Origin of the sequence: Streptomyces sp. NBC_00237 (genome assembly GCF_026342435.1) — a bacterium.
In the GTDB taxonomy this organism is placed as follows: Bacteria; Actinomycetota; Actinomycetes; order Streptomycetales; family Streptomycetaceae; genus Streptomyces.
In genome coordinates, this window is sequence record NZ_JAPEMT010000006.1 from 1 (window position 1) to 113,827 (window position 113,827).

The window sequence follows — 113,827 nt, forward strand, 5'->3', positions numbered from 1 at the left end:
AAGCGAAGAACCTGGAAAGCACCGAGGAAATCGGCACTGGAAACAGTCTGATAGAGTCGGAAACGCAAGAACAAAGCAAAACAAGAAACACCGAACGAAACGTCCGGAGGAAAGCCCGCGAGGGTGAGTACAAAGGAAGCGTCCGTTCCTTGAGAACTCAACAGCGTGCCAAAAGTCAACGCCAAATATGTTGATACCCCGACTTGCTTCGGCAAGTTGAGGTTCCTTTGAAGTCCTGCTGGCCCATGCGGCAAGCAGGCAAACACTAGCGAGGACGCAGGAACACACCGTCTTATTCCGATGGTGGCTGTTCCGCTCTTCCGATGTGTTCACCCGATCACGGGTAAACATTCACGGAGAGTTTGATCCTGGCTCAGGACGAACGCTGGCGGCGTGCTTAACACATGCAAGTCGAACGATGAAGCCCTTCGGGGTGGATTAGTGGCGAACGGGTGAGTAACACGTGGGCAATCTGCCCTTCACTCTGGGACAAGCCCTGGAAACGGGGTCTAATACCGGATAACACTCCTGCCTGCATGGGCGGGGGTTAAAAGCTCCGGCGGTGAAGGATGAGCCCGCGGCCTATCAGCTTGTTGGTGGGGTAATGGCCTACCAAGGCGACGACGGGTAGCCGGCCTGAGAGGGCGACCGGCCACACTGGGACTGAGACACGGCCCAGACTCCTACGGGAGGCAGCAGTGGGGAATATTGCACAATGGGCGAAAGCCTGATGCAGCGACGCCGCGTGAGGGATGACGGCCTTCGGGTTGTAAACCTCTTTCAGCAGGGAAGAAGCGCAAGTGACGGTACCTGCAGAAGAAGCACCGGCTAACTACGTGCCAGCAGCCGCGGTAATACGTAGGGTGCGAGCGTTGTCCGGAATTATTGGGCGTAAAGAGCTCGTAGGCGGCTTGTCACGTCGGATGTGAAAGCCCGGGGCTTAACCCCGGGTCTGCATTCGATACGGGCAGGCTAGAGTGTGGTAGGGGAGATCGGAATTCCTGGTGTAGCGGTGAAATGCGCAGATATCAGGAGGAACACCGGTGGCGAAGGCGGATCTCTGGGCCATTACTGACGCTGAGGAGCGAAAGCGTGGGGAGCGAACAGGATTAGATACCCTGGTAGTCCACGCCGTAAACGTTGGGAACTAGGTGTTGGCGACATTCCACGTCGTCGGTGCCGCAGCTAACGCATTAAGTTCCCCGCCTGGGGAGTACGGCCGCAAGGCTAAAACTCAAAGGAATTGACGGGGGCCCGCACAAGCAGCGGAGCATGTGGCTTAATTCGACGCAACGCGAAGAACCTTACCAAGGCTTGACATATACCGGAAAGCATCAGAGATGGTGCCCCCCTTGTGGTCGGTATACAGGTGGTGCATGGCTGTCGTCAGCTCGTGTCGTGAGATGTTGGGTTAAGTCCCGCAACGAGCGCAACCCTTGTTCTGTGTTGCCAGCACGCCCTTCGGGGTGGTGGGGACTCACAGGAGACTGCCGGGGTCAACTCGGAGGAAGGTGGGGACGACGTCAAGTCATCATGCCCCTTATGTCTTGGGCTGCACACGTGCTACAATGGCCGGTACAATGAGCTGCGATGTCGTGAGGCGGAGCGAATCTCAAAAAGCCGGTCTCAGTTCGGATTGGGGTCTGCAACTCGACCCCATGAAGTCGGAGTTGCTAGTAATCGCAGATCAGCATTGCTGCGGTGAATACGTTCCCGGGCCTTGTACACACCGCCCGTCACGTCACGAAAGTCGGTAACACCCGAAGCCGGTGGCCCAACCCCTTGTGGGAGGGAGCTGTCGAAGGTGGGACTGGCGATTGGGACGAAGTCGTAACAAGGTAGCCGTACCGGAAGGTGCGGCTGGATCACCTCCTTTCTAAGGAGCATCTAGACACCACTGGTGTCCAGAGACCATTTCGTCGGCAAATGTCCGGCGGTGGTTGCTCATGGGTGGAACGTTGACTATTCGGCACGGATGGCTTTCTTCACCAGTACTGCTTCGGCGTGGAACGTGAAGATGGGATCCGGGTCGGGCACGCTGTTGGGTGTCTGAAGGCACGGCCGTGAGGCTGTACTTCAGTGCCGGTCCCAGTGCACTCGTTCTTCGGAGCGGGGTGATGGGTGGCTGGTCGTTGTTTGAGAACTGCACAGTGGACGCGAGCATCTGTGGCCAAGTTTTTAAGGGCACACGGTGGATGCCTTGGCATCAGGAACCGATGAAGGACGTGGGAGGCCACGATAGGCCCCGGGGAGCTGTCAACCGAGCTTTGATCCGGGGGTGTCCGAATGGGGAAACCCGGCAGTCGTCATGGGCTGTCACCCATACCTGAACACATAGGGTATGTGGAGGGAACGCGGGGAAGTGAAACATCTCAGTACCCGCAGGAAGAGAAAACAACCGTGATTCCGGGAGTAGTGGCGAGCGAAACCGGATGAGGCCAAACCGTATGCGTGTGATACCCGGCAGGGGTTGCGCATGCGGGGTTGTGGGATCTCTCTTTCACGTTCTGCCGGACGTGAGACGAGTCAGAAACCGTTGGTGTAGGCGAAGGACATGCGAAAGGTCCGGCGTAGAGGGTAAGACCCCCGTAGCTGAAACATCAACGGCTCGTTTGAGAGACACCCAAGTAGCACGGGGCCCGAGAAATCCCGTGTGAATCTGGCGGGACCACCCGTTAAGCCTAAATATTCCCTGATGACCGATAGCGGATAGTACCGTGAGGGAATGGTGAAAAGTACCGCGGGAGCGGAGTGAAATAGTACCTGAAACCGTGTGCCTACAAGCCGTGGGAGCGTCGCTGTCATTCTTCGGAATGGCAGTCGTGACTGCGTGCCTTTTGAAGAATGAGCCTGCGAGTTAGCGGTGTGTAGCGAGGTTAACCCGTGTGGGGAAGCCGTAGCGAAAGCGAGTCCGAATAGGGCGATTGAGTTGCACGCTCTAGACCCGAAGCGGAGTGATCTAGCCATGGGCAGGTTGAAGCGGAGGTAAGACTTCGTGGAGGACCGAACCCACCAGGGTTGAAAACCTGGGGGATGACCTGTGGTTAGGGGTGAAAGGCCAATCAAACTCCGTGATAGCTGGTTCTCCCCGAAATGCATTTAGGTGCAGCGTCGTGTGTTTCTTGCCGGAGGTAGAGCACTGGATAGGCGATGGGCCCTACCGGGTTACTGACCTTAGCCAAACTCCGAATGCCGGTAAGTGAGAGCACGGCAGTGAGACTGTGGGGGATAAGCTCCATGGTCGAGAGGGAAACAGCCCAGAGCATCGACTAAGGCCCCTAAGCGTACGCTAAGTGGGAAAGGATGTGGAGTCGCAGAGACAACCAGGAGGTTGGCTTAGAAGCAGCCACCCTTGAAAGAGTGCGTAATAGCTCACTGGTCAAGTGATTCCGCGCCGACAATGTAGCGGGGCTCAAGCGTACCGCCGAAGTCGTGTCATTCCAGCACATACCCCCAACGGGGGCTGGGATGGGTAGGGGAGCGTCGTGTGCCGGGTGAAGCAGCCGCGGAAGCGAGTTGTGGACGGTTCACGAGTGAGAATGCAGGCATGAGTAGCGATACACACGTGAGAAACGTGTGCGCCGATTGACTAAGGGTTCCTGGGTCAAGCTGATCTGCCCAGGGTAAGTCGGGACCTAAGGCGAGGCCGACAGGCGTAGTCGATGGACAACCGGTTGATATTCCGGTACCCGCTTTGAAACGCCCAATACTGAATCAGACGATGCTAAGCCCGTGAAGCCGTTCCGGACCCTTCGGGGAAAGGAAAGTGGTGGAGCCGGTGACCCGGATCTGTACTAGGTAAGCGATGGGGTGACGCAGGAAGGTAGTCCAACCCGGGCGGTGGTAGTTCCCGGGGTAAGGGTGTAGGGCGTTGTCTAGGCAAATCCGGCACAACATATAGCCTGAGACCTGATGCCGAGCCGATTGTGGTGAAGTGGATGATCCTATGCTGTCGAGAAAAGCCTCTAGCGAGTTTCATGGCGGCCCGTACCCTAAACCGACTCAGGTGGTCAGGTAGAGAATACCGAGGCGTTCGGGTGAACTATGGTTAAGGAACTCGGCAAAATGCCCCCGTAACTTCGGGAGAAGGGGGGCCATCACCAGTGATTGCACTTGCTGCTTGAGCTGGGGGTGGCCGCAGAGACCAGCGAGAAGCGACTGTTTACTAAAAACACAGGTCCGTGCGAAGCCGTAAGGCGATGTATACGGACTGACGCCTGCCCGGTGCTGGAACGTTAAGGGGACCGGTTAGTGATCTTTCGGGGTTGCGAAGCTGAGAACTTAAGCGCCAGTAAACGGCGGTGGTAACTATAACCATCCTAAGGTAGCGAAATTCCTTGTCGGGTAAGTTCCGACCTGCACGAATGGCGTAACGACTTCTCGACTGTCTCAACCATAGGCCCGGTGAAATTGCACTACGAGTAAAGATGCTCGTTTCGCGCAGAAGGACGGAAAGACCCCGGGACCTTTACTACAGTTTGATATTGGTGTTCGGTTCGGCTTGTGTAGGATAGGTGGGAGACTGTGAAGCTGTGACGCCAGTCATGGTGGAGTCGCCGTTGAAATACCACTCTGGTCGTGCTGGATGTCTAACCTAGGTCCGTGATCCGGATCAGGGACAGTGTCTGATGGGTAGTTTAACTGGGGCGGTTGCCTCCTAAAGAGTAACGGAGGCGCCCAAAGGTTCCCTCAGCCTGGTTGGCAATCAGGTGTTGAGTGTAAGTGCACAAGGGAGCTTGACTGTGAGACCGACGGGTCGAGCAGGGACGAAAGTCGGGACTAGTGATCCGGCAGTGGCTTGTGGAAGCGCTGTCGCTCAACGGATAAAAGGTACCCCGGGGATAACAGGCTGATCTTCCCCAAGAGTCCATATCGACGGGATGGTTTGGCACCTCGATGTCGGCTCGTCGCATCCTGGGGCTGGAGTCGGTCCCAAGGGTTGGGCTGTTCGCCCATTAAAGCGGTACGCGAGCTGGGTTTAGAACGTCGTGAGACAGTTCGGTCCCTATCCTCTGTGCGCGTAGGAATATTGAGAAGGGCTGTCCCTAGTACGAGAGGACCGGGACGGACGAACCTCTGGTGTGCCAGTTGTCCTGCCAAGGGCATGGCTGGTTGGCTACGTTCGGAAAGGATAACCGCTGAAAGCATCTAAGCGGGAAGCCTGCTTCGAGATGAGTATTCCCACCCCCTTTGAGGGGTTAAGGCTCCCAGTAGACGACTGGGTTGATAGGCCAGATGTGGAAGCCCGGTAACGGGTGGAGCTGACTGGTACTAATAGGCCGAGGGCTTGTCCTCAGTTGCTCGCGTCCACTGTGTTAGTTCTGAAATAACGAACAGTCCTGTGTTTACAGCCAGGTGTTCAAATTTCATAGTGTTTCGGTGGTCATAGCGTTAGGGAAACGCCCGGTTACATTTCGAACCCGGAAGCTAAGCCTTTCAGCGCCGATGGTACTGCAGGGGGGACCCTGTGGGAGAGTAGGACGCCGCCGAACAATCATTGTGGAAATGCCCCGTACCGGGAGACCGGTACGGGGCATTTCTGCGTTTAAGGGGCTTTTCCTGAATCCGAGCCGATTCAGGAAAGGCCCCTTTGTCGTTGCATGGGGAGGATTAGGCGAGGCAGAACTCGTTGCCCTCGATGTCCTGCATCGTGATGCAAGATTCGTTGAAGTCATCGGCGCGCTGCGTCAGCACGTGTTTTCCGCCGAGAGCCATCAGCCGTGCGCATTCGGCCTCAAGTGTGGCCAGGCGCTCGTCCCCGACGAGCCCGGCGCCGGCCCGTACACAGAGATGCACGCGGTTCTTGACGACCTTGCCTTCGGGAACTCGCTGGAAGAGCAGGCGCGGGGCCACACCCGAAGGATCAGTACACGCGAAGTAGATCTCGTCCTCGGGCGGCAGTGAGTGGTGGTACTCCTCCCACGTGGCAAAACCCTCCGGGGCCTCCGGTACGACGTACCCCATCACCTCGCACCAGAAGGCTGCGAGGCGCGCAGGTTCCGCACAGTCGAAGGTCACTTGGAACTGCTTGATCGTTGACATCGACGCACCATAACAGGGGCCCTGCTCCTCTCCCTCTCGTGCTGCCGAAGAGCAGTCGCGGGACGATCCGAGGGGACGAAAAAGGGGCGGTTTAATCATGTTGCCGCAGGGGTGGGGGCGCGGTCAGGATCGGGGCATGGAATACCTCATACGCCGTGTACGTGCCGATGAATGGCAGCAGGTCCGTGAATTGCGGCTGCTTGCTCTTCAGGACCCGGTTGCTTCGATCGCTTTCCTTGAGACGTACGAGAACGCGTCGGCCAAGGACGACTCGTTCTGGATGGAGCGGACCGAGGGTTCCGCCGTCGGGGAGCGGGTGGCGCAGTTCGTGGCCGAGGCGCCCGACGGCAGCTGGGTCGGGACGGTCAGCGTGCTCGTGGAGAAGCCTGGGGTCGCGACTGCCTTCTCCGACCCGGCCGTGATGGACCAGACCCACATCGTGGGCGTCTTCGTACGGTCGGAGGTGCGGGGGAGCGGCGTGGGCGATGCGCTGTTCCGGGCCGGTATCGAGTGGTCGTGGGAGCTTCGGGAGACCAAGGCGGAGCGGGTCAGGTTGTTCGTGCACGAGCGGAACGGGCGGGCCGAGGGGCTGTACAAGAAGCTCGGCTTCGAGCGGACCGGGGTGACCGTGCCGATGGCGGGCGGCTCGGGCGAGCTGGAGATCGAGATGGCGGTGCGCCGGACGCAGGCGTGACGCGGGCGACAGGCGTGGGTGTCAGGAGACGGCGGGTGGCGGGGGTCCTTGGAGGACGCCCGCCGCTCGCCGTTTGTCGTTCAGGGGGGTTGTCGTCAGTGGGGGGCGTTGCAGGCGCAGCCCGGGGTGGCGGTCGGGAGGGTGCCGCCCTCCGGGGGAGTGCTCTCGGCGGCGGCCTTCTCGACGGCGGCCAGGAGGCGGGTGCGGTCGGCGGGGCCCAGGTAGCGGCCCGCGTTGACGACGGCGTGGATGTCGCGGGTGTGGCGGATGTCGGTGAGGGGGTTGGTGTTGAGGATGACGAGGTCGGCGGGGCGGGCAGGGGGGAGACGGAGGAGGCGGGCGGGGTGGGTGGTTGCGGAGGCGAGGACCGCGGGAGCGGGGAGGCCCGCTTCGGCGAGGAGGCGGAGTTCCTCGTGGAGGGAGAAGCCGGGGACGGCGTAACCCGTGCCGGTGTCGGTGCCCGCGACCAGGCGGACTCCGGCGCGGTGCATCTCGGCGACGAGGTCGAGGCGGTGTTCGTAGATGCGGCGGATGCGGGCCGTGTCCTCGGGGGTGCGGGAGCCGATCATCGCGTCCCAGATGTACGGCCAGGAGGCGACCGTCCAGGCGGGGAGGTACTTCCAGTCGGGGGAGGAGGCGGGGAGGTCGGCGGTGCGTTCCAGGGCGTGGTGGATGGTCAGGGTGGGGGTGACGTACGTGCCGCGCTCGGCGAGGGTGTCGAAGAGGCGGCGGGCCCGGCCCTTGTCGTAGCTGCGCACGGCCGTCCACTCCAGGGGGTGGACCTGGCGGAACCAACTGCCGTAGCGGGAGAGGCTGGAGGGCTCGGAAGGGTCGATCCTGACCTTGGCGAGGGCCGCACGGATTTCGCGTTCGCGGGAGGACGTGGCGAGGAGCATGGCGTGCAGGTGCTCGATGGAACGCTGGCCGGAGGTGGCGGCGCGGGACATCGGGAGGGTGTCGGGGCAGTGGCCCGCGAAGGGGAGGCCCTGGCGTTCGGATTCGTCGGCGATCGCGTAGTACGCATCGGGTGAGAGTCGCGAATAGACCTTGACGAAGTCGGCGCCCTCGCGCCGCACCCTGCGGACGGCGGCGCGGGCGGACTTGGCGTCGGCCACTTCGATGACGGGCAGGCCGGTGTCGTTCGCCCAGATGGAGGGCGGGCCGTCGACGATCGGGCTCGCGATGACGAAGCGGGGGCCGAGGAGGGTGTTGTCGGCGATCTTCTGGCGCCAGGCGTGGTGGAGGGGCAGGCCCCACATCTCGCGGACGGAGGTGACGCCGGTCAGAGGGAAGAGGGGCGGGGTGAGGGCGTCGTCGCCGCTGGTGTGGATGTGGGATTCGGTCAGGCCGGGCATGACGTACTTGCCGGTGAGGTCGATGACCTGGGCGTGGGGCGGAGGCTTGAGCTGGGAGCTCGGACCGGAGGCGGTGATGCTGCCGTGGGTCAGGAGGAGGGTCTGGTCGGGTACGCGGCGGGAGTTGGGGGTGGTGAGGAGGGTTGCGTGGGTGAGGGCGAGGGTGGGGGATGAGGGTGCGGTGGGGCGGGCCGTGGCCGTCGCGGCGGCTGTGGGGGTGGGGGCGAGGGCGATGCCGGTCAGGGCGGCTGCGGCGCCGAGGGCTGCGGTGCCGAGTGCTTCGCGGCGGGTGGGTGTGGAGTGAGTGGGCATGGGTGGTCGCCTCCTCTGCCGAGAGTGGGGAGGGGGAGGAGCGAGTGCGCCCCGGGTGGGGTGCGGATGGCTCCCGTGTGGCTCCCCTATAACTCTGGGCGGTGAGGGGGCGGAATGCGGGGGGTGTGACCGGCCATTCCGGGGTGGCGATCGGAGCACCCCCGGGGTGGGGTGCTCCTCAGCAACGGGCTTTCGGCCAGGCGGAGTTGAACTGTTCCTGGGAACGGAGCAGGGCCAGGGTCGGGAGACCTTGGCCCTGACCGGCCGTGAGGAGCTCCGGGAGCTGGGGAAGCGGAGCCACGGCCGCGACATCGTCCAGGACGAGCGTCATTGGTGGGTCGAGCCGACCGTCGGTTGACCGTGCGGCCATGCGGCGGCCGTGCTCGACCACGTGTGAGGCGAGGGCGGTGAGCAAGGGCATCGCGCCCGGCCCGGTGGGGCGGGTACGGGGGTCCTCGATCGATTCACCGACCATGTAGAGCGTTCCCCCCTCGACCACAAATGATTCCAAGGTGAGCGAATCGGTTCGGTTTGGGGTGCAAGCCTCGCGGAGGTGGATCGACGAGAGGGCGGAGAATGCGCGGGTGGTGAGGTTTTGGGCCTGTTCGCGGCGTTCCGGGTAGGCGGTGAGGGCCGATTCGAGGAGACCGGCGGCACCCGAGCGGGCCTTGGGGTGGGTACGGAGGATGCGCACGGGCTCGTGAGCGCTCGATCCCTGGGCCCAGCGGAGGAGGTGCTTGAAGGGGCGGGCGTCTATGGCTGCGGCGTGCAGCCAGGCGGCGAGGAGGGTTTCGGCGGTTTCGGCGATCGCTGAGTCCGCGGTGGCGCGGGGGCGGACGGGGGCGAGGAGGGCTGCGGCGCGGGAGGCGGCGGTGAGGGGGTCTTCGCAGCCCGCGGTGGGGGACCAGTGGAGGCGGGCGGGGGTGTCGCAGCGGTGTTCGGGGTCGTAGAGGAGGACGGGGCCGAGTTTGGCGCGGGCGTCTTTGGTCTCTTGCCAGAGGGTGGGGGTGGAGGTGAGGACCAGGGCGGGGCCGGGGGCTTCGAGGATGGTGCGGAGGGCGGTGGGGTGGTGGGTGGGGCGGTTGAAGAGGAGGGGTTGGGGGGTGGGGGTGGGGGTGTCTTCGGCTCCGGCTCCGGGGCCGGGGCCGGGGCCGGTTCCAGGTTCGGCTTCGGCGGGGGTGGGGCGGGGAGTGTTGGGGTGGGGGGTGTCGGAGGGGGTGGGGGTGGTGGGGTGGGCGGGAGTGGGGTGGGGCCGCGGTGCGGGGGCCGCCCCCTTGCCCGCCCGTTCCGCCCCCGGGGGGCGGCCCCGCCGCCCAAGGGGGCTGGGCGAGCTTCGCCGCCCAAGGGGGCGCGGTGGGGCGTCGGGGTGGAGGCGGGATTCGCGGGTGCGGGCGCGGACGAGGCGCCAGCGGGTGAAGACGCCGAGGAGGAAGATCGTGAGGACCAGGAGGACGAGGAGCTGGCTGATGAAGATGCCCCAGAAGAGGCCGTAGCCGGAGAACTCCGCGGGTGGGCTGGCGGGCCAGGCGCCCGGGATGTTGTGAGGCTCCGAGGCCAGCCTGCGCATTGCCGTGAGGGTGTTGGGGAAGGTGACGCCGGTCGGCCACGCGCCCTTGGCGAAGAGGCCGGACAGGCCGGTGGAGGTCCAGATGAGGGCCGTAAGGCCCAGGAGGAAGCCGAGCAGGCCGAGGAGGAGGCCGTCGGGGATCCCCCCGGTTCCGGTTTGCTGACCTCGGTCTCGGCCTCGGCCCCGGCCTCGGTCGCTGTTGCGGTGGTGGTCACCGCCGTGGCCCCGGCCGCCGCTCCGGTACGGGCCGCCGTCATGGTGGCGGGTGCCGGTCCGGCCGGAGGAGCGGGGCCGGGACCGGGGGCGGGGCGGCTCGGACTCGTGCCCCCGACCCTCGCCTTCGTAACCCCGGTCCCTGTCCTCGTAACCCCGGTCCTCGTCCTCGTGACCCCGGCGCTCGTTCTCGTAACCCCGGCCCCCGGAGTCGTAGCCGCGGTCCTCGTTCTCGTAACCCCGGCCCCCGGAGTCGTAGCCGCGGTCCTCGTTCTCGTAACCCCGGCCCCCGGAGTCGTAGCCGCGGTCCTCGTTCCCGTAACCCCGGCCCCCGGAGCCGTGACCCCGGCGCTCGTTCTCGTAACCCCGATCCCCGGAGCCGTGCCCCCGGTCCTCGGAGTCGTAACCCCGGCCCCCGGAGTCGTAACCCCGGCCCCGGGAGACGTAACCCGGGCCCTCGCCCCCGTAACCCTGCTGCTCGTTCTCGTAGCTGCGGCGGCCGTCCTCGTAGCCCTGCTCGTAGGAACCGGGCATGTCAGGCCACCGTCGCGTCCGAGGATTCCACTTCGGCCATCTGTTGCTCGATGAGGGCCGCGCGCTGTTCCGCCTCCCAGTCGGCGGCGCGGGCCTCCTCGTTGAGGAAGGACTCTTCGGGGGGTTCGACGGCGGAGGACTCCGTCATGGCGCGGTCGGTGAAGACCAGGGGGCGTTCGGCCTCGGTGACCAGGTGTTTGACGACCTGGACGTTGCCGTTGACGTCCCAGACGGCGATGCCGGGGGTGAGGGTCGGGATGATCTCGACGGCCCAGCGGGGGAGGCCGAGCACCTTGCCGGTGGCGCGGGCCTCGTCGGCCTTCTGGGCGTAGATGGTGCGCGTGGAGGCCATCTTGAGGATGGCGGCGGCCTCGCGGGCGGCTGCCCCGTCGACGACGTCGGACAGGTGGTGGACGACGGCGACGAAGGAGAGGCCCAGACGGCGGCCGAACTTCAGGAGGCGTTGGAAGAGCTGGGCCACGAAGGGGGAGTTGATGATGTGCCAGGCTTCCTCGACCAGGAAGATGCGCTTGACGCGGTCCGGGCGGATCCAGGTGTGTTCGAGCCAGACACCGACGATCGCCATGAGGATCGGCATGGCGATGGAGTTGCGGTCGATGTGCGAGAGGTCGAAGACGATCAGCGGCGAGTCGAGGTCGATGCCGACCGTCGTGGGGCCGTCGAACATGCCGCGCAGGTCGCCGTCGACCAGGCGGTCCAGGACCAGGGCGACGTCCAGACCCCACGCCCGTACGTCGTCTATGTCGACATTCATCGCCTCGGCGGACTCCGGCTTGGGGTGGCGGAGCTGGTCGACGATGTCGGTCAGGACGGGCTGGCGGTCGGTGATGGTGGTGTGGACGTAGGCGTGCGCGACCTTCAGGGCGAAGCCGGAGCGCTCGTCGAGGCCGTGGCCCATGGCGACTTCGATGATCGTACGGAGCAGAGCCAGCTGGCCGGTGGTGGTGATGGCGGGGTCGAGGGGGTTGAGCCGGATGCCGTCGTTGAGGGCGGCCATCGGGTCCAGGCGGATGGGGGTTATGCCCAGCTGCTGGGCGATGAGGTTCCACTCGCCGACGCCGTCCTCGCCCTGGGCGTCCAGGACGACGACCTGGCGGTCCTTGAAGCGCAACTGGCGCAGGACGTACGTCTTCTCCAGCGCGGACTTGCCGTTTCCGGACTCGCCGAGGACGAGCCAGTGGGGGGCCGGGAGCTGCTGGCCGTACAGCTGGAAGGGGTCGTAGATGTAGCCCTTGCCGCTGTAGACCTCACGGCCGATGATCACGCCGGAGTCGCCGAGACCGGGGGCCGCGGTCGGGAGGTAGACCGCCTGGGCCTGGCCGGTGGAGGTGCGGACGGGCAGGCGGGTCGTCTCGACCTTGCCGAAGAGGAAGCTGGTGAAGGCATCCGTGAGGGCGGACAGCGGGTCTCGCATGGTGTCTGTCCCTTCCAAGGTCCAGAGGGTGCTGCCAGGTGACGGCTAGCGACGGATGCCGGTGGCGAAGGGGAGCGTGTTGACGAAGGCGCGGTGGTGCTCGCGGTCGCACCATTCGAGCTTCAGATACGACTTTCCGGCGGAGGCGCGGATGGTGCGCTTGTCGCGGGCCAGCTCCTCGGGATTGCGGGAGGAGACGGTGATGTAACCGACGATGTTGACGCCCGCAGCGCCCGAGGCGAGGTCTTCGCCGCGCTGGTCGAGGCGGCCGTGGGCGGCGATGTCGCGGGGGTCGACGGTGCGGTTCATCTTGGCGGCGCGCGACGCGTCGGCCTCGTCGTTGGTCTTCTCCGTGAGCATGCGCTCGATGGCGACCTCGGTGGGTTCGAGGTCCATGCAGACGGCGACCGTACGGATCACGTCCGGCGTGTGGACCAGGAGCGGGGCGAGGAAGTTGACGCCGACGGGGGTCATCGGCCACTCCTTCACCCAGGCGGTGGCGTGGCACCAGGGCTCGCGGGTGAGGGACTCGCGGGTCTTGGCCTGGAGGTAGGTGGGCTCGACGGCGTCCAGTTCGGCGGGCCAGGCGTTGCGCTTGGTCATGGCCTGGATGTGGTCGATGGGGTGGTCCGGGTCGTACATGGAGTGGACCAGCGAGGACAGGCGGGACTGGCCGAGCGGCTGGCGGACCCGGATGTCGGCCTCGGCGAGGCGGGCGCAGATGTCCGTCAGCTCGCGGGCCATGACGATCGCGAGACCGGAGTCCTTGTCGAGCTTGCGCTGCCCCTTGGGGCGCGACGCGCGGGCCATCGCGGCGCCCTCGGCGGCCAGTTCGCGCGAGTACGACATGCAGGCGACGAGGTAGGCGCGGTGCTGCTCGCTGGAGGTGGACACCATCGACTGGAGCTGGTCGTACGAGTCGAGCAGCCAGTCCGGGGCGGAGTGGTCGCCGCGCTGGCCGACGTCCTTGGCGTGGGCGTCGGGGTCGGCGGGGAGGGTGCGGGCGAGCATCTGGAGGCGGGTGACGAAGCCGTCGCCGTTCGCCACGTGCTTGAGGAGGGTGCCGAAGCGGTCGACGAGGGCTTCCTGGTCCTCGCTGTCGCGCAGGCCGACGCCGGGGCCCTCGATCTCGATGGCGGCGGTGACGGTGCGGCGGTCGGCGTGGAGCAGTACCGCGATCTCGTCGGGGCCGAAGGGGGCGGCGAGCCAGTTGATGCGGCCGATGCCGGGGGGCGGGCCGATCTCGACCTCGCGGCCGTCGGCGTGGGTGCCCGCGTCCATGGCCTGGGAGCGGTAGGTGGTGCCCTTGCGGAGGTTCCGCTTGTAACTCCGGTTGATCTCGAACCACTTGTAGAAGGTGCGGTGCTTGTACGGCAGGTATACCGCCATGACGGCGAGGAGGGGGAAGCCGACCAGGAGCATGATGCGCAGGGAGAGGGTGGGGACGAGGAGCCCGCACATCATGCCGACGAACCCGCCCGCGATGATCAGTGCGATCTCGCCGGTCTCGCGGTTCTTGCCGACGATCGCGTTCGGCCGGGCCCGGCCGATGAGATACGTACGGCGGGGCGTGATCGGGTGGGACTGGGTGGTCAACGCCCTCCCCCTCCTGTGTTCTTGCGGTGGCTGTGCGGGGAGTTGGAGGTTCCCGTGTTGCCGGTGCCGCGGTTGCTGTGGGTGCTGTTGCTACGGGCCGAGGGTGCGGCGGAGGGGATGGATCCGCCTCCGCTTCCGCTTCCGCTTCCGCTTCCGCCGGACGTCGGGCCGGGGTTTCCCGTGCGGGAGCCGTGGGCGGTGACGCCGCTGGAGGCGTTGCTCGCCTGGCGGGGGGCGGGGGTGCCGCCTCCGCCGCCTCGGCTGCTGTGGGTCTTGATGCCCTGGGAGACGAGGTTGGCGGGGGAGGAGATGACCGCGGAGGCGCGCGCGCCGTCGGTGACCTGCTTGCGGCTGGCGCTGGCGGCGGCGATGTCGTCGCCGAAGCCGGGCACGAAGCGGTAGATCATCGCGGAGGCGAAGATCGCCAGGAGGATGATCGCGAGGCCGGAGACGACGGCGGAGAAGGCGGTGGGGCCGTCTCCCGTGGAGAGGGCTCCGGCGAGGCCGAGGACGATCACGATCACCGGTTTGACCAGGATGACGGCGATCATGATGCCTGCCCAGCGGCGGACGTGGCTCCAGAGGTTCTTGTCGACGAGGCCCGCGTAGACGACGGTGCCGAGGAGGGCGCCGACGTAGAGGAGGGCGGCCCTGATCACCAGTTCGAGCCAGAGGACGCCTGCTGCGAGGACCGTGACGAGGGCGACGACGATCAGCATGATCGGGCCGCCGCCGATGGAGTCGCGGTTCTTGAGGGCCTCGGCGAAGGACCCGAAGAAGACTTCGGTCTGGCTGCCGGACGCGGAGGAGATGACGCCGGTGACGCCGTCGGTGGCGGAGACGATCGTGTAGAGGATGAGCGGGGTGAAGGCGGAGGCGAGGACCGTCAGCCAGAGGAAGCCGATGGCCTCGGAGGCGGCGGTGGCGAGGGGGACGCCCCGCATGGCGCGCTTGGCCACCGCGAGGAGCCAGAGGACGAGGGTCAGGACGGTGGAGGCGGCGAAGACGACGGCGTACTGCTGGAGGAAGGTGGGGTTGGTGAAGTCCACGTTGGCGGTGGCCTTCACGGCTTCGCTGAGCTTGCCGACGATCCAGGCGGCGGCGTCGGCGCAGCCCTTGGCGAGGGCGGCGAGGGGGTCGAGGGTGTCGGTGGGGCTTGCTCCGGGGGAAGGGGCGACGTTGGAGGGGGCGTTGCCCTTCTCGCAGTACTCCTTGGCCGGGCCGATCAGCGCGTCGCACGGGTTGTTGCCCGCGCTGGGCGTGGGTGTCGGGGTCGGCGTGGGGGCGGCGGTCGCACGGGCCGCCAGCACGAAGAGCATGACCTGAGCGGCCGCGACTGCACCGGCCGCCGGGGCGATGCGGCGACGGAGGCTACCTGGCATAAGTGAACCCTCCGAACTCTTCGACTGCCTTGCTGATTTCGTCCGAGTTGGAGGCCGTCTCGTCGCCGGGGAGCGGAGTCGGTCCCTTCTTCTGGGCGTCGCTCACGATCTTCCAGTCGTTGCCGACCCACTTCAGCTGGAAGGTCCAGGTGTTCCAGCTCGTCTTGACCGGGTCGGTCGATTGGGCGCCGGACATGCCGATCAGGCCCGTGTACCAGACGGAGACCTTGGCGTCGTCGACGTCGGCGGACTCGACCTTGACTCCGACGGGGATGGCTCGGGAGACGAAGAGGCTCCCTTGCGGTGCGTTGCCTTCGGCGTCGAGCCCCAGCTTCTTGAGGAACTGGGCCGAATAGGCGGCATCCTGGCCGCTCTTCAGCTTGGCGGCCGCCTCTGGCGTGTAGATGGTGTCCACCAGCCGGTGGCGGCTGTCGGCCTTGAACATGTCGACGGAGCTGAGCGCCACCGTGTAGTTCGACGCCGCGCTCTGCGCCCCCTGGCTGTTCCGCGCGAAGCCCGACGGGATTCCCGTCGACCCCTTGCCCTCGACCGGCTTCACCCCGGAGGCAGCCGTGGAGCTGGACTCCGGGCGGCCACTCGCCCCGCCCTGTCCGCCGTCGCCCGAGTCGCTGCCCGGGCCCCGGTTGACGAACGCGATGGCCGCCACCAGCAGCACCACCACGCCCACCACGGTGATCGTCGACCGGGACGCCCGTACCCGCGCCGCTCGCGGTCGGGTCGCACCCGCGTCGTCCGGCATGCGGGTACGCGTCTGGCGGGTGCCGCCCATCGTCGTATAGGGGTCGTCCGTTCCCCTCTGGTCGTCGTCACCGCGGTTCATGCCGCGTACGCCCCCTCAGCCTTTCGCAGTCCCGTGTCCGTTACGTCGTATCCGCACACGTGTCCGTGGGCGTACTGCTTAGACGGTAGCGGTGTCGCTTCCCGCGTGGGCGCGGTGTGGTGACTCGTCAGGTGAGTGGGCATCAGAGAACGCATCCTCGGGGGGAGTTCCGGGCACGCCCGGTGAGGACTGGGTGAGGGCCGGAGGGGGCTGGGGGGAGCTGGCTAGACGGCCATGCCGTACACGATGGTGAACAGCGTGCCGAGCGAGCCGATGATGAAGACGCCGGTCAGGCCCGCGACGATGAGGCCCTTGCCCTGTTCCGCGCTGAAGGTGTCGCGCAGCGCCGTCGCACCGATCCGCTGCTTGGCCGCGCCCCAGATGGCGATGCCGAGGCACAGCAGGATCGCCACGGCCATGACGACCTCGACCATGATGCGAGCCTCGTTGCCGAGGTTTCCGAACGGCCCCCAGTTCGGCGCGATTCCGCCGATGATGGTGGTGATGTCGCCCTTTTCGGCTGCCAGGATCATTAAGTCACCGCCCCTGTCGGGTAGTTCGCACTCCTGCCGGGCGGCAGAGAGCATCGCCCTATCTTCGCTGATGAAACCGCCCCGGTATGTCGACTTGGCGGCTCTCTTTACCGGACTTCCGCACGTACGTCCGGTCCCACCGCTCTGACCTGCGGCGCGGAGGGGGGAGAGGCCGGTTGTTATGCGAAAAGCCGTATGGTCACTCTGTGTATCACGGGGTGTGACTCCGGGCAATGACTGGCGTTGTACACCCTGGCTCTGTTACGTCGGGCCGAAGCGTGCGCTCCCGTGCGCGGGCGCTGCGTCTACGCGCGCGGGCTCTGCGGCGGCCGGGTGGAGGGGGCCGAAGGCGCGGGGGGCGGTTGCGTTACGTCGACCTGGTGGGCCACCGCCCACAGCCAGTGCTCCGCCACCGTCAGGTCCCGGTTCGCGCCGCCCGCAGCGCGGTCGGCCGTTGCCCGTGGATCGGGGGCGCGATGTGGCTTCGTACCGCTGAGGACGGCGTGACCGGCGTCCTCGTTCCAGGCTGCGGTCGCGAAGACGTAGCTGTCGCCGGGGGTCAAGGGGGCGTCCTCGCCGGGACTCTGAGTGACCGTCACGCGGCCGGTGAGGCGGCCCTTGAAGTTACGGTCGACGCGGACTTCGTACAGCTCCTGTTCCAGCCCTCCGAGTGAGCGGTGGCCGGTCCTCCGGATGACGGCGCCGTGGAACACGTTCTCGGCGGACCCGGCGACCTCGCGGAGGTCGGTGGGGTCGTAGAGGGTGAGGGATTCCACGTCGTCCGGTCGCGGGGTTGTCGTCGTGTACGCGGCCCAGCCGGTGGCGGCGAGGACGAGGGCTGCCGCGGCTCCGGCCATTGCCTGGTGTCGCATCGGTGTCATCAGCGCGGTCAGCCCCAGAGCTTGCGGTAGTTGGTGACGTCCTGGCGGGTGGGGCGGCCGTCGGCGGGGAGGTCGGTGACGCCGCGTTCCATGAGGGTGAGGTACCAGTTCATGGACTTGTGGCAGAAGCCGAGGGCGTGTCCCAGTTCGTGGGCGGCGACGATGCGGCGCCAGCGGGTGGTGCCGTAGCGGCGGCCGTCGGCGAGGTAGGCGTGGTTCATGAAGATGACGTCCGTGCCGGGGCGTCCGCTCCAGGCGGCGCCGGTGTTGTGCCACTTGCCGTCGGTGCGGTGCGTGTCGGTCCACTCCAGGTCGGCGTACGAGAAGGAGTCGTCGGGGCGGAACGTCACCAGGGCGAGGCCCCGGGCCCGGTCAGTCCACGCGCGGACGGCGTGCCGCCGGGCGTCGTCGTAGGAGGTGGATTCGTCCCAGGCGATCTCGCGGCCGTCGACGGAGGAGTCGCCTCGGGAGTCGACGCCGTGCGTGCACTTCGCCGGGGCGGCCTGGGCGGATGCGTGGGCGGATGCGTGGGCGGGGTTCGCGAGGGCGAGGGTGAGGGCGGTAGCGGCGAGGAGGGTGGCCAGGGGGTGGCGGGCCGGGTTCATGGGGCCACTGTGCGGTGGGGTGTGGGGGGTGGGTGGGGAAGGCGGGGGGTGTGTCTCGGCGGGCGGGGTTCGCGAGTGTCACCCCCGTGATGGCGAACGTGGCGCGGGAGCTGTATCTGGAGGGTGGCCGCGAGGGAGGGCTCGGGCTCGTGGTTCTCCTTGGTTCTCCTGGGAGCGGAGGTTCAGGCTTCGTCGAAGAGGTCGTCGGTGGAGGTGCCTGCGGCGGCGCGTTTGATCCAGCGGCCGAGGACATCGGCGTCGGTGCAGCCGAGTACGCGGTCGCGGACCTCGTCGGACACGGCAGGCTCGCGGGCGTCCAGCAGGTACATGAGGGCTTGGGCTCGGCCCAAGGCGATGCCCTTGGCTTCGCCCTTGACGATGCCCTTGGCTTCGCCTTCGGCGAGGCCCTCGGCTTTCCCCTCCCGGCGTAGCTTCTGAGCGGTTTCCGAGCGGAAGTAGGAGAGGTCGGCGGCCATCAGGTCCCTCCAGATTTGGGCTGCCGGGGTGGAACCCAGGCTCTGTTCGGTGTACTCGATGTAGGTGCTCGCGGTGTCTTCGTCGACGGTCTTCAGGGCCGTAGCCAGCGCTTTCAGTATGGCACCGACGTTCGGGTCCTTGCCGTGCGTGATGGTCGACAGTACGGCCCGCCGGACGTCCTCGGAGGCCGTTTCCGGGTCGGTGATGGCGGGGACGTTGTGCGGTCCGAGGGACAGGGGGCGCAGGGTCAGGGACGGCCGCTGCGGCAGCCCGATGTCGAATTTCTCTTCCGCCCAACGACCGGTCGTCCTGTCCTGGCAGGTGACCAGGAGGATGGGCTGGATCTTGTACTTCGTATAGAGGTACGCCAGGTAGTAGGCCCAGGCGGCGGGCTTGTCGTGGTCCGGTTTGCCCTGGGCCTCGATGACCAGGAGGAAGCTGGATTCCGGGGTGCCCGTGTCGATGTGCAGGAGCGAGCCTTCGTCCTCCGGGTCGAGACGGAGGAGCGAGTCCATCCGGCGTTCCAGCGGGCGGGGCTCGGTGGCGTCGGTGGGGAGCACGGTGATCTTGACGGGCCCGGGGAGGGGGACGCCCAGCAGTTCGAGCGTGCTGGGGATCAGTGCCGGGGCGGCTTCGAAGATGCGGTGCATCGCTTCGTGCGATGAGCTGACCATGGTCGGAACGTAGTGGGGGGTGGCCGGAGTGCAGGGGTGTTCGTGTGGGGGTCACGCGAACGGGTGAATGGGGGGTCCTTGCCTGCACCCGGCCGGGGTTCGGGGTCGGTCGTACGTGGATAGTGCGGGCGGGTCAGGTGAGGTCTTCGACGAAGTGGTCGAACTCGCCTGCCTGGACGCCGAGTACGAAGGCGTCCCACTTGCGGCGGTTCGTCGTGACGACGGTGTCGGGGTCGCTGGTCTCGCGGAGGTAGACGGGGTCCTCGGGGCCCTCGCCGGGCCCGAAGGCGATTTCGATCCAGGGGCCGGGGCCGTCTTCGCCCTCGGGGGCCGCGCGGATCCAGTCGAGACTGGGGGTGGGGGTGGGGTCGGGCATGGGGGGTTCTCCTCGGGAGTGGGGTGGGGTGGGGTGGGGGTCGGGCGCGGGCTCGGGTTGTGGGGTGCTCTGCGGGTGGGGGGTGCCTGCGGCGCAGTCCCCTCCCCGCCCCTTCCCGAAACCGCTGGCCGCGGGGCTGGTGGGCGAGGGCTGCGCCCTGGGCTGGGTTGGGGGCTGCGCCCCGGGCCCGGACTGCGTCCGGGCGTCCTCAAACGCCGGACGGGCTGGGTGGGTTGGTCGGTCAGGGCTGTTGCTTCAGCGCGCGGGTGAGTGCGGCGAAGGCGGCCGGGTGGGTGCGGAGTATTGCTTTGTCGGGGGCGCTGCTTTCGGTGAGCCGGACAGTGTGGTCGGTTGCGCTGACGTGGACGCACGCCTCGCCCTGCGCGCAGTAGGACGACCTCTGCCAGGGATCGGTCATGGTTGTTCCTTCAGTGCGCGGGTGAGTGCGGCGAACGCAGCGGGGCGTGCGTGGAGTATGACCCCGGCGGGGTCGCCGCTTTCCGTGAGCTTCACGGTTGAGCTGGCTGTGGCTACGTGTACGCAGGAGTCGCCCTGCGCGCAGTAGGACGACTTCTGCCAGGGGCGTGCAAGCGACATGTCACAGATCCCGTCTGATGTTGTGGATAAGGTCTCGGCTCGCCGCTGGGGAAAGTGCCACACTCCCGATCTTGTCGAACAGGAGCCGGTACTTGACAAGTTGGGCCTCGGAGTCGAGGTACACCAGACCGTGCGACTGGTCCAGGTGCACGGTGTCCAGCGGGGGCACTGAGCCGTACGCGTAGTAGATGGACTGGCCGGACCCGGGGACGGCCCCCGCCTTGAACGAGATCGCCTGAATGGTGATGTGCGCCGCCTCGCCCATTTCCAGTAGGTGCTTCAACTGGGCTCTGGCGGTGACAGGGCCGCCCACCTCAGTGCGCAAGGCGGCTTCGTGCACGAACGCGTGGTACGGGCGTGGCTTATCGCCGTACAGAACGGCCTGCCGCTTGATCCGGAATGAGATGCGGTGTTCCACCTCGGGGGGCGGGATGGCAGGTACGTCGCGGGCGAAGATTTCCCTGGCGTGGTCTGCGGTTTGCAGGAGGCCGGGGATGTGGGCGGTGATCGCCCCGCGCAGCCGGTGCGACTGGTGTTCAAGTTCGGCCAGGTCGAGCAGGCTGTTGGGCAGGATCTCGCGATACTCCTCCCACCAGCCCCGCTTTCGGTCGCCGGTCATGGCCGCGAGCGCCGCTACCAGTGCATCGTCCGTGCAGTCGTACCGACAGGCCAGCGTGCGGACTCGTTCGGCGCTCACCCCGAGTCGGCCCGTCTCCATGTTGCTGACCTGGGCCTGCTTGATGCCGATCAGACCACCGGCCTCCGTCGCGGTCAGGCCCGCGCGCTCGCGCATCTTGCGCAGCTCGCTGCCGAGCCGGAGTTGACGCCATGTCGGGTTGCTCCGCACGGGCACGGCTCGCTCCTTGGTGCGTACGGGTCACCCACACGAGTGGATGACTCATGGATGCTTCCGATTGGGGTGAATGCTATATCCCGATCGGCTAACTTCGTTGCTGGGTCCACCGCCTGGAAGAACCCCGCTCGACGGAGCGGCATCGTCACCGGGCAGCACGCACGTACACATCAACTCCCTTCACTGAGCGGAGACTTCTGTGTCAACGGTATCCAAGCCCTGGTCCTACACCCTCCAACTCCCGCACGACGTGCAGTCGCCCCGCATCGCCCGGTACACCCTCCGTGCCGTACTCGAAGCGCACGGGCTCCGGCAACTCCGAGACGTGGCCGAGCTGTTGGCCTCCGAACTCCTCACCAACGCTCACCTCCACTCCGACGGGGAGTACGCCCTGCGGCTGCGGTCGGGAGTGCCGGGGCGGGTCCGGATCTCCGTCTGGGACACCAATCCGGAGATCCCGGACGCCTTCGTGAAGGAGCCGGTCGTGCCCGACGACGCCGCCGAGTGCGGGCGGGGGCTGGTCCTCGTGCGGCTGTGTGCGGACAGTTGGGGCGCGTACCGGCTCGGGGGTGAAGCCTTCGGAGGGACGGGGAAACTGCTCTGGGCGGAGTGTGGGGAGGCGTCCTAGCCGGGCGTGGTCGTGCACCCCTCGGCGGGACGGCTCAGGGGATGTCCACCGCGTACAGAGTCCCCTCGCCGGTCGAGCCGGCGGGGAAGGCGGGAGGGCCCTCGCTGCCGAAGTAGAGGGTTCCGTCGGCGACTGCCGGTGAGGAGGACACGTAGCTGTCGGCTTCGACGGTCCAGCGCCGCTCCCCGGTGGCCGCGTCCAGGGCATAGACACGCTTGTCTTGGCTGCCAAAGTAGACGCGCCCGTCAGCAACAGTCGGTTTTGAGTGGACGGAGTTGTCGGTCTTGAAGGACCAGCGCTTCTCCCCTGTGATGGCGTCTACCGCACAGAGGCTGTCGTCCATTCCGAAGTAGACAATTCCATTGGCTGCTGTGGGGGACGAGCCGGTGTATTCACCGGCCTTGACGGACCATTTCCGCTTTCCGTTGTCGGCGTTCACTGCGTAGAGTTCGCGACCGTGGACATAAACCGTCCCGTGGGCGACTGCGGGAGAATGGGAGAAGCTTCCGCTGCCCGTGTACTCCCAGCGCTTCCTGCCGGATTCGGCATCGATCGCGAAGAGGTGGCTCCTTGCCTGGTCCTGGCCGATGACGTAGACCGTCCCGCCGGACACCGTCGGCGTGTGGGTCGACAGAGAGCCGGTCCGGAAAGCCCATCTCTTCTTTCCGGTCGCCGCGTCCAGCGCGTTGAGCTCGCCGCCGCGCAAGGTGCCACCATTGATGTAGACCGTACTGCCGCGTACGACAGGAGGAGTGGGCCTCACGAGGCTTTCGCCTCCGTTGCTATTGGTGGCGTTGTCGAATTCCCATTTCTGCTTTCCTGTGCGTGCGTCGACTGCATAGATCTTTTCTTCGGTGGCAACGTAAACGGTGTTGCCGGACACTGCTGCCGAAGAGGGGCGTCCGCCGTTGTCGACAGGGTTGAAGGCCCAGCGTTTGTTGCCCGTCGCCACGTCCACGGCGTAAAGGGAGCCGTTGTAGCTGCTCACGTACGCCGTTCCGGCGGCGATCGTCGGCGACGACGCCGAGCCGCCCGTGGCGAAGGTCCACTTGGGGCTCCGGACTTCTCCACGGACGAGGAACCACCACGCGGTGAGAGCCAGCGCGATGATGAGGACAAGGCCGCCGATGAGGAGGGTCTTTCGGCGTGAGAGACCAGGTGCGGGGCCGGGTGGGGTGTAAGTGCGGGCGGCGGCGCGGACGTTGGTGCGGGCGGCTGCGGGCTTCGGCTGAGCGCTGCTCACGGCCCTGGCAGTAGGAGCGGGGGCGGGGGCGGGACCGGGGTCGGTCTTCGGTTCGGGCGGACGGGGTTCCGTGGCAAGGGGCTCCTGGGATTCCCGGGGCTCCCGGGGCTCCCGGGACCGCGTTGTCGGGCCCGGCGGCCAGACGGTGGCGGCCAGGGCATGCGTCATGGCGGTCTGCGCGTCCGTCTCGCCGAGCGCCTGCGCGAATTCCATGATGAGAGCGGGTACGGCGGGCCGCTCCCCGGGATCCTTCGCCAGGCACCGCCTGACCGCTGCCAAGCCTGAGGGCAGACGGCCCAGGTCGGCCTCCTCGTACACCGCACGGAAGTTCACCGCGTGCGCGGAGCCGGTGCCGAAAGGGCTGGTGCCGGTCGCCGCGAAGGCTAGTACGGCACCCAGCGAGAACACGTCGCCGGCCGGGCCGACCGGCTTTCCTGTGACCTGCTCGGGCGACATGAAACCCGGTGTCCCGATGACCATCCCCGTCCGGGTCAGCCCACTTGCCTCGACGGCCTTCGAGATCCCGAAGTCGATCACTCGGGGTCCGTCAGCGGCGAGCAGTACGTTCGAGGGCTTCAGGTCCCGGTGGATGAGCCCGACCCGGTGGATGGCCTCCAGTGCCTCGGCGAGTCCCGCCCCCAGGGCCTGGACCGAGAGCTGCGGCAGGGCGCCGTGGGTGCGGACCGCGTCCTCCAGGGATGTTCCGGGTACGTACGCGGTGGCCAGCCAGGCGGGGGAACCTTCGGGGTCGGCGTCCACCACCGCCGCCGTGAAGAACCCGGTCACCCTGCTGGCCGCTTCGATCTCCAGGGCGAACCTCGCCCGGAATCCCGGGTCCTCGGCGAGCTCCGCCCGTACGACCTTCACGGCCACCGCGCGCCCGCTCGCGGAGCGGCCCAGATAGACCCGGCCCATCCCGCCCGCCCCCAGGCGTGCGGTGATCCGGTACCGGCCCACCTGCCGTGGGTCGCCCGCCTCCAGCTGTTCCAACGCCGCCCCCCGTCAAAACCCCGCAGCCTACGGTCGATTACACACCAGACCCACCGTTCATGGATGAAATTCGACCCCATTGGTTCGCTGCGGGAGCGACCGCAGAGGTGAACGGTCGTGCGTTTTTCTGGGTGATCGTGCGCGATAGTTGCCAGCATGTTCGAGCCCCAGGTGCAGCTCCGGCCACGGAGGACAACCACCCCGGAACCGGCCCCCGGCGCCCGGCCCTGGACGGCTCCGCTGCGCCATGCCGCTCCCGCGCTGATCGGATACGTCGCCGTACGGCTCACCGGGATGGCGATCCTCCTGGTCCTCGCCGCCGTACGGGGCGAGGACGGCATGCGGCGGCTGTACGGGCGCTGGGACTCGCTCTGGTACCAGCGGATCGCCGAAGAGGGGTACGGGCACACCGCCGTGCTCGAAGACGGCAGCCTTCATTCCGACCTGGCCTTCTTCCCGCTGATGCCCGCGCTGGAGCGGGCGGTCTCGTTCCTGCTGCCGCCGGTCGATGTGGCGGGGGCCGGGCTCCTCGTCTCCTGGGGCGCATCGCTCGCCGCCGCGTGGGGGATCTTCGCCGTCGGCGCGCGGCTGTACGGGCGGCGGGCGGGCACCCTGCTCGCCGTGCTCTGGGGGGCGTACCCGACCGCCTTCGTCCAGTCGATGGCGTACACGGAGACCTTGTTCACGGCCCTCGCCGCCTGGTCGCTGTACGCGGTGCTGCGCGACCGGTGGATCACGGCGGGGCTGCTGTCGGTGGGGGCGGGGCTGACCCGGCCGGTCGCGGTCGCGCTCGTGGCGGCGATCGGGATGGCGGCCGTGTGGCGGACGGTCACCACCCGGCGGGTGTTCCGGGGGCACGGGCGGATGTGGGCGGGGGTTCTGCTGGCGCCGCTGGGCTGGCTGTCGTACGTCTGCTTCGTGGCGGTGCGGGAGGGGAACGCCTTCGCGTACTTCGAGGTGCAGGCGGGGTGGGACAACCGGATCGACGGCGGAGTGGCGCTGGCGGGGTTCGTCGGGGAGCAGTTCGGGCGGAACGCCGTGGTGGGGGTGGGGCTTTGCGCCGCCTTCGGCGTGCTGTTCTGGGCGGTGTGGCGGTCGCTGCGGGTGAAGCCCGTGCCGCCGCTGCCGGTCGCCGTGTACTGCGTGGCGGTCGTCGTGATCTCGCTGGTCGGCTCGGGGTACTTCGGGTCGCGGCCCCGGCTGATGATGCCCGCCTTCCCGCTGCTGCTGGCACCGGCGGTGGCGTTGGCGGGGGTGGGGCGACGGTGGGTCGTGATGGCGGTCGTGACGTCCGCGGCGATCGCCTCGGGCGCCTACGGGGCGGTCGCACTGCTGGGACCGGGGCCGCCCTGACGGTGGCTCAGGTGACCGGGGAGCACGGGCTGCCCCCGTGCGCCGTTGCCGGAAGCGACGTATCGACACGACAGTGTGGGGAGAACCGTCGTGAACCGGGTCCCGATGGGGGAGGGTTGTCGGGTGCGCAAAGTCTGGGTGGTGAGCGGGGTCGGGGCCGGCGTGATGCTGGCCTTCGTCGTGTTGCTCGTCGTCGGTACGTTCTCCGCGGCGGCCGGGATCGCCGGGCAGGGAGGTGCCGGGGGGCGGGCCGTCGGGCTGGCGAAGGGGGCCGTGCCCGCGCTCTACCAGCCGATCGTGCAGAAGTGGGGGAATCTCTGTCCCGCCATCAACCCGGCACTGCTCGCCGCCCAGCTCTACCAGGAGAGCGGCTTCGACCCGAAGGTCGTCAGTCCGGCGAAGGCGCAGGGGATCGCGCAGTTCATCCCGGGGACGTGGGCCACGCACGGGATCGACGGGGACGGGGACGGGGACCGGGACGTGTGGGACCCGAAGGACGCGATTCCGTCGGCGGCCTCGTACGACTGTGAGTTGGCTGGATATGTGAAGAAGGCTCCGGGCGATCCGACCGACAACATGCTGGCCGCCTACAACGCGGGCGCGTACGCGGTCATCAAGTACGGCGGGGTTCCGCCGTACAAGGAGACCAAGAACTACGTCAAGATCATCCGTTCGCTCGAGCAGAGCTTCGCGCGGCCGGTGGGGCGCGTCGCACCCTCGCGGCAGGCGGCGACGGCCATCAACTACGCGCAGCAGAAGCTCGGTACGCCGTACCTGTGGGGTGGGAACGGGACGCCCGACCAGCAGGGCCGGTTCGACTGTTCGGGGCTGACGCAGGCCGCGTACCGCACGGTCGACATCGAGCTGCCGCGTGTCGCCAACGACCAGTACAACGCGGGGCCGCACCCCTCCCGGGACGAGCTGCTCCCCGGTGACCTGGTCTTCTTCTCCGACGACCTGACCAATTCGAGGAAGATCCGGCACGTGGGGATCTACGTGGGCGGCGGGTACATGATCAACGCGCCCTTCACCGGTGCCGTCATCCGCTTCGACAAGATCGACACCGACGACTACTTCGGCGCGACACGGGTGACCGCGGACGGGGCGAAGGCGCTTCCGACCGCGCGTCCGGAAGCATGACGGGTCGACAGATCTGGCCGGAACTCTCTGTGACGACTCGGTCCTGAGCTGGGACGATGAGTCTCTCTTCGATAACGTCATGGTGATCGTTCGGTGGAGAGTGGAACCCAGGCGGGGCGCCGGGCGTTCCCTGGTCGGGGACAGCGGCACTGACCACGCACTGGCCGTACGCAGAGTGGCAACACGTAAGCAAGAGGCAAGAAGCAAGCAGCGGAGAACTGTCACGGGGGTGATGGGCCCGCCCACGCACAACGGAGTGCGCGCGGCGGGAGACGTGCGACTGCGACACAGCAAGGGCAAGGGGCCGTGCAGATGGCTGGACTCTCGATGGACGGGTCGAACCTCGATGTCAGCCTGCTCTACGACATCAACGGCATCGCCGTCGACGCCCCGGGCTGGGCCGACAGGATCATGGAGTACGTCGGCGAGTACGGGATCATGCTCGGTCTCGTCCTGGTGGCCCTGTGGTGCTGGTGGCGTGGGCGCAGTCGTGGGTCGGCCGAGGACGCGGTGGCGTCGGCGGCGGCGATCGTGTGGGCGCCGTTGGCGGCGGGGATCGCCGTGCTGGTGAACATCCCGATCCGGGGGTTCGTGGAGCGTCCGCGTCCGTTCGTGGAGCACAAGGGACTTGAGGTCCTGGTCGACGGGAAGACCGACTTCTCCTTCGTGAGCGACCACTCGACGATGGCCATGGCGATCGCCATCGGTGTCTTCATGGCGAACCGGAAGCTGGGGCTGCTGAGCATCGCGCTCGCCTTCGCGGAGGGGTTCTGCCGGGTGTACATGGGGGTGCACTATCCGACCGACGTGGTGGGCGGGTTCGCGCTCGGTACGGCGGTGGCGCTGCTGCTCGCACCGCTCGCGCTGATGGTGCTGACGCCGGTCGCCGGGATCGTCTCCCGCTGGGGCGCGACGAGTTCCCTCGTACGGTCCCGGGCCGCGCGGCAGGAGGACGCCGAGCGGCGGGCCGCCGCGCTGGCCGGGCAGGCGAGGGCCGCGGCGGATGCGCGGCGGCGGGACGAGGGCGGCGGGTTCAACGGGCTTGCCGCGTAAGGGAGTCAGAGGGCCTGTGGGAAGTCGAAGAGACGGTTCGGGTCGTAGCGGGACTTGAGCTTCGTCAGGCGGTCGGTGGCGCTGCCGTAGTACGCGCGCCGCCAGTCGGGCAGGGTCGCGTCCGGGTAGTTCTGGTACGCGAAGCCCGACGCGTGGCGGCGGAGCGAGTCGTGCGTGGCTGTCAGCCACTGCTGGTGGGCGGTGCCCGGGGTGCCGGGGCGCCAGGACGCCGTGTACTGGGCGAGCATGCGCATGTTCCGGTGGACGAAGGCGGTGGCCTGGGGTGCGACCCGGTTCACCGCGCCGCCGAGCGCGGTGAGCGTGACCGTGCCGCCACCGCCGCCCTGGGCGGCCGTGATGCGGGTGAAGCGTTCGACGCCCGCGAGGAGGGTCCGTACGCCCGCCGGGTCGAGGGAACGGGCGAAGAAGTCCGAACGGGAGCCGTAGTTCTCCCGGTTGAGGACCCCGGCGGGGTCGCGGCCCGGAGTCTTGCCCGGCAGGTGGCACTGCGCCTCGGAGAGGTCGGAGCAGCCCGCGTACTGGAGCATCGCGGCGAGGTGGCTGCGACCGCGGAGGCTGGTGGAGCGGGGGCTTCCGGCTTTCGCGGTGAGGCGGTCGACGGCGTTCGCCAGGTCGGAGCGGGTGCCCAGGGAGAACAGGGCGATGTTCACGGTGGGGTTGGTGCTGCCCGCGCCCGCCGCGAAGTGGGCGGAGGACCAGATCTCGTCGGGCTGTGAGGGGCCCCACTCCTGCCAGGCGGTGAGCACGGCGGCGGCCTTCGACCACGGCCAGGTGAGGTAGCCGGTGATGCCGTCGGGCGCGGGGTGCGTACGGAATTCGAGCCGGGTGACCACGCCGAACTGGCCGTTGCCCGCGCCGCGCAGGGCCCAGAAGAGGTCGGGGTGGGTGGTGTCGGAGGTGCGCAGCGTCTTGCCGTCCGCCGTGACCAGGGTCGCGGCGGCGAGGCTGTCGCAGGTCAGGCCGTACGCACGCGAGACGACGCCGTGCCCGCCGCCGAGGGTCAGGCCCGAGATGCCGACGGTGGGGCAGGAACCGCCGGGGAGGGTGCGGCGGGCGGTGGTGATGAGGGTGCGGTAGACGTGGGCGAGCTTGGCGCCCGCGCCGATGGTGGCGGTGGTGGAGGTGGGGGTGGAGATGGCGGTGAGTTTCGAGACGTCGATGACGAGGTGGTTCGTGCCGCTGGACCAACCCGTGTACGCGTGGCCGCCGTTGCGGATCGAGACGGGAGTACCGGTCGTACGGGCGAAGGCGAGGGTCTCGCGGACGTCGGCCTCGTGCGCGACGTAGGCGACGGCGGCGGGGCGCTGGCCGTCGAACCGGGGGTTGTAGAGCTGGCGCGCGGTGGCGTAGTCGGCGTCCTGGGGGCGGACGAGGGGGCCCTGGAGCGTGCGGGCGAGGGCGGGCCAGTCGGGGGCTGCGGGCTTCTTGGTGGGGGGCTTGGGGGTGGGGTTTTCCTGCGCGGGGGACGTCGTGGCGTCCGCGCCCCTGCCCTCGCCGTCGCAGGCGGTCGTGGCGAGGGCGGCGGTGGCGGCGGTGGTGGCGAGGAGCAGGGTGCGGCGGCGGGGCTGGGGCATGGGTGCCTCCCGGGGCGGGTGGGGCGGCGGCCCGGGATGGGGGTGCGGGTGGGCGTTGCCGCGCGCCGGGCGTTTTGCCCGTTGCGGGACGGTGCTAAACGCCCGTACCGCCCGACCGGCCCTGGGGGCTAGGGGCGTTCCGCGTGGGACGCCGCGTCCGTGCGGGCCTTGTCGCGGCTGCGGCGGGCAGGGGCGCGCCAACCGCACGGGCAGTGGGCGTGGGTGAAGGAGCCGTGTTCCGTGACGGTGGGGGAGTGCGGGGTGGTGGGGGTCGGCCTGGGGGACTCGTTCTCGGGCACGGGTCCACGGTACGGCGTGACGAAGTTGCCCCGGCACTCGTTAGGCGGGACGAGCAGGGGGCTCGTACTCCGGAGGCAGACGGATGGACAGGGTGAGCGGTGGCGCGGTTGCGCTGGCCGTCGTGGTGGGGCTGGTGGGGACCACCACGGGGTGCGGCGGGAGGGGGGCCGCCGCCGAGGACCGCAAGGGCGCCGACGCCGCGACGGTCGTGCGGGGAGCCGCGGACGTGGTGCTCCGGGCGGGGAGCGCCGGAGACGTGCGGACCGGCATGGAGATGGCTGCCGGTGGGACGCGGGTGACCATCCGAGGCGAGGGCGTCTACGACTTCCGGGGGAGCCGGGGGCAGTTGAAGGTGATGCTGCCGACCGGTCCGGCCGGTACGCAGGAACACCGGCCGATCGTGGAGGTGTTCGTTCCGGGGGCGTTGTTCATGAAGAACCGGGGGGCCGGCGTGCCCGCCGAGAAGTGGGTGCGGGTCGATGTGGCGGGGCTGGGGGACGGCAACCTGGTGACGGGCGGGGCGACCGATCCGCTGGCCGCCGTCGAACTGCTGCGAGGGGCGCGGGACGTCGCGTACGTCGGGGAGGAGGCGGGCGGGGTGCGGCACTACCGGGGTACCGCCGATCTCGACGTCGCGTCGCGGGCCGCTTCTCCGCAGGTCAGAGGGGCGCTGGGGGCGGCGGCGAAAGGGTTCTCCAGGAAAGGGGTGCCGTTCGACGTGTACCTGGATGCGGTGGGGCGGGTGCGCAAAGTGCGCCACCAGTTCAGTTTCGTGAATGCGGGGAAGGCGGTGGGGGTGGCTTCCACCGTGACGTTCGACGCGTTCGGGGGGCCGGTGCGGATCGTCACGCCGCCTGCGAAGGACATCTACACCGGGAAGATCCGGCGGCAGTAGCAGGCAGGTGCAGGCGGCAGCAGGCGGGGGCGGACGTCCGCCCGGTTTCGTGGTCCGGGCGTGCCCCGGCGCATGGCGAGGGCGGGTGGGGACGAAATGGTCCGTCCGTGCCATGCGCGGTGAGTGCCGTCCTCCCTACGCTAGGAAGTCGGCCCGCGGCGGAAACGAGGTCGGGAAGAGGTGATGCAAGTGGGTTCGATGCGTGGTGCGGCCGTGCAGGACCGTGTTGCCCTCGCCGAGATCGAACTGTGCGGCGAGTTGATGATCGCGGCGTCGTCCGTGGACGGCGACCGGCTCAGCCCGGACCGTATCGACGAGGTGCTGATGCACGCGGCGAAGGAGTTCGAGTAGGGCGAGAGCTGCGAGAGCCACCAGGGCTCCGGGTGCGCGAGAGGGGGAGGCGGCCGGTGCCGCCTCCCCCTCTCGCTGCGTACGAAGACTCTCGCGTGCGTACGGGGGAGCCTGTGGTGCGCGCGGAGCAGTCAGGTCCGCAGCATGCGGGCGATCGCCTTCGTCGCTTCCTCGACCTTCTCGTCGATCTCCGCCCCGCCTTTGACGGCCGCGTCCGCGACGCAGTGCCGCAGGTGCTCCTCCAGGAGCTGGAGCGCGAAGGACTGGAGCGCCTTCGTGGAGGCCGAGACCTGGGTGAGTATGTCGATGCAGTAGACGTCCTCGTCGACGAGCCGCTGGAGGCCGCGGATCTGGCCCTCGATTCGGCGCAGGCGCTTGAGGTGCTCGTCCTTCTGCTTGTGGTAGCCGTGCGTGGTGGGGTGTGCGGCGTCAGGGGCCTGGGAGGGCGCGTCCGTCGTGGTCACGCCGGCCGCCTCTTCGGTGGTCGTCATCGCGTCCTCCTGGGAGAAGGGGGGAGGGGTGGCAGGGTTGGCATACCCCTCGTGGGTATATTCTACGGGATTTGGCAAGGGTGCTGATGGGACAGCGCACCGGCCCTGTGGGGCCTCGGCCGTGCTGCTCGGGGGCCGCTGCCCGCCACTCTGCCCGATGGGCGACACTGAGGAATGCCGGTTAGCCGTGGCCGGATGATGCGCCTAGCATCAGCCTGACCGAATCCAATGCACCCCGAGGACCCCACGTGCGCTTTCGTCTGACCCCCCGGGAGACGAGCTTCTACGACATGTTCTCCGCATCCGCGGACAACATCGTCACGGGCTCCAAGCTCCTCATGGAACTGCTCGGAGCGGACTCCTCCGCCCGAGCCGAGATCGCGGAGCGCATGCGGGCAGCGGAGCACGCGGGTGACGACGCCACTCACGCGATCTTCCACCAGCTGAACTCCTCCTTCATCACGCCCTTCGACCGCGAGGACATCTACAACCTGGCGTCGTCGCTCGACGACATCATGGATTACATGGAGGAGGCCGTCGACCTGGTCGTCCTCTACCAGGTGGAAGAGCTCCCCAAGGGCGTCGAGCAGCAGATCGAGGTGCTGGCGCGCGCGGCCGAGCTGACCGCCGAGGCGATGCCCGGTCTCCGCACGATGAGCAATCTGACGGAGTACTGGATCGAGGTCAACCGGCTGGAGAACCAGGCGGACCAGATCCACCGGAAGCTGCTCGCCCACCTCTTCAACGGCAAGTACGACGCCATGGAGGTGCTGAAGCTGAAGCAGATCGTGGATGTGCTGGAAGAGGCTGCTGACGCCTTCGAGCACGTGGCGAACACGGTGGAGACCATCGCCGTCAAGGAGTCCTGAGCTTCGTGGACACCTTTGCGCTGATCGTGACCATCGGAGTCGCGCTCGGTTTCACGTATACGAACGGTTTCCACGACTCGGCCAATGCGATCGCGACGTCGGTTTCGACGCGGGCGCTGACGCCGAGGGCGGCGCTCGCCATGGCCGCCGTCATGAACCTCGCCGGTGCCTTTCTGGGGCAGGGCGTCGCGAAGACGGTGAGCGAGGGGCTCATCGCGACTCCGCACGGGCAGAAGGGCATGGCGATTCTCTTCGCCGCGCTCGTCGGTGCGATCGTCTGGAACCTCGTCACCTGGTACTTCGGTCTGCCGTCGTCGTCCTCGCACGCGTTGTTCGGCGGCATGGTGGGTGCGGCGCTGGCCGGGGGGACGGAGGTGATCTGGGGCGGTGTGCTGTCCAAGGTCGTCATCCCGATGTTCCTGTCGCCCTTCGTCGGCCTGATCATCGGCTATCTGGTGATGGTCGCGATCATGTGGATGTTCCGGAAGGCCAACCCGCACAAGGCGAAGCGGGGATTCCGGATCGCCCAGACCGTGTCGGCCGCGGGTATGGCGCTCGGGCACGGTCTCCAGGACGCGCAGAAGACCATGGGCATCGTCGTCATGGCGCTCGTGATCGCGGATGTGGAGGGGCAGGACGATGCCATTCCGATCTGGGTCAAGATCGCGTGTGCGGTGACGCTGTCGCTCGGTACGTACGCGGGCGGGTGGCGCATCATGCGGACGCTGGGGCGGAGGATCATCGAACTGGATCCGCCGCAGGGGTTCGCGGCGGAGACGACGGCGGCGTCCGTGATGTACACGGCTTCGTTTATGTTCCACGCGCCGATCTCGACGACGCACGTGATCACTTCGGCGATCATGGGTGTCGGGTCGACCAAGGGGCCGAGGGCCGTGCGGTGGGGGGTCGCGAAGAACATCGTGATGGGGTGGTTCATCACGATGCCGGCGGCGGCGTTGGTGGCTGCGCTCAGCTTCTGGGTGGTTCAGCTCGCCTTCGGGTGATCGTTTCTTTGGTGGGGGAGGGGCTCGTGCCCGCGTCGGTTTCGGCGTTGGGGGCGGGCCCCTTCTTCGTGTCCCGCCGCGCCCGGGTGCGCCTGCGGCGGGCTGCCCCTCCCCGCCCCTTCACCCAGAGCGCTCGCCGCGCGGCTGGTTGCTGTTACCTACTGGGGCTACGCCCCTTGCTCCCTGCACGGCTTCGCCGCGCGTCCTCAAACGCCGGACGGGCTGATTTCCGGAACGTACTTCGCCCCGCCGGGATCGGAGTCCCGGCGGGGCGAAGGGGGCTCGCGGTGGCACCGCCATGCAGCACCGCGAGGTTCGAGGGGGCCCTGAGGGGCCCGGACGGGCTAGCCGAAGCGGCCGGAGATGTAGTCCTCGGTGGCCTGGACGGAGGGGTTGGAGAAGATGCGTTCCGTCTCGTCGATCTCGATGAGCTTGCCGGGCTGGCCGACCGCCGCCAGGTTGAAGAACGCGGTGCGGTCGGAGACGCGGGCGGCCTGCTGCATGTTGTGCGTCACGATCACGATCGTGAAGCGCTCCTTCAGCTCCCCGATCAGGTCCTCGATGGCGAGGGTCGAGATCGGGTCGAGCGCGGAGCACGGCTCGTCCATCAGGAGGACCTGGGGCTCGACCGCGATGGCGCGGGCGATGCACAGGCGCTGCTGCTGGCCGCCGGAGAGGCCGGAGCCCGGCTTGTTCAGGCGGTCCTTGACCTCGTTCCAGAGGTTCGCGCCCTTCAGGGACTTCTCGACGACGTCGGCCAGTTCGGCCTTCTTGTACGAGCCGTTCAGGCGCAGGCCCGCCGCCACGTTGTCGAAGATCGACATGGTGGGGAAGGGGTTCGGGCGCTGGAAGACCATGCCGACCGTGCGGCGCACGGAGACCGGGTCGACGTTGGAGGCGTACAGGTTCTCGTCGTCGAGGAGGACCTTGCCCTCGACGCGGCCACCGGGGGTGACCTCGTGCATGCGGTTGAGCGTACGGAGGAAAGTCGACTTGCCGCAGCCGGAGGGGCCGATGAAGGCCGTCACCGAGCGGGGCTCGACGGTCATCGAGATGTCGTCGATTGCCTTGTGGGTGCCGTAGAAGGCGGAGAGTCCGGAGACGTCGATGCGCTTGGCCATGATGTGGTCACTTCGCTTTCAGGGTGTCGCGTCAGCGACCGGTCTTGGGGGCCTTCCAGCGGGCGATGCCGCGGGCCACCAGGTTGAGGATCATGACGAAGGCGATGAGGACGAGCGCCGCCGCCCAGGCGCGGTCGTACGACGCGTCGCTGCCCACCCGGTACTGCTCCCAGATGTAGAAGGGGAGCGAGGACTGGGCGCCGTCGAAGGGGTTGGAGTTGATGAGCTGGGTGCCGAAGACCAGCAGCATGATCGGGGCGGTCTCACCGGCGATGCGGGCGATGGCCAGCATGACGCCGGTGGTGATGCCGCCGATGGCGGTCGGCAGGACCACCTTCAGGATCGTGCGCCACTTCGGTACGCCGAGGGCGAGGGATGCCTCGCGCAACTCGTTCGGCACCAGCTTCAGCATTTCCTCGGTGGAGCGGACGACCACCGGGACCATCAGGATCGCGAGCGCCAGGGCACCCATGAAGCCGGAGGGCTGGAGCTTGAACATCAGCATGATCGAGAGCAGGAAGAGGCCCGCCACGATCGAGGGGATGCCGGTCATCACGTCGACGAAGAAGGTCACGGCCTTGGCGAGCGCGCCCCGGCCGTACTCGACCAGGTAGACGGCCGTCAGCAGGCCGACCGGGGCGGCGAACACGGTGGCCAGGCCGACCTGCTCGATGGTGCCGATCAGTGCGTGGTAGACGCCGCCGCCCGCTTCGAAGCCGGGCACGCCCGCCATCGAGTGGGTGAGGAAGTAGCCGTCGAGGGCCTTGACGCCCCGGCCGACCGTCGTCCCCAGCAGGGAGGCCAGCGGGACGACCGCCAGGATGAAGCAGACCCACATGACGCTGGTGGCGACGCGGTCCTTGGCCTGGCGCTTGCCCTCCACGGCGGTGGAGGCCGTGTAGGTCAGCACCACGAAGAAGAGGGCGGCCAGCAGGCCCCACTGCATCTTGCTCTGCCATCCGGCGACCGTGCCGAGGCCGACGGCCAGGGCGATCGAGGCGGCGGCGAAGCCGATCGGGGACCAGCGCGGCAGGCTCTTGCCCGCCAGGGTGCTCGTACGGGGAGCGGGGGCGGGGACGGTGTCCTGGGTCATCGTTGCCTGGCTCATGCGTTGGCCCCCGAGTACTCCTTGCGGCGGGCGATGATCAGGCGCGCCGCGCCGTTGACGAGCAGGGTGAGGATGAAGAGGACGAGACCGGAGGCGATGAGCGCGTCGCGCCCGTACTCGTTGGCCTCGTCGAACTTCGCGGCGATGTTCTGCGCGAAGGTGCCGCCGCCCGCGTCCAGCAGGTGGCCGGAGAGCAGGAAGCTGGGGGACAGGACGGTGGCGACGGCCATCGTCTCGCCGAGCGCGCGGCCCAGGCCCAGCATCGAGGCGCTGATCACGCCGGAGCGGCCGAAGGGGAGCACCGACATCCGGATGACTTCCCAGCGGGTGGCGCCCAGTGCGAGGGCGGCCTCCTCGTTCATCTTCGGGACCTGGAGGAAGACCTCGCGGCTGACGCTGGTGATGATCGGCAGGATCATGATCGCGAGCAGGATGCCGACGGTGAAGAGGTTCCGGGCGGCGCCGATCTCGGTCTTCGCGAAGATGACCGTCCAGCCGAAGTAGGTGTCCAGCCAGGAGTTCAGTCCGTCGAGGTACGGGACGAGGAAGAGGGCGCCCCAGATGCCGTAGATGATCGACGGCACGGCGGCCAGCAGGTCGACCACGTAGGCGAGGGGCGAGGCCAGCTTGCGCGGCGCGTAGTGCGAGATGAACAGCGCGATGCCGACGGCGATCGGGACCGCGATCACCATGGCGATGATCGAGCTGATCACGGTGCCGTAGAGGAGTACGGCGATGCCGAAGACCGGCGGGTTCCCGGCGGGGTTCCACTCGAAGGTGGTGAGGAAGTTGCCCTCGTTGCCGGAGATGGCGATCACTGCGCGGAAGGTCAGGAAGGCGGCGATGGACGCCATGACGACCAGCAGCAGGATGCCGGAGCCGCGGGAGAGTCCGCGGAAGATCTTGTCGCCCGGACGCGTCGCGCTCTTCGCCTCGGTGGCGGGCGGCGGCGGGGGCGAGGGTGGGGAGTCTGGGGGCACGACGGTGGTGGTCATGACGGTTCTTTCCGGTCTGGGAGGGAGGGCCCGGGGGCTCTCCCGGGCGGCGGTGCACCGGATGGAGCGGATGGAACGGGTGGAGCGGGATGCCGTACGAGGTACGACGTAGGACGTCGGGGGCGGCCCGGATGTCGAGCGGGCCGCCCCCGCGGTCGTACTACTTCAGGCCGGCGACGATCTCGCGGACCTTGGCGTTGATCTCGGCCGGGATCGGCGCGTAGCCGTTCTCGGAGAGGATCTTCTGGCCCTCGTCGGAGGCGGTGTAGCCCAGGAAGGACTTCACGTTGCCGAGGGTCTCCGGCTTGTTGCCGCTGTCGCAGACGATCTCGTACGTGACCAGGACGATCGGGTAGGCACCCTCGGCCTTGGTCGCGTAGTCGAGGCTGAGCGCCAGGTCCTTGCCGGTGCCCTTGATCTTGGCGGCGGCGATGGCCTTGGAGGCGTTCTCGGCGTTGGCGGCGACCGGGGCGGAGGCGCCCGTGTTCAGCTTCGCGGTCGGGATGGACTGCGAGGTGGCGTAGCTCAGCTCGAAGTAGCCGATGGAGCCCTCGACCTGCTTGACCTGGGCGGCGACACCGGCGGAACCGTTCGCACCCTGGCCGCCCTTGGCGGGCCACGCCTTCTCGGCCTCGTACTTCCAGTCGCTCGCGGCGGCCTTGCCCAGGTACTTGCCGAGGTTCTGGGTGGTGCCGGAGTCACCGGAGCGGTGGACCGTCTGGATCGCCTTGTCGGGCAGCTTGGCGCCCGGGTTCAGCTTGACGAGGGCCGGGTCGTTCCACTTCTTGATCTTGTCGTCGAAGATCTTGGCGAGGGTCGGCGCGTCGACGACGAAGTCCTTGACCTCGGGGAGGTTGTAGCCGATGGCGATCGGGCCGCCGACCATCGGCAGGTTGACGCCCTGGCCGGAGGCGCAGACCTTCTTGGAGGCGGCGACCTCTTCCGGCTTCAGCGCGGAGTCGGAACCGGCGAAGCCGACGACGCCCTGGGTGAAGCTGGTGATGCCCTCACCGGAGGAGGAGGACTTGTAGTTGATCTCCACGCCCTCGCAGGCGGCCATGTAGTTCTTGACCCAGAGGTCCATGGCGTTCTTCTGCGCGGAGGAGCCGGCGGCGAGGAGCTTGCCCTTGGCGCCGTCGCACTTGACGTTCTTGGCGGCGGTGTTGCCACCGGTGCCGCCGGTCGTGCCGGTGTTGTTGTCCGAGCCGCACGCCGTGAGGAGCAGGGCGCCGGAGACGGCGAGGGCGCCGAATGCGGAGGCGCGGAGCCGGTTCTTGCGCGGGAGCTTCATCACTCTCTGGGTTCCTTCCGGGGGCCGCCGGGCCCTGGGGCGGACGGCGTGCGTTCTGTGGGAAACGGGGTGGGTGACGCTGATGCGGGGCTTTTCGGCCGGGTGGCCGGTGCCTTGCATGTACGAAATTAGGCAGATCAGGTGAAGCGGGCTGCGGGGGAGAGTGAACGGGGGGTGAACCGTGGCGGGCGGGGAGGTGGGCTCCGTGCTCGCTGGGGCTCGCGTGGACGTGCCCCGTTGGGGGCGCGGGGCTGTGCTCTCTGTGCGGCTCCGCCGCGCGGGGCGCTCCCGGCTCCGCTGGGGCTTGCTCGGACGTGCCCCTTTAGGGGCGCGGGGAACTGCGCGCCCAGCCCCCACGCACCCGCACGTGTGCGGGACAGCCGCGCGGCGAGCGCTTTAGGTGAAGGGGTGGGTCTGGGGCGGCCCGCCGCAGGCGCACTGGGGTGCGGCGCACCCATCGGCGGAGGTAACAGCGGGCGGCACCGGGGTGGGCCCCTTGCGAGAGGCGTGGCGGTACCGGGGCTGGGCGGGGGTGCTCCGGGGTGGGCCCGGAGCGAGGGGGGCCGCCCCCTTGCCCGCCCGTTCCGCCCCCGGGGGGCGGCCCCGCCGCCCAAGGGGGCGAGGGAGGCGGAGGCGGAGGGGGCTGGCCTCGGCGGAGCCCAAGGGGGCTGGGCGGGGTGGAGCCCGAGGGGAGGCGAGCCCCGTCGTCCAAGGGGCTGGGCGGGAGCGGAGTTCAAGAGGGTGGGGGGAGGGGGTTAGGCAGCGTGGAGGGTGGTGAGGAGGGGTGGGAGCAGGGAGCGGTCGCGGCGTTGGGTGAGGCGGTTGGCGGCGGCCACCGGGGAGAGCCAGAGGAGGCGGTCCACCTCGGCGTTGGGGGTGAAGGAGCCGTGGGTCGCCTCGGCCTCCCAGTACGAGACCTCCTTCGGCCGCCCGTTCGCGACGTACCGCACCGTGGGCAGCCGCGCCCCGGGACGGCAGTGGAACCCCGTCTCCTCCAGGACCTCCCGCAGCGCCCCGGACAGAGGGTCCTCGCCCCGCTTCAGCTTCCCCTTGGGGAAGGACCAGTCGTCGTAGCGGGGCCGGTGCACGAGGCACACCTCGATCCCCCCGTCGTACGGAGCACGCCGCCACAGCACGCACCCCGCCGCCAGCACCGTCCTGCCGGACCCGTCGCTCATCCCGGAACCACCGCCTGCCGCCACTGCCGCTGGAAGGCGAAGCGGGCCGCTTCGACCTCGTGGCGCTGTGAGGAGTGGAGTACCCCGAGTGCGTACGCCGTAGCGGGTGCGATCCGTGCCGTACGGGCGGCCGCCGCCGCGGCCGAGGCCGCTTCCGCCGCGTCGCGGTGCCGGTCCAGGGCCCGGCCCGCGTCGGCGAGGGCGCTGGTGTCGCCGCCCGTCACCTCCGCCGCGTACCGGTGCAGACGCAGCAGGAGGCGGACGTGGTGCCAGGGGGAGTCCTGGCCCTCGTGGACGGCTTGGGCGTTGTACGGGCGGCCCGCAAGACCCAGGGGCAGCGCGGCCACCGCCTCGGCCAGCCGGTGCGTGGCGCGGGCCGCGTGCTCGTACGGGTCACCGGGCACCACCGGGGCGTCCGACGCCAGCAGCGCCACCGCGTCCGCGAGTGCGTGGAAGCGGGAGGAGCCGAGGGCCTGGAGGGCCGCGGAGTGGGCGCGGGTGCGGGCCAGGGTGAGCTGACGGTCCAGGAGGGCGGCGGCCCGGGCGACGCCGAGCGCGCTCTCCCGGGAGGGCGCGCCCGCCTCCTCCCGCTGCCCCGGTACGGGACCGGTAGCCGCCCCCAGCCTCTCCATCGCCTCAAGCAACCGGCTCAGCCGCGCCGCGCACGCGTGTTCGCGCGCCAACAGCCCGCTCAGCCAGGCGAGTTCGGCCCGCAGCGGGTCGCCCCACGTCTGGTCGGTCATCGGCCGGAAGGTGTGCAGCGCGCCCCCGATCCGGCGGGCCGCCCGCCGCATGTCGAGCGTGGAGCGCGCCGCCTGCACCGGGTCGGTGGCGTCCGAGCCCTCCCGGTGCCGTCGCAGCGCCCGCAGGAACTCGGCGGCGTGCGTGTGCAGATGACCGGCGAGCAGGGCCTGGCCGTTGCCGACGCCGGTCACGTTGCCGCTCCCGTTGCCGGGGGGCGGGACGGTGAGCGAGGTGATGAGGGATGGCGTAAGGGATTCATGGTGTGGCACGTCGGCGCCTCCGGGCGTCGATCAGCATTTCCTGTACGTGGCGCAAGGGATGTCCGTCCGCGTCCGTGGCGTGACGCGTCCAGTTGCCGTCCGGGCCGAGGTGCCAGGACGAGGTGGTGTCCGACATGCCGGTCTCCAGGAGGCGGGACAGGGCGGCGCGGTGTGCCGGGTCGGTGACCCGTACCAGCGCCTCTATCCGACGGTCCAGGTTCCGGTGCATCATGTCGGCGCTGCCGAACCAGACTTCGGGCTCGCCGCCGTTGCCGAAGGAGAAGACCCGGGAGTGCTCCAGGAACCGGCCGAGTACGGACCGCACCCGGATGTTCTCGGAGAGCCCCGTCACCCCCGGCCGTACCGCGCAGATCCCGCGCACCCACACGTCGATGGGCACGCCCGCCTGCGAGGCCCGGTAGAGGGCGTCGATGATGGCCTCGTCGACCATCGAGTTGACCTTGATGCGGACGTACGCGGGGCGGCCCGCGCGGTGGTGCACGGCCTCCTGGTTGATCCGCGAGATGAGGCCGTCCCGAAGGGACTTGGGGGCGACGAGGAGGCGTCGGTAGGTCTCGCGACGCGAGTACCCCGACAGCCGGTTGAACAGGTCCGACAGATCGGCCCCGACCTGAGGATCAGTGGTCAGCAGCCCCAGGTCCTCGTACAGCCGGGCCGTCTTGGGGTGGTAGTTCCCCGTCCCGACGTGGCTGTACCGCCGCAGCGTGTCGCCCTCCTGCCGCACCACCAGCGACAGCTTGCAGTGCGTCTTCAGCCCGACGAGCCCGTACACCACGTGGCAGCCCGCCTCCTCCAGCTTGCGGGCCCACTTGATGTTGGCCTGCTCGTCGAAGCGGGCCTTGATCTCGACCAGTACGAGCACCTGCTTGCCGGACTCGGCCGCGTCGATCAGGGCGTCCACTATCGGCGAGTCGCCCGAAGTCCGGTACAGGGTCTGCTTGATGGCGAGCACGTCCGGGTCGGCGGCGGCCTGCTCCAGGAAGAGCTGCACGGAGGTCGAGAAGGAGTCGTACGGGTGATGGAGCAGTACGTCCCTCTCCCGGAGGGCGGCGAAGATGTCGGGCGCCGACGCCGACTCGACCTCGGCGAGGTCGCGGTGCGTCCCCGCGATGAAGCGCGGGTACTTCAGCTCGGGCCGGTCGAGCCCGGCGATGCGGAAGAGTCCGGTGAGGTCCAGCGGCCCCGGCAGCGGATACACCTCCGCGTCGGAGACCTTCAACTCCCGTACCAGCAGGTCGAGTACGTACGGATCGATCGACTCCTCGACCTCAAGCCGCACCGGCGGCCCGAAGCGGCGCCGCATGAGCTCCTTCTCCAGGGCCTTGAGGAGGTTCTCGGCGTCGTCCTCCTCCACCTCCAGGTCCTCGTTGCGGGTCACCCGGAACATGTGGTGCGCCAGCACCTCCATCCCCGGGAAGAGCTCCTCCAGGTGCGCCGCGATGACGTCTTCGAGGGGCACGTACCGCTCGGGGGACGCCTCCAGGAAGCGGGACAGCAGCGGCGGCACCTTCACACGGGCGAAGTGCCGGTGCCCGCTGACCGGGTTCCGTACGACGACGGCCAGATTGAGCGAGAGCCCCGAGATGTACGGGAAGGGGTGCGCGGGGTCCACGGCGAGCGGCGTCAGCACGGGGAAGATCTGATGCCGGAAGAGAGTGAAGAGGCGCGCCTGCTCCTTCTCGGTCAGGTCCGGCCAGCGGATCAGGTGCACTCCCTCGTCGGCGAGGGCCGGGGAGATGTCCTGCTGGAAACAGGCGGCGTGCCGGGCCATGAGCTCCCGCGACCGCGTCCAGATCAGGTCCAGCACCTCGCGGGGCTGGAGTCCGGAGGCGGAACGGGTGGCGACCCCGGTCGCGATGCGCCGCTTCAGCCCGGCCACCCGCACCATGAAGAACTCGTCGAGGTTGCTCGCGAAGATGGCCAGGAAATTAGCCCGTTCGAGGAGCGGGGTGGCCGGGTCCTCGGCCAGCTCCAGCACCCGCTCGTTGAAGGCGAGCCAGCTGCGCTCCCGGTCCAGGAAGCGCCCCTGGGGCAGGGGGACCCGGGTGCCGTCGCCGTCCTCCTCCTCGCTCTCCTCGTACATGTCGAGGTCCGAGTCCAGGTCCGGATCGAGCCGGGCCGTCGAGGGGGCCTGGGCTGCGGCGAGGGTGTGCGGCCGGTGCGCGGCGATGGACCCCACGGAGGGCTGCGCGTGCTGGACGGGAAGGTCGGCGCTCGCGCCCTTGCTCGCGGAGCTCGCGTTCCGGTCGCTCTTGTTCGCGCTGGTGCTGGGCTGCTGGCTCATGGCCCCATTCTTCCGCGCGGGGCCCTCGGCGGGCGCGCCGAAATAGAGGGCGGCGGGCGGAGAGTGCACGGGGGGTCGCATTGAGCGAGGGTCGCAAGGGTGTCTGAATCGCGGGTTACGGGGAGGTGGCCTCCGGGAGCCAACCCCGTATCCCCTGCGGTCCGGGGCGGGGCCCGGTGGGTGCGGCCCACGGCTGGTTGCTGTTACCGCCCGGGGCTACGCCCCTCGCCCCCTGCACGGCTACGCCCCTCGCCCCCTGCACGGCTTCAACCCTCGCCCCCTGCACGGCTTCGCCGCGCGTCCTCAACCGCCCCCAAGCCCTCGGCTTCGCTCGGGCAGGGGGGACCCCCCCGACGGGCTGGAATTGCCCCGCTGGGCCCGCCACCGTTCCATCATCAGGGGGATCTCCTTCTGGACGAACGCGAAGAAGTCCGCCGACTCGGCGATGCGGCGGCCCGCCGGGCTGTCCGGGCCCAGGAGTTCGGCGCCCTCCAGGAGGGCCTTCTCCCAGCGGACCAGGATCTGGTCGCGGCGGCCGAACGCCTCGTACCAGAGCTGGTCGTGGAGGAGGTAGCGGTCGCGGCGGGTGCCCGGTTCGCGTTCGCGGCGGACCATGCTCACCTGGGTGAGGTAGCGGATCGCGCCCGACACCGCCGCCGGGCTGATCCGGAGCTGTTCGGAGAGTTCGGTGGAGGTCATCGAGCCGGTGTCGGAGGCGAGCAGCGCGGCGAACACGCGGGAGGCCATGCGCTGCATGCCCGCGTCGGTCATCTCGCCCGCGAAGCGCTCGACGAAGCGGGACACGGCGGCGTCGTGGTCGGTGGTGGTGGCCCTGCCGTTCTCGCTGGCCCGGCCGCTCGGGCTGTCTTGGCCGCTCTGGCTCTTCTCGGCGTTCACGCTGGTCATCGCCCCATCTTCTCCCTCGTCCGAAGCCCCCCGGCCATGCCCGGGAGTTTATACGGTTCCTTAACTTCACAAATTTGTGAAGCGAGCGTACGTTCAGAAACATGACGAACTCCATCAGCGTCGTCGGACTGCACAAGTCGTTCGGCCGCACGCACGCATTGGACGGACTGGACCTCGACGTCCGCTCCGGCGAGGTTCACGGCTTCCTCGGGCCGAACGGTTCGGGCAAGTCCACCACCATCCGCGTCCTGCTCGGCCTCCTGCGCGCCGACTCGGGTGCGGCCCGGCTGCTCGGCGGCGACCCCTGGCAGGACGCGGTCGCCCTGCACCGGCGGATCGCGTACGTCCCCGGCGACGTCACGCTGTGGCGGAACCTGTCGGGAGGAGAAGTCATCGATCTGTACGGCACGTTGAGGGGCGGTCTCGATCCGGCGCGGCGTGCGGAGCTGATCGGGCGCTTCGAGCTCGACCCGACGAAGAAGGGCCGTACGTACTCGAAGGGGAACCGGCAGAAGGTCGCTCTGGTCGCGGCGTTCGCGGCCCGGGACGTGGACCTGCTGATCCTGGACGAGCCGACCAGTGGGCTCGACCCGCTGATGGAGTCGGTCTTCCAGCGCTGCGTGGAGGAGGCGCGCGACGCCGGGCAGACCGTACTGCTCTCGTCGCACATCCTCAGCGAGGTCGAGACCCTCTGCGACCGGGTCAGCATCATCCGGCAGGGGCGCACCGTGGAGACCGGCTCGCTCGCCGAACTCCGCCACCTCACCCGCACCTCCATCACCGCCGAACTGGCCTCCGCGCCGAACGGCATCACCGCCCTCCCCGGCGTCCACGACGTCGACGTGCAGGGCAACCGGGTCCGCCTCCAGGTCGACACCGACAAGCTGGACGCCGTACTCGGCGCGCTCACCGCGTCCGGCGTGCGCTCGCTGACGAGTACGCCGCCGACGCTGGAGGAGCTGTTCATGCGCCACTACAGCGACGAGAGCGCGGAGGGGGTGCTCGTACGATGAACGCCGTCGCTGCGCTCCCCGCTCCCTCGAAGGGGCGTCAACTGGCCGCCACCTCCGCTCTGTTGAGGCTGGCGCTGCGCCGGGACCGGGTCATGATGCCGGTGTGGGTGCTGGTGCTCGGACTGACGATGAGCAGTGGCGCGGGCACGATCGAGGGGCTGTACGGCTCGCCCGCCGCGCGCGCTCAGGTCGCCGGGTCGATGGCCGGGAGCGGCTCGCTGCGGGCGCTGTACGGGCCGGTCTTCGACACCTCGGTCGGCGGGCTCGTCGCCTGGCGGCTGGGCGGGTTCGTGGCGCTGATGGCGGGCGCGATGAGCCTGATCATCGTCGTACGGCACACCAGGGAGGAAGAGGAGACCGGGCGGCAGGAGATGCTGTCGTCCGCCGTGGTGGGGCGGCGGGCCCCGCTGGCGGCGGCGCTGCTCGCCGCCCTGATCGCCAACGCGGCCCTCGCGCTGTTCACCTTCGGCGGGCTCGCGTCGGCCACCGGCGACTCCGCCGGGGCGCTCGCGCTCGGCCTCGCCATCGGGGCGACGGGGATGTTCTTCGCCGGACTCGCTGCGGTCACCGCCCAGTTGAGCGAGAGCGCGCGGCTGGCGAAGGGGCTGGCGGTGGCGGGGCTGGGCGCGGCCTTCGTGCTGCGGGCGGCGGGGGACGTGGCGACGCCCGACGCCTCGTCGCCGCTCAACTGGATCTCGCCGCTGGGCTGGACGGAGAACGTCCGCCCGTACGCGGAGGAGCGTTGGTGGGTGCTGTCGCTGCTGGTCGCGGGGGCGGTGGCACTCGTACGGGCGGCGCAGGTGCTGGCGGGGCGGCGGGACGTGGGCATGAGCTTCCTGCCCGCCAGGCCGGGGCCGGCCGCCGGGCGGCTGTCGTCGGCGTACGGGCTGGCGGTGCGGCTCCAGCGGGGGAGTGTGGCCGCGTGGGCGGCCGGATTCCTGGTCTGCGGCCTTCTCTTCGGCGGTATGGCGGACGGGGTGACGGACCTCGTCGGGGGCAACGCCCAGACCGCTGAGATCTTCCAGCGGATGGGCGGCCGGCAGGAGTTGAGCGAGGCGTTCCTCGCGGCGATGGTCGGCATGCTGGGGATGGTGGCGGCCCTGTACGTCGTCGGGTCCGTGCTGCGACTGCACGGCGAGGAGACCTCGGGGCGGGCCGAGCCGGTGCTGGCGGGGGCGGTGGGGCGGCTCCGGTGGGCGGCGGGGCACCTGGTGATCGCCTTCGGCGGGGCGGTGATCGTGCTGCTGGCCGGAGGGCTGGGGCTGGCGCTCGGGTACGGCAAGGACTTCGGTCCTGTGCTGGGCGCGAGCCTGGTGCAGGTGCCTGCGGTGTGGGCGCTGGGCGGGGTGGCGGTCCTGCTGTACGGCTTCGCGCCCTCGGTGGCGCAGGCCGCGTGGGGGCTGACGGGGTTGTGCCTGGCGGTGGGGTGGATCGGGCCGGTCGTCGGCGCGCCGGACGCGGTGCTGCGGGTGTCGCCGTTCGGGCACCTGCCGAAGGTGCCGGGGGCGGGGATGGAGTGGGGTCCGGTGCTCGTGCTGATGGGGGTCGGGGTTGTGCTGGTGGGGGCGGGTTTGGTGGGGCTGAGGCGGAGGGACGTGGGGGCGTGACCTGAGGGTGCGGGCAATCAGCCTGTCCGGCGTTTGAGGACGCGCGGCGGAGCCGTGCAGGGGGCGAGGGGCGTAGCCCCATCCGTGACAGCAAGTCCCGTCAGGGTTTCGGTGAAGGGGCGGGGAGGGGCAGCCCGCCGCAGGCGCAACCGGGTGCGGGCCGCCCCGAAGGTCAGCCCGCCGCCTCCGGGGGGACCACCAAGCCCCACGCCCCCTCCTTCACCGTCCACGTCCGCGTCCGTACCGGGCCCCCGACGACCCCGTCCGCCCGGTAGCGGAAGTCGGGGCCCGACACCGTGACCGTCTGGGCGGCACGGGCGCTCGCGCAGTCGGCCCCGGCGACCTCCACCTCGACCGTCCCCCCGCCCCGGGAACGTACCGAAACCCCCTCCACCGCCGCGTCCAGATCGCTCAGCAGCACCCCGTCCGCCTCCACCCGCAGCCGGTACGTCACCACCCGCTGCGGCGGCGCGGGCCGCACCAGGGTCCGCACCAGCGTCCGGCACGCCGTCCACACCGACGGCGGACCCCCGGCAGCCGCCCCCGGCCCGGACGGCCCCAGCGCGGGCACCCGCAGGCCCCCGATGACCACCCCGTCGCTGTCGTCTACCAGCAGGTCGAGCCGTCGGGACGCGCCCTCCAGGACCGCCCGCGCCGCCGCGACCGTGCCCGTGGGCACGCCGAGCGAGCGGGCCAGGGCGACCCGGTCGCCCACCGGAATCATCCCCAGCGGCCCGCCCTCCGCCAGCTCCCTCTCCCGGTGGAGGAGGCCCACCGTCCGCAGCAGCGTCCGGTCGTCGCCGATCACCACCGGCCGCCTTCGGCCCCGGCGGGCCAGTGCCCGCGCGAACTCCTCCCCCGTCTCCGGAAGAGAGATTTTCGTCCGTGCCCCGGCACACAGCACGTCTTTCGCGATGCGCACGGACTCGCCGTCCATACGCCGGGCGACCGGGTCGATGACCACCATGAGCTGGTCGGGAGCCGACACCTCGGTCCTTCCTCGGGTAGCATCTTTGTGCAAGAGCCCCTTGCGCTATTGCGCCAGGGGCTTCGTCTATTCCGGGGCAGCTCGTTCAGCGGTCAAGGCACGCGACGGACGTCAGGAGACGTTCCGTACGCCGACACTGTCGTCGTCGTACACCATCGCGTACACCCCTTGACCTTGGACATGCCCCGCCCGGAAGGGGTGTACGCCTGTGCCCGCACTTGTGCTGCTCGGTGCTCAGTGGGGTGACGAAGGCAAGGGAAAGGCCACCGACCTGCTCGGTGGATCCGTTGACTATGTAGTGCGCTACCAGGGCGGCAACAACGCCGGCCACACGGTCGTCGTCGGCGACCAGAAGTACGCGCTGCATCTTCTCCCTTCCGGAATCCTCTCGCCTGAGTGCACGCCGGTCATCGGAAACGGTGTCGTCGTCGATCCCGCCGTCCTGCTCTCCGAGCTGAGTGGGCTGAACGACCGCGGAGTCGACACGTCCAAGCTTCTGATCAGCGGCAACGCTCACCTGATCACGCCGTACAACGTCACCGTCGACAAGGTGACGGAACGGTTCCTCGGCAAGCGGAAGATCGGTACGACCGGCCGGGGCATCGGCCCGACGTACGCCGACAAGATCAACCGCGTCGGCATCCGCGTCCAGGACCTCTACGACGAGTCGATCCTCACCCAGAAGGTCGAAGCGGCGCTGGAGACCAAGAACCAGCTCCTCACCAAGCTCTACAACCGCCGCGCCATCGAGGCCGGGAAGATCGTCGAGGAGATGCTCCAGTACGCGGAGCAGATCAAGCCGTTCGTCACGGACACCACCCTCGTCCTGAACAAGGCGCTCGACGACGACAAGGTGGTCCTCTTCGAGGGCGGCCAGGGCACCCTGCTCGACGTCGACCACGGCACGTACCCCTTCGTCACCTCCTCGAACCCGACCGCGGGCGGCGCCTGCACGGGTGCGGGCGTGGGCCCGACGAAGATCAGCCGCGTCATCGGCATCCTGAAGGCGTACACCACGCGTGTCGGCGCGGGCCCGTTCCCGACCGAGCTGTTCGACGCGGACGGCGAGGCGCTGCGCCGCATCGGTGGCGAGCGCGGTGTCACCACCGGCCGTGACCGCCGCTGCGGCTGGTTCGACGCCCCGATCGCCCGTTACGCCACCCGCGTGAACGGCCTGACGGACTTCTTCCTGACGAAGCTCGACGTGCTGACCGGCTGGGAGGAGATCCCCGTCTGCGTCGCGTACGAGATCGACGGCAAGCGCGTCGAGGAGCTCCCGTACTCGCAGACCGACTTCCACCACGCGAAGCCGATCTACGAAAAGCTCCCCGGCTGGTCCGAGGACATCACCAAGGCGCAGACCTTCTCCGACCTGCCGAAGAACGCGCAGCGTTACGTGAAGGCGCTGGAGGAGATGTCCGGCGCGCCGATCTCCGCGATCGGCGTCGGCCCCGGCCGCACCGAGACGATCGAGATCAACTCCTTCATCTAGGGGTCGAGCGGTACGAGAAGGGGCGTTCGGACCTCGGTCCGGACGCCCCTTTTGCATGCCCGGACACTTCCGTCCTTGTGAGAACTCTGGTCAACAGGCGTACCACTTGGTAACTTGCGGCGCTGTTACCGCTAGGTAACACCCCTGGACACCCCCACGCCATCCCCGTGTTCCATGAGACGAATCCGAGGGAACCATGCACCGCACCGCACCGGGCAAGCTGGCCGCCGCCGTCCTCACCGTCCTGGCCGTCACCGCCGTCCCCATGACCGCCACCGCGTCGGCCGCCCCCAACTCCGCCGCCCCGCAGGCTGCTTCCTCCTCTTCCGCCGCCGCGGATCCCTTCTACGCGTACGACGGCGAGAAGCCGCTCGCCTCGTACGCGCCGGGTGACGTGCTGAAGACGCGGACGCTGAAGTACCACGTCTTCGGCATCGCGACGCCGGTCAAGGCGACCCAGCTGCTCTTCCGTACGGTCGACGCCCAGGGGCGGCCGTCCGCCGGGGTGACCTCGGTGGTGCGCAGCCCGAACGGCGACACCACCAAGGCGGTGTCGTACCAGTCCTTCTACGACTCCCTCGACCCCGAGCACGGCCCCTCCCGCGCCATCGCCGGTGACGTCTCCCTCGGCGGAGCCATCGCCAACGGCGAGTCGCTCCTCATGGCTCCGCTGCTGCTGGCGGGCTACAACGTCGTCATCCCGGACACCGAGGGCCAGACCGCCGACTTCGCGGCCGGACCGGAGTACGGGACGAACACCCTCGACTCGATCCGGGCCGCGAGCAGGGCCCCGGAGACCGGGCTGAACTCCGCCACCCGGTTCGGGCTCGCCGGGTACTCGGGCGGGGCCATCGCCACCCACTGGGCCGCCGTCCTCGCGCCGACCTACGCACCGGACGTCAACAGGAGACTGGTCGGGTACGCCGAGGGCGGGCTCCTGGTGAACCCCTCCCACAACCTCAAGTACATCGGCGGCAGCGCGATCTGGGCGGGCGTCGCACCGATGGCCGTGATCGGGGCGGCCCGCGCGTACGACATCGACTTCACCCCGTACCTGAACAGCTACGGCCTCCAGGTCTTCAAGAAGCTCGAGAAGGCGTCGATCGCCAACGCGCTGGGCCAGTACCCCGGGCTGACCTGGCAGAAGATGGTCAAGCCGCAGTACGAGAACCCCAACTCGGTGGCCCCCTTCCTGGAGGCCGTGAACAAGCTCAACCTCGGCTCGGCCGCGACCCCGCAGATCCCCGGCTACATCGCCCAGGGCAACGGGGGCGTCTTCGAGGGCACCCTCAGCAACCACCCGGGCATCGGGCGGGGCGACGGCGTCATGGTCTCCGGCGACGTGCGGGCGCTGGCGCGGCAGTACTGCGCCAAGGGCGATGTGGCGGTCAAGTACCAGCAGTTCGAGCTGCTGAGCCACCTCGGGGCCGCCGTGCCGTGGGCGCCCACCGCCCTGGGCTGGCTGAACGACCGCTTCGCGGGCAAGAAGGCCCCGTCGGACTGCGGCCGCATCCCGGCGGGCAACTCGCTGGACCCCGAGGTCCCGACGGGGTCATGAGGCGACCCGGGGGCCGGGTCCCGCATCGGGTGCGCCCGGCACGGGGCCCCGGCCCGCCCTCGTCCCCGCCCCCGCCCCGGCCTCCGTCCCGGCTCCGGCCCCGGCCGGTGTCCGCGACGTGCCGTCCGGCCCCGCGTGGATCTCCTCGGGCAGGTCGCGCAGTGACCTGAGGGGGGAGAGCACCGCCGGGACCCAGACGATCGCGAGGAAGCCCGCGCCGACCCACATCGCCGCCCGCGCCCCGGCGAGCTCGCCGATGAGGCCGGCCGCCGCCGACCCGAGGGCCAGGGCACCCATGAGCATGAACCGGAAGGTGGCGTTCATCCGGCCGAGGAGGTGTTCGGGGGTCAGCCGCTGGCGCAGGCTCACCCCGAGCACGTTGTCGAGGCCGACCTTGACGCAGGTCAGCACCCAGCCGATGCCCGCGATCCACAGCCACGGCCCCCGGTCGAGAAGCGGGACGAGCAGTCCGGCCGGGGCGACGACCAGTCCGGCGGCACCCAGGGTGCGGCCGATGCCGAACCGGCGCGACACCGGCCGGGCCAGCCGGGAACCCACGAAGATCCCGACGCCGCCGGCGGCCCAGTACAGCCCCAACGCGGACGCGGTCAGGCCGAGCTCGTCGACGAAGATCACCGGGAGCACGGTATTGATCATCTGGTTCCCGAAGTTGATGAACGTTCCGCCCAGGACCAGGGGCCGCAGCCCCGGCGTCCCGAGGACATGGCGCAGGCCCTCGCAGACCCTCGGCCGGGTCTGCCCGCGCTTCGGCGGGGCGTCGGACATCCGGGTCCCGCGCAGGAACAGGGCCGACGCCAGATGGCTGACGGCGTTGACCGCGACGGCGACGGGCGCCCCGGCGAGCTGGACCAGCCCGCCGCCCACAGCTCGGCCGCCCGCATTGCCCGCCGCCTGGAGACTCGTCATCGCGGCGTTGGCGTCGAGCAGTCCTTCGCGGCCCACCACGCGCGGCAGGACGCTCTGTGAGGCGACGTCGAAGAACACGGTGGCGCAGCCGTTGACCAGGACGACGGCGTACAACTGCCACAGCGTCAGCAGGTCCGCCGCCCAGGCGAGGGGAACCGTCAGAAGCGTCCCGGCCCGTACGAGATCCGCCGTGACCATCAGGCTGCGGTGGCGCAGCCGGTCGACCCACGCCCCGGCGGGCAGACCTATCAGCAGGAAGGCCACCGTACTGAGGGTGGCCAGTACACCGGCCTGTCCTGGTCCGGCGTCGAGTGCGACGACCGCGACAAGAGGGATCGCGACGTAGCCGACCTGGGTGCCGGTCTGGCTGATCGCAGCCGCGGCGAAGAGTCTGCGGAAGTCGGGGTTCCGCCAAGGGGAGTGCATGGGCGCGACTCTGCCGGTCGGAGGCCCGGCTCCCGAATGTTTTAGCCTGGGCTGAATCCACGGAGAATCCACGGGGAATCCGCAGGGAACCCACGGAGATCGAGGCGCATCGAGGCGGGGGGGCCGGCCGTGCTGGAGCTGGAGTTCGCCGTCGCGGATGTCGCGCGTACGAGATTCGCGGTGTCCCCGCTGTGGGAGGCGGTGGCGAGCGTCCGGGTCGTCCGGGACGCCGCGGCGCACCAGGTCCACCTGCCGTGGGTGAGGCAGGTGCGCGACCGGCTGGACGGGGCGCGGGCGGGCTGGCGGATGCTGTCCGACCTGGCCGGTTCCGGAACGGGGTGTGTGCTGCCCTCGTTCCTGAGCCCGCCGCCCTGTGTCCCGCTGCCCGGGCTGGACCTGGAGCTGGCCGCTCTGCGCGCCGTACCGGCCGAGGCTGTCCGCCGCGACCTGGCGGAACTGCCGCGGACCGCGACGACGGAGATGCTGCGGAGTGACCCGCACCGTGGACTCATCGAGCTGGCGGACGCCGTCGAGGTGTACTGGGACCTGGCCCTCGCGCCGTACTGGCCCCGGGTGCGGACCCTGCTCGAAGCCGACATCGCCTACCGGGCCCGGCGGTTGGCGGAGGGCGGTGCCAGTCGGCTGTTCGACGATCTGGACCCGCTGATCACCTGGTCGGGGGAGAGGCTGCGGGTGGGGCGCCGCCACGACACCCGTACCCGGTCGCTGGGCGGGCAGGGGCTGTTGCTGATGCCGTCGGCCTTCGCGTGGCCGCACGTGATCTCCAAGGTCTCCCCGGACTGGCAGCCGGCCGTACGGTATCCACCGCGCGGGGTGGGCACGCTGTGGGAGTGCCGGGGCGCGGCGGCGCCCGAGGCGCTGGCCGCGCTGATCGGCCGTTCCCGGGCCCTGGTCCTGGCGGCACTGGAGTCGCCGACCTCCACCACCGCGCTGGCCGAGCGCACCGGCCTGTCCGGGGGCGGGGTGTCCCAGCACCTGAGCGTGCTGAAGTCCGCCGGCCTGGTCGAGCCGTACCGGACGGGCCGCTTCGTTCTCTACGCCCGCACGGCCACCGCGGAGACCCTGCTGGCGGGACTCGCGGGCAGCGTGTGAGGGCGCACGGTGTTCCGGTCAGCCTTCGACGAGGCGGTCGTCGATGTGGGCTGCGTGGAAGGGGCCCGGGCGGGCCGTGGTCGCGCGCACGGGTGTGCCGCGCTGCCTTTCCCACAATTCGGCGTGCCGGTCCGGGGCAGACGGCTCTGCCGGATCACCGGCCGCGCCCCTTCCGATCGGGACGACGCTGTCCGGCCGGAGGGCCGCCGCGAATCCCTCCTCTTCGAGGGCTGCCCGGCAGCTCGGCGACCGCTGTCGTGACGACGGGATCGCGGCGGTGTTCACGCTTCTTCCACCCCGACCCCAAGGACAGCGACGACGTATCCGGCCGCTCCACGGAGGCATCGTGACCGACCACCACGCTCATCTGCTCGCCGCCGTCGTCGCGCTGGGCGGTGAGCTGGAGCTCCCAGCTTCCTGTAACAGGCGCTTCAGGGGCGCGGTCGTCCCGGAAGGCTGCGCGGTCAGCGCCGGCCGCCGCCGATGCGGCGGTCGTCGGCCAGCCCGGTGAGCGGGCCGAACTCGGAGACAAGCTCGTTCCACGTCAGAACCTCGCCACAGCGGGCCGGGAACTCCTTCGGGTTGAACTCGGGCAGGGTCCAGGTGCCAGTGCCCCGGTCCCGCAGCCACAGGTCTCCGTCACCGTCGACCACGGTCGGCGGGACCGGTACGGGCTCGGCCTGATCGGTGGGCCCCCAGGTGACCCGGCCCGGGTGGGAGACGCGGCGCAGCTCGGTGGTGGCCAGCCGCGCGGTCAAGTCACGGGTGGACTCTTCGGCGTCCTTGACCGACGCGAGTCGGAATGCGTCGTCAAGTACGGGCAGGGCTGGATTCTTGCTGCGCTTTGAACTCATACGTGACTACCTCCGGTGGGGGGCGTCACATCCGTTATGGCACCCCGTAGAGGAACACGGTATCCGAGGCGGGAGCCGGGCCGACTATGAACACTGCCCAGGTGGAGGCGCCCAGGGAGACGCCCCTCGCTCCCCTCCTGCCCTCGGACGGCACCCCCCGCCCCTCTCCGCTCCCGCCTAGCCCCCTTGGGCGGCGCCACCACCCCTTCCCCTTCCCTCGCCTCCCTGAACGCCGGGACCTCCGCCCAGCCCGTCCACCTCCGCCTCCGCCCAGCCCCTCCGCCTCCGCCTCCGCCTCCGTCCAGCTCCTCCACCTCCGCCTCGCCCCCTCCACCTCCGCCAGCCCCCTTGGGCTCCGCTTCCGCCTAGCCCCGTTGGGCTTCGACCCCGCCTCGCCCCCTTGGGCTCCGCCCCTCCGCTTCCCCAGCCTCCTTGGGCGGCGGGGCTTCCGCCTCGCCTCCTTGGGCGGCGGGGCCGCCCCCCGGGGGCGGGACGGGCGGGCAAGGGGGCGGCCCCTCTCGCTCCGGGCCCGCCCCGGTGCCGCCTGCTGTTACCTCCGCCATCAGGTGCGCCGCACCCCGGTGCGCCTGCGGCGGGCCGCCCCTCCCCACCCCTTCACCTAAACTCGCGAGGCTTGGGGGTTCGGATGTGCGGGTGCGTTGGGGCTGGGCGCGCAGTTCCCCGCGCCCCTGAGGGCGTGCTCCGCAGCCCCAGCAAGCAGGGAGCACCCGCGCGGCGGAGCCGCATGGCAGTACAGTCCCGAGCCCCTAACGGGGGGGGCAGCCCCAGCAGGAAGAGCAACCCACCAAGCCCCGCAGGGCTGAGGCGAAGGGCTGGGGCGAAACTGCCTCGGTGCCGGTATCGGGGGCGTTATGGACAAGGCCCGCCCCCGCCCCCAAGTGCCCCGGCGAGCGTGTGCCTCAGCGCGCCTCGGCGGCGGGCAGGAACGCGTCCCAACTGGCGCTGGAAACAGTGAGGATGGGGCTTCCATCGCCCAGCTTGGAGTCGCGCACGTGGACGGTGCGCGAGCAGGCGGAGACCTCGACGCACTGGCCGCCGCCGTCGTCGCTGTACGAGGACTTGTGCCAGTCGTAGGCCACTTCGATGCACTCGCCGCCAGCGCTGCTGCTGTAGCTCGACTTGAACCACCGGGGGGTCTTGCTCATCTCTGCTCTCCCGCCAACTGCTCGATGAGGCCCAGCGATTCACGAGGGCCCATGGCCTGTGACCGGATCTTCGCATACCGCTGGAAGTAGAGGCTCACCTTTACGGGGTCCTCGATCAGGATGCTCTCGTCCTGAACTTCCAGGTATACAAGGCGATCGTTGCTGAGTGTCTCGATGACGGTCAGGTTTCCACGGTCCCCTGCGTTCTCCCCGTACAGGCCGCAGTCTTGCGCGAGTACTTGGAGCGTGACATTGCGCCTTCGGGCGCAGGCGGCGAGATGTAGCAGTTGATCGCGCATGATCTCAGTACTTCCGATGGCGCGGGTCAGTACGGCTTCCTCGATGACCAGCTCGATGAGGGCCGTAGGTTCCCGGTCCAAAAGAGACCGGCGCTCCAGGCGGGCTTGGACCAGTTCTTCCACTCGCGGCTCGGAGAGCTGTGGGAAGCCGCCGCCGATCAGAGCCCGCGCGTACGCCTCCGTCTGGAAGAGGCCATGGACAGTCTGCATCGAGTAGAGGAACAGTGTCGCCGCCCGTGCCTCCAAGTCCGCGAAGTCCTGGAAGAGCGGTGGGAACTTCTCCCTCCGCACCGCCTTCCGAGACTCCTCGAAGAAGCCCGATCCCTCCCCGAGTACCTCCTCCAGCCGCACCAGCATCTGATCACTCGGCGGCTGCGCACACGTTTCCATCGCGCTCACCGCCGCCCCGGTGAATCCCAGCTCCTGCCCGAGCCGTTCCTGCGACCAGCCCCTCTGTTTCCGGATGGTCAGGACCATCCGTGCTACCAGTCGTGCCGCCGGACCTGCCGTTTCCTTGTTCTCCGTACGCGCCATCGCGTTCACCAATTCACTCTAAACTGGCCTCAACCAGCCTCAACCAGTCCCCGCCGAATTCAACCCGCGACAACGGAAGTTGGCCTTGCTCAACGGTCCGCCGAAGCCTATGGAAAACGTAAACCCGGCCCCGACAAGCTGTCAGTGTGGATACGCAAACTCATGAAGTAAACATCGACTGGATTCCCGATTCCGGCGTCCAACTCCGCAAAGCAGGCGTGCAATTCGATGCCGTACGCATCGAAGGCGACGCGGGCCGGAGGGTGGCCGAGCTGCTGGAGGAGCTGACGGGCGGCGACCCCGGGCCGATCGTCGCTGAGGTCAGGGGCGTGCGCTCCGTGTACTTCCTGGTCGGGGCCGGAAGTACGGCGTACAGAGCATGGCCGGACGGGGTGACCGTGCTCAACTCCGGCCCGAACAAGGTGAGTTTCATCCCCGTGCCCGCACTCAACGGAGGAACCTGGCCCCTGGAGTGGTGGTGTCCGCCGAGTTCGGCCGGGCGGCGCGTGCATCTGGGGCTGCTCGCGGGGGCGGCGGACGCGGTGCTGGGGCGGACGTCAGAGGAATCCGGGCCCTCACTCGAATGAGTGGGAAAGGCCAACCCGGCTTGCGTGCCGGGCAGTTGATGGTCGCGTAATGGTCATCAACACATCAGCACATCGACATAAGTCGGCCCCGCGGTGTTCTCAGCACCCGGGGCCCGGCACCAGGAGGATGCAACTCCGATGCAGATTCACCGTACCTCCCCCACGCGCGCCTTCACCATCTTCAGCAATCAATTGCTTCGAGATTGCTCGATCTCCTGGTGCGCGGCAGGCGTACTGATGTACCTCGTCAGCCTCCCCGAAGAAGCCCGCGCGTCCGTCCGCACGCTCGCGGCAAAGCGCACGGAGGGCCGGGCCAGGATCGCCTCCGCCCTGCGTGAGCTGGAGAAAGCCCGGTATCTGCGGCGCGAGGTGCGCAAGGACCCCGAGTCGGGTCGGTTCCGGACCGTCTACGTCGTCTTCGACCACCCGTACGAAGAGCGAGACGAGAAGCCTGTCGAGCCCGCTCCCGAGAATGAACCCGAAAGTGGCTGGAAGCTGGCCTCCGGTGAACGAGCGGCTCGCGGAACGGGCCCGAAACCCTTGGTTTCCAGTACCTCTCCGAAAGAACCTCCCTCCCTGCCGGAGGCGGAGGCGGAGGCGGGCGCGGGCACGGGGGAGGGGCCGGACGGCCCCGCCGTAACTACCGGCCGCGCCGCCCGCTTCCTGCACGGCCTCGGCCGCACAGTGCCCACCCTGTCGCTCGGCGCGGCGGAGGCGCTGAAGCTGGCGCCGCTGGTGGAGGTGTGGTGGGAGCGGGGTGCCAGTGACGCCGTACTGGCGAAGGCGCTGACGGCGGGCCTGCCCCAGGAGGTGCACTCCGCCCCGAAGCTCCTCGCCGACCGGTTGCGGCGCAAGTGCCCGCCGGTTCCACCTGCCCCGCCGGAACCGCTGCTGCGGCACGCGTGCGAGGGGTGCGGGGCGCGACTGCCTGCGGCGGGCCGGTGCGCGGCGTGCGTACGGGCGGCGGCGCGGGACAGCCAGGCGCGGGACAGCGGGGAGCGGGACAGCCGGGAGCCGGTGCCCGTCGCCGAGGGCGTGCTCGGGTTCATGGAGTCGGCGAAGTGGGGCGCGGCGGCGGCTCGGGCCGCGATGCGGGGGCTGGGCGGGACAGCACCGACGCCGCCCCTCGCGACGGCGTAGCGGGCCCGGGACCCGTACGCCCAAGGGCTTCCGGCCCGGTCCGGGCCGTTGGAATCACGTAGCGGAGACCGGAGCTGTACGCCGACATGCCGCTGGTGCGGACCATCCGGCTGCCGTGAGGTGAGGTGGTGGGGCGCCTCGGATCTCGCGCCCCACCACCCCGCCTCGGCCGGGCCCACCGGCTCACTCGCCGCGCCGACGGCGCCAGTAGCCGTACGTCAGGATCAGCAGCAGCGGGCCCCACAGGTTGAACAGGCCGCTCATCGTCATCGCGAGCGGTCGCCAGCCGTCCGCGAACGGGAACTCGCCCGGGCGGCCGAGGGCCACGGTCAGCCCCCAGTCCACGAGGTTGGCCGTCAGGAGCAGGCCGCCGAGCGCGGCCGGGACGATCGCCGCCCACGGGTGGATACGGCGTCCGCCGAGGCGGGGCACCCAGGACGGGACCACCTCCCCCCACCTGCGCACCAGGCCGAAGCCGAGCAGGGCGAACGCCTCCGAGAGGAGGCTCAGCCCGAAGACGTACAGGATCATCCACCAGGCCCAGGGCGGCTGTTCCTGCGTGTGGCCCATGGGGAAGCCGAACGCGAACGGCAGCCGCCAGAGGCAGACCGGGAGCGCGACGAGCGGAATGGCGTGGGCGACGCGCTCGGCCCAGCGGGGGACCGGGCGGGCGGTGGCGGGGGCGTGGACCGTGTGCATGGGGCCAGCCTCGCCCCGGTCAAGGGGGAGGTGGATCATGCCTGTTGACGATCCGGCTCCGCCGGGCGGGGGAGCAGGACCGTCGTCGCGTCCACCCGGGCGTCCACCCGGGCGTCCACCCGGGCGTCCACCCGGGCGTCAGCCCGTGCGACGGTACGAGGCGGGTTCGGTGTCGCTGCTCGCGCCGGCCTGGGTGATGATCAGCTGCGCGCCGCGCAGTTCGAGGAGTTCGGTGCTGGAGTCGCCGCTCTTGCAGTGCTCCTTCGGCTCGCTCGCGGTGACCACGCTGGGGGCGAGGCGCAGCGTGCTAGCGCCGTTCGTGCCCACGTCGACCAGGGAACTCTCCCACTCGCAGTGGTAGTTGTCGCCGTCGCCGGTCGTCTTCATCACGACCTCGCCGTAGGTGCCCTGGCTGATCTTCAGCACCGTGTTGTGGGTCGCGCCGTCCTCGCTCTTGAACGTGCGCTTCCAGGTGGCGATCAGCGGGGCCGGTACGGCTTCCTTCGCCATGGGCGGGACCTTGCGGAGCACAGCGGTGGTGGTGCCGTCGCCGTCCGTCCAGACGATGGTTCCGTCGGGGCGCAGGCGCAGGGTCTGTTTGCCGGAAGGGGAGCAGTCGTCCGGTTCGGGGAGGGACTTCACCACGCGCTTGGTGTCGACCTCCAGGAGGTTCCCGGCCGAGATCAGCGTGGAGACGCCCTCGCAGAGCTGCTTGTCGGCGGAGTTGACGGTGTCGATGACCTCTTCGCCCTCGGCGCCCTGTTTGATGGTGAAGCGGCGCAGGGCGTCCACGGTGCCGTCGGACTTCTTGACCTCGCCCTGCCAGATGCCCAGGTATCCGGCGGGAACCGCCCCGGCGACGGACCCGGTTCCGCTCCCGGCTCCGGTGGCGGAGGGGGCGGCGGTCGGGGAGACCGCATCCGTGCCCTGTCCGCCCGCGACGGGCGGGGTCGGCTTGGGCGTGGCCTTGGCCGCGCCGCCGCCCTGCTGTCCCTTGCTGTTGCTCTTGCCCTCGTCCTTCGTCTTGAACGCGTTCACGGCGACGAGCGTGCCCCCGCCTCCGAGGGCGAGCACGGCGACGACACTGACCGCGACGATCAGACCCCTGCGCGGCTTACGGGGCTTGGGCGCGCCAGGCGCGCCAGGTGTGCTGGATGTGCTGGGTGTACCCGGTGCGCCACCCCCGGCGACGGGCCCGAACCCGGGCGGCGGCGTGGCCCCACCGGGCGGCGTGCTCCCGTACCCACCAAGCGGCGTGGTGCCTCCGGGGGGCGTGCCGCCGTACCCGGCCCCGGGCGGCGGACCGAACCCCGGCGGCGGCGCGGAGGCCGACGGCGTGGTCGGCGTCGGCACGGGCCCGAACCCCGGCGGAGGCGTGGGAAGCGCGGCATTCTCCGCCTGCTCCGCTTCCCCCGCCCCTTCGAGCGGCGGGGCTGCCGCCTCCGAAGGAGCCCCGCTCCCGGGGACCCCACCCGCCTGCCCTCCGGGCAACGGTGTCGGCGGCCCCGCAGGCATCGCCGGTACGGGCCCCACGCTCCCGGGCACCGGCGTCGGCGCCCCCATGGGCATGGGCGGCACCGGGGCAGCCGCACCGAACCCCACCGCCCCCGGCAAGGGAGTCGGCGGGCCCACCGGCATCGGCGGCTGCGCCATCGCCGCCGGAGTCTCCGCGTCCAGCAACTGCGCCGCGTGACGACCCAGGTGGGCGATCAGCCCCGCCGGAAGCCACGGCTCGGACTCCCCGGAGTCCGGCACCGCGTCAGCGGTCCGCTCCGCCACCTCCGCAGGGGTCGGCCGCGCCCCCGGCTCCTTCGCCAGGCAGTCCCGTACGAGAGAGGACAACCCCTCCGGCAGCCCCGCCAGATCCGGCTCCTCCTGCGCGATGCGGAACATCACCCCGTGCATCCCGCTCTCGCCGCCCCCGAAGGGAGCCCGGGCCGTCGCCGCGAACGCCAGCACCGAACCCAGGCAGAAGACGTCGCTCGCCGCCGTCAGCGACTCCCCCCGCACCTGCTCGGGCGACATGAACCCGGGGGATCCAACGACCGCGCCCGTCCGCGTGAGCTTGCCCGTGCCCGACACCGCGTCGAGCGCCCGCGCGATGCCGAAGTCGATGACGAGCGGTCCGTCGATGGTGACCAGGACGTTGCCCGGCTTCAGGTCGCGGTGGATGAGCCCGGCCCCGTGGATCGCCCCCAGCCCCTGCGCCAGCCGGTTCGCCAGCACGCGCACCGAACTCTCGGGCAGCGCCCGCCCGTTCCGCGCCACGGCCTCGTGCAGCGTCGGCCCGGGAACGTACCCCGTGGCGACCCACGGCTCCTTCGCCTCGGTGTCCGCGTCCAGCACGGGAGCGGTCCACTCGCCGCCCACCCGCCGCGCCGCCTCGACCTCCTGGGCGAACCGCCGCCGGAATTCCGGCTCCACCGCCAGTTCGGCCCGTACGAGCTTGACGGCGACCGTCCGCCCGCCCTCGGACCGGGCGAGGTACACCTGCCCCATCCCTCCCGCGCCGAGTTTGCTGAGCAGCCGGTACGGGCCGATGCGGGACGGGTCGGAGTTGGTGAGGGCTTCCATGGGCCGAGGATAGATTCCGGCTCACGGCGCGGCCCCGTCGAGCAAGTTGTTGTTACGGGAACGGAACTGACGGGTCATCGGTAGCGCACGTACTCCCCGGGCTCGCTGTCGGTCCCCATCGAGTAGTCCTGCAACATCTCCTTGCCCTCCCAACGGATGATGTGCAGGCTCCGCGACGTCAGGTCGGTGACGCACTGCGCGTCGGACTCGTCCGGGTTGAGCAGGGCAGGCCCGACGATCACCAGGTTCCCGACGCCGCCGACCGTCGCCGTCCGGATGCAGCGCACGTCCCCCTCCACTGGCTGCCCCTCGTCGCCCGTCCGGGGGTAGGACTCGTCGATCCGTACGAGAGGAGCCCCCACCGGTCCCTGCGTGACGGTCATGTTCGTCTGGTACCTGTCCTGCTCCTCGGGCGTCCGGTGCTTGGACGGGGCGTTCTTCCACTCCCCGACGAAGCGTGCCGGAACGGCCTCCGCGCCCGCCTTCGCCCGCTTCAGCGTGGCCGTCTCCGACCCCGACTTCCACTCCAGCAGATCGGCCGAACGCAGGGTCAGGGTCTGGCGGGCGGAGGGCTTGCACCGTTTCGCGGGCACGCTCGCGGTCACGTTGCTCTCGCCGAGCACCACCGCGTCGTCGCTCGCCTTCACCAGCACCGACCGCCCCATGCAGAGCCGGTCCGGGCCGACCATGACGTACGTCCCGGCCTTCTCCCCGGTCCGTCCCTGGCCGATCTCGACGCGCCGCGTCTCGCTCGGGTTGTCGTGCGTCCCCCGTACGACGCCCTCCCATGCGCCGAGGAACCCGGCGGGCACGATCCCGGCGCCCTGCGTGGTGCCGCCGCTGGGGGTGGGCGTGGGCGGGGGAGCGACGGGCTTCCCGGTGCCGCCCCCGGGTTTCGCCGACTTCTCGTCCCGGTCCCTCGCCTCGTACGCGGCGTACGCGCCGCCCGCCGCCAGGGCCAGCACCGTACAGACGGCGATGACGGCGCGGTGCCGTCGACGGGGACGTCCGGGAGCGGCCCCGGTGCCGGTGCCGCCGGTTTTGTCGGTCCCACCGGTCGACGGGGCGGCGCCCCCGGGCCCCTGCGTGGCCGCCCCCGCGACCTCCCGCGCGAAGGTGCCGCCCCCGCCCGGCTCCGCGCCCCCGCCCGGCTCCCCGCCCCGCGCGCTCGCTTCGAGCTCGAAGTCGAGGAGTTCGGCGTTGCGCTCACCGATCAGGGCCAGCACTCCGGCGGGCAGCCAGGGACCCGGCGGGGCCGACAGGTGGGCGGCGATCGACGCGGCGGATGGCCTGGCCGCCGGGTCCTTGCGCAGGCAGGCCCGTACGAGACCGGCCAGGTCGCCGGGGAGATCGTCAGGGCCCGGCAGCTCCGGCTCGTCGTTCGCGATCTTGAACATCACCGCGTGCGCGCCGCTCGCGCCGTCCCCGAAGGGCTGCACCCCGCTCGCCGCGTACGCGAGCAGCGACCCCAGGCAGAAGATGTCGGACGCCGTCCCGACCCGCTCCCCGCGCACCTGCTCCGGCGACATGAAACCGGGCGACCCGAGCAGCTCACCGGTCCCGGTGAGGGTCAGCACGCCCTCGCCGGTGACGGGGTCGAGCGCCCGCGCGATCCCGAAGTCGATGATCCTGGGCCCCTGCACGGCCAGCAGCACGTTGGACGGCTTGAGGTCCCGGTGCACGAGACCGCCCGCGTGGATGGCCTCCAGCGCCTGCGCGAGACCGTGCGCCAGCACGCGTACGGTGTCGACGGGCAGCGGCCCGAACTCCCGCCCCACGGCGTCCCGCAGCGACGGCCCCGGGATGTACGAGGTCGCCACCCACGGCACCTCGGCGTCCGTGTCGGCGTCGATGACGTCGGCCGTCCACTCCCCGCCCGCGCGCCGGGCCGCCGCCACTTCCCTGGCGAACCGCTCCCGGAACGCGGGCTGCCGCGCCAGCTCCGGCTGTACGAGCTTGACGGCGACGGTACGCCCCCCGCCGGACCGCGCGAGGTACACGCGACCCATGCCACCGGCCCCGAGGCGGGCGAGCAGTCGGAACTGTCCCACGTAGGCGGGGTCTTCGGCTCTCAACGCTTCCACGGCCGCATGATCCCACGAGGACACGGGGGCATTGGTGGGCCTCCCGTGGAGGGTGCGGGGGCCTGGGGGGCCACCACTGGGGCGGGGCGTGAGGGAGGGGGCTGGCGCGGGTATGCCGCGGCGTCGTACCTGCACGGGCATTGACAGCACGCTGTCATGTTGGCAGCATTCTGTCATCGGCCGGAGCAGTCAGCGGAGGCCGAGTCCCACGATCTCCAGGAGACGTCCATGTCCCGCAAGACCGTGCACCTCGCCGTCTATGACGCCTACGCCGACTGGGAGTCCGGCCACATCACCGCCGAACTCGCCGACCAGGGGTACGAGATCAAGACCGTCGCCCTCACCCCGGATCCCGTCACCACCAAGGGTGGCCTGCGCGTCCTCCCCGACCTCACCCTCGCGGACGTACGGCCCGAGGACAGTGCGGTCCTCATCCTCACCGGCGGTGAACTCTGGGACGAGGGCGATGATTTGGCGCCCTTCGCCGCAGCCGCCCGCGCCTTCCTCGGCGCCGGTGTGCCCGTCGCCGCCATCTGCGGGGCGACCGCCGGGCTGGCCCGCGAGGGCCTCCTCGACGACCGGCCGCACACCAGCAACGTGTCCTTCTACCTCGACGCCACCGGATACAAGGGCTCCGCCCACTACGTCGACACCGACGCCCTCACCGACGGCGACCTGATCACCGCCAACAGCACCCAGCCCGAGGCGTTCGCCCGCGAGATCCTGCGTCGCCTGGACGTGTTCCCGCCGGAGAAGCTGGACGCGTGGTACCGGCTGTTCCACGACTCCGACCCGACCGCGTTCGAGATCCTGGCCTCATGACGGACCCCGCCTTCATCCCTGAAGCATCCGAAGCGCCTGAATCGCCCACCCAGCAGCTCCTCACCCGGACCGCGCTCGGGGTGTTCCACCTCAACGGCCAGTTCATCGCCGTCTCCGACAGGATGGCCCGCGAGGTGGGCCTCACCGCCTCCTGGTGGCAGGTCCTGGGCGCGGTCAACCGCACCCCGGCCCCGGTCGCCTCGATCGCCCGCACCATGGGCATCACCCGCCAGAGCGTGCAGCGCATCGCGGACCTGATGGTCGAGCGGGGGCTCGCGGAGTACGCCGACAACCCGGCCCACCGCCGCGCCAAGCTCCTCCGCGCGACGCCCGACGGGGCGGACGCCATCCGCCGGCTCGATCCGGCCCACGCGGAGTTGGCCGACAGGCTCCGCCGCGAACTCGGCGAGAGCGCCTTCCTGGAGACCGTACGCACCCTCGAACGCCTCTCCGAAGCCATGCGGACGGTGACGGAACGGTAGCGATCGGCGGACTCTTTCGCCGTACGGCCGCACTATCCTCGGCCCATCGCTGTCGCATCGGGGGAGGGTGGTACAGCAGTCATGGCCATGGAGAAGCTGGGGCCCACGGACCCCGAACGCATCGGTGCCTACCGCCTGTTGGCGCGTCTCGGGGCGGGTGGCATGGGGCAGGTGTTCCTGGCCCGCTCCGACCGGGGGCGCACCGTCGCCGTCAAGCTCGTACGGCGTGAACTGGCCGAGCAGGAGGAGTTCCGCTCGCGCTTCCGGCAGGAGGTGCAGGCGGCCCGCCGGGTCGGCGGGCACTGGACCGCGCCCGTCCTCGACGCGGACACCGAGGCCGAGGTCCCCTGGGTCGCCACCGGTTACGTCGCGGGACCCACCCTCCAGCAGGTGGTGTCCGGCGGTCACGGTCCGCTGCCCGAGCGTTCGGTCCTGGTCCTGGCCGCCGGTCTCGCCCGCGCCCTGAAGGACATCCACGCGGCGGGGCTCATCCACCGCGACCTGAAGCCCTCCAACGTCCTGGTCACCATCGACGGCCCGCGCGTCATCGACTTCGGCATCGCGCGGGCGCTGGAGACCGTCACGGACAGCGGGCTGACCCGGACGGGCGCGCTGGTCGGCTCGCCCGGGTTCATGGCCCCCGAGCAGATCCGGGGCGACCGGGTCACGCCCGCCTGCGACGTCTTCTGTCTGGGTTCGGTCCTCGCGTACGCGGCGACCGGACGCCTCCCCTTCGGTACGTCGCACAGCGGGGTCCACGCGCTGATGTTCCGCATCGCGCAGGAGCCCCCGGACCTCACGGACGTACCGGAGTCCCTGCACGACCTGATCCGCGACTGTCTTCAGAAGGCGCCGGAGTCCCGCCCCGCTCTGGGCCGCGTCCTGTCGTGCACGGGTCCGGCGGCGTCGCCGGGGGAGCCGTGGCTCCCGGCGGCGCTGGTGGCCCAACTGGGTGCGCATGCGGTGCAGTTGCTGGACCTGGAGAACCCGACGACGAGCCTGCCTCCGGCGGGTGGGTGGACTCCGACGGTCGGGGCGGGGACGCCGGTTGTGGCTGTTCCGCCTGTTCCGCCTGTCCCGCAGGGGGGCGGGGCTCCGGGGGTGCCGGGCGCGCCCGGCGGCTCCGGTCAGCCGGGCGGTGCGGGCGGCTCCGGGGCTCCCGGTGAGTCGCTCGGTGGGCCGCTCGGTGGGCCGTCCGGTGGTGGCGTGCACTCGATGCCCACCATGATCGTCAACCACCAGCCGGGCGGGGCGCCTCCCGGCGGGTCAGGGGCGGGCGGCCCCGGCCGGGGCGGCGCAGGTCAGGCGGCCCCCGACGGGCCGCCCGCGCCCGGTGTCCCCGGAGCCATGCCCCCGCACGCCCCTTCCGGCCCGGCGGCGAGCCCGCCCGCGTCCCTTCCTGCGCTTCCGCCCACGCCCCCCGGTTCGTACGGATACGGGTACCCCAACGCCTCCGCCCCGTACGGCGGTTACGGCTATCCGCAGAGTGGCCACGACCCGTATGGCCACCCCACCCCGCCCGGCAGCTACGGCTACCCGCACCCCGGCGGCGCGCCCGCCCCCGGTCCGGCTCCTGTTCCGACCCGCAGCAGGCGGTCCACGGTCGTCCTGGTCCTCGTGGCGATCGTCGTCGCGCTCGCGGCGGGGGGTTCGGTGTACGCGTTCATGCGCGGCGGCAGCGACGAGAAGCCCCCGGCCGCCATCGGCACGGGCACCCCCAGCAACAACCCCTCCGCGCAGAGCTCCACTTCCCCCACCGCTCCGTCGAGCGGCACGGACACCACACCACCCCCCGCCTCGACCACGCCCCCCGCCTCCGCAGGCATCCCCTCCGGCTTCCTCGGGACGTGGCGCGGCACGGTGGGCGGCGACGCGGGCGTCAGTACCCGGGTCCTCACGCTCCGCCAGGGCGGCAGCGGCGAAACGGTCATGTCCCTCGTGGCCGAAGGCCCGTCGCCCACGGGTACGTACCGCTGCCTCTTCGAAGCGGAACTCGCCTCGGAGCCGTACCCGGACGGTCCCCTCCAGCTCGGCCCGTCCCGGGTCGTCACGGGTCCGGCCGCCTCGTGCTCGCCGGGCAGGGCATCCGAGGTCGTCCTCCTTCCGGACGGCCGCTTGCGCCGCACCACCCCCGACAACAAGTCCGTCACCTACACGAAGTCCGACTGAGCCCCAGCCCTCTGGGCGGCGGTCCGCTCGCCCAGCCCCCTCGGGCTCCGCTTTGCCTCGCCTCCTTGGGCGGCGAGGGCTTCCCCCTGCCTCCGCCCAGCCCCCTTGGGCTCCGCTTCCGCCCAGCCTCCTTGGGCTCCGCTTCCGCCCAGCCTCCTTGGGCTCCGCTTCCGCCCAGCCCCCTTGGGCTCCGCTTCCGCCTAGCCTCCTTGGGCTCCGCTTCCGCCCAGCCTCCTTGGGCTCCGCTTCCGCCTAGCCTCCTTGGGCGGCGGGGCCGCCCCCCGGGGGCGGGACGGGCGGGCAAGGGGGCGGCCCCCCTCGCTCCGGGCCCACCCCGGTGCCGCCCGCCGTTACCTCGCCCCATGGGTGCGCCGTACCCCGGTGCGCCTGCGGCGGGCCGCCCCTCCCCACCCCTTCACCTAAAGCGCTCGCCGCGCGGCTGTCCCGTACACGTGCGGGTGCGTCGTGGCTGGTCGCGCAGTTCCCCGCGCCCCTAACGGGGCACGTCCGAGCAAGCCTCAGCGGAGCCGCGCAGTGACACAGCCCCGCGCCCCTCAAGGGGCGGAACGGCCTCGACACCCTGCCGACCCCCGCGCCCCATCCCGTACAAGATGGTCATAGCCCCTCCCACCTGCGCCGATCTACCCTCCCCTCATGACCCCTCACTTCACCCCCGACCCGGCCAAGGGCGCAGCCGTCAAGGCCGCCGACCGGGCGCATGTGTTCCACTCCTGGTCCGCGCAGGGCCTGATCGACCCCTTGGCCGTCGCCGGTGCCGAGGGCTCGTACTTCTGGGACTACGAAGGCAACCGCTACCTCGACTTCACCAGCGGCCTCGTCTTCACCAACATCGGCTACCAGCACCCGAAGGTCGTCGCGGCGATCCAGGAGCAGGCCGCCAAGATGACCACCTTCGCGCCCGCGTTCGCCGTCGAGGCCCGCTCCGAGGCCGCCCGCCTCATCGCCTCCCGCACCCCCGGCGACCTCGACAAGATCTTCTTCACCAACGGCGGCGCCGAGGCCATCGAGAACGCCGTCCGCATGGCGCGCCTGCACACCGGCCGCCACAAGGTCCTCGCCGCCTACCGCTCGTACCACGGTGCGACGAACACCGCGATCAACCTCACCGGCGACCCCCGCCGCTGGGCCTCCGACAACGGCTCCTCGGGCACGGTCCACTTCTGGGCGCCGTTCCTCTACCGGTCCGCGTTCTACTCCGCGACCCAGGAGGAGGAGTGCGCCCGTGCACTCCAGCACCTGGAGGACACCATCGCGTTCGAGGGCCCGGCCGCCGTCGCCGCGATCGTCCTCGAATCCGTTCCGGGCACGGCCGGGATCATGACGCCGCCGCCCGGCTACCTCCAGGGCGTGCGCGAGATCTGCGACCGCTACGGCATCGTCTTCGTCCTCGACGAGGTCATGTCGGGCTTCGGGCGTACGGGCAGGTGGTTCGCGGCCGACCACTTCGACGTCGTACCGGACCTGATGACCTTCGCGAAGGGCGTCAACAGCGGTTACGTCCCGCTCGGCGGCGTCGCCATCTCCGGCAGGATCGCGGAGACCTTCGAGAAGCGCGCCTTCCCGGGCGGTCTGACGTACTCCGGTCACCCGCTCGCCTGCGCAGCCGCCGTCGCCACCCTCCAGGTGATGGAGGAGGAGAAGGTCGTCGAGAACGCCGCGCACATCGGCGCGAGCGTCATCGGACCTGGGCTCCGCGACCTCGCCGAGCGGCACCCGAGCATCGGTGAGGTGCGCGGCACGGGCATGTTCTGGGCGCTGGAACTGGTCAAGAACCGCGAGACCCGCGAGCCGCTCGTCCCGTACAACGCGACGGGCGCGGACGCCGCCCCCATGGCGGCCTTCGGCGCGGCCTGCAAGAAGAACGGCCTGTGGCCCTTCATCAACATGAACCGCACCCACGTCGTGCCGCCGTGCAACGTCACCGAGGCCGAGGCCAAGGAGGGCCTCGCGGCCCTCGACGAGGCGCTCACGGTCGCGGACGAGCACACCGCGTAGCCCCCGGCGGGGCGCGACGGGGCTTCGGGGCCCCGGCTGCGCAACTTCGTAACGGAATGTGATCTTCCCCCTTGTCCCGCTCCGAACGCCCCATAAGGTGTCCGGAGCGGACGAAGGGGGAGACACCATGCCCGCGAGCGGAGCCGGTGCGCAGGGCGCCGATACGCGCGGAGCCGATACGCGCGGAGCCGGTGCGCGTGGAACCGATACGCGCGGGACGGTGAACCGCAGCACTCTGCGCCAGCAGCTCGCCGACGCGCTGAGCGACGAGGTGCTGGCGGGGCGGCTGCAGCCCGGCCGCGAGTTCACGGTCAAGCACATCGCCGAGCAGTACGAGGTCTCCGCGACCCCCGTGCGGGAGGCCCTCTTCGACCTCGCCGCGCAGGGCCTCCTCGAATCCGACCAGCACAAGGGCTTTCGGGTACGGGAGTACAGCGTCGCGGAATTCCGGAGCATGGTCGAGGCCCGCGCGCTCGTGGTCGCGGGAGTCCACCACCAGCTCGCCATCGCCACGACCGACCTCCCGCAGGACCGGCTCGCGGTGCTGCGCCGCCGCGCCGAAGAGGCGTCGAGGGCGGCGGGGGCGGGCGACCTGGACGTCCTCATCGGCTACGACCTGCGCTTCTGGGGCGAGCTGGCCACCATGGTCGGCAACCCGCACATAGCCGCCTTCCTCCACCAGATCCGGGTCCGCTGCTGGGTGTTCTCGATTTCCCGGCTGCGCGCGGAACTCGTCCTGCGGGAACCGGAGAGCCGGGCGGGGGGCCTGTGGAGCCGCCACGTGGAGGTCGTCGCGGCGCTCGCGCGCGGTGACGAGGAGGCGGTCTACGAACTGCTGGCCGAGCACGACGCGACGGCGCTCGGCTGGGCGGACCGGCTGGAGGGACGCGGGGAGTACGCGGGCCCGCCCGGTTTCTGACCGGAACCGCGGCGGCTTCCGGCGGGAACTCCGGCGGCTTCGAAAGGGAACTTCGGCGACTTCGAAGGGAACGCGGGCCGCAGCTTCGACAGTGGCTGCCGCACGGGTTCTGACCGGCGCTCTTCGCGCGGCGTACACATGGCATTACGCTGCCTGGACCGACCGGTCGCCGACCCACGGGGCCGGATCACCGCGGACCGTGGAGGAGCGCACCCTTGGCCTGTGACCTGTGGCTGGTCCCCCTTGTCGACATCCTCTGCCAGAGCCCCGACAACCCGTTCGCCGAAGAGATCGCCTCGTACGACAAGGCGTTGACCGACGCCGGGCTGCCGACCGTGCCGATCTTCCCGTACATGCCGGGCCTGTCCGGCGACGTCGCCCCCGTCGCGGGCTTCGACTACGACGCGCTGCACCTGCTGCGGCGGGCGTACCTGCTCCAGGTGTCCGGGCTCGCGGTGACGCCGGTCGGTGAACTGGGCGGGGACTACGAGCAGTTGCTGGAGATCTTCGAGGAGGCGGCCCTCCGCTCGCACCTGGTGTGGCACTTCGACCACGCGGGGGCGTACGTCCCGGTGGACTTCGCCTCACCGCTCTCGAACGAGGAACTCCTGGCGGGAGGCGGCCCGTTGGGATCCGCGCAGGGTCTCCTCAGGGAACTGGAGTACGTCGCCCCCGCGATCGGAATCGACCCGAGGAACCCACCCGCCCCCCCGCTCCCGCCGACCGGCCCGACGGCCCTGGACGAACCGGCCGCCGCGGTGCTGGACCCGTCCCCCTTCGCCCGCGAACGCCACGTGTGGCTGGGCCTGCACGCGGCAGTGACGAGAAGCCTGGGCCAGGGCTCGATGATGGTGTTCAGCTAAATCAGCCCGTCCGGCGATTGAGGACGCGCGGCGAAGCCGTGCAGGGGGCAAGGGGCGCAGCCCCCTCCGTGACCCCAGCCCCGTCGGGGTTGAGGTGAAGGGGCTGGGGTTGGGGTGCCCGCCGCAGGCGGCACCCGGCCTCCACCCCCATGCCCCCTACCGGGGAGGTTCCGGCGGCCTCTGCCGAGGCATGTTCGGCCTCGTCCCCGGCGGCAACGGAACCCTGCTCGGATGCCCGGAAGCCCCCTCGGGCCGAGCCGGAGCCGCCCCCAGCGTCTGCATCACCAACGGGGCGGGCCCCGACCGGAACTCCACCATCCAGTCCGTGGTCTCGACCCGGATCAGCTCCGTGATGTCCTCCGTGAAGCGCCTCAGCACCCCCAGACACCGCTCCGCCGCCTCGCTCGCCGTCCCCTCCGTCGGCCCGAGGATCTCCCGCACGCTCTCCGACGCCCAGTCGAACTGCAACGCCGTGAGCCTCCGCTGCACCGCCTGCGCGGTGGCCATGTCCCGCATCCACCCCGACGTCAGCCCGAAGTACCGGTCGCACCCCAGGCACGCCGCTCCCACCAGCAGTGCCAGGTACCCCCACCCCGCGCCCCCCGGTACGGTCCCGGTCAGGGCCAGCAGCGGCAGCCCGGCGCCCACCAGGACCCCAGCCGCCGTGCCGATCCGCAGGGCCCGGGCCCCGCGCCGCTTCCAGCCCCGGTCGGCCAGGTACCAGCGGGCCGTGCGCAGGGCCCCCGCCTCCACCCACCGGTACAGCTCGTCCAGCCGCTCCGCGGGTTCGCCCCAGTCGCCGAGCGGGAAGGGGCGGCCGGTCAGGTCCTCGGCGTCCCACCCCCACTCGTCACCGCCACCGCCGGAATCGTGACCGGCACCGGACCCGGAACCGGCGTCGTGCCGGGCCGGCGGCCCCTCGGGCTGCATCTCCGGCTGACTCACCGGGCACTCCTCTGCTCTGAAACAAATCCGCGCCGACAGCGTTCCGACGACAGCGGCCCGACGACGTTGCGGCCACGTTCTGCGACGTACCTGTGGCGTACAGGCAAACTGCTCCGTACGGGTGCGCTTGCCCTTCATACCGCCGAATGGTGTGCCATGGGGCCGTTGCCCCGGTATTTACCCCCGTACGAGGCCGTGATCAGGAGGAGGAGCCGAAGTCCTCTCACTCGAAAGAGTCAGTCCGTACGGCGTGCGGCACGCCGTCGGGCGACCACGTAGGCTCGGATTGACCGACCTCTCGAACCGCGTGGTCGACTCTCTCGATCCGTACTCGATCCGTAGGAGACATGCCGTGATCCCCGGTGGTGGCCAGCCCAACATGCAGCAGCTGCTCCAGCAGGCCCAGAAGATGCAGCAGGACCTCGCCCAGGCGCAGGAGGAGCTCGCGCGCACGGAGGTCGACGGCACGGCGGGCGGCGGCCTGGTCAAGGCGACCGTCAACGGTTCCGGCGAGCTGCGCGCCCTGGTGATCGACCCCAAGGCCGTCGACCCGGACGACACGGAGACCCTCGCCGACCTCGTCGTCGCCGCCGTCCAGGCCGCGAACGAGAACGCGCAGACCCTCCAGCAGCAGAAGCTCGGCCCGCTGACCCAGGGCCTCGGCGGCATGCCGGGCCTGCCCTTCTAGGGTCCGTCCGCCGGACAGGCCCCGGGAGAGCCGGACCCCCGCGACCCTTCTGTGCAGCCCCCCGAACCAACTACCGTACGTACCAAGCAGAATCAGGAAGGCACTCCGTGTACGAAGGCGTGGTCCAGGACCTCATCGACGAATTGGGCAGACTGCCCGGCGTCGGTCCCAAGAGCGCGCAGCGGATCGCCTTCCACATCCTCCAGGCCGAGCCGACGGACGTCCGTCGGCTCGCGCACGCGCTGCTGGAAGTGAAGGACAAGGTCCGCTTCTGCGCGGTGTGCGGGAACGTGGCGCAGGAGGAGCGGTGCAACATCTGCCGCGACCCGCGCCGCGACCAGACCGTCATCTGCGTCGTGGAAGAGCCCAAGGACGTGGTCGCGATCGAGCGGACGCGGGAGTTCCGGGGGCGCTACCACGTACTGGGCGGCGCGATCAGCCCCATCGAGGGCGTCGGTCCGGACGATCTGCGGATCAGGGAACTGCTCGCCCGCCTGGCCGACGGCTCCGTCACCGAGCTCATCCTCGCGACGGACCCGAACCTGGAGGGCGAGGCCACGGCCACGTACCTGGCCCGGATGATCAAACCGATGGGTTTGAGAGTCACCCGGCTGGCCAGTGGTCTTCCTGTAGGGGGAGACCTTGAGTACGCCGACGAGGTCACGCTCGGGCGTGCCTTCGAGGGGAGACGATTGCTGGATGTCTGACGCCACTGCTGTTGCCGCCGCGCGCGACGACTTCGCCCAACGGGACGACATCGGCGAACCGGACGACTTCGCCGTCCAGATCGCCGACCAGATCGAGAGCTTCATCCTGACCGTCACGGAAGTGGCGAAGGGCGACGAGCCCGACAGCGCGGTGCCCTTCCTGCTCCTGGAGGTGTCCCAACTGCTGCTCGCGGGCGGCCGGTTGGGCGCCCACGAGGACATCGTTCCGGACGAACGGTACGAACCGGACCTGGGCCCCGAGCCGGACGTCGACGACCTCCGCATCCGCTTCGCGCGCATGCTGGAGCCGATCGACGTCTACTCCGAGGTCTTCGACCCGTACGAGCCCCGCAAGGCGCCCGTCGCCTGCCGGATCTCCGACGACCTCGCCGACATCATCACGGACCTCCGCCACGGCCTCGCGCACTACCGCGCGGGCCGCACGTCGGAAGCCCTGTGGTGGTGGCAGTTCTCCTACTTCTCCAACTGGGGCTCCACCGCCTCGGCCTGCCTGCGCGCCCTCCAGTCCCTGGTGGCGCACGTCCGCCTCGACCAGCCCCTCCAGGAGCTGGACGGCCTGGACACGGACGAGGACCTGGGCGAGAAGGACCTGGAGGAGGAGGCGGGCCGCGTGATGCTGGAGGAGATCGCGGGACCGCTGGGGCTGAAGACGACCTAGCACGCAGCCGTACGACGGAGGGGCGCGCCGCACCACGCGGCGCGCCCCTCCGTTCCGGGTTCACCCCGGCTCCCGCCCCCCTTCCTGTGAGCCGGGACACCTTCCGCGTACGCCCGTGGGACCGGGGCAGCATCCACGTCGAGCAGGCAGGACGGCCTCGGCGGGACCACTGCGTGAGCGAGACGTCTCACCATGCGATACCCCCCTGGCGCGACCGGCCCGCTCGTTAAACTGACCCGAGCGCAGTAATGAACTGCCGCAATGGACTAACGAGGAGCGCACGTGGGCCTTGTCGTGCAGAAGTACGGAGGCTCCTCCGTCGCCGATGCCGAAGGCATCAAGCGTGTCGCCAAGCGAGTCGTCGATGCCAAGAAGAACGGCCATCAGGTCGTTGTCGTGGTGTCCGCGATGGGCGACACCACGGATGAGCTGATCGACCTCGCCGGGCAGGTATCTCCGATTCCTGCCGGGCGCGAATTCGACATGCTGCTGACCGCAGGAGAGCGGATCTCCATGGCCCTGCTGGCCATGGCGATCAAAAACCTGGGCCACGAGGCCCAGTCCTTCACGGGCAGCCAGGCCGGAGTCATCACCGACTCGGTCCACAACAAAGCGCGCATCATCGACGTCACCCCCGGCCGCATCCGGACCTCGATCGACGAGGGCAACATCGCCATCGTCGCCGGGTTCCAGGGCGTCAGCCAGGAGGGGAAGAACATCACGACCCTCGGTCGCGGTGGCTCGGACACGACGGCCGTCGCGCTGGCCGCCGCCCTCGACGCCGAGGTCTGCGAGATCTACACCGACGTGGACGGCGTGTTCACCGCTGACCCGCGCGTGGTGAAGAAGGCGAAGAAGATCGACTGGATCTCCTTCGAGGACATGCTGGAGCTGGCCGCGTCCGGCTCCAAGGTGCTGCTGCACCGCTGCGTGGAGTACGCACGCCGATACAACATCCCGATCCACGTCCGCTCGTCCTTCTCCGGACTGCGCGGCACCTGGGTCAGCAACGAGCCGCAGGGAGACCAGCAGGTGGAGCAGGCCATCATCTCCGGAGTCGCCCACGACGTCTCCGAGGCCAAGATCACGGTCGTCGGGGTCCCGGACAAGCCGGGCGAGGCCGCGGCCATCTTCCGTGCCATCGCGGACGCCCAGATCAACATCGACATGGTCGTGCAGAACGTGTCCGCCGCCTCGACCGGGCTCACGGACATCTCCTTCACGCTCCCCAAGACCGAGGGCCGCAGGGCCACCGACGCGCTGGAGAAGGCGCGCTCGATCATCGGTTACGACTCGCTGCGTTACGACGACCAGATCGGCAAGATCTCCCTGGTCGGCGCCGGTATGAAGACGAACCCGGGCGTCACGGCGGGCTTCTTCGAGGCACTGAGCGACGCGGGCGTGAACATCGAGCTGATCTCGACCTCCGAGATCCGCATCTCGGTGGTCACCCGCGCCGACGACGTCAACGAGGCCGTGCGCGCCGTGCACACCGCCTTCGGGCTCGACACGGACTCCGACGAGGCCGTGGTCTACGGAGGCACCGGAAGGTGACGCACAAGCCGACGCTCGCGGTCGTCGGGGCGACCGGGGCGGTCGGCCGGGTCATGCTCCAGATCCTGTCGCAGCACGCCGACGTCTGGGGCGAGATCCGACTCGTCGCCTCCCCGCGCTCGGCCGGCCTGAAGCTGGCCGTGCGCGGGGAGGAGTGCGAGGTCCACAGGCTCTCCGAGGAGGCACTCGAAGGCGTGGACGTCGCGGTCTTCGACGTACCCGACGAGGTGGCCGCGCAGTGGGCGCCGGTCGCCGTCGCCAAGGGTGCGGTGGTGGTGGACAACTCCGCCGCGTTCCGCCAGGACGCGGACGTTCCGCTGGTCGTCCCCGAGGTGAACCCGCACTGCGTACGGCTCCGGCCGCGCGGCATCCTCGCCACCCCCAACTGCACGACCCTCTCGATGATCGTGGCGCTCGGCGCGCTGCACGCCGAGTTCGGGCTGACCGAGCTCGTCGTCTCCTCGTACCAGGCGGCCAGCGGTGCGGGCCAGCGCGGCATCGACACCCTGCGCGCCCAGCTCTCCCTCCTCGCCGCCGAACCCGACGCGGGCACCACCCCCGGCGGCGTACGGCGTGCGGTCGGTGACGACCTGGGCCCCTTCCCGGCCCCGCTCGCGCTCAACGTGGTGCCCTGGGTGGGCTCCCCGGAGGCGGGCGGCTGGTCGTCGGAGGAGCTGAAGATCCGCGAGGAGTCGCGGAAGATCCTGGCCCTGCCCGACCTCCGGGTCACGGCCACCTGCGTACGGGTCCCGGTCATCAGCACCCACTCCGCATCGGTGCACGCCCGCTTCCAGTCCGAGGTGACTGTGGAACGTGCCGAGGAGATCCTCGCCACCGCCCCCGGTGTGGTCCTCTTCGACGACCCGGCCGCGGGCGACTTCCCCACCCCCGCCGACGTGGTCGGGACCGACCCGACCTGGGTGGGCCGCGTCCGCCGCTCGATGGACGACCCGCAAGCGCTGGAACTCTTCGTGTGTGGCGACAATCTCCGCAAGGGATCTGCCCTGAATACGGTGCAGATCGCCGAATTGGTCGCCTCTGAACTCGCGGCGAACTGAGCGGAATCCTTTGTAGGATCTGTGAAAGCCCTGTGCATGAGTGGCAGGTCCGGACCACAGGGGATGGACTGTCGGCAGGGCGTCGGCAGATCGGGGTCCGGCCGTCGCACGGGGAGTGCGGGGGCCCCGGGGGCCTGGGGGAGCCCGGGGAAGAAGTTCGAGTCAATTGCCTCCGGCCTTGTGGGAACCGGTAGTTGGGCGTCCGGCGTCTCTGTCGACGCCCTCGAACGAGGCCGCGGCAATATCGGGGCAAAGGGGAGGGGTGGTTACGCATGGGGCAAATCGATGCGCTACGGGCGGTGCCGCTCGCGGAGCGCATGTCGAGCACACCGCCAAAAGCGGCGTCCCGCGCGTACAACCCTGACGGGGAGAAGCGTGTCCAACAGGCGTGGCAGCAGAGGTTCTCGACATCACGGCGGTCTCGCTGCGCGGCGCGTCAGTGCGCCCGCGGCGTACGTTCCGCGCGCCCGGCGGCATGCCGGTGATCGCCCCCATGCCCGCGGCGCGTCCGGTGCGCCTGCCGGTGCAGCAGGCGATCACGTCGGTCACGCCGATGGTGGCGCCCGTCAGACCTGCCCCGGGACCCTCGGCTCCGGAATCCTCCGCTCCGTCTCCGGCGACGTACGGACCCGTGCTCGTGGGCGCTGAGGAGAGGACCCTCGCCGGGGGCACGACCGGGAGCACGGCCGGACGTACGGCCGGGGGCGCCGGGAGCGCCGGGGGCGCTGCCGAGGGCGCGCAGGCCGCCGCCGAGGGCACGACCGTCGACCACCTCACCGAGACCTACCGCGCGCACTACCGCTCGCTGCTGGGCCTCGCCGCGCTGCTGCTCGACGACATCGCCTCCTGCGAGGACGTCGTACAGGAGGCGTTCATCCGCGTGCACTCGGCCCGTGGCCGCGTCCGCGAGCCGGAGAAGACCCTGGCCTACCTCCGCCAGACGGTCGTCAACCTCTCCCGCTCCGCCCTGCGCCGCCGCATCCTGGGCCTCAAGCTCCTGTCCAAGCCGATGCCGGACATGGCGAGCGCCGAGGAGGGGGCGTACGTCAGCCTGGAGCGGGACGCGCTGATCAAGGCCATGCGCGGCCTCCAGCGCCGCCAGCGCGAGGTGCTGAGCCTGCGCTACTTCTCCGACATGACGGAGGCGCAGGTCGCCGAGGTGCTCGGAATATCGCTGGGCTCGGTGAAGGCGTACGGTTCACGCGGGATCGCGGCGCTGCGCGTCGCGATGGAGGCGACCGCATGAGCGGGAGCACAGGCGGCCCCGGCAACGGCGGCCGCGGGCAACACGAGCACGGGCAACACGAGCACGGGCAATTCGAGCGGTACGGGCCGGAAGGGCCGCGACACGACCGGACTGGGAAGAGCAGGGCAGTGGACGACGGGCGCGACGGGCGCGAGGAGCGCCACGGGCGACAGACCCCGGCGAACGGAAACACCTCCGGCCCCTTCGGGGGAGCAGGCGACGCCGGGAGTACGTTCTCCGGCCCCGGCGGCGGCGCGTCCTGGGGCTCCTCCGAGAGCACCCCGCACCTCGGCACCCCCCGCTCCTTCGGCTCCCCGGACCGACCGGCCTCTCCCGGCCGACCCACCTCTCCGGGCCCGCAGGTCCCGCCGCCCGGCCCCAGGGCGCCGCAGGGAGCACGGGGACCGCAAGGAGCCCGGGGAGCTCGGGGACCGCAGGAACCCGTCCCCGCCCTCAGCCCCGACGAGCAGGTCATCCGTCACCTCATGCAGGGCGCGGTCCAGGGCCTGGAGCCCTCCGACGGCGCGCTCGACCACCTGCGCCGGGCGGTGCCGCTGCGGCGCACCCGACGGCGTCAGGCGGTGGTCGGGGCGGCCGCCGCGGCGCTGCTGATAGGCACCGCGATCCCGGCGTTCCTGCACGTGTCCCGGTCCGGCAGCACCACCACCGCGCACTCCGCCAACGCGGGCCACTCCCAGAGCACCGACGGCACCGACGGCACGGGTGCCACCGAAGCGGGCACCGGGGGCGTCGGCGAGGACCAGGCCGATCAGCAGGGCAAGACCCCGGGCAAGACCACGGGCAAGGACCCCGACGGCAAGACGGAGTCCCCCGTTCCGGGCGTACCGGACACCGGTCAGGGCGGCACGGACAGCGAGGACGAACACCGCCCGGACGCGTACGAACAACCCCGCGACGAGCCCGAGAAGCCCGCCTGCGACGGCAGCCAGCTGGAGGTCGTCAAGGCGACCACAGGGGCCCCGGACTCCACGGGCAAGGTCTACGGCGCCTTCCGCATCGCCAACAAGTCAGGCGTGGAATGCGCGGTTCCGGGCGAGGGCCGGATGAACTTCCAGGCGATGGGCGCCGCCGACGAGAACCGCATCAAGGTCGTCGACCACAAGCCGGGCGACCCGGCGGTGGGCCTGCCCGACCCCGCGAAGGAGGCGCGCAGCCTGGTGCTGCCGCCGGCAGCGGCGTACGAGGTGCAGTTCGCCTGGGTCCCGCAGGACACCTGTCCGACCACGGTCGAGACCCCGAAGCCGACCCCCACGAACGGCGGCACGGGTGAGAACCCGGGCACGACGGGCGGCACCCCCGGCGGCGACGCGGGCGGCAAGGTCCCCGAACCGCCCGTGGACGACATGAAGTCCACCGGCGCCACGACCCAACTGCTCACGGGCGACGGCGATCCGGCGGACGGCAAGGTCGCGGTGTCGCACACCCCGGAGGAGGGCGCCCCGAGCGCCGCGACGACGATCCCGAACGCGTGCGCGGGAACGATCTACCGGACAGGCGTACTGGACGCACCCTGACCGGTGCCGTCGGTACCGGTGCCGACAGGGCGGTCGTCCGCGCCGTCTCCGCCCTCCCCGCCGTCTCCGTCGTCTCCGCCGTCCGGGCCGATCCCCAGCGCGAGATCCCTGGCCGTCTCGACTTCCCGCCGGACCAACCGGAACCACATGAACAGCACGAACCCGGCGAAGACGAACCACTCGCCGGTGTACCCGAGGTTCTGGAAAGCCTTCAGGTCCAGCCCACTGCCCTGCGGCGCCACCGCGGGCACGGCCTTCAGCCCGCCCGCCTGCCCCGAACTCTGCGTGATCCACGCGTCGTAGACGTCGTACGGAACGAGATTGACGAGGGTGGCGGAGCTGATGATGCCGACCTGGCCGTGCGGCAGACCACCGGAGGCGTCGACGCCGTCGGTCCGCGCGTCCTCGGATGCCTGGAGCGCCCCGACCACGGTGACCTCACCGGTCGGCGCGGCGGGCGGCACGGCCCCTTCGGCGTCCCCGGCGACCCACCCCCGCACCACGGGAAGCGCCTTCCCCCCACCCGTCTTCAGCATCCCCAGGACGTAGTACCCGTCCTTCTCGTCGAGCCTCCGCCCCGGCACCAGGAACTGCTCGCCGTACGTCCCCCGGACCTCGGCGGCCTTCCCCGAGGTCTCGGTCGACACGGGGAGCAGCTTCGCCAGGGGCACGGCAGCCTGCCGCGCGGGATCGGGGGCGGCCTCCGCGCTGCGGTGCGAGTCGACCCGGTCCTCGAAACGGCCGAGCTGCCAGGACCCCATGAAGATGCAGAAGGGAATGGCCAGCACGACGAACAGGTTGATCCCCCACCAGCGCGGGGTCAGCAGAAACCGGTACACGCCCTTAAAGGTACGTTCCCCCGGCCCCACCCCCGCCCCCGGGTCGTCCCCCACCCCGCTCCCCGCTCCGGCCCGCCCCCCCCGCCCGGCCCTCCCCCTCTCAAGCCCTCAGCCCAAGTACCGCTTCACGAAGTCAATCTCCAGCCGCACCTGCTTGATCCGCTCCTCCACCACCAAGGACCCGTGCCCCGCCTCGTACCGGTACACCTCGTGCACGGCCCCCCGCTCCACCAACCGGTCCACGTAGTTGTCGATCTGCTGAATCGGACAGCGCGGGTCGTTGACCCCCGCCGAGATGTAGACCGGCACCCGCACCTGATCCACGTACGTCAGCGGCGACGACGCCGCGAACCTCTCCGGCACCTCCTCCGGCGTCCCCCCGAACAACGTCCGGTCGAGCGCCTTCAACGCCTCCATCTCGTCCTCGTACGCCGTGACGTAATCAGCGACCGGCACCGCCGCCAGCCCCAACGCCCACGCGTCAGGCTGCGTCCCCAGGCCGAGCAGCGTCAGGAACCCGCCCCACGACCCCCCGGACAGCACCACCCGCGCCGGATCCGCGAGCCCACTCTCCACGGCCCACTCCCGGACCGCCCCGATGTCCTCCAGCTCGATCAGCCCCACCCGGTGCTTCAGCGCGTCCGTCCACTCGCGCCCGTACCCCGTCGACCCCCGGTAGTTCACCCGGACCACGGCGAACCCGTGGTCGACCCACGCCGCGGGCCCCGACGCGAAGGCGTCACTGTCGTGCCAGGTGGGTCCTCCGTGCACCTCGAAGATCGTGGGATACGGTCCCGCCCCCAGCCCCTCCGGCCGCTGCACCAACGCATGCACGGGACCCCCGGGCCCCTCCACCCACACGGTCTCGACAGCCACCGACCCGGGCGCCTTCGCCCCCGGCGGATCGAGGACCACACCACCTGCCGTGGACCGCACCACCGGCGGCTCCGCAGCGGACGACCACATGTACTCGACCGAGCCGTCCGGCCGCGCGGTCGCCCCGCTCACGGACCCCACGGGCGTCTCGATCCGTACCAACTCCGCACGGGCGATCTCGTAGCGCCACAACTCCCCCCGCGCCTCGAAGTCGTGCTCCACCAGCAACGCCGACCCGTCCGGATACCAGTCCGCACCCACGTCCCCGGGCAGGTCGATCGCCAGCTCGGTCTCCGTCCCCGCCACCGGGTCCCAGATCATGGGCTCCCAGCGGCCCCGCCGCTGGTGTCCCACCAGCATCCGGCTGTCCCCGTCCACGGGCGAGAACCCGAGCACGGCCAGCCCCAGCTCCTCCGTTCCCCCCTTCGTGTCGTCCAGCTCCGCCACGACGCTCCCGTCCGCCACCCGCACGACGCGCAGCGACGAGTGCATGGCGTCCCCGTGCTCGGTGTGCTCGACGGCCAGCAGCGCGGAGTCATGGCTCAGGTCCCCGACCCCCGCCGACTCCCGGTGCCGGTAGATCTCCCGAGCGGTGCTCTCGCCCGCCCCCACCACGTGCACGGTCGACCCGTCCTCGTCCGTCGACCGCCCCACGACGACGGTCCCGTCGACGCCCAGCGCCAGCCCCGCCGGATACGACGCCTCCAGCCCCTCCACAGCGACCTCGTCCGCCCCACCCGCGAACGGCTGCCGCATCCACACCCCGAACTCGTCCCCGTCGGTGTCGCTGAACCACCACACGGACTCCCCGTCCGGCGTCAGCACCCCGTCCGTGGTCCCGTTCGCCCGGTCGGTGACCTGCCGCTGGCTCCCGCTCTCCCGGTCCCAGGCGTACAACTCGTACGTCCCCGTCGCGTTCGACACGAACAACGCCCGCTCAGGAGCCTGCTCTGCCCACTCGGGAAGGGACACCCGGGGCGCCCGGAAGCGCTGTTCCCACAACGGCACGGCGGTCTCACTGCTCTCTTCACGACTCATCCCCCCATCAAACAGGACCGCCCCCCGCCCCCAACCGGAATCCACGCCTCTTGTTTGTCAGACCCGCCCTCCACACTCATCCCATGACCAAGAACCCCAAGAACCCAGAGAAGGCACAGGCACTCCCCATCACCGCTCTCGTCGCCACGTACTGGAAGGCGGTGGACGCCCACGACTGGGACCTCTTCGATGCGACCCTCGCGGACGACGTGGTCTACGACCTCCCGCAGACCCGCGAACGCATCCGAGGCAAGCAGGCTTACTCCCGCTTCAACCGCGACTACCCGGGCTCCTGGCAGATCCGCGTCCTGCGCACGGTCGTGGAGCCCCACCAGGCCGTCACCTGGATCCACACCACGAGGGGCCTGACGGAACTGCACGCCCAGACCTTCTTCACCACGGACGCGGAAACGGGCCTGATCACCGAGATCACCGAATTCTGGCCGGAGCCCTACGAGCCCCCGACCGGCCGCGAACACCTGGTGGAACGCTACTGACCCGCCCCCGGGCCGTGCGGCAGCCGCACCACCGCGGTCCCACCCCTCAGATCAACGGTCGTCCGGTGCGGAGGCGCCCCGTCCTCCTCGTCGTCCCGCATCACCAACGAGCTCTGCCGCTCCTTCAGCTCGTTCTGCTTCCCGGGCGAGAAGCTGGCGTGCAGCTGCTCGAACCCGGTCGCCGAAATCTGCCCCTGACTCCCGCTGGCGCGCCAGGGCAACACTCCGGCCCGCCCCATCCTCAACAGCATCTGGTCCACGAAAGCGACCAGAGTCAACGCGATGACGAGCCCGGGCAGAGTGAGGAGCACGGCGAATCCCATTCCTCCAGCATCCCTCCCCGCCCCTCGGAGAACCACCCCCGTACTCAGTCCCTACGCCGTGCCGTGCCGCCTCGGTCCGGCTCCGCCCAGCCACCTGCGGAGTGCCTTCGCCCCAGGCCGCTCGACCGTCCGGTGAACCCCGTACGCCAGCACGACCAGCCCTCCCACCACTCCCACCAACAACACCCGAGGTGACACCTCGGCGCTGAAGTGCCGAATCACCTCCCACCCGATCTCCTCGTGCAACAAGTACAAGGGGTAGGTCAGCGCCCCGGCCGTCACGAGCCAGGGCCGGTTGAGGGCCCGCAGCGGGCGCAACGCCACCAACAGCAGCACCCCGTAGAAGCCCGTGACGACCACCAGGGAGACGGACCACGACAAGTCCCCGTCCACCGACCTCTCGGCGACCGGCAGCAGCCGGAGCAACTGATGCTGAGCGCTCAGCCAGGACCCCCCGAGCAACAGCCACAACACGGGCGACGTCCCGAAACGGTGCATCAGGAAGATCACCATTCCCCCTACGAAGAACGGCGCGGCGTCCGGCACGGCCAGCATCCGCACCAACGGGATGTCCGCATGCGGCGCCAACACGGCCGCCAGAAGCCACCCACCACAGAACCCCACACACCGGCGGTACGTCATCCCCAGCGCGCACACCACGGCGAACAACAGGTAGAAACGCATCTCAGCCCAGAGCGTCCAGTACACGGGCGCGACATTCCTGGCCCCCATGGGCGCCTGGAACATCGTCAGATTCGACAGGATCCTGGACGGCGTGATCCCCGTCCGTACCGCTCCCTGAGCCACCAGCAGGACCCCGGCCGTCACGAGCACCGCAAACCAGTACGCGGGAAAGAGTCGCACCACCCGCGACACCGCGAACTCCCGGACCGTACGCCCCCAGCACGACATGCAAATGACGAACCCACTGATCAGAAAGAACAGCTGCACCCCCAGCCACCCGTAAGAAGCGACCGGATGCGCCCTTGGAAAGACCACCGAGGTGGACCCACCCCAAACGGGCAGGGGCCAGTTGTCGAACCCCACGAAATGAAACGCGACCACCATGAGCGCGGCCACCAGCCGCAGCCCGTCCAAGGCGTACAACCGCCGGAACTTCGGAGCCCCACCGCCCCCCGACCCGCCCCCTGACGAAGGCGCGGCGGAAGGCCGGGGAAGAGCTGCGACGGGTGCAGTCATGAGGGCTCCGAAAGACGGATCGCAGCAGCGACCCTGTCGAACTACGAGCAGCCACCCGCGCCACCGGACGGCCTGGCCGACCGTACGCAAAAGGCCACCCAGCGCGAAAAGTCTCGCACTGGATGGCCTCCCACCCCGGTTACCGCGACCGCCGGGGTGGCGGGACCGCATCGGGAGCCGGCGATCAGCAGCCGGTGATCAAGAACCGGCGATCAAGAACCGGCTGCGGAGAACCGCTCCGTCCCGATGACCTGGAGCAGAGCGAGATGCCCGGCCGCCTCGCCGCCGGGGGGCGGGGTGTAGAGGACGAGACGGTGGTCGCCCTCGGGAGCGAGCAGCACCTGGCAGTCAAGGTCGACCGGGCCGATCGCCTCGTGCAGCACCCGCATCCGGGTGTGCCTGCGCACGGCGACCTCGTGGAGTTCCCACAGCCCGCGGAACTCCTCACTCGCTTCGCGCAGCCGCTGGAGGAGACGGGCGGAGGCCGCGTCGTTGCCGCGCCGGGTCACCGCGGCCCGCAGGTCGGCGACGTGCAGTCGGCTGTAGTAGTCGTGCTCCTCGGGCGGGAAGGCAGCCCGCACCGAGGGCTGGGTGAACCAGCGCCAGGTGACGTTGCGGCCGTGCTCGGAGACCGAGCACACCCCGCTGAACAGGGCCTCGGCGAGCGCGTTCTGGGCGAGGACGTCACCGAGGTCGTTCAGCACCTGCGCCGGAGTGCCGGTCAACTGGTCGAGCAGGTGCAGCAGCGAAGGGCTGACATGCCCCGGGCCGGTGTGCGCGGTCGGCGGCGGATGCCCCGCCAGCACATACAGATGATCGCGTTCGTCCGTGGTCAGCCGCAGGGCGCGGGCGAGCGAGGCCAGCATCTGCGCGGAGGGCTGCGGGCCGCGCGCCTGTTCCAGACGTATGTAGTAGTCGGCCGACATCCCGGCCAACTGGGCCACTTCCTCGCGGCGCAGTCCCGGGGTGCGGCGGCGCGGACCTGCGGTCAGCCCCACGTCCCCGGGGAGGACCTGGTCTCTGCGACGGCGCAGGAAGTCGGCGAGCTCACGACGGTTGATCATCACGGCGTTCATCCTGCCGCAGCGGCCCGGCCCGAACCAGGGACTGCCGATCCCAGGGTCAGGAGGTCTCTCCCGCACAGGGACGGACGGCTGCAAGGTGGTGGACATCGCAACAGCAGCTCCACCGGTTCCGCCGGTCCACCAAGGAGACCCACCATGACCACCACCACCGCCAGCCGCACCATCACCGTCGCCGACGCGCAGGTCCACTACGAACGCACCGGCAGCGGCCCCACCCTCGTCCTGGTCCACGGCACGGGCTCCTCGGGCGCCGGACTGACCTGGGGCCAGATCGCCCCGAGGTTCGCCGGAACCCGCACCGTCATCACCCCGGACCTGTCCGGCACCGACCGCACCACCGACGCAGGCGGGCCGCTGACCGTGGAGGGCCTGGCCGCCCAGGTGATCGCCGTCATCGAGGACGCCGGTACGGGCCCGGTGGACCTGGTCGGCTTCTCCATGGGCGCCCCGGTGACCGCGGCCGTCGCCGCGCTGCGCCCCGATCTCGTACGCCGTCTCGTCCTGGTCTCGGGCTGGGCGTACACCGACGGCGACGAGTACCTGCGCAACCTGTTCACGCTCTGGCAGCAGCTCGGAGACAGCGACCCCGCCGCCTTCGGCCGCAGCGTCACCATGACCGGATTCAGCCGAGGCTTCCTCAACGCCATCGGCCGCGACCAGGTGGAACAGCTCATCCCTAACATGCCGCCGACCCCGGGGACCCTGCGCCACGTGGACCTGGACACCCGGATCGACATCCGTGCCCTGCTGCCGCGCATCCAGGCCCGCACGCTGGTGCTCGGCGGCGCGCAGGACGCCACGGTCCCCGTGGAACACAGCCGCGCCCTGCACGCGGCGATCCAGGACAGCACGTACGCCGAACTCGACGCAGGTCACGTGATGTTCTTCGAGAAGGCCGACGAATTCACCAAGGTGGTGGCCGACTTCATCGAGACGCCGTGACGCATCCGTTCGGCAGGGACTCCCGGGGGAGCAGATCTCCGTGATCCGCTCCCCGCCCTACAGGTGCATCATCGACATGAGGTCGGCGCTCCGGACACCGGTCGACACCTCAGGGAGCGCTTGCCCCGGCTTCACCCAGCCCGCCGCGACAGCAGCAGCCACGGCCGCGGCCTCGTCCGCATCCGCCTCGGCATTCAGCACCTCGTCCGCACCGCCTGCCGCCGCCGTCGCAGCCGCCCCCGCAGACTGCGATGCCTTGATCGCGGCACGGCAGGCATCGGCGGAACCCTGGCTGTCACCGTCGCAGAGCTGGCCCGCCTGGGCCGCCTGGGCAGCGGAAGCCGCCGCGTTCCTCGCGCAACGGGAGTCCGCGGCAGGGTCGGGAGCGGACTCGGCGAGTACGGCGAGAGCCTGTGCGGACACCCGCGCCGCGTTGCTCGCCTTCCAGAGGATCTGCTCGCTCGTCATCCCGACGTCACGCGCTTGGCTCGGTGCGTGCTGCTCGACGTAGTGGAACAAGGCCGTCGCCCTGGCAGCAGCGCTGGCCGCACGCGCGGAGTGCTGCTCCCGCAGTACCGCCTCCGGGCCGACCTCGCCGACCTCGCCAGCCTCTTGGACGCGATCGTCGTCATGCTCACTCATGCTCATGGCCATCTCCTTGCCTTACAGGGTGATGGTGCGCCCGTTGGATAGGGGCGTTGGATATGGGCGTCGGGCAGGGTGACACGTCAGCCTCGAACAGGCCAGAGCAAGCGCTCAGGAAGTGCTGTTCTCGTTGCGCCGAGCGGGAGGAAGCAACAGGTCCCGCTGCGGATGCCTCTCGCCCTTGACGCTGCCCTGCACCCCGAGGTCGACCCTGGCCGCCTCGTGGAACTCGTTGATCTCCTTGAAGACCGCACGATTCAGGTCGCGCCAGTCGTCCAGGCTGCCCTCGGTCTTGCCCTGCGCCAGCCAGTCGACCTTCAGCGCCGCCGCCGTCAACTGATGGGCCGCCTCGACGACGTCGTCCCCCGCGAGGAGCATGACGCGCTCGAAGGTGCGCCCTCGCTGACGTATCGCTTCGATCAACTCAAGGCTGAGCTCGGCATGGGGCTTCGGGCTGGACCGTATGCGGGTGGTGTCTTCGTACAGCTCGACGGACAAGTAGATGCAGGCCCGGACGGAGTCGACGTACGCCTCGTAGGCGTTCAGCTTCGAGCTGTCCCAACGGGTCAGCGACGCGTGCTTGTTGCGCGTGCGCTCCATCATGTACGTCGTCACGTGCGTGGTGAGCGCGCCGAGTAGCACTGCGGCAATCGTGATGAGCTGCTCGCCGGATTCCAACCCGTCCCCCAGGTGTCGCCCACTCCAAAAAATGACGGGGTGATCGTACGGGGGAGGGCCGGGGCGATGTGGGTGAACGCCGTAACAGGGGGCGGACGTTACGGCGAAGACGTACCCGACCGAGTTCGGCGACTGGCGTGACGGTGGCTGGCTAGAGGAACAGCCCGAAGGCGTTGTCGAGTGACCAGTTCTGCCAGCACATGGCGAACAGGCCCACCGCCGAGATCAGCGCCATCATCAGGTTCTGCCCCTGCTCGCCCCAGTCGTGGATCATCAGCACGAGATAGATCAGGTTGAGGACCAGGCCGCAGACGAGCGCGATCGGCGTGAGGAAGCCGGCGATCAGGCCGAGGCCGAGGGCGAGTTCCGCGTACGCGACGAGGTGGGCCATCAGGCGCGGGCGCGGCTTCACGATGCGGTCGAAGCCGTGGCGGACGAACGGCCAGCGGTGGTCGGCCGCGATGCCCTCCGCCCAGGCGATGCCTCCACCGGCGAACCAGGACTTCTTGTCCTTGTGCCGCCAGCTCTCCAGCCACCACAGGCCGAGCCCGATACGAAGGACCGCCATCCACTCGGCTCCGCTGAGCCAGATCGTCTCCACCTCGTGCCCCTCACTCGCGCTGAATCTGATGGTGCGTCAGTTCAGCGGTTGTCGCCGCAATGCGCAAGGGGTCAACTTCCCTGCTCTCCTTGTCGCGTGAGGAAGGACCACCTAACCTCAACCTGATGGGTCGTCAGATTCGAGCCGGGCGGACCGGCGAGCAACTGGGGGTACAGCGTGGTTGGAAACGAGAGCGGCACGAGGGAGATCCCCAAGGTCATCAGCGTGGACGACCACGTGATCGAACCCGCGCACCTCTTCGACACCTGGCTGCCGAAGAAGTACCGGGACCGGGGCCCGAAGCCGTTCACCGCTGGCATCGGTGAGCTGGAGTACGTCGGCGGGAAGTACCGGTTCAACACCGACCCGAACGGCCAGACCACCGACTGGTGGGAGTACGAGGGCCTGTTCTTCCCGTACAAGCGCATCATCGCGGCCGTCGGGTTCTCCCGCGACGAGATGACGCTCGACGGGATCACGCGGGAGCAGATGCGGCGCGGCTGCTGGGACCCGAAGGCCCGCCTGGCGGACATGGACCTCAACCACGTCGAGGCATCGCTCTGCTTCCCCACGTTCCCGCGCTTCTGTGGACAGACCTTCGCCGAGGCCAAGGACAAGGAGGTCGGGCTCGCCTGCGTACGGGCGTACAACGACTGGATGGTCGAGGAGTGGTGCGGCGACAGCGGCGGGCGGCTGATCCCGCTGTGCCTGATCCCGCTCTGGGACATCGACCTGGCCGTCGCCGAGATCAAGCGCAACGCCGCCCGAGGGGTCCGTGCGGTGACCTTCAGCGAGATCCCGACGTACCTCGGGCTGCCGTCGATCCACTCCGGCTACTGGGACCCGTTCTTCGCCGCGTGCGAGGAGACCGGGACGGTCGTGAACATGCACATCGGCTCGTCGTCACAGATGCCCGCGGCCTCCCCGGACGCCCCGCCCGCAGTCCAGGCATCGCTCTCCTTCAACAACGCGATGGCGTCGATGATGGACTTCCTCTTCTCCGGCGTCCTGGTGAAGTTCCCCCGCCTCAAACTCGCCTACAGCGAGGGGCAGATGGGCTGGATTCCGTACGCCCTGGAGCGCGCGGACGACGTCTGGGAGGAGCACCGCGCCTGGGGCGGGGTGAAGGACCTGATCCCGGAGCCCCCGTCGACGTACTACTACCGGCAGATCTTCTGCTGCTTCTTCCGCGACAAGCACGGGATCGACGCGATCGAGAAGGTCGGCGTGAACAACGCGACCTTCGAGACCGATTACCCGCATGTGGACTCGACGTGGCCGCACACGAAGGCGGTGGCCGAGGACCATGTCGGGCATCTGCCGGAGGACGTCGCGTACAAGCTGCTGCGCGGCAACGCCATCCGCATGCTGGATCTGCCGTTCGACCGGGATCGGGTGGCACCGGCCGGGGCCTGACGGGGCCTTGACGCTCATGGACGGTGGATCGGGTACGGATGAGGGCGCGGAACCGGGGTTCTGCACCCTCATCTTTCGTCCGGCGTGAGTTCCGAGGAACCCGTGATCCTGGGGAGCCCCCCGGGGACGTGACCGAGGTGCTGTCCCGTCGGAACAATCATCGACTCCGGCTCACTGGGCCAGAACTTCCGCGTCGATTCGCGAGAACACCAACTCGGTCTCGCCCGCGATCGACTCACGCCAGCGCGTTGGTGGCGTCGGGCGGCTCATGGCGGGCGGGTAGCTCCCGGGTCTGTAGTCGCTGGGCAGACGGTATGTATGGAAGCCGTGCCCGTGCATCGTTTCCAGCAGCTCCTCCACGGAGTCGCCCAGCTTGGCCATCCGCTCCGGGGTGACCTCGACGGCGATCTCGACGTCCTCGCGGAGTTGGCCCAGTGCCGGGGCCAGGCCGCGGATGACGCTGCCCTCGGCTCCCTCTACGTCGATCTTGATGACGCGGGCTCGGGCGAGCTCGTCCGGCTCCAGGAGGGCGGGGAGCGGGTGCGCCTCCATGGCGAAGGTCGACTCGGCGGGGCCGTCGTACGGGACGATGCTGTTGGCGCCCATGTTGTTCGAGCTGGCGAGCACGAAGGTCAGGGTCTTGGTGCTGTCGGAGACGGCGCCGTTGACGGCGCGGACGTTCTCGCAGCCGTTGAGCTCGATGTGCTGCAACACCCTGCGGTGGAAGACCGGGGACGCCTCGATCGCGACCACGCGGCCGGTGCTGCCGACGAGGCGTGAGCCGAGGACGGTGAAGTAACCGACGTTGGCGCCGACGTCCACCAGGACGTCACCGGGGCCGAGGCGGCTTTGCAACCAGCTCGTCATGTGGGGCTCCCACACTCCGAAGAGGTGGATGTAGCGCTGGATGAGGTCGCGGGTGTCGACGGCGAAGCGGGCGTCGAAGCGAGCCTCTACGACGCGCTGGCGGGGACGGGCCCGGAGGTGGGCGTTGAGGTACCCGGCGGCCAGCGGTCCTTTGAACCACGATCCGGGTGCGTTGCGTACGTATCCACGGCCCAGGGTGACCATCAGTTCCGAGACCGGCGGAGGAACGGCAGAAGGCATGATCGTGACCGTACGGGCCCGTCCTGGCAGCGGCAAGGAGCCCCCTTGCAGCCGTCTACGAGGTCCCGGTCAGCCGAAGCTGAAGCCGAGCGCCCCGGTCACTCGGAGCTGATCGGGTACCGCCACTGGAAGGAGTCCAGCGCGCGGGCGCGGGCCTCCACCACGGCCATACGGGCGTCCCGCTCGGCGGGGTCGACGTGCGCGGCCTGACCCGTCGCCTGCCCCTCCCACTTGCGGTAGTGCAGCCCCACCTCGGCCGAGAACCAGCCGCGCGCAACGGAGTTGAGCGCCAGCAGCAGGCCCGTGTCCTCCGAGGCCGGAAGCGCCATCCAGCCACCCAGCGCGAGCAGTAGGTCACGGCGTACGAAGAGCGTCGCCGGGTGCACCGAGGCGCGGAAGTTGTTGGCCTTCCAGAAGTCGAGGACCTCGCCCCGCTCGATCGGGCCGGGTTCCGGGTCGCCGGGAAAGCCCGCGGTCGAGCCGTCCGGGAGCAGGTCGAGCACCCGTGAGGTCGCCCAGCCGATGCTCGGGTCCGCTTCGAGCGCCGCGAGGTCCCGGGCCAGGGCGCCGGGCGACAGCTTGTCGTCGGCGTCCAGGATCTTGACGTAGTCGCCGTCCGCGTGGGCGAGCGCGATGGTGCGCGCGACTCCGGGACCGCCCCGCCGCCCCTGCCGGAAGCTCACCCGCTCGTCCTGGGGAACGTGCGGTGCGACCTCGTCGCCCTGGCCGTCCTCCTGGATGAGCCAGTGCCACTCCCACCCCTCGGGCAGCTCCTGGTCACAGAGCGACGTGAACGCGTCCGGGAGGAAGTGCGCCGATGGCGCGTGAACGGCCGTGACGATGATGATGCGCCGGGTCACGGCTCACCACCTTTCCAGGGAAGTCGTGAACGGCATTTCCGTGCGGTCGCCGGGGAGCGTGATGTCGGCCGTCTCCCGGCCGTGCTGCTTCTCGACAAGCCCTTCGTCGCGCAGGAGCCGGAGCGCTTCACGGATCGTCGGGACGCTTCGCCGGTACGTCTCGGCGAGCTGCGTCTCCGCGGGCAGGCGGTCGCCGGGCTTGAGCCGGCCTGCGCGGATGGCCTCGCGGACGTCGTCCGCGATCCGCTCGTACGCCACTGCCATCTGGGCTTTCACCATCCGTCGTCCGACTCCCATCACCCTACGACTCCTCAAGAGGTCTTGATGAGTGACGTGGGTTTCGCCATGGTCGGGACTCGCGGAACTCCGGCATGAAAGCGCCCGGCCGTTGACGACGGGGGATGCATCAACGACCGGGCTGTAACGAACCGTAACAAGCCTGCCTGCGCGGGGATAGTCAACTCGTGGTTGACGACGGGGGGTTGTGACCGGGATCACGCGGCCTGGTCCGCAGGTGAGGAGGGGGGAGCGCTATTCGTCGCACGGGGGAGCGTAGGAAATGCGGGGCAGGTAATCCAGCCACTTCTCCCGCGTGAGGACACTCCGCGTGGTCGTGCAGATGCGGTGGATCGCCTCGGCGGTGTCCAACTTCCAGAGCCGGACCGTGTCGGTGCCGCTCGACACTCCGAGCATGCGGCCTTGGGGACTGAACGACAGGAAACTGCCGGTCTTGGCGTTGGGACTCATCGACTGGCCGATGGGGGAGGCGCTGGACGGGTGAGTGACGTCCCAGAGGCGGACCGCGTTGTCATTGCCTCCGCTCGCCAGCGTGCGACCGTCCCGGCTGAAGGTCAGGGACACGATGGCGTCGGTGTGGCCCGTGAGGGAGGATTCCGGCCGCTCGGCCCCGGAGGGTTCGGTGACGTCCCAGAGCTGGACCGTGCCGTCGTCACTGCCGCTGGCCAGGGTGCGGCTGTCAGGACTGTAGGCGAGCGTGTTGACGGGGCCCAGGTGCCCCGCCAGGGGCTTGCCCAACGGGGACGCCCGACGGGGGTCGGTCATGTCCCAGAGCCGGATGGTGCCGTCGGCGTTGCCACTGGCGAGCGCCCGGCCGTCCGCGCTGAAGACGAGGGAGTTGACGTACCCCTTGTGCCCGGTGAGCGGCGGCGACAGCGGAACGAGGCGAGCGGGGTCGCTGACGTTCCACAACTGGATGGTGCGGTCGGTGAGGGCGGTCGCCAGGGTGTTGCCGTCCGGGCTGAAGGCCAGGGCACGGGGGCCCGCGAAGCGTGTCCGCAGTGCGACGGGCGGCCCGTGGGGGACGGGCCTGGCCGGATCGGCCACGTTCCACAGCTGTACCGCACGGCGTCCCGTCAGCACGGCGAGCGTGCGGCCGTCGGGGGAGTACACCAGGGAACGCACGTCTCCCTCCCCGGGTTTGAAGGGCGGGCTCAGTGACACGGGCCGGTCGGGGCGCTCCACGTTCCACAGCCGTACCTGCTCGTCGCGCGCGGCGGTGGCGAGCACCTTCCCGTCGGGGCGGAACGCGCCGAGTCGGCCGATCATGTCCGCCGTCGGTATCGACCACAGGCGGACCTTGTTGTCGCCGCTTCCGGTGGCGAGAGTCCGTCCGTCGGGGCTGAAGCCGAGGGCGTACATCTCCCCGCTGCTCCCGGCGAGGGGCATGCCGACCTGAGAAGGATGTTCTGGATCACTGACGTTCCACAGACTCGCCGTACTGTCCTCGCTGGCGGCTGCGAGCATGTTCCCGTCGGGGTTGAAGGCCACCGACCAGATGGGACCGGTGTGGTGGGTCAGTGGCGTACCGAGCGGTTCCGCGTGACGGGGGTCGGCCACGTTCCAGAGCCGGATGGTGTCGTCCGAGCCTCCGCTGGCGAGGGTGCGGCCGTCGGGGGCGAAGGCCACGGAGTGCACCGTGCTGGTGTGGCCCGTCAACGCCTGGTCCAGTGGCTTCGGGCGACGCGGGTCGGCCGTGTCCCACAGTCTGATCGTGCCGTCGTCTCCACCGGCGGCGAGCGTCTGCCCGTCACGGCTGAAGGCCACGGAGCGTACGGCTGCGGTGTGTCCGGGAAACGCACCGAGAGCCTCCGGCCGGCCCGGGTCCTCCACGTTCCACAGACGAACGTTGTGGTCGTCGTTGGCCGTGGCCAGAGTGCGGCCGTCCGGGCTGAAAGCCACCAGGTAGATCGAGCCGCCGTCGCTGATCAGGGGGTCGCCCAGGAGGCGCGGGCGGTGGGGGGCGCGAACGTTCCACAGCCTGATCGTGCCGTCGTCCGACGCGCTGGCGAGGGTGTTCCCGTCCGGGCTGAAGACCGCAGTGCTCACCCAGCTCCTGTGACCGGCCAGGGGTTCGCCCAGACGTGTGGGACGCGACGGGTCCGAAACGTCCCACAGCCGGACGGTGCGGTCGTAGCTCGCGGTGGCCAGGAGCCGTCCGTTCGGGCTGAACGAGGTGAGGTAGACGGCACCGGTGTGGCCGAGGAGCGGTGTGGCCAGCGGTGCGTTCACGATGGAGATCAACCGGTTCTTCGCCGCTTCGTCGTCCGGCCGCAAGCGGTGCGCCACCAGGCCGAGCTGGGCCGACAGCGACGGATCCGTGTACTGGGCGCGGTCGGCCTCGGCGACCACCTGCTCGAACACCGCGTCGTTCCGCTGGTTCCACGCGACCACCGCCGCGGACGCGGCCACGATCGCGAGGGCCACCAGCGCCACCACCGCACCGCGGGCGATCAGGGCCGTACGCCTGCGCAGCCTGGTCGAAGCGGCCAGGAAGTCCACCGCGCCCCGGGTCAGGAAGGTGTCACCGGTGGACCGCGCCCAGGCTCTGGCCTGCTCCAGCCGGGAGCCCCGGTAGAGCAGGGCCGTGTCGCGGGCGGACTCCTCCCACGCCCTGCCGTCCTCCTCCAGACGCTGGCGCAGCAGGTGGTCGTCCCTGTCCTCGTCGATCCAGTCGCGCAGGCGCGGCCAGGCGTGGAGCAGCGCTTCGTGCGTGATCTCCACGGTCTCCGCGTCGAGCGTCACCAGGCGGGCGTGCACCAGCGCTTCGAGCGACTCCTCCGTCTTGCCGGGGTCCGTCGACTCCTCCGCGAGCTGGCGCCGAGTGCCCCGCCTGCGGGTGGCCTGGGTGTCCTCGCCCAGCCGGACCAGCCTGAGCAGGAGCAGCCGTGCGGCCGTGCGCGCCGCCGGGTCGAGGCCGGACCAGGCGTGCTCGGCGGTCGCCGCGACCGCTCCCTGGATGCCTCCGGCCGCGCGGTAGCCGGACAGGGTCAGCCGTCCCCCCTTCCGCCGTTGCCAGGTGGCCAGCAGGGCGTGGGAGAGGAGCGGCAGCACTCCCGCGTCGTGCGCCCCGTGGGGACCGTCCGTGCTCACCTCCCGGACGATCAGCTCCGTGAGGCCCGGTTCGAGCTCCAGCCCGACGGCCTTGGCCGGACCGGTCATCGCGTCGCGCAACTCGGAGTGGGTCAGCGGCCCGAGCACCATGTGCCGGTGTTGCAGCGCGTCGGCCAGTTCGCGGTGCCGGAGGCACTGCTCGTAGAAGTCCGCCCGTAGACCGAGGACGACGAGGGCGGGGGCGGGGTCGCCGGATGCGGTGGGCGAGCACGCGGCGTGCAGGAGCTGGATGAAGGTGCGCCTGTCCGCCTCGTCGGAGCAGAGGGTGAACGCTTCCTCGAACTGGTCCACGATGATGACCGGACGGGTGGTGGACGTCCCGTGCTGTCGCGCCCACGCGGTGACGGACTCCCGCACCGCGTGCGCGAATCGCGGAGTACCGGGTTCCTCGGCGGCGGCGACGGTGTCCGCGAGCTCCGGTATGTGGCGGCTCAGCTCCGCGAGGGGGTCGGCTCCCGGTACGAGTTGCAGTACGAGACCTGGCCGGGCGCTCTCGCCTCCCAGGGCGCCGCTCCGCAGGGTGGGCACCAGACCGGCGTTCAGAAGCGAGGACTTCCCCGCGCCCGAGGCACCCACGAGCATGACCAGGCCGCCCGTCCGCTCAGCGGTGCGGAGTTGGGCAACGAGGTCGTCCGTGCTCCGCTCGCGGCCGAAGAACCACGGGGAGTCCTGCCGGCGATACGAAGCCAGTCCTCGGTAGGGGCACACACCGGGGTCGGCCGGGGCTTCGGACCGGGGCCGTTCCTCGTCCTCCGCGGCTGACGCGGCGGCGCGGCCGGTGACCGGGTCGGCCACCGCGCGGCTCCAGAGAAGCTGCCACTGGGCCATTTCGTACAGTCCCGCGGACACCGGCACGGGACGCTGGCGCCGCGCTTCGGGGATCAGGACGTTCAGTACCGCTGCGAGGGCGGCGAACTGGGCAGGCACGTTCTTGGCCCGCCGCCAGTCGCTGATCCGCTGGGCGGACACCCGCACGGACCGGCCTCGTTCGTCGACCCGCTGAAGTCGGACGACCGCCTCGGCCACGCGCTGGAGGGGCGGATTACCGGCTTCCTTGTACAGCAGCGCGAGACGTTCGGCGAAGGCTGTGCGTGCCCCTGAGTCGGGACTCAATGCCTCCACCCCTTACGTGCGTCGCGCCCGGATATCCGGACCGGAAAACTCACTCTATGTCTCTGACCTGCGGTTATGTCGTCCGGACGGTGATGTGGCCTCCTCGGTGGAAGCTGCAACTGGCAGGATCGCCATCCGGTAGTGACCCATCCGCGCAGCGTCAGGGTAGGTCACCAGTGTGACGCCGGGAGGCACGCCCCCGTGAGGTTGCCCCTTCTCGGCCGGTCTCCGTCGGAGCTCCGAAGAGGTATCGACGGGTGCTACCTCGATCCGCACCGTCCCCCCATGCGGCGCGGATCGACACCGTCGTGTTGTTCGGTTCCGGTCCCCACAGGGGAGGGACCGGGACCGAACAACGCGACGCGCGTGTGGGGCCCGGCCGCGCCTGCCCGGCGTGAGTGCGGCGGGCCTTCAGTTGCTCCCTCTCGCTCCCCAACGCCCCCGCAACGCACGTCAGGCCCGGTACTGATTTCTCAGTACCGGGCCTGACCTGGTATTTCAGCTGTCGGGGTGGCGGGATTTGAACCCACGACCTCTTCGTCCCGAACGAAGCGCGCTGCCAAGCTGCGCTACACCCCGATGTCCACCGCGTTGCCGTGGCGACATCGATTACTTTAGCCCACCCGCGCGCTCAGGCGAAATCCGGTTTCCGTGGCGTCGCAGGTCGGGGCGCACTCGGTCCAGGGCGACCAGGCCGATGGCCAGAGCGTAGAAGGCCAGGCCGAGGACCAGGGCGTTCATGGCGATGCCCGCGTAGCCGTGGGCGGTGACGTCCAGGAAGGGGTACGGGTAGCGGGCCGCGGCGTCGGGAGACAGGAGCGCGCCGCGGATCAGGGCGAAGGCGAAGTAGGCGGCCGGGTAGAGCAGCCACTGGGCGGCGTACCGGAAGAGGAGGCCGCCGGGGGCGGTCAGCAGGAACCAGTCCAGGGCCGCACCGATCGGTGTGACGGTGTGCAGGAGCTGGTTGGAGAGGGCGCGCCAGCCGCTGAGGGCGTCTCCGGTCATGGAGAAGCCGCTGGAGTCGTTGGCCAGGATCAGGTGGTAGACGAGGCCGGTGATGGCGATGAAGAGGAACGTTCCGCCGGTGATGCGGGGGGAGAGGGGCGGGCGGCCGGTCCAGGCGCGGTGCGCGGACCAGCCGAGGGCCAGCGCGAGCAGGGCGTTCGACTGGATCGTGAAGTAGATCGGGACCTGGAGCGGGTCGCCGACGGTCATGTCGATCACGATGCCGGTGACGGCGGCCGCGCAGAGCAGGGCGCGGAAGACGGCTGCGTACGGGCGGCGGCGGGGCGGCACGACGGCTGCTGCGGGCACGCCCGGGGGGAGCGGGGCGATCATGACTCTACGGTAGGGGAGTTCGTCCCGGTTTGGGATGGCGGGGTGGAGTGGAGGGGGCGGGCGGGGACTGGTACGGGGCGGGGGCTCCTCCCCGTACGGAGCCCCGGCCCGTGTACGTACGGATCCCCGGCCCGCCGTCCGTACGGATCCCCGGCCCGCCGTCCGTACGGAACTCCGACCCGTACGGCTCTTCAGACCTTCGGGGTCAGCGTCAGCAGGGTCGCCTCGGGCGGGCACGCGAAGCGGACCGGCGTGTAGCGGTTGGCGCCGCAGCCCGCCGAGACGTGGAGGTAGGAGCGGTGGCCGCCGGCGGTGTGGGTGGAGAGGCCCTTCACCCGGTCGGTGTCCAGGTCGCAGTTGGTGACCAGGGCCCCGTAGAAGGGGATGCAGACCTGGCCGCCGTGGGTGTGGCCGGCGAGGATCAGGGGGTAGGCGTCGGCGGTGAAGGCGTCCAGGGCGCGCAGGTACGGGGCGTGGACGACGGCGATCGAGAAGTCGGCGGTGGCGGAGGGGCCGCCCGCGACCTCCGCGTAGCGGTCACGCTTGATGTGCGGGTCGTCGACGCCCGTGAAGGCAAGGTCGAAGCCGTCGGCGGTGGGGAGCTTGAGATTGCCCCGGGTGTTGGTGAGGTTGAGCCAGCCGGCGGCGTCGAAGCCGTCGCGCAGCTCTTCCCAGGGGTTGTGCACGGCGCCCACCACGGGCGGGTTCCCGTTCAGGCCGTGCTTGCCCTGGACCTTTTCGAGCAGGTAGCGGGCGGGGTTGCGCGGCTTCGGGCCGTAGTAGTCGTTGGAGCCGAAGACGTACACGCCGGGGAATTCCATCAGCGGGCCGAGCGCGTCCAGGACCTCCGGCACGCCCTCCGGGTCGGAGAGGTTGTCGCCCGTGTTGACGACGAAGTCGGGGCGCAGCCCGGCCAGGGACTGGAGCCAGCGCTGCTTCTTGCGCTGGCCGCTCACCATGTGGATGTCCGAGACCTGGAGCATGCGCAGGGGCTTGGCGCCCGGTGGCAGTACGGGGACGGTCACCCGCCGGAGCCGGAAGGAGCGGGCCTCGAAACCGGCCGAGTAGGCGAGTCCGGCCGCGCCGACGGCCGTGATTGCCAGGGGTACTCCGTAACGTGCGCGCATGCCTCCCATCGTTGCAGATGGGGAAGGGACCGGACGCCGAGGCGGAAATCGGCGGGCGGCAAAGGCGTACGACCTGCCACACTTGCGTCATGACCACGCTCAAGTCCCAGCTCAAGTCGCAGTTGAAGGAAGACCTCACCGCCGCCATCCGGGCCCGCGACGAGCTCCGCTCCTCCACGCTCCGGCTCACCCTCGCCGCCGTGCAGGTCGAGGAGGTGTCGGGCAAGCAGGCCCGCGAGCTCTCCGACGCCGAGGTCGAGAAGGTGATCGCGAAGGAGGCGAAGAAGCGCCGCGAGGCCGCGGACGCCTTCGCGAAGGGCGGTCGTACCGAGTCGGCGGAGCGGGAGAAGGCCGAGGGCGAGATCCTCGCGACGTACCTGCCGCAGCAGCTGAGCGACGACGAGCTGAACGCGATCGTCGCCGCGGCCGTCGCCGAGGCGAAGGCCGCGGGGGCCGAGGGCCCGCGTGCCATGGGCGCCGTCATGAAGATCGTCAACCCGAAGGTCGCGGGCCGCGCCGACGGCGGCCGGGTCGCCGCCTCGGTGAAGGGCCTGCTGGCGGGCTGACGCGACGCTTCGTCGACGTATGAGTGAGGGCGCCAACCCGGCCGGGGTGGCGCCCTCATTCGTCACGCGTATCGCTGTCGGTTCACCGGTTCACCGGTTCACCGGATCCCGGGGGCACGGGTTTACGGAAAGCCGCCGCCGTCGAAGATGTCGCCCGGCCAGCCGCCGTCACCGTCACCGTCGCCGGGGTCCCGGCCCGGAGGCTTGTTGTCGCCGTTGCCGGGACGGTTCTTGTCACGGTCCTTGTTCTTGTCGTTCTTGTCGCGGCCCTTGTCCTTGTCCTTCTGGGGGTCCTTCTGCGGTTCCGGGATGTCGATGGTGTTGAAGCGCGGCGACTCCTTGCCGTCGAGCGCTCCGGACATCGCGTCCTTCCAGATGGGACCGGGGACCTGGCCGCCGAACACCTTGGCCTCGTACTTGCCGCCGATGGTGATGTTCTCCATCTTGATCCGCTGGGTGGGGCTGCCCACCCAGACGGCGCCGGAGAGGTTCGGCGTGTAGCCGACGAACCAGGCGTTCTTGCGCTCGTCGGTGGTACCGGTCTTGCCCGCGTTGTCACGGCCGCTCTGGAGACCGGCCTGCTGACCCGTACCGGAGTCGACCACTCCGCGCAGCAGCGTGTTGACGGTGTCCGCGGTCTGCTCGGCCATGGCCGCCGTGCACGTGGTTTTCGGGACCGGCAGCGATTTCTGGCCGGGGCCTGTGATCGACTCGATGGCGATCGGCGTGCAGTACGTGCCCCGGTTGGCGAAGGCCGCGTACGCGCTGGCCATCCGCAGCGGCGAGATGCCGTTGGAGCCGAGGGTCAGCGACGAGGGCTCCTCGGGGATCTTCTTGCCGTGGCCCTGGATCAGGCCGAGCCGCTCACTCATCTTGGAGACCGGGCACATCCCGATGTCTTCGAGCATCTGAACGAAGTACGTGTTGACGGACATGTTCATCGCTTCGCGGAGCGGGTACGGGCCGACCTCCTTCTCGTTCTCGTTCTCCAGCTTCTGGTTGCCGAGGTTCACCCACGGCTTGCCGCTGCACGTGGCGATCCGGGCCGGATAGGGCATCTGGTACGGGGACGGGTAGGTCTGCGTCGGCGGCCTGCCCTCTTCCAGCGCGGCCGCGGTCAGGAACGGCTTGAAGGTCGAGCCGGTCGGGAAGCCGAAGTTCGAGCCGCCCATGTTCTTGTCGACCGAGTAGTTGATCTGGGTCTCGTTGTTCCCGAAGCCGTACGGCTTGGACTGGCCCATCGCGAGGACCTTGCCGCTGCCGGGCTCCACCAGGGTGACGGCCGTGGCGACCTTGTCGCTCTTGTAGACGTGGTCCTTGATGGATGCCTGCGTGGACTTCTGGGCCTTCGGGTCCAGGGTGGTGCGTACCGTCAGGCCGCCCTGGTTCCAGACCTTGGCCCGGTCCTCCTTGGTCTTGCCGAAGACCGGGTCATTGAGGAAGATCTCGCGGACGTAGTCGCAGAAGAAGCCCGCGCCGCTGACGGCGGTGATGCAGCCGTTCTTGGGCTTGCTGACGTTCAGCTTCAGCGGAGCGGCCTTGGCGCGCGCCGCCTCGGCGGGGGAGATCTCGCGGATGTCGGCCATGCGCTGGAGCACGATGTTGCGGCGCTTGGTGGCCTCGGCCGAGTCGTTGACCGGGTCGTAACGGGTCGGCGACTGGACGAGCCCGGCCAGCAGCGCGGCCTCCTCCAGCTTCAGGTCCTTGGCGTGCTTGCTGAAGTACCGCTGGGACGCGGCCTCGACGCCGTACGCCTGCTGCCCGAAGAAGGTGATGTTGAGGTAGTTCTCCAGGATGCGCTTCTTGCCGAGTTCCTTCTCGACCTGGATCGCGTACTTCAGCTCGCGGATCTTGCGCCCGAGGGTCTGCTGGGTGGCCTGCGCGACCTTGTCCGGGTCGTCGCCCGCCTCCTCGACGAAGACGTTCTTCACGTACTGCTGCGTCAGGGTCGAGGCGCCCTGTGCGGCACCGCCCGCCTGCACGTTGCGGTTGAGGGCACGCAGGATGCCCTTCATGTCGACCGCGCCGTGCTCGTAGTAGCGGTTGTCCTCGATCGCGACGATCGCCTTCTGCATGTACGGCGAGATGTCCTTGAGCTCGACCACCGTGCGGTCGCGCGAGAACACCGTAGCGATCTTGCCGCCCTGGCTGTCGAGGATCGTGGTGCGCTGGCTGAGCGGGGGGCGCTTGAGGTTCGCCGGGATGGTGTCGAATCCCTCGACCGTCCCCTTGGCCGCGAGACCGAGCGCGCCGGCCGCGGGCAGGGCGATGCCGGCCAGCACGGCTCCGGAGAGCACGCTGACACCGAGGAACTTGGCGGCCTGCTGGGTCCGCGTGAGACCCCCGCCCGAGCGCGTTTTTGCCATGAGGAGCAGCCTACGTTCTCAATCGCCGGACATACGTAAAGGCTCTGGCCTAAGCTGCTCTCAGCTGTCACACCAGTGCGGTTCCGTATCACGTCGGCGGGGCCGGACCGAGTAGTCCGCGAGGTCGGCCCCGAGACCCCCTCGACCCCGCTGAACTGTCCCGTTTCTCCGGGTAGATGACGTATGTCCCCAGGTCACTCCCCTGGGTGATCTGCCGCATACGCATAGTCCGTTCGGGCCATCCAAGATTGGGCCCGAAGGGGGTGTTGCGCTGTGCCCACCTTCCGTAACGTCCTCAACTGGCAGCGGTGAATATGCCGCTGCCGCCGTGGGGGAGCCTCGATTCGGGAGAGGACGGCGCCGGGATGGGCTGGGTAACCGACTGGAGTGCGCAGGCAGCCTGCCGCACTACCGATCCGGATGAACTGTTCGTACAAGGAGCGGCGCAGAACCGGGCGAAGGCGGTGTGCACCGGATGTCCGGTGCGTACCGAGTGCCTGGCGGACGCGCTGGACAATCGCGTCGAGTTCGGCGTGTGGGGTGGGATGACGGAGCGGGAACGCCGTGCGCTGCTGCGCAGGCGTCCGACGGTCACCTCGTGGCGCAGGCTCTTGGAGACCGCGCGCACGGAGTACGAGCGCAGTGCGGGAATCCTGCCCGCGGTGCTCGAAGAGGACGAGGTCTACGAGGAGGCGTACGCCGCGGTGGGCTAGGCCGGACGTGGTGGGCTAGGCCAATCGGGGTGACGTCCATCGGGGTGACACCGATGGTGGTGTCGCCGATCGTGGCGAAGTCGATGGTGGCGAAGTCGATGGTGGCTGCACCGAAGGTGGCGGCGCACAGGGCGACGGACCGGACGGGGATGTCCGGAACGGCCGCCGGTCGTTCACCGACGGCTCGGTTCGTCAACGGCCCCGTCGCCGACGGCACTGGCGCCGATGGGCCCGTCATCGATGGCCAGTACTCGTCCTGACCGTCGCGTCACTGGTGGCTCAGGCGCTCACCGATGGTCCGCAGGCCGGCCAGATCGTGCACGTCCCCGGGCAGGGCGGCGACTTCGGTCACTGCCACCTCGGGGTGGAGTGCGGTGAAGCGGTCGCGCGTTCGCTGTTCACGCGCGAGCACCTGCATGCGTTCGGCATGCAGACGCAGCAGGCCCGCAGTCAACTGCGCGACGCCGTCCTCGACTTCGGCCCCCGGGTCGTGGTCGTCTTCGGCACGGCTGTCTTGGGCGCGAGCGTCTTCGGCGTGGGCGTCTTCGTCGCCGGGGCCTTCGGCAGTGCGGGATGTCTCGGATGTCTCGGGAGAGGCGGCCGTGGAGCCACGAGGACCAGCATTCCCGTCCCTCTGATCCACAATGCCGTCCCGCCCAAGATTTTCCGCGGCGGCGAGCGCCCGCTCGGCGGACAGCTGGGGGGCTCCGCTGCCGTGCACCCGGTTGAGTACGAGACCGGCCAGCGGCATGTCCTCCGCCGCCAGCCGCTCCACGAAGTACGCCGCCTCGCGCAGCGCGTCCCGCTCCGGGGCGGCGACCACCAGGAACGCCGTCCCGGGTGCCTGGAGCAGCCGGTACGTGGCGTCCGCGCGCGTCCGGAACCCGCCGAACATCGTGTCCATCGCCGCCACGAACGTCTGCACGTCGCGCAGCAGTTGACCGCCCATCAGTTTGCTGAGCGTGCCCGTCATCATCGACATGCCGACGTTGAGGAACTTCATCCCGGCCCGGCCGCCCACCTTCGCGGGAGCCATCAGCACCCGGATGAACTTCCCGTCCAGGAACGACCCCAGCCGCTTCGGCGCGTCCAGGAAGTCCAGCGCGGACCGGCTCGGCGGCGTGTCCACGACGATCAGGTCCCACTCGTCCCGCGAGCGGAGCTGCCCGAGCTTCTCCATCGCCATGTACTCCTGCGTACCGGCGAACCCGGCCGACAGGGACTGGTAGAAGGGGTTGTCCAGGATGGCGCGGGCCCGGTCCGCGTCCGTGTGCGCCTCGACGATCTCGTCGAAGGTCCGCTTCATGTCGAGCATCATGGCGTGCAGTTCACCGCCGGCGCTCTCGTCGATGCCCTTCACCCGGCGCGGCACGTTGTCGAGCGAGTCGATGCCCATCGACTGGGCGAGCCTGCGCGCGGGGTCGATGGTCAGCACCACCGCCCGCCGCCCGCGCTCCGCCGCCCGCACCCCCAGCGCCGCCGCGGTGGTCGTCTTCCCGACGCCGCCCGACCCGCAGCACACGATGATGCGGGTCGCCGGATCGTCCAGCAGCGGATCGACGTCCAGCGCGGGCGCCGCGTCCAGCCCCGTACCCCGTGCCCGGTGCTCCTGTGCGCTCATGCCGCTCCCCCTGCCCGGTCCGTCCCGAGGTGGGTACGGAGTGCCGCCGCCAGCCGGTACAGCCCGGCCAGGTCCAACCCCTCGCCCAGCAGGGGGAGTTCGTACGTCCGAAGGCCGATCCCGGCCAGTGCCGCCCGCTGCTCCCGCTCCAGCTCCACCCGCTGCGCGTGCTCCGCCGCCTGTTCCAGGAGCGGGCCCACCAGCCGCTCGGCGTCCCCGCCGTGCCGCGCGCCGCCCAAGCCCGCCCGGGACAGCGCCTGTGCCACCGCCGCCCGCTGCTCGCCCGCCGCCGAACGCAGGGACTCCTCGTCCACCAGCTGCGGCCGGACCATGTTGACGAGCACCTTGCCCACGGGCAGCTCCGCGGCCCGCAGCTCGGCCACGCCGTCCGCGGTCTCCTGGACCGGCATCTCCTCAAGGAGCGTGACGAAGTGGACTGCCGTCTCAGGCGACTTGAGGACCCGCATCACGGCCTGCGCCTGGTTGTATATCGGCCCGAACTTCGCGAGTCCCGCGACCTCGTCGTTCACGTTGAGGAACTTGGTGATGCGGCCGGTGGGCGGCGCGTCCATCACCACGTAGTCGTAGACGTACGCGTTCTTCTTGTCCCGGCGCCGGACCGCCTCGCATGCCTTGCCGGTCAGCAGGACGTCCCGCAGTCCCGGCGCGATGGTCGTCGCGAAGTCGATCGCGCCGAGCTTCTTCAGGGCCTTCCCGGCGCTTCCCAGCTTGTAGAACATCTGGAGGTAGTCCAGAAGCGCGCGTTCGGCGTCGATCGCGAGGGCGTACACCTCCCCGCCGCCCGACGCGACAGCGATCTTGCGCTCCTCGTACGGAAGGGCTTCCGTCTCGAAGAGCTGCGCGATGCCCTGTCTACCCTCGACCTCCACCAGGAGGGTGCGTTTGCCCTCGGTGGCGAGGGCGAGCGCGAGTGCTGCGGCGACCGTGGTCTTGCCGGTACCGCCCTTGCCGCTGACGACCTGGAGCCTGCTCACGCCTTCGAGCCTAACCAGTCGTCCCGCAGCCCAATCAGGAGGCCGTCCTTCCCGTGCCTTCCTCCGTGTCTTCCTGTGCGCCTTCCCGTGCGTTCGCACCGACTTTCCACCGGCTAGAGTCGGCCGCATGAGTACAAAGTGGGAGTACGCGACTGTCCCCCTCCTCGTCCACGCGACGAAGCAGATCCTGGACACCTGGGGCGAGGACGGCTGGGAGCTCGTCCAGGTCGTGCCGGGTCCGAACAACCCCGAGCAGCTGGTGGCCTACCTCAAGCGGGAGAAGTCCGCATGAGCGCGGTCGAGGAGAAGATCGTCTCGCTCGGCCTGACCCTGCCCGAGGTCGTCCCGCCGATCGCCGCGTACCAGCCGGCCGTGCAGTCCGGCGTGTACGTGTTCACCGCGGGCCAGCTCCCGATGGTGGACGGCGCCCTGCCGGTCACCGGCAAGGTCGGCGCGGAGGTCACCGCCGAGGAGGCCAAGGACCTGGCGCGGATCTGCGCGCTGAACGCCCTGGCCGCGGTCAAGTCCGTCGCCGGTGACCTGGACCGCATCGCGCGCGTCGTGAAGGTCGTCGGTTTCGTGGCCTCGGCCACCGACTTCACCGGCCAGCCCGGTGTCATCAACGGCGCGAGCGAGCTGCTCGGCGAGGTCCTCGGCGACAAGGGCGTGCACGCCCGCAGTGCCGTCGGCGTGACCGTCCTGCCGTTGGACGCCCCGGTCGAGGTCGAGATCCAGGTGGAGCTCACCGAGGCGTGAGCCGCCCCGGGCGCCCGGTGCCGGTTCGTGTGAACTCCCGGTCACAGGTGGGTGCTGGCTACAACTGCCTCTCGAACATCGAGGCGGTTGGCCGTAGCATCCGGCCATGTCCCATGGTCAGTGGTACCCGCCCGAATGGCCCGACCGGATTCGCGCATTGGCGAACGGTGAGCTCACCGTCGCGGCCCCGAAGCGGGCCGCGACCGTGCTGCTCCTGAGCGACGGCACCGCCGCCGACCGGGACGGACTCTCCGTCCACATGCTGCGCAGACGCGCCTCCATGGCATTCGCCGGAGGCGCGTACGCGTATCCGGGCGGCGGCGTCGACCCCCGGGACGACGACTCGCAGGTGCGCTGGGCGGGCCCGGCCCTGCCGGAGTGGGCCGAGCGGCTGGGCCTGGCCGACGACCTGGGCGGGGCGCAGGCGGTGGTCTGCGCGGCGGTCCGGGAGACCTTCGAGGAGGCGGGCGTCCTCCTCGCAGGGCCCACCGAGGACACCGTGGTGGGCGACACCACCGGCGAGGACTGGGAGGCCGACCGGCAGGCCCTGGTGGCCCGGGAGCTGGGCTTCGCCGAGTTCCTCGACCGACGCGAACTCGTACTGCGCTCCGACCTGCTGGGTGCGTGGGCGCGCTGGATCACCCCGGAGTTCGAACCCAGGCGGTACGACACCTGGTTCTTCGTGGCCGCGCTGCCCGACGGGCAGCGGACCCGCAACGCCTCCACGGAGGCGGACCGCACCGTGTGGATCGCCCCGGCTCAGGCGGCCGCCGGTTACGACCGGGGGGAGTTGCTGATGATGCCGCCCACCATCTCCACGCTGCGGCAGCTCCAGCCGTACCGGACGGCGGCAGAGGTCCTGGCGGGCGCACCCGACCAGGACATGGCCCCCGTACTCGCCCAGGCCCGCCTCGCCGACGGCGAGCTGGTGCTGAGCTGGCCGGGCCACGATGAGTTCACCAAGCGCATCCCGGCCGGGGCCGGGCGGGCCGACGCCGAGGGAGGCACCCGGTGACGGACGCAGCGGCCCTGCCGGGGCAGCCGAGGGGCGGAGTCCTCTCCGGGCCCGCCACCGCACGCGCGGTCAACGTCCTGGCACCGAACCCCTCCGCGATGACGCTGGACGGCACGAACACGTGGATCGTGTCCGAGCCCGACTCCGACCTGGCCGTCGTCGTGGACCCGGGTCCCTTGGACGACGTACACCTGCAGGCGGTGATCGGCACGGCGGAGAAGGCGGGCAAGCGGGTGGCGCTGACCCTGCTGACGCACGGGCACCCGGACCACGCGGAGGGCGCCGCGCGGTTCGCGGAGCTGACCCGGACCTCCGTACGGGCGCTGGACCCCGCGCTGCGGCTCGGGGACGAGGGGCTGGGCGCCGGTGATGTGATCACCACCGGCGGAGTCGAGCTGCGGGTGGTGCCCACGCCGGGGCACACCGCCGACTCTCTCTGCTTCCATCTGCCCGCCGATCAGGCCGTGTTGACGGGGGACACGGTCCTGGGGCGCGGCACGACGATGGTGGCGCACCCGGACGGGCGGCTCGGGGACTACCTCGACTCGCTGCGGCGGCTGCGGTCGCTGACGGTGGACGACGGGGTGCGGCTCGTCCTGCCGGGGCACGGGCCCGTGCTCGACGACGCCCAGGGCGCGATCGAGTTCTACCTGGCGCACCGGGCGAGTCGGCTGGCGCAGGTGGAGACGGCCGTGGAGAACGGGCACGTGAGTGCGTCCGACGTGGTGGCGCATGTCTACGCGGACGTGGACCGGTCCCTGTGGCCCGCGGCCGAGCTCTCGGTGCGGGCGCAGCTGGCGTATCTGCGCGAGCACGGGCTCATCTGACCGGAACTACCGCTTCTTCCCTGTGCAGTTCACAAGCTGCGAAGGCTCGACGACCTCGGTCTGTACAGGCTGAACGGCCGGGACGACCACAGGGTTCCCGGTCGGTCCCGCGACTTTTCGCGTGCCGTCGCCACGCTCAGCGCCGGCCCGTATCCCTCGCTCCGGGCGGGCCCGCCTGGCGGGGCGCGGTCAATTCCGCCGCGCCAGTCATGTCCATGCCTTACGCTCCGCCTACATCGGGCCGACCGAGGCATGATGACCGCTGTTCCTGGGGGGAACCACTGTGTTTGTGCTGTCCATCCTGCTCGTACTCGCCGCCGTGGTGCTCTACCTCGTGGGCCGTTCGCAGGACACTCGCGGGCTGAAACTCGGTGCGGTCGGCGCACTGCTGGCCGGACTGATCGCGGGAGCTTCCAGCTGTCTGTACGTGATGAGCGCCTACGAGGTCGGAGTGCCGGTCACCTTCGGCAAGGTCGGCGGGCCGATGCTGTCCGGGATGCACCTGCGCTCGCCCTTCACGACCGTCACGTCCTTCTCCACCCGCCCCGTCGACCTCAACCTGTCCGACAAGGACGTCGTGGAGGTCCGTTCCTCGCAGGGCGGCGTCATGGAGGTCGAGCTGACCGTGAAGTGGGCGGTGACCCCGGACAAGGTCGTGGAGCTCTACCGCCTCGCGGGCAGTGAGGAGTCCGTACAGACGCGTCTGGTGCAGCCGGACAGCCGGGAGATCATCCGCAACGTGTTCGCCCGGCACACGAGCGAACAGGGCTATTCCTCGGCCCGCGAGAAGATCAACGCCGAGATCGGCGGTCTCATCAAGGAGCGGCTCGCCCCGCGCGGGATCGCCGTCGCCGCCGTCAACCTGCGCAACGTGAAGCCCTCGGCGCAGCTCCAGGGGCAGATCGACCGCAAGATCCAGCAGCAGCAGTCCACCGAGCGGGCCGAGGAGGCGACCAAGACGGCCACCGCCGAGGCCAAGCGCCGCAAGATCGAGGCCGAGGGCATCGCCCAGGCCAACCGCATCCTGAACGACTCGCTCAGCGACAAGGTGCTCGCGAACCAGTGCATCGAGGCGTACAAGGAGGCGGCGCAGAAGCACCCGGTGTACGCGGTCCCGTGCGGTTCCGGCAGCAAGACGCCGGTGATCGTGGGCAAGGACTGAGGTACGACCGGGGCACGCCTGAGGTACCCGTCGTGAGCGAGGGCTGAGACGCCCGGACACGGCTTCGGGCCGCACCCTCCAGGAGGGTGCGGCCCGAAGCCGTACAGAGGCGTCAGCCGAAGCCGTACGACAGTGGCGACCGACGCCGACCGACGCCGAGCGACAGCGTCAGCGCGAGCGCTTCGCCAGCCGCTCCACGTCCAGCAGGATCACGGCCCGCGCCTCCAGGCGCAGCCAGCCCCGGCCCGCGAAGTCCGCGAGTGCCTTGTTGACCGTCTCGCGGGACGCGCCGACCAGCTGGGCCAGCTCCTCCTGCGTCAGGTCGTGCACGACGTGGATGCCCTCCTCGGACTGCACGCCGAAGCGGCGCGACAGGTCCAGGAGCGCACGGGCCACGCGGCCGGGCACGTCGGAGAAGACCAGGTCGGACATCTGGTCGTTGGTCTTGCGCAGCCGTCGGGCCACGGCGCGCAGCAGCGCGGTCGCGACCTCCGGGCGTACGTTCAGCCAGGGCTGGAGGTCGCCGTGGCCGAGGCCCAGCAGCTTGACCTCGGTCAGCGCCGTCGAGGTGGCGGTGCGCGGGCCCGGGTCGAACAGCGAGAGTTCGCCGATCAACTCACCGGGGCCGAGGACGGCCAGCATGTTCTCCCGGCCGTCGGGGGAGGTGCGGTGAAGCTTCACCTTGCCCTCGGTCACCACATAGAGGCGGTCACCGGGGTCGCCCTCGTGGAACAGGGCGTCACCGCGTGCGAGGGTCACCTCGCTCATGGAGGCGCGCAGCTCCGCGGCCTGCTCGTCATCGAGCGCCGCGAAGAGCGGGGCGCGCCGCAGAACGTCGTCCACGTGTTCTCTCCTTGTCGACCTGCTCAGGGGACCTGGGTCCCCATGATGCCGGACGGTAAAACAGTGCGATCAATCACTTCAATCACCAAGGATGACTTACAACCGGGCCGGGTCGTGCTTCAGGGGGCTGATTGGGTACGCATTGGGCTGTGGCCAAGGCGGATGTCAGTGGCTGCGCCTAGGCTGGCCGGGTGTCCAACAAGCCGGTGAGAGCGCAGGTCAAGGGGGCCGGACAGGTGACAGCAGGGCAAAATTCCGCCGTGGGCGAACAGGCTGCGGCGAGGTCGCGAACAGCCGCCAAATCGGTACGGGCGACCCCGGCCGGGACGGCTGCGGCCGAGAAGCCGCCGGTCAAGAGCGCGGCGAAGAAGGCAGTCGCCAAGAAGCCGACGGCCAAGAAGGCAACGACGAAGACCGTGGCCAAGAAGAGCGCGCCCACGACGAGCGCGCCCACGAAGCCCACACCCACGAAGCAGGCCAAGCCGGAGTCGCACCTGGCGATGGTCCGCCGCGCCCGCAAGATCAACCGAGAGCTGGCCGAGGTATACCCGTACGCCCACCCCGAGCTCGACTTCGAGAACCCCTTCCAGCTGCTGGTCGCCACGGTCCTCTCCGCCCAGACCACTGACCTGCGCGTCAACCAGACCACCCCCGCCCTCTTCGACGCCTACCCGACGCCCGAGGACATGGCCGCGGCGGTGCCCGAGGAGCTGGAGGAGATCATCCGGCCCACGGGCTTCTTCCGGGCCAAGGCGCGGTCCCTGATGGGCCTCTCCACGGCGCTGCGGGACAACTTCGGCGGCGAGGTGCCCGGCCGTATCGAGGACCTGGTCACCCTGCCCGGCGTCGGCCGCAAGACCGCCAACGTCGTCCTCGGCAACTACTTCGGCGTGCCCGGAATCACCGTCGACACCCACTTCGGACGCCTGGTGCGACGCTGGAAGTGGACCGACGAGGAGGACCCGGTGAAGGTAGAGGCGGTGGTCGCCGAGATCTTCCCGAAGAGCGAGTGGACGATGCTCTCGCACCGCGTCGTCTTCCACGGCCGCCGGATCTGCCACTCCCGCAAGCCCGCCTGCGGCGCCTGCCCGATCGCCTCGCTCTGTCCGTCGTACGGCGAGGGCGAGACGGACCCGGAGAAGGCCGAGAAGCTGCTCAAGTACGAGAAGGGCGGCTATCCGGGACAGCGGCTGAAGCCCCCGCAGTCCTACCTGGACGCGGGCGGGAAGCCCGCCCCGCCGATGGGTGCGGCCACGGTGGGCTAGGCGAGGCGAGGCGCGGCGAAGGTCACGGCCAAGGCCACGGCCGGAAAGTGACCTTCGCCGGTCCCCGGATTGAGGGAACGACAGCTGAATGCGGAACGATCGTGACGGGGGCGGACGTTGGGAGAGCACGGGGGTGTGGCGATGACAAGGACGAGTGCTGCGGGAGCCGCCAGTGAGGCGGACGAGGCGGACGAGGACGGGGTGCCGACGGCGGCCGACGGGGTCGTCGTCAGCGACCGGGGGCTGCCCGACTGGCTCGATCCGGTGGCGGGCGTGGCCCGCAGCGTCCGGCCCGAGCAGCTGAGCCGGTTCCTGCCGCCGGAGAGCGGCAGCGGCCGCCAGTCCGCCGTCCTGGTGCTCTTCGGCGAGGGACCGAGGGGGCCCGAGCTGCTCCTGATGGAGCGGGCGAGCAGCCTCCGCTCGCATGCCGGGCAGATCTCCTTCCCCGGGGGCGCCCTCGACCCCGAGGACGGCGACCCGGAGACCACGGGACCGCTCCGGGCCGCCCTCAGGGAGGCCGAGGAGGAGACCGGACTCGACCCGTCCGGTGTCCAGGTCTTCGGAGTGCTGCCGCGTCTCTACATCCCCGTCAGCAGCTTCGTGGTGACCCCGGTGCTGGGCTGGTGGCGCGAGCCGAGCCCGGTCGGCGCCGTCGACCAGGGCGAGACCGCGCGGGTCTTCACCGTCCCGGTGGCCCATCTCACCGACCCGGCGACCCGGGCCACCAGCGTGCACCCGCGCGGCCACCGAGGTCCGGCCTTCCTGCTGGACGCCGGGCTGCTGTGGGGGTTCACTGCCGGGGTGGTCGACAAGGTCCTGCACTACGCGGGCTGGGAGCGGCCCTGGGACCGCTCTCGCGAGGTCCCGCTCGACTGGCACGCATGACGGACATGACAGGGTGGCGGGCGTGAACGTCCTGGACATTGTGTTGCTGGTCGCGGCCGTGTGGTTCGCGGTCATCGGGTACCGCCAGGGATTCGTCGTCGGCGTGCTGTCGGTGATCGGGTTCCTCGGCGGCGGTCTTGTCGCGGTCTATCTGCTGCCGGTCATCTGGGGGTGGTTCGACGAGGGCTCCTCCCTCGGCGACTCCACCACCGGAATCCTGGTGGCGGTCGTGATCGTGATCGTCTGCGCCTCCGTGGGGCAGGCATTCACCACGCACCTGGGCAACAAGCTCCGCAGACACATCACCTGGTCGCCCGCCCGCGCCCTGGACGCGACCGGCGGCGCGCTGGTCAACGTCGTGGCGATGCTGCTGGTGGCCTGGCTGATCGGCTCCGCCCTCGCGGGCTCCTCGCTGCCCACGCTCGGCAAGGAGGTGCGCAGCTCGAAGGTGCTGCTCGGGGTGGACCGGGTGGTGCCGGGCGAGGCCAGCACCTGGTTCGAGGACTTCAGTTCCGTCCTTGCGCAGAATGGTTTCCCGCAGGTCTTCAGCCCGTTCTCGAACGAGCCGATCACCGAGGTCCTGCCCCCCGACCCGAAGCTCGCGAACAGCCCGGTCGCGGCCCGCGCCAAGAAGTCCATCGTCAAGGTCGTCGGTACGGCTCCCAGCTGCGGCAAGGTCCTGGAGGGCACCGGTTTCGTGTACTCCGAGCGCCGCGTCATGACGAACGCCCACGTGGTGGGGGGCGTCAGCGAGCCGACCGTACAGATCGGCGGCGAGGGCAAGCTGTACGACGCGAAGGTCGTCCTCTACGACTGGAAGCGCGACATCGCCGTCCTCGACGTCCCCGCCCTGCGTGCCAAGCCCCTCGAATTCATCGGCAAGGACGCCCGCAGCGGCGACAGCGCGATCGTCGCGGGCTTCCCGGAGAACGGCGCCTACGACGTCCGCTCGGCCCGCGTCCGCGGCCGCATCAACGCCAAGGGCCCCGACATCTACCACCGCGACACGGTCCGCCGCGACGTCTACTCGCTGTACGCGACCGTCCGCCAGGGCAACTCCGGCGGCCCGCTGCTGACCCCCGAGGGCAAGGTGTACGGCGTCGTCTTCGCCAAGTCCCTGGACGACCCGGAGACGGGGTACGCGCTGACCGCCGACGAGATCCGCGACGACATCAAGCAGGGCCGCACGGCCAACCAGCAGGTGGACAGCCAGGGCTGCGCGCTCTGAGCGGGCTCGGCCCGTGCGTGCGGCGTACGCCCCGAAAGGCACGCCCCGAAGGCACGACCCGAAGGCACGACCCGAAGGCACGATCCGAAAGGCACCACCCGAAAGGCACGAGCATGCGTCTGACGATCCTGGGCGGCGGCGGCTTCCGCGTCCCGCTGGTGTACGGAGCGCTGCTGCGCGACCGCGCCGAGGGCCGCGTCACCCACGTCACCCTGTACGACCCGGCCCCTGACCGGCTGGCCGCCATCGCCCGGGTGCTGAGCGACCAGGCGGCCCGCGCCCGCGCCGAGGGCGTCCCCGTCGCCCCCGCCGCCCCCGAGGTCTCGGTCACCACCGACCTCGACGAGGCGCTGCGCGGTGCCGACTTCGTCTTCTCCGCGATCCGGGTCGGCGGACTCGAAGGCCGGGCCGCCGACGAACGGGTCGCCCTGGCCGAGGGCGTGCTCGGCCAGGAGACCGTCGGCGCGGGCGGCATCGCGTACGGACTGCGGACCGTCCCCGTGGCCGTCGACATCGCCCAGCGGGTGGCCCGGCTGGCCCCCGACGCCTGGGTCATCAACTTCACCAACCCGGCGGGCCTGGTCACCGAGGCCATGTCCCGCCACCTCGGCGACCGCGTCATCGGCATCTGCGACTCCCCGGTGGGCCTCGCCCGCCGCGTCGCGCGGACCCTCGGCGTCGCCGACCCCGCCTCGGCGCGCATCGACTACGTCGGGCTCAACCACCTGGGCTGGCTGCGCGGTCTGTACGTCGACGACCGTGACGTACTGCCGGAGCTCTTCGCCGACGACGAGCGGCTGACGTCCTTCGAGGAGGGCAGGCTCTTCGGCGCGGACTGGCTGCGCTCGCTGGGCTCCGTCCCCAACGAGTACCTGCACTACTACTACTTCAACCGCGAGGCGGTCACCGCCTACCAGCAGGCGAAGCAGACCCGCGGCGCCTTCCTCCGCGACCAGCAGGCGCGCTTCTACGAGGCTCTGGCGGGCGGAGCGGGCCAGCAGTGGGAGCAGGGTGCCGCCTGGGACGCCTGGGACCGTACGAGGGTCGAGCGCGAGGCCACGTACATGGCCGAGAACCGGGAGGCGGCGGGTGCGGGCGAGCGCGCCGCCGACGACCTGGAGTCCGGCGGGTACGAGTACGTGGCGCTGGCCCTGATGCGGGCCATCGCGCGCGACGAACGCACCACGCTGATCCTCAACGTCCGCAACGGCAAGGGCACCCATCCTGCGGCCAGCCCCGACAGCCCCGACAGCCCCGACAGCCCCGACGGCAGCAGCGTCCTCGACGTCCTCGACGAGGCAGCCGTGGTCGAAGCCCCGTGCCTGGTCGACGCGACCGGTGCCCACCCCCTGGCGGTCTCGCAGCTCACCGGGCACGAGGCGGGCCTGGTGGCCGCCGTGAAGGCCGTGGAGAGGTGTGTGCTGGCCGCAGGGGAGAGCGGGTCGCGGCGGGAGGCGGTCAAGGCGTTCGCCCTGCACCCGCTCGTCGACTCGGTCCAGGTGGCGCGCAGGCTGCTGGAGGGCTACCGGGGCGCACACCCGGGACTCGACTACCTCAGGAAGGACTGACGCGAAGGCAAGGACTGACGCGAAGGCGTCGGTCCTTCCGGGGCGTCAGACGCCAAGGCACTGGTCCGGCCGGGGCGTCAGCTCCGTTGGTGCCTCAGCCGCGCCGACACCCACCGGGCGCGACGCCGGAGGATACGGGGGATGCCGATCGCCGTGCCGGGGTGTTGAAGGCCCTCATGGTGGGGGCGTCCCCTCTCGTAGGCGATCGGCGTCGTCGCCGAGCGGCGGTTGCGTGCTGCGTCACCGTAGTCGTGCGTCCAGCCCATACCTCGACGTCTGCCCGGCACCCAAGGTCGATAATCGCCTGACGGTCCGCCAATTGGCGTATGCGGGGGGCATTTGGCAGTTCGTAGGACAAGTGTTCCGCCGGAGGGGCGGAAGGGCGTTTTCGCTGCCGCCGGTGGTCCTACCGGTCGGGCTCGGGGTCCTTCAGCCAGTTGACCAGTTCCGTCGAGAAGGCGGCCGGGTCCTCCTCGTGCGGGAAGTGGCCCAGGCCGTCGAACAGCCGCCACCGGTAGGGCGCGTCGACGTACTCGCCGGAGCCCGCGGCGCTGCGGGTGCGCATCACCGGGTCGAGCGAGCCGTGCAGATGCAGCGTCGGCACCTGTACGGGAGCCTTCATCCGCCGGTTGAACTGGAGGCCGTCGGGCCGGGCCATCGACCGCACCATCCACCGGTAGGGCTCGATGGAGCAGTGCGCCGTGGAGGGGATCTGGATCGCCCGCCGGTAGGTGTCGACAGCCTCGTCGTCCGGCTGCCGGGGCCCCGACCAGTCCCGGATCAGGCGGCCCGTCAGCGCCGCGTCGTCCGCGACGAGCTGACGCTCAGGAACCCACGGCCGCTGGAAGCCCCAGACGTACGATCCCGCCTTCGACTGCGCGAAGTCCGACAGCATCGCGGAGCGCCAGCGTCTCGGGTGCGGCATCGACGAGACGACCAGTCGGCGCACCAGCTTGGGCCGCATCGCCGCAGCCGTCCACGCCAGGTACCCGCCCAGGTCGTGCCCGACGAGGGCCGCGTCCGGCTCGCCCAGGGACCGTACGACGCCCGTGATGTCGAGCGCGAGGTTGGCCGGGTCGTAACCACGGGGCGTACGGTCGCTGCCGCCCACCCCGCGCAGGTCCATCGCCACCGCCCGGTACCCGGCGTCGGCGAGCGCCGTCAGCTGATGCCGCCAGGTCCACCAGAACTGCGGGAACCCGTGCAGCAGCAGGACCAGCGGCCCTTCCCCCAGCTCCGCGATGTGGAAGCGCGCGCCGTTGGCCGCCACGTCCCGGTGCGTCCACGGACCGTCGAGGCGTACGACGGACGCGGCGGAGGCCGGTGCTGCGGCGGGCGAGGCGGGCGTACCGGAGGAGCCGTTGGTATCAAGGGCTGTCATACGGACGAG

At 70.1% G+C, this 113,827-nt stretch carries 102 protein-coding genes, 1 tRNA gene, 3 rRNA genes and 1 pseudogene (1 of these 107 cut by a window edge); 47 read left to right on the top strand and 60 right to left on the bottom strand.

Annotation, left to right across the window (positions count from 1 at the left end; all coding sequences use genetic code 11):
• The coding region (locus OG897_RS38215; protein WP_266664646.1) for a hypothetical protein at positions 1–215 on the bottom strand (215 nt) is incomplete at its 3' end.
• Between the two features lie 135 nt (positions 216–350).
• Here OG897_RS38215 and OG897_RS38220 point away from each other — a divergent pair.
• From OG897_RS38220 to rrf, 3 genes are all read left to right on the top strand, one after another.
• Positions 351–1,876: ribosomal RNA gene (locus tag OG897_RS38220) — 16S ribosomal RNA — on the top strand.
• Positions 1,877–2,168: 292 nt separating this feature from the next.
• Positions 2,169–5,295 (top strand): 23S ribosomal RNA (locus OG897_RS38225).
• An 80-nt stretch (positions 5,296–5,375) separates the two neighbouring features.
• Positions 5,376–5,492 (top strand): 5S ribosomal RNA (gene rrf, locus OG897_RS38230).
• Together the 16S, 23S and 5S rRNA genes form the textbook arrangement of a ribosomal RNA operon.
• A 118-nt stretch (positions 5,493–5,610) precedes the next feature.
• Here the strand turns inward: rrf and OG897_RS38235 are convergent.
• The gene (locus tag OG897_RS38235) at positions 5,611–6,042 is read right to left on the bottom strand and encodes a VOC family protein (protein ID WP_266664648.1); all 432 of its coding nucleotides are present in this window, start codon (positions 6,040–6,042) and stop codon (positions 5,611–5,613) included.
• Between the two features lie 136 nt (positions 6,043–6,178).
• Here OG897_RS38235 and OG897_RS38240 point away from each other — a divergent pair, with 136 nt between their 5' ends.
• Positions 6,179–6,736 carry a GNAT family N-acetyltransferase gene (locus tag OG897_RS38240; protein ID WP_266664650.1) on the top strand — a complete coding sequence of 186 codons (558 nt, stop codon included), beginning with the start codon at positions 6,179–6,181 and terminating at the stop codon, positions 6,734–6,736.
• 95 nt (positions 6,737–6,831) lie between these two features.
• On the opposite strand, the gene OG897_RS38245 is transcribed toward OG897_RS38240, so the two are convergent.
• The 14 genes from OG897_RS38245 to OG897_RS38310 form a co-directional block, all read right to left on the bottom strand.
• Positions 6,832–8,403 carry an amidohydrolase family protein gene (locus OG897_RS38245; RefSeq protein ID WP_266664652.1) on the bottom strand — a complete coding sequence of 524 codons (1,572 nt, stop codon included), beginning with the start codon at positions 8,401–8,403 and terminating at the stop codon, positions 6,832–6,834.
• Between the two features lie 178 nt (positions 8,404–8,581).
• Positions 8,582–10,111 (bottom strand): type IV secretory system conjugative DNA transfer family protein, encoded by a 1,530-nt coding sequence (locus tag OG897_RS38250; RefSeq protein WP_266665025.1) that lies wholly within the window; start codon positions 10,109–10,111, stop codon positions 8,582–8,584.
• A gap of 607 nt (positions 10,112–10,718) precedes the next feature.
• Complete coding sequence (locus OG897_RS38255) at positions 10,719–12,152, bottom strand: ATP-binding protein (RefSeq protein ID WP_266664654.1); 1,434 nt, start codon at positions 12,150–12,152, stop codon at positions 10,719–10,721.
• 45 nt (positions 12,153–12,197) lie between these two features.
• Entirely contained in the window at positions 12,198–13,748 is a 1,551-nt protein-coding gene (locus OG897_RS38260) for an SCO6880 family protein (RefSeq protein WP_266664655.1), read from the bottom strand.
• Positions 13,745–15,130, bottom strand: coding sequence for a hypothetical protein (locus OG897_RS38265; RefSeq protein WP_266664657.1), 1,386 nt, complete (start codon positions 15,128–15,130; stop codon positions 13,745–13,747). The genes OG897_RS38260 and OG897_RS38265 overlap by 4 nt, the downstream gene beginning before the upstream one ends.
• Positions 15,120–15,971, bottom strand: a complete 852-nt coding sequence (locus OG897_RS38270; RefSeq protein ID WP_266664659.1) for a hypothetical protein — start codon at positions 15,969–15,971, stop codon at positions 15,120–15,122. Before OG897_RS38270 ends, OG897_RS38265 begins: the two co-directional genes overlap by 11 nt.
• A 224-nt stretch (positions 15,972–16,195) precedes the next feature.
• Positions 16,196–16,504 (bottom strand): hypothetical protein, encoded by a 309-nt coding sequence (locus OG897_RS38275; protein ID WP_189826809.1) that lies wholly within the window; start codon positions 16,502–16,504, stop codon positions 16,196–16,198.
• A gap of 305 nt (positions 16,505–16,809) precedes the next feature.
• Positions 16,810–17,376, bottom strand: coding sequence for a hypothetical protein (locus OG897_RS38280; RefSeq protein WP_266664662.1), 567 nt, complete (start codon positions 17,374–17,376; stop codon positions 16,810–16,812).
• Positions 17,377–17,393: 17 nt separating this feature from the next.
• Positions 17,394–17,990 (bottom strand): hypothetical protein, encoded by a 597-nt coding sequence (locus tag OG897_RS38285; protein ID WP_266664664.1) that lies wholly within the window; start codon positions 17,988–17,990, stop codon positions 17,394–17,396.
• A 182-nt stretch (positions 17,991–18,172) separates the two neighbouring features.
• Positions 18,173–19,141, bottom strand: a complete 969-nt coding sequence (locus OG897_RS38290) for a hypothetical protein (protein ID WP_266664666.1) — start codon at positions 19,139–19,141, stop codon at positions 18,173–18,175.
• Positions 19,142–19,274: 133 nt separating this feature from the next.
• Positions 19,275–19,517 carry a DUF397 domain-containing protein gene (locus OG897_RS38295; RefSeq protein WP_266664668.1) on the bottom strand — a complete coding sequence of 81 codons (243 nt, stop codon included), beginning with the start codon at positions 19,515–19,517 and terminating at the stop codon, positions 19,275–19,277.
• Positions 19,518–19,758: 241 nt separating this feature from the next.
• A complete protein-coding gene (locus OG897_RS38300) occupies positions 19,759–19,935 on the bottom strand; it encodes a DUF397 domain-containing protein (protein WP_266664669.1) in 177 nt (58 codons plus the stop codon).
• Positions 19,932–20,114, bottom strand: a complete 183-nt coding sequence (locus OG897_RS38305) for a DUF397 domain-containing protein (RefSeq protein WP_266664671.1) — start codon at positions 20,112–20,114, stop codon at positions 19,932–19,934. The genes OG897_RS38300 and OG897_RS38305 overlap by 4 nt, the downstream gene beginning before the upstream one ends.
• A 1-nt stretch (position 20,115) precedes the next feature.
• Positions 20,116–20,967, bottom strand: coding sequence for a helix-turn-helix transcriptional regulator (locus tag OG897_RS38310; RefSeq protein WP_266664673.1), 852 nt, complete (start codon positions 20,965–20,967; stop codon positions 20,116–20,118).
• Positions 20,968–21,166: 199 nt separating this feature from the next.
• Between OG897_RS38310 and OG897_RS38315 the strand changes: the two genes are divergently transcribed.
• The gene (locus OG897_RS38315) at positions 21,167–21,595 is read left to right on the top strand and encodes an ATP-binding protein (protein ID WP_266664675.1); all 429 of its coding nucleotides are present in this window, start codon (positions 21,167–21,169) and stop codon (positions 21,593–21,595) included.
• A 34-nt stretch (positions 21,596–21,629) separates the two neighbouring features.
• Here the strand turns inward: OG897_RS38315 and OG897_RS38320 are convergent, their stop codons facing one another.
• Entirely contained in the window at positions 21,630–23,828 is a 2,199-nt protein-coding gene (locus OG897_RS38320; RefSeq protein WP_266664677.1) for a PQQ-binding-like beta-propeller repeat protein, read from the bottom strand.
• A 156-nt stretch (positions 23,829–23,984) separates the two neighbouring features.
• On the opposite strand from OG897_RS38320, the gene OG897_RS38325 reads away from it, so the two are divergent.
• The 3 genes from OG897_RS38325 to OG897_RS38335 all read left to right on the top strand — a co-directional run bounded on the left by OG897_RS38325 (position 23,985) and on the right by OG897_RS38335 (position 27,374).
• A complete protein-coding gene (locus OG897_RS38325; protein WP_266664679.1) occupies positions 23,985–25,181 on the top strand; it encodes a hypothetical protein in 1,197 nt (398 codons plus the stop codon).
• 123 nt (positions 25,182–25,304) lie between these two features.
• Positions 25,305–26,321 carry a bifunctional lytic transglycosylase/C40 family peptidase gene (locus tag OG897_RS38330; RefSeq protein ID WP_323188158.1) on the top strand — a complete coding sequence of 339 codons (1,017 nt, stop codon included), beginning with the start codon at positions 25,305–25,307 and terminating at the stop codon, positions 26,319–26,321.
• A gap of 312 nt (positions 26,322–26,633) precedes the next feature.
• The gene (locus OG897_RS38335; protein WP_266664681.1) at positions 26,634–27,374 is read left to right on the top strand and encodes a phosphatase PAP2 family protein; all 741 of its coding nucleotides are present in this window, start codon (positions 26,634–26,636) and stop codon (positions 27,372–27,374) included.
• Positions 27,375–27,379: 5 nt separating this feature from the next.
• Here the strand turns inward: OG897_RS38335 and OG897_RS38340 are convergent, their stop codons facing one another.
• The gene (locus tag OG897_RS38340) at positions 27,380–28,969 is read right to left on the bottom strand and encodes an FAD-binding oxidoreductase (RefSeq protein WP_266664683.1); all 1,590 of its coding nucleotides are present in this window, start codon (positions 28,967–28,969) and stop codon (positions 27,380–27,382) included.
• Between the two features lie 128 nt (positions 28,970–29,097).
• Positions 29,098–29,268 (bottom strand): hypothetical protein, encoded by a 171-nt coding sequence (locus OG897_RS38345; RefSeq protein ID WP_266664685.1) that lies wholly within the window; start codon positions 29,266–29,268, stop codon positions 29,098–29,100.
• 83 nt (positions 29,269–29,351) lie between these two features.
• Between OG897_RS38345 and OG897_RS38350 the strand changes: the two genes are divergently transcribed.
• Both OG897_RS38350 and OG897_RS38355 read left to right on the top strand, forming a co-directional pair.
• Positions 29,352–30,164 (top strand): hypothetical protein, encoded by an 813-nt coding sequence (locus OG897_RS38350; RefSeq protein WP_266664687.1) that lies wholly within the window; start codon positions 29,352–29,354, stop codon positions 30,162–30,164.
• A 189-nt stretch (positions 30,165–30,353) separates the two neighbouring features.
• Positions 30,354–30,515, top strand: a complete 162-nt coding sequence (locus tag OG897_RS38355) for a hypothetical protein (protein ID WP_266665070.1) — start codon at positions 30,354–30,356, stop codon at positions 30,513–30,515.
• A gap of 131 nt (positions 30,516–30,646) precedes the next feature.
• Here OG897_RS38355 and OG897_RS38360 read toward each other — a convergent pair whose 3' ends face one another.
• Complete coding sequence (locus OG897_RS38360; RefSeq protein ID WP_266664689.1) at positions 30,647–31,006, bottom strand: metal-sensitive transcriptional regulator; 360 nt, start codon at positions 31,004–31,006, stop codon at positions 30,647–30,649.
• A gap of 248 nt (positions 31,007–31,254) precedes the next feature.
• On the opposite strand from OG897_RS38360, the gene OG897_RS38365 reads away from it, so the two are divergent.
• Positions 31,255–31,875 (top strand): DUF47 domain-containing protein, encoded by a 621-nt coding sequence (locus OG897_RS38365; protein WP_266664691.1) that lies wholly within the window; start codon positions 31,255–31,257, stop codon positions 31,873–31,875.
• 5 nt (positions 31,876–31,880) lie between these two features.
• Positions 31,881–32,879: an inorganic phosphate transporter gene (locus OG897_RS38370; RefSeq protein WP_266664693.1), complete on the top strand. Its 999-nt coding sequence runs from the start codon at positions 31,881–31,883 to the stop codon at positions 32,877–32,879.
• 344 nt (positions 32,880–33,223) lie between these two features.
• On the opposite strand, the gene pstB is transcribed toward OG897_RS38370, so the two are convergent.
• From pstB to OG897_RS38410, 8 genes are all read right to left on the bottom strand, one after another.
• On the bottom strand, positions 33,224–34,000 hold the full coding sequence (gene pstB, locus OG897_RS38375; RefSeq protein ID WP_266664695.1) for a phosphate ABC transporter ATP-binding protein PstB: 777 nt from the start codon (positions 33,998–34,000) through the stop codon (positions 33,224–33,226).
• A gap of 31 nt (positions 34,001–34,031) precedes the next feature.
• A complete protein-coding gene (pstA, locus tag OG897_RS38380) occupies positions 34,032–35,108 on the bottom strand; it encodes a phosphate ABC transporter permease PstA (protein WP_266664697.1) in 1,077 nt (358 codons plus the stop codon).
• Positions 35,105–36,103: a phosphate ABC transporter permease subunit PstC gene (gene pstC / locus OG897_RS38385; RefSeq protein WP_266664699.1), complete on the bottom strand. Its 999-nt coding sequence runs from the start codon at positions 36,101–36,103 to the stop codon at positions 35,105–35,107. Before pstC ends, pstA begins: the two co-directional genes overlap by 4 nt.
• 160 nt (positions 36,104–36,263) lie before the next feature.
• Positions 36,264–37,394 (bottom strand): phosphate ABC transporter substrate-binding protein PstS, encoded by a 1,131-nt coding sequence (gene pstS / locus OG897_RS38390; protein WP_266665029.1) that lies wholly within the window; start codon positions 37,392–37,394, stop codon positions 36,264–36,266.
• A 755-nt stretch (positions 37,395–38,149) separates the two neighbouring features.
• Positions 38,150–38,572 carry an NUDIX hydrolase gene (locus OG897_RS38395; RefSeq protein ID WP_266664701.1) on the bottom strand — a complete coding sequence of 141 codons (423 nt, stop codon included), beginning with the start codon at positions 38,570–38,572 and terminating at the stop codon, positions 38,150–38,152.
• Positions 38,569–39,507 carry a CHAD domain-containing protein gene (locus OG897_RS38400; RefSeq protein ID WP_266665031.1) on the bottom strand — a complete coding sequence of 313 codons (939 nt, stop codon included), beginning with the start codon at positions 39,505–39,507 and terminating at the stop codon, positions 38,569–38,571. Before OG897_RS38400 ends, OG897_RS38395 begins: the two co-directional genes overlap by 4 nt.
• Positions 39,508–39,571: 64 nt before the next feature.
• Positions 39,572–41,881 (bottom strand): RNA degradosome polyphosphate kinase, encoded by a 2,310-nt coding sequence (locus OG897_RS38405; RefSeq protein WP_266664703.1) that lies wholly within the window; start codon positions 41,879–41,881, stop codon positions 39,572–39,574.
• A gap of 303 nt (positions 41,882–42,184) precedes the next feature.
• Entirely contained in the window at positions 42,185–42,652 is a 468-nt protein-coding gene (locus tag OG897_RS38410) for a GbsR/MarR family transcriptional regulator (protein WP_266665033.1), read from the bottom strand.
• A gap of 236 nt (positions 42,653–42,888) precedes the next feature.
• On the opposite strand from OG897_RS38410, the gene OG897_RS38415 reads away from it, so the two are divergent.
• Positions 42,889–43,800 (top strand): ABC transporter ATP-binding protein, encoded by a 912-nt coding sequence (locus OG897_RS38415; RefSeq protein WP_266664705.1) that lies wholly within the window; start codon positions 42,889–42,891, stop codon positions 43,798–43,800.
• Positions 43,797–45,407, top strand: a complete 1,611-nt coding sequence (locus tag OG897_RS38420) for an ABC transporter permease (protein WP_266664707.1) — start codon at positions 43,797–43,799, stop codon at positions 45,405–45,407. The genes OG897_RS38415 and OG897_RS38420 overlap by 4 nt, the downstream gene beginning before the upstream one ends.
• 172 nt (positions 45,408–45,579) lie before the next feature.
• Here the strand turns inward: OG897_RS38420 and OG897_RS38425 are convergent, their stop codons facing one another.
• On the bottom strand, positions 45,580–46,374 hold the full coding sequence (locus tag OG897_RS38425) for a diacylglycerol kinase family protein (RefSeq protein ID WP_266665035.1): 795 nt from the start codon (positions 46,372–46,374) through the stop codon (positions 45,580–45,582).
• A 229-nt stretch (positions 46,375–46,603) separates the two neighbouring features.
• On the opposite strand from OG897_RS38425, the gene OG897_RS38430 reads away from it, so the two are divergent.
• Positions 46,604–47,887 carry an adenylosuccinate synthase gene (locus OG897_RS38430; protein ID WP_266664709.1) on the top strand — a complete coding sequence of 428 codons (1,284 nt, stop codon included), beginning with the start codon at positions 46,604–46,606 and terminating at the stop codon, positions 47,885–47,887.
• A gap of 196 nt (positions 47,888–48,083) precedes the next feature.
• Entirely contained in the window at positions 48,084–49,445 is a 1,362-nt protein-coding gene (locus OG897_RS38435) for a lipase family protein (RefSeq protein WP_266664711.1), read from the top strand.
• Here OG897_RS38435 and OG897_RS38440 read toward each other — a convergent pair.
• The gene (locus OG897_RS38440; protein WP_266664713.1) at positions 49,440–50,798 is read right to left on the bottom strand and encodes an MFS transporter; all 1,359 of its coding nucleotides are present in this window, start codon (positions 50,796–50,798) and stop codon (positions 49,440–49,442) included. The genes OG897_RS38435 and OG897_RS38440 overlap by 6 nt on opposite strands.
• Positions 50,799–50,927: 129 nt before the next feature.
• Between OG897_RS38440 and OG897_RS38445 the strand changes: the two genes are divergently transcribed.
• Positions 50,928–51,911 carry a DUF5937 family protein gene (locus tag OG897_RS38445; protein ID WP_266664715.1) on the top strand — a complete coding sequence of 328 codons (984 nt, stop codon included), beginning with the start codon at positions 50,928–50,930 and terminating at the stop codon, positions 51,909–51,911.
• Between the two features lie 18 nt (positions 51,912–51,929).
• Here the strand turns inward: OG897_RS38445 and OG897_RS38450 are convergent, their stop codons facing one another.
• From OG897_RS38450 to OG897_RS38465, 4 genes are all read right to left on the bottom strand, one after another.
• Entirely contained in the window at positions 51,930–52,196 is a 267-nt protein-coding gene (locus OG897_RS38450) for a hypothetical protein (protein ID WP_266664717.1), read from the bottom strand.
• Between the two features lie 179 nt (positions 52,197–52,375).
• On the bottom strand, positions 52,376–52,765 hold the full coding sequence (locus OG897_RS38455; RefSeq protein WP_266664719.1) for a hypothetical protein: 390 nt from the start codon (positions 52,763–52,765) through the stop codon (positions 52,376–52,378).
• 920 nt (positions 52,766–53,685) lie between these two features.
• Positions 53,686–53,931, bottom strand: a complete 246-nt coding sequence (locus OG897_RS38460) for a DUF397 domain-containing protein (RefSeq protein ID WP_266664721.1) — start codon at positions 53,929–53,931, stop codon at positions 53,686–53,688.
• A complete protein-coding gene (locus OG897_RS38465) occupies positions 53,928–54,764 on the bottom strand; it encodes a helix-turn-helix transcriptional regulator (protein WP_266665037.1) in 837 nt (278 codons plus the stop codon). Before OG897_RS38465 ends, OG897_RS38460 begins: the two co-directional genes overlap by 4 nt.
• 146 nt (positions 54,765–54,910) lie before the next feature.
• Between OG897_RS38465 and OG897_RS38470 the strand changes: the two genes are divergently transcribed.
• Positions 54,911–55,351 (top strand): hypothetical protein, encoded by a 441-nt coding sequence (locus tag OG897_RS38470; RefSeq protein ID WP_266664723.1) that lies wholly within the window; start codon positions 54,911–54,913, stop codon positions 55,349–55,351.
• 138 nt (positions 55,352–55,489) lie between these two features.
• Positions 55,490–56,491, top strand: coding sequence for a hypothetical protein (locus tag OG897_RS38475; protein WP_266664724.1), 1,002 nt, complete (start codon positions 55,490–55,492; stop codon positions 56,489–56,491).
• 183 nt (positions 56,492–56,674) lie between these two features.
• On the opposite strand, the gene OG897_RS38480 is transcribed toward OG897_RS38475, so the two are convergent.
• The 3 genes from OG897_RS38480 to OG897_RS38490 form a co-directional block, all read right to left on the bottom strand.
• A complete protein-coding gene (locus OG897_RS38480; RefSeq protein ID WP_266664726.1) occupies positions 56,675–57,190 on the bottom strand; it encodes a hypothetical protein in 516 nt (171 codons plus the stop codon).
• A gap of 138 nt (positions 57,191–57,328) precedes the next feature.
• Positions 57,329–59,764 carry a protein kinase gene (locus tag OG897_RS38485; protein ID WP_266664728.1) on the bottom strand — a complete coding sequence of 812 codons (2,436 nt, stop codon included), beginning with the start codon at positions 59,762–59,764 and terminating at the stop codon, positions 57,329–57,331.
• Between the two features lie 74 nt (positions 59,765–59,838).
• Positions 59,839–61,848 carry a serine/threonine-protein kinase gene (locus OG897_RS38490; protein ID WP_266664730.1) on the bottom strand — a complete coding sequence of 670 codons (2,010 nt, stop codon included), beginning with the start codon at positions 61,846–61,848 and terminating at the stop codon, positions 59,839–59,841.
• Between the two features lie 228 nt (positions 61,849–62,076).
• On the opposite strand from OG897_RS38490, the gene OG897_RS38495 reads away from it, so the two are divergent.
• The 6 genes from OG897_RS38495 (at position 62,077) to OG897_RS38520 (ending at position 69,119) form a co-directional block, all read left to right on the top strand.
• Entirely contained in the window at positions 62,077–62,670 is a 594-nt protein-coding gene (locus OG897_RS38495; RefSeq protein WP_266664731.1) for a DJ-1/PfpI family protein, read from the top strand.
• Entirely contained in the window at positions 62,667–63,152 is a 486-nt protein-coding gene (locus tag OG897_RS38500) for a MarR family winged helix-turn-helix transcriptional regulator (RefSeq protein WP_266664732.1), read from the top strand. The genes OG897_RS38495 and OG897_RS38500 overlap by 4 nt, the downstream gene beginning before the upstream one ends.
• 87 nt (positions 63,153–63,239) lie before the next feature.
• Positions 63,240–65,321, top strand: a complete 2,082-nt coding sequence (locus OG897_RS38505; RefSeq protein ID WP_323188163.1) for a serine/threonine-protein kinase — start codon at positions 63,240–63,242, stop codon at positions 65,319–65,321.
• 654 nt (positions 65,322–65,975) lie between these two features.
• Positions 65,976–67,337, top strand: a complete 1,362-nt coding sequence (locus tag OG897_RS38510) for an aspartate aminotransferase family protein (RefSeq protein ID WP_266664733.1) — start codon at positions 65,976–65,978, stop codon at positions 67,335–67,337.
• Positions 67,338–67,557: 220 nt separating this feature from the next.
• On the top strand, positions 67,558–68,256 hold the full coding sequence (locus OG897_RS38515) for a GntR family transcriptional regulator (protein WP_266664734.1): 699 nt from the start codon (positions 67,558–67,560) through the stop codon (positions 68,254–68,256).
• Between the two features lie 215 nt (positions 68,257–68,471).
• The gene (locus OG897_RS38520; RefSeq protein ID WP_266664736.1) at positions 68,472–69,119 is read left to right on the top strand and encodes a hypothetical protein; all 648 of its coding nucleotides are present in this window, start codon (positions 68,472–68,474) and stop codon (positions 69,117–69,119) included.
• 156 nt (positions 69,120–69,275) lie between these two features.
• Here OG897_RS38520 and OG897_RS38525 read toward each other — a convergent pair whose 3' ends face one another.
• Positions 69,276–70,064 (bottom strand): SLATT domain-containing protein, encoded by a 789-nt coding sequence (locus OG897_RS38525; RefSeq protein ID WP_266664737.1) that lies wholly within the window; start codon positions 70,062–70,064, stop codon positions 69,276–69,278.
• Between the two features lie 352 nt (positions 70,065–70,416).
• On the opposite strand from OG897_RS38525, the gene OG897_RS38530 reads away from it, so the two are divergent.
• From OG897_RS38530 to OG897_RS38560, 7 genes are all read left to right on the top strand, one after another.
• Positions 70,417–70,752 carry a YbaB/EbfC family nucleoid-associated protein gene (locus tag OG897_RS38530; RefSeq protein WP_266664739.1) on the top strand — a complete coding sequence of 112 codons (336 nt, stop codon included), beginning with the start codon at positions 70,417–70,419 and terminating at the stop codon, positions 70,750–70,752.
• 107 nt (positions 70,753–70,859) lie between these two features.
• A complete protein-coding gene (recR, locus tag OG897_RS38535) occupies positions 70,860–71,459 on the top strand; it encodes a recombination mediator RecR (protein WP_053730106.1) in 600 nt (199 codons plus the stop codon).
• Entirely contained in the window at positions 71,452–72,138 is a 687-nt protein-coding gene (locus tag OG897_RS38540) for a DUF5063 domain-containing protein (protein ID WP_266664740.1), read from the top strand. The genes recR and OG897_RS38540 overlap by 8 nt, the downstream gene beginning before the upstream one ends.
• A gap of 282 nt (positions 72,139–72,420) precedes the next feature.
• Positions 72,421–73,692: an aspartate kinase gene (locus tag OG897_RS38545; protein WP_266664741.1), complete on the top strand. Its 1,272-nt coding sequence runs from the start codon at positions 72,421–72,423 to the stop codon at positions 73,690–73,692.
• On the top strand, positions 73,689–74,750 hold the full coding sequence (locus OG897_RS38550) for an aspartate-semialdehyde dehydrogenase (RefSeq protein WP_266664743.1): 1,062 nt from the start codon (positions 73,689–73,691) through the stop codon (positions 74,748–74,750). The genes OG897_RS38545 and OG897_RS38550 overlap by 4 nt, the downstream gene beginning before the upstream one ends.
• A 388-nt stretch (positions 74,751–75,138) precedes the next feature.
• The gene (locus OG897_RS38555) at positions 75,139–75,996 is read left to right on the top strand and encodes a SigE family RNA polymerase sigma factor (RefSeq protein WP_266664745.1); all 858 of its coding nucleotides are present in this window, start codon (positions 75,139–75,141) and stop codon (positions 75,994–75,996) included.
• 128 nt (positions 75,997–76,124) lie between these two features.
• Complete coding sequence (locus OG897_RS38560) at positions 76,125–77,531, top strand: hypothetical protein (RefSeq protein WP_266664747.1); 1,407 nt, start codon at positions 76,125–76,127, stop codon at positions 77,529–77,531.
• Here the strand turns inward: OG897_RS38560 and OG897_RS38565 are convergent.
• Together OG897_RS38565 and OG897_RS38570 are read right to left on the bottom strand one after the other, a co-directional pair.
• Complete coding sequence (locus tag OG897_RS38565) at positions 77,501–78,370, bottom strand: SURF1 family protein (RefSeq protein ID WP_266664749.1); 870 nt, start codon at positions 78,368–78,370, stop codon at positions 77,501–77,503. The two genes, OG897_RS38560 and OG897_RS38565, sit on opposite strands and share 31 nt — an antisense overlap.
• A gap of 108 nt (positions 78,371–78,478) precedes the next feature.
• Positions 78,479–80,284 carry a prolyl oligopeptidase family serine peptidase gene (locus OG897_RS38570; RefSeq protein ID WP_266664751.1) on the bottom strand — a complete coding sequence of 602 codons (1,806 nt, stop codon included), beginning with the start codon at positions 80,282–80,284 and terminating at the stop codon, positions 78,479–78,481.
• 83 nt (positions 80,285–80,367) lie between these two features.
• Here OG897_RS38570 and OG897_RS38575 point away from each other — a divergent pair, with 83 nt between their 5' ends.
• The gene (locus OG897_RS38575) at positions 80,368–80,781 is read left to right on the top strand and encodes a nuclear transport factor 2 family protein (RefSeq protein WP_266664753.1); all 414 of its coding nucleotides are present in this window, start codon (positions 80,368–80,370) and stop codon (positions 80,779–80,781) included.
• On the opposite strand, the gene OG897_RS38580 is transcribed toward OG897_RS38575, so the two are convergent.
• The 3 genes from OG897_RS38580 to OG897_RS38590 all read right to left on the bottom strand — a co-directional run bounded on the left by OG897_RS38580 (position 80,775) and on the right by OG897_RS38590 (position 83,380).
• Positions 80,775–81,104, bottom strand: coding sequence for a DUF6191 domain-containing protein (locus OG897_RS38580; RefSeq protein WP_266664755.1), 330 nt, complete (start codon positions 81,102–81,104; stop codon positions 80,775–80,777). The two genes, OG897_RS38575 and OG897_RS38580, sit on opposite strands and share 7 nt — an antisense overlap.
• 51 nt (positions 81,105–81,155) lie before the next feature.
• Complete coding sequence (locus OG897_RS38585; RefSeq protein WP_266664757.1) at positions 81,156–82,211, bottom strand: acyltransferase; 1,056 nt, start codon at positions 82,209–82,211, stop codon at positions 81,156–81,158.
• Between the two features lie 305 nt (positions 82,212–82,516).
• The gene (locus OG897_RS38590) at positions 82,517–83,380 is read right to left on the bottom strand and encodes a helix-turn-helix transcriptional regulator (protein ID WP_266664759.1); all 864 of its coding nucleotides are present in this window, start codon (positions 83,378–83,380) and stop codon (positions 82,517–82,519) included.
• Between the two features lie 144 nt (positions 83,381–83,524).
• Here OG897_RS38590 and OG897_RS38595 point away from each other — a divergent pair, with 144 nt between their 5' ends.
• On the top strand, positions 83,525–84,331 hold the full coding sequence (locus OG897_RS38595; protein ID WP_266664761.1) for an alpha/beta fold hydrolase: 807 nt from the start codon (positions 83,525–83,527) through the stop codon (positions 84,329–84,331).
• 57 nt (positions 84,332–84,388) lie between these two features.
• Here OG897_RS38595 and OG897_RS38600 read toward each other — a convergent pair whose 3' ends face one another.
• From OG897_RS38600 to OG897_RS38610, 3 genes are all read right to left on the bottom strand, one after another.
• Positions 84,389–84,973 (bottom strand): hypothetical protein, encoded by a 585-nt coding sequence (locus tag OG897_RS38600; RefSeq protein WP_266664762.1) that lies wholly within the window; start codon positions 84,971–84,973, stop codon positions 84,389–84,391.
• Positions 84,974–85,087: 114 nt separating this feature from the next.
• Complete coding sequence (locus OG897_RS38605; protein ID WP_323188159.1) at positions 85,088–85,618, bottom strand: hypothetical protein; 531 nt, start codon at positions 85,616–85,618, stop codon at positions 85,088–85,090.
• Between the two features lie 187 nt (positions 85,619–85,805).
• Positions 85,806–86,255 carry a DoxX family protein gene (locus OG897_RS38610; protein WP_266664764.1) on the bottom strand — a complete coding sequence of 150 codons (450 nt, stop codon included), beginning with the start codon at positions 86,253–86,255 and terminating at the stop codon, positions 85,806–85,808.
• 177 nt (positions 86,256–86,432) lie between these two features.
• Here OG897_RS38610 and OG897_RS38615 point away from each other — a divergent pair, with 177 nt between their 5' ends.
• Positions 86,433–87,671, top strand: coding sequence for an amidohydrolase family protein (locus tag OG897_RS38615; protein WP_266664766.1), 1,239 nt, complete (start codon positions 86,433–86,435; stop codon positions 87,669–87,671).
• Positions 87,672–87,842: 171 nt separating this feature from the next.
• On the opposite strand, the gene OG897_RS38620 is transcribed toward OG897_RS38615, so the two are convergent.
• The 7 genes and pseudogenes from OG897_RS38620 to OG897_RS38650 form a co-directional block, all read right to left on the bottom strand.
• Positions 87,843–88,778 (bottom strand): FkbM family methyltransferase, encoded by a 936-nt coding sequence (locus OG897_RS38620; protein WP_266664767.1) that lies wholly within the window; start codon positions 88,776–88,778, stop codon positions 87,843–87,845.
• A gap of 98 nt (positions 88,779–88,876) precedes the next feature.
• Positions 88,877–89,638, bottom strand: a complete 762-nt coding sequence (locus tag OG897_RS38625) for a glycosyltransferase family 2 protein (RefSeq protein WP_266664769.1) — start codon at positions 89,636–89,638, stop codon at positions 88,877–88,879.
• Positions 89,639–89,713: 75 nt separating this feature from the next.
• Positions 89,714–89,902: pseudogene (locus OG897_RS38630) on the bottom strand (winged helix-turn-helix domain-containing protein); the annotation flags it as partial.
• 267 nt (positions 89,903–90,169) lie between these two features.
• The gene (locus OG897_RS38635; protein ID WP_266664771.1) at positions 90,170–94,171 is read right to left on the bottom strand and encodes a WD40 repeat domain-containing protein; all 4,002 of its coding nucleotides are present in this window, start codon (positions 94,169–94,171) and stop codon (positions 90,170–90,172) included.
• Positions 94,172–94,667: 496 nt separating this feature from the next.
• Positions 94,668–94,741 (bottom strand) — tRNA-Pro (locus tag OG897_RS38640).
• A gap of 30 nt (positions 94,742–94,771) precedes the next feature.
• Positions 94,772–95,500 carry a Pr6Pr family membrane protein gene (locus OG897_RS38645; protein ID WP_266664773.1) on the bottom strand — a complete coding sequence of 243 codons (729 nt, stop codon included), beginning with the start codon at positions 95,498–95,500 and terminating at the stop codon, positions 94,772–94,774.
• 191 nt (positions 95,501–95,691) lie between these two features.
• Complete coding sequence (locus tag OG897_RS38650) at positions 95,692–96,627, bottom strand: metallophosphoesterase (protein ID WP_266664775.1); 936 nt, start codon at positions 96,625–96,627, stop codon at positions 95,692–95,694.
• Between the two features lie 89 nt (positions 96,628–96,716).
• On the opposite strand from OG897_RS38650, the gene OG897_RS38655 reads away from it, so the two are divergent.
• Complete coding sequence (locus OG897_RS38655; protein ID WP_266664776.1) at positions 96,717–97,193, top strand: GatB/YqeY domain-containing protein; 477 nt, start codon at positions 96,717–96,719, stop codon at positions 97,191–97,193.
• 122 nt (positions 97,194–97,315) lie between these two features.
• Here the strand turns inward: OG897_RS38655 and OG897_RS38660 are convergent, their stop codons facing one another.
• Complete coding sequence (locus OG897_RS38660; protein ID WP_266664777.1) at positions 97,316–99,559, bottom strand: transglycosylase domain-containing protein; 2,244 nt, start codon at positions 99,557–99,559, stop codon at positions 97,316–97,318.
• A 365-nt stretch (positions 99,560–99,924) separates the two neighbouring features.
• Here OG897_RS38660 and OG897_RS38665 point away from each other — a divergent pair, with 365 nt between their 5' ends.
• Entirely contained in the window at positions 99,925–100,272 is a 348-nt protein-coding gene (locus OG897_RS38665) for a WhiB family transcriptional regulator (protein ID WP_266664779.1), read from the top strand.
• 29 nt (positions 100,273–100,301) lie between these two features.
• A complete protein-coding gene (locus OG897_RS38670) occupies positions 100,302–100,532 on the top strand; it encodes a hypothetical protein (protein WP_266664781.1) in 231 nt (76 codons plus the stop codon).
• An 8-nt stretch (positions 100,533–100,540) separates the two neighbouring features.
• Here OG897_RS38670 and OG897_RS38675 read toward each other — a convergent pair whose 3' ends face one another.
• Together OG897_RS38675 and OG897_RS38680 are read right to left on the bottom strand one after the other, a co-directional pair.
• Positions 100,541–101,893, bottom strand: a complete 1,353-nt coding sequence (locus tag OG897_RS38675; protein ID WP_266664783.1) for an ArsA family ATPase — start codon at positions 101,891–101,893, stop codon at positions 100,541–100,543.
• Complete coding sequence (locus tag OG897_RS38680; protein WP_266664785.1) at positions 101,890–102,888, bottom strand: ArsA-related P-loop ATPase; 999 nt, start codon at positions 102,886–102,888, stop codon at positions 101,890–101,892. Before OG897_RS38680 ends, OG897_RS38675 begins: the two co-directional genes overlap by 4 nt.
• Before the next feature lie 127 nt (positions 102,889–103,015).
• On the opposite strand from OG897_RS38680, the gene OG897_RS38685 reads away from it, so the two are divergent.
• The 5 genes from OG897_RS38685 to OG897_RS38705 all read left to right on the top strand — a co-directional run bounded on the left by OG897_RS38685 (position 103,016) and on the right by OG897_RS38705 (position 106,648).
• Positions 103,016–103,180, top strand: coding sequence for a DUF4177 domain-containing protein (locus OG897_RS38685; RefSeq protein ID WP_266664787.1), 165 nt, complete (start codon positions 103,016–103,018; stop codon positions 103,178–103,180).
• Entirely contained in the window at positions 103,177–103,644 is a 468-nt protein-coding gene (locus OG897_RS38690) for a RidA family protein (protein ID WP_266664789.1), read from the top strand. Before OG897_RS38685 ends, OG897_RS38690 begins: the two co-directional genes overlap by 4 nt.
• A gap of 106 nt (positions 103,645–103,750) precedes the next feature.
• Complete coding sequence (locus OG897_RS38695) at positions 103,751–104,659, top strand: NUDIX hydrolase (protein WP_266664791.1); 909 nt, start codon at positions 103,751–103,753, stop codon at positions 104,657–104,659.
• Positions 104,656–105,486 (top strand): MBL fold metallo-hydrolase, encoded by an 831-nt coding sequence (locus OG897_RS38700; protein ID WP_266664793.1) that lies wholly within the window; start codon positions 104,656–104,658, stop codon positions 105,484–105,486. The genes OG897_RS38695 and OG897_RS38700 overlap by 4 nt, the downstream gene beginning before the upstream one ends.
• Before the next feature lie 283 nt (positions 105,487–105,769).
• Positions 105,770–106,648 carry a prohibitin family protein gene (locus OG897_RS38705; RefSeq protein ID WP_266664795.1) on the top strand — a complete coding sequence of 293 codons (879 nt, stop codon included), beginning with the start codon at positions 105,770–105,772 and terminating at the stop codon, positions 106,646–106,648.
• Positions 106,649–106,816: 168 nt separating this feature from the next.
• On the opposite strand, the gene OG897_RS38710 is transcribed toward OG897_RS38705, so the two are convergent.
• Entirely contained in the window at positions 106,817–107,491 is a 675-nt protein-coding gene (locus OG897_RS38710; RefSeq protein WP_185033934.1) for a Crp/Fnr family transcriptional regulator, read from the bottom strand.
• A gap of 260 nt (positions 107,492–107,751) precedes the next feature.
• Between OG897_RS38710 and nth the strand changes: the two genes are divergently transcribed.
• The 4 genes from nth (at position 107,752) to OG897_RS38730 (ending at position 112,437) form a co-directional block, all read left to right on the top strand.
• On the top strand, positions 107,752–108,756 hold the full coding sequence (gene nth, locus OG897_RS38715; protein WP_266664798.1) for an endonuclease III: 1,005 nt from the start codon (positions 107,752–107,754) through the stop codon (positions 108,754–108,756).
• Positions 108,757–108,897: 141 nt separating this feature from the next.
• Positions 108,898–109,641, top strand: a complete 744-nt coding sequence (locus OG897_RS38720) for a CoA pyrophosphatase (RefSeq protein ID WP_266664800.1) — start codon at positions 108,898–108,900, stop codon at positions 109,639–109,641.
• Positions 109,642–109,663: 22 nt separating this feature from the next.
• The gene (locus OG897_RS38725) at positions 109,664–110,869 is read left to right on the top strand and encodes a MarP family serine protease (RefSeq protein ID WP_266664802.1); all 1,206 of its coding nucleotides are present in this window, start codon (positions 109,664–109,666) and stop codon (positions 110,867–110,869) included.
• Between the two features lie 113 nt (positions 110,870–110,982).
• On the top strand, positions 110,983–112,437 hold the full coding sequence (locus OG897_RS38730; protein WP_266664804.1) for a 6-phospho-beta-glucosidase: 1,455 nt from the start codon (positions 110,983–110,985) through the stop codon (positions 112,435–112,437).
• A 77-nt stretch (positions 112,438–112,514) separates the two neighbouring features.
• Here OG897_RS38730 and OG897_RS38735 read toward each other — a convergent pair whose 3' ends face one another.
• From OG897_RS38735 to OG897_RS38745, 3 genes are all read right to left on the bottom strand, one after another.
• On the bottom strand, positions 112,515–112,703 hold the full coding sequence (locus tag OG897_RS38735; protein ID WP_266664806.1) for a hypothetical protein: 189 nt from the start codon (positions 112,701–112,703) through the stop codon (positions 112,515–112,517).
• Positions 112,704–112,843: 140 nt separating this feature from the next.
• A complete protein-coding gene (locus OG897_RS38740; RefSeq protein ID WP_266664808.1) occupies positions 112,844–113,818 on the bottom strand; it encodes an alpha/beta fold hydrolase in 975 nt (324 codons plus the stop codon).
• On the bottom strand, positions 113,815–113,827 hold the end of the coding sequence (locus OG897_RS38745; protein WP_266664809.1) for a phage holin family protein. The gene runs 467 nt beyond the window's last position; only the last 13 of its 480 coding nucleotides appear in the window; the start codon falls outside the window, past its right edge — the gene reads right to left on this strand; it ends in the stop codon at positions 113,815–113,817. Before OG897_RS38745 ends, OG897_RS38740 begins: the two co-directional genes overlap by 4 nt.

Coding starts and splice junctions, on each gene's coding strand:
- OG897_RS38235 (WP_266664648.1), bottom strand. CDS start 6,042: ATGTCAACGATCAAGCAGTTCCAAGTGACCTTCGACTGTGCGGAACCT.
- OG897_RS38240 (WP_266664650.1), top strand. CDS start 6,179: ATGGAATACCTCATACGCCGTGTACGTGCCGATGAATGGCAGCAGGTC.
- OG897_RS38245 (WP_266664652.1), bottom strand. CDS start 8,403: ATGCCCACTCACTCCACACCCACCCGCCGCGAAGCACTCGGCACCGCA.
- OG897_RS38255 (WP_266664654.1), bottom strand. CDS start 12,152: ATGCGAGACCCGCTGTCCGCCCTCACGGATGCCTTCACCAGCTTCCTC.
- OG897_RS38265 (WP_266664657.1), bottom strand. CDS start 15,130: ATGCCAGGTAGCCTCCGTCGCCGCATCGCCCCGGCGGCCGGTGCAGTC.
- OG897_RS38270 (WP_266664659.1), bottom strand. CDS start 15,971: ATGAACCGCGGTGACGACGACCAGAGGGGAACGGACGACCCCTATACG.
- OG897_RS38275 (WP_189826809.1), bottom strand. CDS start 16,504: ATGATCCTGGCAGCCGAAAAGGGCGACATCACCACCATCATCGGCGGA.
- OG897_RS38280 (WP_266664662.1), bottom strand. CDS start 17,376: ATGCGACACCAGGCAATGGCCGGAGCCGCGGCAGCCCTCGTCCTCGCC.
- OG897_RS38285 (WP_266664664.1), bottom strand. CDS start 17,990: ATGAACCCGGCCCGCCACCCCCTGGCCACCCTCCTCGCCGCTACCGCC.
- OG897_RS38290 (WP_266664666.1), bottom strand. CDS start 19,141: ATGGTCAGCTCATCGCACGAAGCGATGCACCGCATCTTCGAAGCCGCC.
- OG897_RS38295 (WP_266664668.1), bottom strand. CDS start 19,517: ATGCCCGACCCCACCCCCACCCCCAGTCTCGACTGGATCCGCGCGGCC.
- OG897_RS38300 (WP_266664669.1), bottom strand. CDS start 19,935: ATGACCGATCCCTGGCAGAGGTCGTCCTACTGCGCGCAGGGCGAGGCG.
- OG897_RS38305 (WP_266664671.1), bottom strand. CDS start 20,114: ATGTCGCTTGCACGCCCCTGGCAGAAGTCGTCCTACTGCGCGCAGGGC.
- OG897_RS38325 (WP_266664679.1), top strand. CDS start 23,985: ATGTTCGAGCCCCAGGTGCAGCTCCGGCCACGGAGGACAACCACCCCG.
- OG897_RS38335 (WP_266664681.1), top strand. CDS start 26,634: ATGGCTGGACTCTCGATGGACGGGTCGAACCTCGATGTCAGCCTGCTC.
- OG897_RS38340 (WP_266664683.1), bottom strand. CDS start 28,969: ATGCCCCAGCCCCGCCGCCGCACCCTGCTCCTCGCCACCACCGCCGCC.
- OG897_RS38350 (WP_266664687.1), top strand. CDS start 29,352: ATGGACAGGGTGAGCGGTGGCGCGGTTGCGCTGGCCGTCGTGGTGGGG.
- OG897_RS38360 (WP_266664689.1), bottom strand. CDS start 31,006: ATGACGACCACCGAAGAGGCGGCCGGCGTGACCACGACGGACGCGCCC.
- pstB (WP_266664695.1), bottom strand. CDS start 34,000: ATGGCCAAGCGCATCGACGTCTCCGGACTCTCCGCCTTCTACGGCACC.
- pstA (WP_266664697.1), bottom strand. CDS start 35,108: ATGAGCCAGGCAACGATGACCCAGGACACCGTCCCCGCCCCCGCTCCC.
- pstC (WP_266664699.1), bottom strand. CDS start 36,103: ATGACCACCACCGTCGTGCCCCCAGACTCCCCACCCTCGCCCCCGCCG.
- pstS (WP_266665029.1), bottom strand. CDS start 37,394: ATGAAGCTCCCGCGCAAGAACCGGCTCCGCGCCTCCGCATTCGGCGCC.
- OG897_RS38395 (WP_266664701.1), bottom strand. CDS start 38,572: ATGAGCGACGGGTCCGGCAGGACGGTGCTGGCGGCGGGGTGCGTGCTG.
- OG897_RS38405 (WP_266664703.1), bottom strand. CDS start 41,881: ATGAGCCAGCAGCCCAGCACCAGCGCGAACAAGAGCGACCGGAACGCG.
- OG897_RS38410 (WP_266665033.1), bottom strand. CDS start 42,652: ATGACCGACGCGGGCATGCAGCGCATGGCCTCCCGCGTGTTCGCCGCG.
- OG897_RS38415 (WP_266664705.1), top strand. CDS start 42,889: ATGACGAACTCCATCAGCGTCGTCGGACTGCACAAGTCGTTCGGCCGC.
- OG897_RS38420 (WP_266664707.1), top strand. CDS start 43,797: ATGAACGCCGTCGCTGCGCTCCCCGCTCCCTCGAAGGGGCGTCAACTG.
- OG897_RS38425 (WP_266665035.1), bottom strand. CDS start 46,374: ATGGTGGTCATCGACCCGGTCGCCCGGCGTATGGACGGCGAGTCCGTG.
- OG897_RS38435 (WP_266664711.1), top strand. CDS start 48,084: ATGCACCGCACCGCACCGGGCAAGCTGGCCGCCGCCGTCCTCACCGTC.
- OG897_RS38440 (WP_266664713.1), bottom strand. CDS start 50,798: ATGCACTCCCCTTGGCGGAACCCCGACTTCCGCAGACTCTTCGCCGCG.
- OG897_RS38455 (WP_266664719.1), bottom strand. CDS start 52,765: ATGAGTTCAAAGCGCAGCAAGAATCCAGCCCTGCCCGTACTTGACGAC.
- OG897_RS38460 (WP_266664721.1), bottom strand. CDS start 53,931: ATGAGCAAGACCCCCCGGTGGTTCAAGTCGAGCTACAGCAGCAGCGCT.
- OG897_RS38465 (WP_266665037.1), bottom strand. CDS start 54,764: ATGGCGCGTACGGAGAACAAGGAAACGGCAGGTCCGGCGGCACGACTG.
- OG897_RS38475 (WP_266664724.1), top strand. CDS start 55,490: ATGCAGATTCACCGTACCTCCCCCACGCGCGCCTTCACCATCTTCAGC.
- OG897_RS38480 (WP_266664726.1), bottom strand. CDS start 57,190: ATGCACACGGTCCACGCCCCCGCCACCGCCCGCCCGGTCCCCCGCTGG.
- OG897_RS38485 (WP_266664728.1), bottom strand. CDS start 59,764: ATGGAAGCCCTCACCAACTCCGACCCGTCCCGCATCGGCCCGTACCGG.
- OG897_RS38495 (WP_266664731.1), top strand. CDS start 62,077: ATGTCCCGCAAGACCGTGCACCTCGCCGTCTATGACGCCTACGCCGAC.
- OG897_RS38500 (WP_266664732.1), top strand. CDS start 62,667: ATGACGGACCCCGCCTTCATCCCTGAAGCATCCGAAGCGCCTGAATCG.
- OG897_RS38505 (WP_323188163.1), top strand. CDS start 63,240: ATGGAGAAGCTGGGGCCCACGGACCCCGAACGCATCGGTGCCTACCGC.
- OG897_RS38510 (WP_266664733.1), top strand. CDS start 65,976: ATGACCCCTCACTTCACCCCCGACCCGGCCAAGGGCGCAGCCGTCAAG.
- OG897_RS38540 (WP_266664740.1), top strand. CDS start 71,452: ATGTCTGACGCCACTGCTGTTGCCGCCGCGCGCGACGACTTCGCCCAA.
- OG897_RS38570 (WP_266664751.1), bottom strand. CDS start 80,284: ATGAGTCGTGAAGAGAGCAGTGAGACCGCCGTGCCGTTGTGGGAACAG.
- OG897_RS38575 (WP_266664753.1), top strand. CDS start 80,368: ATGACCAAGAACCCCAAGAACCCAGAGAAGGCACAGGCACTCCCCATC.
- OG897_RS38580 (WP_266664755.1), bottom strand. CDS start 81,104: ATGGGATTCGCCGTGCTCCTCACTCTGCCCGGGCTCGTCATCGCGTTG.
- OG897_RS38590 (WP_266664759.1), bottom strand. CDS start 83,380: ATGAACGCCGTGATGATCAACCGTCGTGAGCTCGCCGACTTCCTGCGC.
- OG897_RS38595 (WP_266664761.1), top strand. CDS start 83,525: ATGACCACCACCACCGCCAGCCGCACCATCACCGTCGCCGACGCGCAG.
- OG897_RS38600 (WP_266664762.1), bottom strand. CDS start 84,973: ATGAGTGAGCATGACGACGATCGCGTCCAAGAGGCTGGCGAGGTCGGC.
- OG897_RS38620 (WP_266664767.1), bottom strand. CDS start 88,778: ATGCCTTCTGCCGTTCCTCCGCCGGTCTCGGAACTGATGGTCACCCTG.
- OG897_RS38645 (WP_266664773.1), bottom strand. CDS start 95,500: ATGATCGCCCCGCTCCCCCCGGGCGTGCCCGCAGCAGCCGTCGTGCCG.
- OG897_RS38650 (WP_266664775.1), bottom strand. CDS start 96,627: ATGCGCGCACGTTACGGAGTACCCCTGGCAATCACGGCCGTCGGCGCG.
- OG897_RS38655 (WP_266664776.1), top strand. CDS start 96,717: ATGACCACGCTCAAGTCCCAGCTCAAGTCGCAGTTGAAGGAAGACCTC.
- OG897_RS38660 (WP_266664777.1), bottom strand. CDS start 99,559: ATGGCAAAAACGCGCTCGGGCGGGGGTCTCACGCGGACCCAGCAGGCC.
- OG897_RS38665 (WP_266664779.1), top strand. CDS start 99,925: ATGGGCTGGGTAACCGACTGGAGTGCGCAGGCAGCCTGCCGCACTACC.
- OG897_RS38675 (WP_266664783.1), bottom strand. CDS start 101,893: ATGAGCGCACAGGAGCACCGGGCACGGGGTACGGGGCTGGACGCGGCG.
- OG897_RS38685 (WP_266664787.1), top strand. CDS start 103,016: ATGAGTACAAAGTGGGAGTACGCGACTGTCCCCCTCCTCGTCCACGCG.
- OG897_RS38690 (WP_266664789.1), top strand. CDS start 103,177: ATGAGCGCGGTCGAGGAGAAGATCGTCTCGCTCGGCCTGACCCTGCCC.
- OG897_RS38695 (WP_266664791.1), top strand. CDS start 103,751: ATGTCCCATGGTCAGTGGTACCCGCCCGAATGGCCCGACCGGATTCGC.
- OG897_RS38720 (WP_266664800.1), top strand. CDS start 108,898: ATGACAAGGACGAGTGCTGCGGGAGCCGCCAGTGAGGCGGACGAGGCG.
- OG897_RS38730 (WP_266664804.1), top strand. CDS start 110,983: ATGCGTCTGACGATCCTGGGCGGCGGCGGCTTCCGCGTCCCGCTGGTG.
- OG897_RS38735 (WP_266664806.1), bottom strand. CDS start 112,703: ATGGGCTGGACGCACGACTACGGTGACGCAGCACGCAACCGCCGCTCG.
- OG897_RS38740 (WP_266664808.1), bottom strand. CDS start 113,818: ATGACAGCCCTTGATACCAACGGCTCCTCCGGTACGCCCGCCTCGCCC.